The organism is Sedimentibacter acidaminivorans (assembly GCF_017873955.1).
In the GTDB taxonomy this organism is placed as follows: domain Bacteria; phylum Bacillota; class Clostridia; order Tissierellales; family Sedimentibacteraceae; genus Sedimentibacter; species Sedimentibacter acidaminivorans.
In genome coordinates this window covers 57,672-173,014 of sequence record NZ_JAGGKS010000002.1, presented here as the reverse complement: position 1 = coordinate 173,014, position 115,343 = coordinate 57,672, and the positions used below count along the sequence as shown (strand labels likewise).

Genomic DNA, 115,343 nt, shown 5'->3' with positions numbered 1-115,343 from the left:
AAATACATTATATGTTTCAGGTCAACTACCAATTGACCCACAAAATGGAGAGCTATATAAAGGTAGCGACATTAAAGAAGAAACTAAAATATCTTTAAATAATGTTAAAGCAATTTTAGAAGCAGGTGGAGCAACTCTTAATGACGTTGTAAAATGCACAGTATACATTAAAAATATGGATCAATTTGGTTTAATAAATGAAATGTATTCAGAATTTTTCACAGAAAATAAACCAGCTAGAGTATGTGTTGAGGTTGCAAGACTTCCAAAAGATGCTAATGTTGAAATAGATGCAATAGCAGTTATCTAGATATAATAATAGCAAATTTTAATTATATTAAAATTAAAATTTGCTATTTTATTAGTTGAAACTTTATTGTAAGTTTCTACCTTTTAAGTATATTGCATATAATTCAACAATAATTATAACTGCAATCAATATAACTACAGTAGTAATTATTGATGGATATTGTCCATCAAATCCATTTACAGATGTATGTTTGATATATATACCCATGTATGCCCATATTATAACAAGACCGTATGCTATATCCTTAAATTTAATAATTGTTAAGGCGCTAAGTATAACCCCAACTATTAATATAATTATAGTCCATGTAACATCTGATATTTCAAATCCATTCCAGCCTATGCTAACAAGGAAAGTTGTTATATTTGCAATTGTTGCAATGGTAATCCAACCAAAATAAACACTGAAAGGTAGTTTTATAAAAAGTTGTTCTCTAAAGGTAAGCTTATATTTGCTAATTTCTGTGACAATCATTATTAAACATATTAGAATAATTATCATTACAACTACAGATAATGCGATAAAATCGTAGTGCCATAAAAAAACCCACATAGAGTTTGCAATAGAAGAAATTGAAAAAATAACACCTATTTTTTCTAACAAATCTGTTTTTATATGTCTGTCGTTTCCTTGGAATAACCCCAGCTGATACAGAGTATAGCATGCTAACATGAAATAAATAAGTCCCCAAATAGCAAAAGTTATGCCTGCTGGTGAAAATAAATTTTCATAAGCTGCAGAAACTTCTCCTGTTGTTACTCCATTAATCGGCAAAATATTAGCCAACGCATTTACCGCTATCATAATTAAAAATGTAATAGTTGTAAGAATTTTGATCCATGTACTCATATTATTAATTGACATTTCAAATCCCCCTCTTCAAATTTTATAATATAAAATAATACGAATTTAAAAGATATTTTTGATCATATTTAATAGCTAATTTAAATAGATATTTTTTAATATTTGCTATAGAAATTCTTTCGTTTTCGTAATTGTCTATTTTTTTAAAAAAATCATTTTTCTCTTTTTCGGTTGTGCAATTTTTAAAATATCCCCATATATGTTGTGCAGCATTTATAGTATTTCCAACAGAAACCTCAATGATAAAAGAATCTTCTATTAAATTGTAAAATTCTAAAACAGGATAATCGGTTTTTTGTTTAAGTATCTTTCTTATTTCTAAGTAATTTTGTGAAGAATGTTCCAATACATTATATTTATATTTAGCCCATTCTAACTCAAGCTTCTTAATATTTTTATCACTTTCAGTGCAATTGATACATTTTACAGCAGATAGATTTTTATCCTTAACTTCAAGCATAATATCAATAGACTTATTATTTAGATTGTTGTAAAAATCAATAAATTCATTTATTTTAATAGTATTAGAATGAGAACCAGCTTTTTTAAAAGGTTTTTGTTGCGAGTAATGTATTTTTTGATGTCCATCTTTTGATTTCCAAGTTTTGTTACATTGCTCAATCCAATAAAAATCACTTTTTTTTTCGAAACTAGGATTTATATTATTATGTAGATTATCATAGATAACGGGTATATCTAAAACTTTAGATATAGCTAGTACATCACAAATATTATATGATTTATCATCATTTTCTATGACAAGTCTTTTCTTTATATTATCATATAACTTGTCATAATTTTGAATAAATCTTTTTATAGCTTCTTTTTTGTTGTTATATACACCGCCTATATGTAATACTATTTTATGGTCTTCCTCTAAGTCTAGGCTATCCAAAACTTTATTATGATAATTTAAATCTTCAATAGCTTTGGCTACGATATCTTCATTAGGTGAGTTTAATACAGTGTACTGGCCAGGATGCATTGAAACTCTCATATTACTTTCTTTAATTTTTTTACCTATAGACTTGAATTTTGAAGAAAATACATCCCACCAATTAATATCATTGACTGGGCTAGAACCGAATGGTATTAAATCAGAACTAATTCTGAAAAGCATGATCTTGTTTTTTATATTATAATCAATTATATTTTCTAAAGAATTTAAATTATGAGATATAATTTCTAATAATCTTTCCTTACTTGCATTTTTCATAATACAACTCTTATAATTAGTATTATTTACACCAATTGTTAAGCACGCGTATCCTATACTCATTTTTACCTCTCTATATTTGATTTATAATACAATTAAATTATATTGTATTTATTTCCTATATTAACCTTTTCTATTCATAAATGCAATCTTATTGTAATATATTGCAAATATTCATACAACGAGTATTCTTATAAAAAGAAAAGATCCAATTTAAAGTGTCATAAAACCTAGTAAATTGGATCTTTATTTTTATATTATGTTTTAAAATAAATTATATGTCTGCACGGAACCTTTTTCTTCTTTTTCTTTTGTTGATTTTAATTCTTATATTATTGTAAGTTCTTATAACTATTAAAATCAAAATAATGAAGGCCAATATCATAACAAAATTGAAAATTCCAAATTTCTTTTTAGGTGAATCTAATAGCGTACTTTGAACAGATATAGGAGTTATTAGATTAACACTTCCTATAGTTTTACCATCAATAGAAAATTCTAATTTACCAACAATATCATTTTTTTTAATTGGCAAAGTAATATTGTTGATTATAACATTTGATTTTATATCTTTTGTAGAATTTTTCTTAACTAGAGTGCTAAAATCGCTTTCAGTAATAGCAGATATTGTTTTACTATCGCCATTTTCTATTTGAAGATTTTGGATAAATGTATTTTTGGATACAAGTTTAGTACTTTTGTAGTCGCTAAATCCATAATTAAATAAATTGTGGGCATCTTCGTACATTTCAAGTGAAACACCATTCATTGCAACTACAATTAGATTAGTACCGTTTTTTTCGACATATGAAACTAAACAGTTTCCCGCCTCAGGAGTATATCCAGTTTTAACTCCTATAGTACCATCATATAATGGGCTAACCCATCTACCATCAATATGTATTTGACTTGATGTAGAACAATATAACATTTTGTTTAAATTTGTAAAATATCTTGTTTCAGTTTTTTTATTGGTTGGTTGTATTTCATATTTTTTCGTACCTACTATAGTTCGAAATGTTTCATTTTGCATAGCGTATTTTGTAATTATTGCTAGGTCAGTGGCTGTTGTGTAATGATTTTCATCATGTAAACCATGTGGGTTAGCAAAATGTGTATTCAATGCACCGAGTTCTTTGGCTTTGTTGTTCATTAGCTTTGCAAATTCTTCCGTACTTCCACCATAGTGTTTTGCAATTACAGCGGCAGCATCATTTGCTGAGGGAAGCATCAAGGCATATAATAAATCTTTTAATGTTAATATTTCTCCTGGTTCAAGAGCAATATGGCTACCTATAATTTCGAAAGGTGTTTTTTCATCAACAGTTATTACATCTGATAAATTTCCCATTTCTATGGCAAGAATTGCTGTCATAATTTTTGTAGTACTTGCTGGATACATTTTCTTATTAGCATCTTTTCCTGCTAAAATAGTTCCCGTATCAGCATCTATAAGTACTGCAGAACGACATAATATGGAGGGTTGTGCATTTGCTTCATTTAGGTTCAATAAAATCATAGAAAACACTATGAAACAAAATAGAAATTTTTTAATCATATGTTACTCCTTAAAATTAGTACAGCTTAAAGTATATCAGAAAATATAAAAAAAGTAATTAAAAATTTTGTTTTTTTTGCAAAATACTGTATAATATAGTTAAATACAAAAAAATATGTAAAAATAAAATGGAGGATTTTATGAACAACGGCATTTATAAAAAGGGACTTGCGGTTGTTTTAACCATTACCATTATAATATTGACTGCAATAGGGGTTAAACTATCAAGCAAAGAGAAGGAAATCAATGATATTATTTATTATGATCCAGAAGGAGTAGAGGAAGCAGAAAAAGTGATATTCAATGATGATGTAGATACAAAAAAAAAGAAGGATATAATTGTTGTTGATATTGATGGTGCAGTGGAAAATCCAGGAGTATATGAATTTTCCGAAGGTGATAGGGTAAATGTTGCTATAAAAAGGGCAGGTGGATTATTAGATACAGCATATACAAAAAAATTAAACAAAGCTAGGTTGCTAGTTGATGGAGAAAAAATATATATTTTAGAAGAAAGTGAAATTAATTCTGATGTTGTAATAACAGATGATTCAATATATAATACAGAAGAGATGGGAAATAAAATCAACATAAATACTGCTTCAAAAGAAATGCTTATGAGTTTAGATGGAATTGGAGAAGTTTATTCTCAAAGAATAATTGAATATAGAGATAAAATAAAATTTACATCAATTGAAGATATTGAAAAAATTAAAGGTATTGGCGAAAAGACTTTTAACAGTATAAAAGATAAAATAACAGTTGATTAACAGGAGGAGACAATGAGTTTAAAAGAAATAAAACTAACACAAATGACAAAGTCGGCAGGCTGAGCTGCTAAAATTGGTCCTGAGACCCTTGCTCAAGTTTTGAGTAAGCTTCCAAAATTTAAAAATGATAAATTAATAGTTGGATTAGAAACATCTGACGATGCTTGTGTATATAAAATTAATGAAGAAATTGCAATGATACAAACTGTTGACTTTTTTACACCTGTAGTAGATGATCCATATATTTTTGGTCAAATAGCCGCTGCAAATTCATTAAGTGATATTTATGCTATGGGTGGAGAACCAGCTTTAGCATTAAACATAATAGGCTTTCCAAATTGCTTGAGTCCTGATGTAATGGCTGAGATTCTTAAAGGTGGAGCTTCTAAAGTAATGGAGGCAGGAGCTACACTAGCAGGAGGACATTCTATAGAGGATGATGAACCTAAATATGGATTATGTGTAACTGGTTTTATTCATCCCGATAAAATATTTAAAAATTATGGAGCTAAGCCTGGAGATGTTTTAATTTTAACAAAACCAATAGGAACTGGAATCATAAATACTGCAATAAAAGCAGATATGGCTACTAAAGAAATAGCAGATGAAGCTGTCAAGGTAATGATAACTTTAAACAAAAAATCAAAGCAAGTTTTTGAAAAATATCCAATAAGCAGTTGTACAGATATAACTGGATTTGGTCTTATAGGTCATTCAATAGAAATGGCTGAAAGCAGCGATGTAACTTTTGAATTGAAAATAAATAATATTCCATTGATTAAAGATGTTATAGAATATGCTGAAATGGGTCTTGTACCTGCAGGGTCATATAATAATAGAAAATATTTTGAAGGAAAATCATCTTTTGAAAATACTAAAGAAGTTTATTTAGATTTATTATTTGATCCTCAAACATCAGGTGGTCTTTTGGTTTCTGTGGCTGAATGCTATGCAGAAGAAATATTGAGTGAGCTGAAAAAAAATAATGAGACACAATTTTCTATGATAGGAAAAGTTATAGAAAAGCAAGATAAATTCATTAAGGTGGTATGAAATAAGAATTTAAAATACTTGGTGTGATTTTATTCAAGGAGACTGGAATGGAAAAAAGTAATTATTATAGAAATATACCTAAAGTAGATATAATTATAGAAGATGAAACAATAAAAAATCTATCAGAAAAATACAATAGGGATTATGTTTTGCAATCAGTTAGAAAAGTAACGGATGAGTTGAGATTATTTATAAAAAACTCAAATAGTGAGGATGATATTAAAAGCAAGATAAAAAATATTGCTTCAGACATAGTTAATGATGTAAATAAGTATGCTGTACCTAATATGAAAAGGGTTATAAATGCAACAGGTACTATTCTTCATACAAATTTAGGAAGAGCTGTAATATCAGATGAAGCAGCCAAAAAAGTAAAAAAACTAGTTACAGGTTACACTAATTTAGAATATGATTTAGAAGAGGGAAAGAGGGGTTCAAGATACTCTCATTTTGAAGAAATTATAACAAAGATAACAGGTGCAGAATCAGCAATTGCAGTTAACAATAATGCAGCAGCAGTTTTGTTAATACTAAGTACATTTGCAAAAAACAAAGAAGTAATAGTGTCGAGAGGGGAATTAGTTGAAATAGGTGGTTCGTTTCGAGTTCCAGATGTGATGTCGCAGAGCGGTGGTAAACTAATAGAAGTTGGAACTACTAATAAAACACACCTGTTTGATTATGAAAATAATATAAGCGAAGAAACGGCGGTTTTGTTAAAAGTACATACTAGCAATTACAGGATAGTAGGTTTTACAGAAACAGTACAGCTTAATGAATTAGTTGAACTTGGTAAAAAATATAATGTTCCTGTGATAGAGGATATAGGAAGTGGAGTACTGGTTGATTTAAGTAAATATGGGTTGTCTTATGAGCCTACAGTTCAAGATTCCATTAAAGCAGGAGTTGATATTGTTTGTTTTAGTGGTGATAAGCTCTTAGGTGGACCGCAAGCAGGTATTATAGTTGGAAAAAAATCAATGATTGATAAAATAAAAAAGAACCCACTTACTAGAGCATTAAGGATAGATAAGTTTACTGCTATTGCATTAGAATGTGTATTTCATGAATATATTAATGAAAATAATGCAATTAACAACGTACCTGTATTAAAAATGATAAATAAAAGTATTGAAGAAATTTCATTGGAATCAGAAAAATTATATAGTAAATTAAATTCAATTATTGGTCATTTATGCGAATTGAATATTGAGGATTGTGAATCTCAAATAGGTGGAGGTTCTCTACCAACTGAGATTTTAAAAAGTAAGTGTATTACAATTAAGTCAAATACTATAACAACTGTTGCTTTGGAAAAATCTTTAAGGCTTGCTACAAAACCTATTGTAGGAAGAATTGTTAATGAAAAATTACTTCTTGATTTAAGGACTGTTTTTATTGACGAAATAGAAGATGTTGTTGAAACATTTAAAGAAGTATTTGAATGTTTGTAAGAAAGGATAACGTATGAAGAATATAATAATAGGTACAGCAGGACATATAGACCATGGTAAAACAACTTTAATAAAAGCTCTCACAGGCAGAGAAACTGATAGATGGGAAGAGGAAAAAAGAAGAGGAATAACTATAGATTTAGGTTTTACGTATTTTGATCTTCCTGATGGTAATAAGGCAGGTATAATTGATGTTCCTGGACATGAAAAATTTATAAAAAATATGCTAGCTGGTGTAATTGGAATGGATTTAGTACTTTTAGTCATAGCAGCTGATGAAGGAATTATGCCACAAACAGATGAACATATTAATATTTTAAATTTATTGGGAATTAAAAAGGGTATTGTTGTATTGACTAAATATGATTTAGTTGATGAAGAATGGTTAGAATTAGTAAAAGAAGATATAAAGGAAGATTTGAAGGATACATTTTTAGAAAGTGCTCCAATGATAGAGTTTTCATCTGTAACTAAATATGGCATAGATAATCTTGTGGAAGCAATTGTTAAATCAACTGAAACAGATGTAGAAGAGAGAGATATTAGCACAATACCTAGATTGCCTATAGATAGATCTTTTTCAATATCTGGGTTTGGAACAGTTATAACAGGAACTCTTATATCTGGCGTTTTAAAAAAAGGTGAAGAGGTTGAAATTTTTCCAGTTAATAAAATAAGTAAAATAAGAAATATACAAGTTCACTCAAAAGATGAGGATTATGCTTATGCAGGACAAAGAACTGCAATAAATTTATCAAATGTTAAAAAGAATGAAATTTACAGGGGATGTGTAATTGCACCCGTAAATTCTATGAGAAACACAATGATGCTTGATGTTAGAATTAATTTATTAAAAAAGTCAAGGCGGATTGTAGAAAATAGGTCGCGACTTCATTTGTATACGGGTACAAGTGAAATACTATGTAGGGTAGTTCTTCTTGATAGGGATGAACTTTCTCCTGGGGAAAGTTGTTATGCACAGCTGAGACTTGAAGAAGAAATTGCTGTTAGAAGAGGAGATAAGTTTATAATTAGATTTTACTCTCCAATGGAAACCATAGGTGGAGGAGAAATAATTGAACCAGTTCCTACTAAGAAGAAGAGATTTGATGAAAATTTAATAGAAGAATTGAAAGTCAAGGAAAAAGGATCTAATACAGATGTTATTGAAAAAATAATCAAAGAAAATTCTAAAATAATTCCATCTATTTTAGAACTTGCTAAAATAACAGCGCTTTCCGAAGAAGAAATTAGAAAAAATATGGAAATACTTGAAGAACAAGATAAAATAACAGTTTTCAGATTGAAAAATGATATATATACCTACCATAAAGATTATGAAAGAGATTTCGAAAATAAATTAGATAAATATTTGTTTGTGTTTCATGAAGAGAATAAATATAGAAAAGGTGTAAAAAAAGCAGAAATAAAAAGTAGGTTTTTTTCTAAAATAAAACAGCCAGTTTTTGATTCTCTCATACAATCTTTAGTAGATAAAGCTATAATAAAATCAGAGGGAGAGTTTGTTTCATTGTCATATTTTAAAATAAATTATGATGATAACTATATAAATGCTGAACAAAAAGTACTTGACGTTTTAAATAGCGTAAATTTTGATTTTAAAAAACCAGATGAATTGATTAGCATGTCATTTAAAAACATTAAAGTAGAAGATTTGTTATCTTTAATGATGAGTGATAAAAAAATAATAAAAATTAATGATGAATGCATAACTTCACATGAAGTATATCAAAATGCAAAGAGTATTTTAGTCAGTTTTATAAAAGAAAATGGTAAAATAACAGCAGCAGAATATAGAGATTTGCTTAGTACCAATAGAAAAAATGCAATTATTTTACTAGAACATTTCGACTTATTGAGAGTTACAAAAAGAAGTGGTAATGATAGAGTATTATTTTAATTTTTAAAACTAAACGCTATTAATATTTCTCTTGACAATGCTTTCATTTAAGGTTAATATTAGTAAAAAGTTTAATTTTTGTAACAAACAATTCTAAGGAGCTTAATAAATGAAGGTATTGATAGTTGATGATGAGCTTTTATTAATAAAAGGACTTAAATATAGCTTAGAACAAGATAGTTATGAAGTTGATTCAGCCCTTGATGGTAATGAAGCTTTGAGAAAAATCACTGCGGTAGAGTTTGATTTAATTATACTTGACCTAATACTTCCGGATATAGATGGACTAGAAGTATGCCAGAAAATAAGAGAAAAATCGAATGTACCAATATTAATTTTGACAGCTAAAGATGAAGACATGAATAAAATTTTAGGGCTAGAGTATGGTGCAGATGATTATATGACTAAGCCTTTTAACATTTTAGAACTAAAGGCAAGAATGAAAGCAATATTACGAAGGACTAAAATGAGCAACCAAAAACCTAGCGATCAAACAATCGAAGTAGATGACTTTATTATTAATGCTTTAGGTAGGAAAGTGAGCGTACATGGGCAAGAAATCAATTTAACAGCCAAAGAGTTTGATTTACTTTTATTACTTGCTACTAATCCGGGAAAAGTGTTCTCAAGAGAAGAACTCCTTGAAGTTATATGGGGATATGAGTATTTTGGAGATTTAAGAACTGTAGATGTACACGTAAGACGCCTGAGAGAAAAAATAGAAAGTAAAACTGATAATTATGAATACATCCTTACAAAATGGGGTGTAGGATATTATTTTAGAAATGGGCATTAAATATTTATAAGTAGTACATGCATATGATTGAAATTTATAAATTCAAAATTAAAAAATATTCTAAAATTATTGTAAAAATACAAAAATATATTGACAAATCTCTTTAAGTGTGTTATTTTCTTACGTAAGAGTAATATAAAGGCGGGAGAATAATAATGATTGACATAAATTACAAAGAAATTAAATTAAAAAGTAAAGTTAATAAATATTATAAATGCATATATATGAATTATAGAATAGCTGTTTACACTAATTAAAGTGTATACGGCTATTTTTTTGCATATGCATATAATTTATAAATATGATTAATAAATGGAGGACAATATGAAAGGTAAAATAATACTTGAAAATGGAATGACTTTTGAAGGTGAATGCTTTGGAAAAATATCGGATACAGTTGGTGAAGTGGTTTTTAATACGGGAATGACTGGATATCAAGAAATATTGACAGACCCATCTTATTTTGGTCAAATTGTTACAATGACATATCCTTTGATAGGAAATTATGGTATAAATCTAGATGATTCTCAATCAAATACCCCTAAAGTAAAGGGTTTTATTGTTAGGGAAAAATGTAGAGAACCAAATAATTTTAGATGTGAAATTGATCTAGATTCATACTTAGAACAAAATAATATAATGGGTATAGAAGGAGTTGATACTAGACAGTTAACTAAAATCATAAGGGATTCAGGTACTATGAAATGTATATTGACAACAAATGAAATCAGTAAGGAAAATTTATCAATGTATTTTGATAGTTTTAATAATGTTAATGCAGTTGAAAAGGTAACTGCAAGAGAAATCAGTGAAATCGGAAGTGGAGATATACATATAGGAGTTCTTGATTTTGGAATAAAAGATAATATAATAAAATCTTTTTTAAATAAAGGCTGTAAATTGACCATTTTTCCAGCAAAAACTAAAGCTTTGGAGATATTAAAATATAATGTAGATGGAATATTTCTTTCAAATGGACCTGGAGATCCATTAGATTTACCAGATGTTATAGAAAATGTAGAAATTTTAATAAATAAAATGCCTGTTTCGGGTATATGCTTAGGTTTGCAAATTATAGCATTAGCATTAGGTGCAAAAACAACCAAAATGAAATTTGGACACAGGGGTTGCAACCATCCTGTTAAAAATTTAATAACAGGAAAAGTTACTATTACATCTCAAAACCATGGATATATGATTAAAAGTGATAGCTTAACTGCGGATACGGTAATAACTCATATAAACATTAACGATGGAACTATTGAGGGTATCAAACACAAATGTTTACCTGTAATGGGTGTTCAGTATCATCCAGAGGCATGTCCTGGTCCACACGATTCGAATTACATATTTGATGATTTTATAAATTTGTATAAAGGAGTAAAATAGAATGGCTTTAGATAAAAACATAAAAAAAGTATTAGTTATTGGTTCAGGCCCAATTGTTATAGGGCAGGCTGCGGAATTTGATTATTCTGGAACACAAGCATGCCGAGCTCTTATGGAAGAAGGAATTGAAACTATTTTAATAAATTCGAATCCGGCTACAATTATGACAGATGCTCAAATAGCAGATAAGGTGTATATAGAACCTTTAACAGTAGAATTTATTGAAAAAATAATAAATAAAGAACGTCCTGATAGTATTTTAGCTGGAATGGGTGGTCAAACTGGACTTAATTTGACCGTAGAATTACATGATAAAGGAATTTTAGATAAATACAATGTTAATGTAATAGGAACTTCAGTAGAATCTATAAAAATTGGCGAAGATAGAGAATTGTTTAAAGAAATGATGAATAAGATTAAAGAACCAATCGTTGATTCTGAAATTGTAATAGATTTAGAAACTGGCAAAGAGGTTGCTTCTAGAATTGGGTATCCCATTATAATTAGACCTGCATATACATTAGGTGGAACTGGTGGAGGTATAGCAAACAATGAAGAAGAACTTATTGAAATATTGTCAGCTGGCCTGCAGCTTAGTATGAATGGACAAGTTCTTATTGAAAAAAGTATAAAAGGTTGGAAAGAAATCGAATATGAAGTTATGCGAGATAAAATTGGTACATGTATAACCATATGTAACATGGAAAATTTTGACCCGGTTGGAGTACATACAGGTGATAGTATAGTTGTCGCTCCTTCTCAAACATTATCAGATGTAGAATATCAGATGCTTAGAACTTCTTCAATAAAAATAATAGATGCAATTGGCATAGAAGGTGGGTGTAATGTTCAGCTTGCATTAAATCCAAATAATTTTGAGTATGCAATTATAGAAATAAACCCAAGGGTAAGTCGTTCTTCGGCACTTGCTTCAAAGGCAACAGGCTATCCAATAGCAAAAGTTGCAACTAAAATTGCTTTAGGATATAATCTTGATGAAATTGAAAATTCAGTTACACAAAAAACATCAGCTGCATTTGAACCTACTTTAGATTATGTTGTTCTGAAAATTCCAAAATGGCCATTCGATAAATTTTACAATGCAAAAAGAAGCCTTGGAACAAAAATGATGGCAACTGGAGAAGTTATGGCAATTGGAAATAATTTTGAATCAGCTCTTTTAAAAGCTATACGCTCACTTGAAATAAATCAATTTACTTTATGGAGCAAGAAAGCTTCAACGAAAAGCATGGTTGAATTAAAGGCAAGAATACAAACTCCCGATGATGAAAGGTTGTTTTATCTAGCTGAACTTATTAGAAGAGGTTACAAAATAGATAAAATATCTGAACTTACAGGAATAGATAAATTCTTCCTTTGTAAATTATTTAATATAGTTGAAGAAGAAGAACTTTTGAGAAAAGCATGTATTAATGATTTAGATGCTAAGTGGTTAAAAACACTAAAGAAAATGGGATTTTCTGATAAGGGAATTGCAAATCTTATGAACTTAAACCCAAATGATGTATATAATTTGAGGTTGTTATATAATATTAAAGCAGTTTATAAGATGGTTGATACTTGTGGTGGTGAGTTTGAAGCAAAATCACCATATTATTATTCTACATATGACGATTATGATGAAGTACATATTAATGATAAAAAGAAAATACTTGTAATTGGTTCTGGACCAATAAGGATTGGTCAAGGTGTTGAATTTGATTATTGTTCCGTTCACAGTATACTTGCATTGCAAAAATGTGATGTAGAAACTATTATAGTGAATAATAATCCTGAAACAGTAAGTACGGATTTTGATATTGCAGATAAACTTTATTTTGAACCATTAACAGAAGAAGATGTATTGAATATAGTTGAAAAAGAAAAACCAAATGGTGTAATATTGCAATTTGGCGGTCAAACAGCAATTAAGCTTGCTAATTTTTTTAAGGAAAAAAACATACCTATATTAGGTACCGACCCAGAACAAATAGATATTGCAGAAGATAGAGAAAAATTTGATGCAATATTAGAATCTCTTAATATAAAAAGGCCAAATGGTAAAACTGTTATGAACATAGAAGAAGGTATTAAAGTTGCTGATAAAATTGGTTATCCTGTTCTTGTTAGACCATCATATGTATTAGGCGGTCAAGGTATGGAAATAACATACGCAAAAGAGGATTTAGTTAATTATCTATCAAATGCATTTGAAAGGGATACTAAAAACCCTGTTCTTATTGATAAATATCTTGTTGGTCGCGAAATAGAAGTTGATGCAATTTGTGATGGAGAGGATATATTAATTCCTGGTATTATGGAGCACTTAGAAAGTGCAGGTATACATTCAGGTGATAGTATATCCATATATCCACCTATAAATTTAAGCGATAAAGTAAAAAAGAAATTAACTGAAATTACAAAGAAAATTGCTAAAGAGCTAAAGACTATTGGTATGGTAAATATTCAATTTATTGAATTTCAGGGTGAACTATATATAATTGAAGTTAATCCTAGATCAAGTAGAACAGTTCCTTACATAAGTAAGGTAACCAAAATTCCTATGATTGAACTTGCAACAAAAGTAATGCTGGGAGATAAATTAAAAAATATTGGCTACGGAACAGGTCTTTATAAAGAAACAGATTATACGGCAGTGAAGGTTCCCGTATTTTCCACTCAAAAACTCGATGGAGTAGAAGTGAGTTTAGGACCTGAAATGAAATCAACTGGCGAAGTTTTGGGAATTGGTAAAAACTATGTTGAAGCTATGTATAAAGGTTTTATTGCAGCTGGAGTAGAAATACCGAAAAAAAGCAAGAAAATATTGGCTACTATAAGGGATAGGGATAAAGAAAACTTTAAGGATATTGCGTTAAACTTAGATAAGTTAGGTTATAAATTTGTAGCGACAGAAAAAACAAAAAATTATTTAGAAAGTATAGGAATAAATTCCCTAGCTGTTAATAAGGTCAATGAATCAAAACCTAATATAATTGATTTAATAAAGAGTGGAGAAATAGGACTGGTTATTGATATACCAACAAAGGCAAATGATTCAAACACAGATGGTTTTAAAATAAGAAGAACATCCGTAGAGTCATCAGTCAACATTCTAACGTCTTTAGATACGGTTTCTGCTCTTACAGAAGTTATCGTGGCAGGAATGTCTGCAAATGACGTGGATGTATACAATATTTCCAAGTAAATGGGTAAATTTGATACTTGAAATAATAATTGCTATATGGTATGATTGTTGGCGATGGGGATAGATGGGTGCTGGTGTGCCTCCTGGTCTTCAAAATCAGTCGCGGGGCGTTAGTAGCGTCCTGGGTGGGTTCAATTCCCACATATCCCCGCCATATAAGGAGAGTAGCGATGCATAAAAATGTATTGGTATGTGTCACACAACAAAAGACATGTGAAAATTTGATTAGATTAGGAGCTAAACTTTCATCAGAAGATGAGAATAATAGCTTGTTCGTTATTCATGTAGTTAATGAGAAAGACAAACTATTATATAATTTAAGCGATGGAGATGCTCTAGAGTATTTGTTCGAAATTACAAAAGAAGTTGGTGCAGATTTAATTATACGCAGATCTAAGGATGTTATAAAAACTTTAGTAGATTTTGCAGAGGAAAAGGAAATTACACATATAGTTTTGGGAAACTCACAAGAGAAAGATCCTTCTAAAAACTTTGCAGGTAAACTTAAGAGAAAATTGCCAGGTAGAGAATTTATTATTTAGATGTAGGTAGATTATATGAGTGTTTTATTTAGGATTTCTTTAATATTTAAATTTCTTTTTGATAAGAAAATTCCACTTAAAGAAAAATGGTGGATAATAATTCCAGTAATTTATATATTGAGTCCTGTTGATCTAATACCTGAGCCAATTTTAGGGTTTGGTTTTATAGATGATCTTGTAATGCTAGGTTATCTTTTAGCCGTAGTAATGGAAAAGACAAAGAAATATAATAAGAAAAACGACGTTAGTGAAGATAAAATAATAGAAAATGTTGATTATGAAATAAAAGATGATGAGGAAGAAAAATAGTTCCTCATCATTTTTAATATGCAAAAAAATAAAAATGTTTTCAAATTTGTCGAATATATGGTAATATATATTTATAATATTTTTGGAGGGTGATGATATGAATAACAATTATAAGATTATTCGTACAATTTTTGAGAATGTATTCCAAAGAGTTTTAGAATGTAAAGATAATGTAACAGGTGAAATTTTTTACAATAATGTCATAACAAGTCAAAAAATAATCAAACTTATTGATATAGATGGGTTAAAAAATTTGAATTCTAATATATTAAGTTGTTATAGAACAGAAGATAGAATATTTATAGTAACAAAATCGTTTGATACAATGGAATCGGAAGTAAGAAATGTAAAAGATTATGTTAGTTCTAAGAAGCTATCATTAAAGCAGCAGTTTTATATTTCAAAAAAAATAATAGAGTTGTCATCAAATATTTTTAGTTTAACTGATGTAGTTCAACAAAAAATTCTAGATTTAAATAAAATTTATATTGATAATAATGATGATGTTATCGTAGACTGTAATCTTATTTTTGAACAGGAGTATGATATTCAAGATAATGAAACTTTCAAAAGAATGGGAAATGTTTTGCATTATATTTTTTCGGGAACCGAAATAGTAGATTACAATATTTCAGAACTTGTACCTCCTGATATGCTGAAAATAATTGTAAGATGTTTGACAAAGGAGTATATGTACCCTAAAGATGCTTTGAAAGAGCTAAATAATTCTCCAATATATAATATGATTAATCCAAATTCCAATATGGAAGATAAGATTAATGATAATGTTGTTCAATCTGTTAAAGTGGACAAACATCAGGATATCCTAGAAGAAACTATAACTGAATCTGATGAAACTGATTATAATTTGTATGATGGTGAGAAAAATGATGATAGTGTTTTAGAAATATATTTAGATGATAGCAATAATGGTAGTAAACTAGAAAATAAGAAAACAAAAAATATTGATACTAAAAAGGGTTTATTTTATTATTTGAATAATAAGGATATAAAACGTTTAGCCATATCATTAGTGATAATTGTTTTTGTGTTGATGCTTGGTAATTATTTAATTAAAAACTATGGTAAGGATTCGGAAAATGTTTCTGGTAAAAATACTGATGTAGTTCAGAATGAAGGTAATTCTAATAGTAGTAACAATAATGATAATGATCCTAATAAAAACGGCGAGGGAAATGTAGAAGATAGTTCTGATTCAAATACTGTTACTGATTCAACAAGTATATATTTTAACAAAGAATTGTTAGAAAGTGTTGGATATACAGGAATACTTGCAGAAATAGATGAAGATATATATGTGGAAGGCAATAAATCTCTTGTTGTTAAAAATGATGGTGATGAAAAAGTTAAAGCTTTGTTTGCGACGATAGATTTCACTGACCCTGAATACAATTATATGCTTAAAAAACAAATTGCCATAGCAGCTAAAACAAAATCGGAGAAAGATGTATCATCACTTATTGTGTTAGAGGCATTTAAAGATGGAAAACTTGCTTCCACTTTTCATACTACAGTGCAGATTTATAATGACATGTGGTCTCAAAATACGGTTCCAATTAATGTTACAAATGCTGACTCTCTCAATATATACATTGAGTTTTCTGGCAAAAATAAAGTATGGATAGATTCAATATACATAGATGTAGTAAAATAAATATTAAATTAATGAACTTTTATATATAATTTTACGTCAAATATAATGAATAGTATTAGTATCAATTAATTGTAAATAAAGATTTGATTAAAGAGAGGTGGAAAATGGACATAATTAAAATGGAGAATATCTTTAAACTGTATAAATCTGGTCAAATACAGGTAGAGGCTCTCAAAGACATATCAATCACTATTAAAGAAAAAGAATTCGTTTCAATTATGGGACCATCAGGTTCGGGGAAATCAACCTTGCTTAACGTTATAGGTTGCCTAGATCATGCAAATAAAGGTACATATGAACTTGCTGGACATAGTGTTGATAAATTAAGTGATTCTAAAATGTCTGAAGTTAGGAATGAATTTATAGGTTTTGTTTTTCAAAACTTTCATTTACTTTCTAATTTGTCTGCACTTAAAAATGTAGAGATACCATTAATATATAGGGGTGTTAATGGAAAAATTAGAAAAGAACTTGCGGAAAATGCATTAAAATTAGTTGGACTTGAAGATAGGATGCATCATTTACCTACTCAACTTTCAGGAGGTCAACAGCAGAGAGTTGCTATAGCAAGGTCAATAGTAGGGAACCCTTCGTTGATACTTGCTGATGAACCAACAGGTGCATTAGATACAAAAACTGGAAATAAAATAATGGAATTATTTATTGAATTAAATTTTAAAAAAAATATGACAATAGTTCAAGTAACCCATGAAGAAGACATTGCAGATTTCGGTAATAGAATTATAAGATTAGTTGATGGAGAAATAGTATCTGACTTAAGGAGATAAGGGGAGGACAATATGGTAAAAAAAGTAATTTCTATAATAATAGTGTTAGCAATAGTATTTGGGGGAGGGTATTTAACAGCAAAGCAGTTAGTTCCCGATTCTACTCAAGTGGCAACAGGACCAAAATATTCAACAAAACCTGTTGTGATAGGAGATATTAAGCAAGGAGTAAATATTACAGGACAGTTAAATGGAAATTGGGGTGGCTCAATAACAGCCCCTAAACCAGAAGGTGTAACTGATTTAAATGGAGGCAGCGTTACAGTAGTATATAACATTGAGGAATTATTTGTAGAACCAAATGATATGGTTAGAAAGGGAGACGATTTAGTAAGACTTTCAACAGAAAATTTAGAAGAAATTATAGATAAGCTAAACGAAGGAATAACTAAAAAGCATGAAGAAATACAGGAAATAAATGATGAAATAGATTCTAAATTAGAAGCTTTAAGTAAAAAAATTAATAAAGATATAACTAATATAAGCCAAGTAAACCCATATGAAGGAATTGTTATCTCAGCACCTATAAAGGGAAGACTTTTAGATTTTAGAGTTGAAGAGGGCGAAAGAATAGAAGACCCTAACATAGTTACAATTGTAGACGATAGTAAAGTTAAGATATCATTTAAAGTAAATTCATATGAATATGAAAATATGAAGGTTGGGCAAAAAGTTTTATTACAGTTTAGGAGAGTACTGGAAAATGGAAATACTACGACGGCATTTGATGGTTTTTATTCAGGAACAATAAAAAAATTAAACCCAAATGCAGTTCCTAATTCAGATTCTATGACATATGTTCATAATGGTGTTATAGAAGCAGATAACCCAGGATTAGTTCAAAAAGGGATGGTCGCAGTAGTATATACTGAAAATGAAGGTATTCCAGTTGCTTCGTTATCATATCAGGGAAAAGTAGAATCTTTTGTAAATGAAAAAAAGGTATATTCTACAATTTATTCTGATGGAGATAATGCAAATATTATAGCAACGGAAGTACCAGTGAGTGAAAATGAATTTGTTGATGAAGGACAAATTTTAGTAAGAATTGCTGGTAATGATGTAACTGAATTAATAGAAGAAGATATTGATAAAATAAAAGCTGAATATGATAAAATTAAAACGAAAAATGAAGAGATAGAATCTATACAAGAAAAAATTGATAAAGCTTTGAGCTTAAGTTCTAAATTAATGGTAACTGCTCCAATGGATGGCATGGTTTCATATGTAAATTATAGAGTTGGCGATACTATATCTGCTTCTGAGTCAAGTGATGAATGGTCATTACAACTTATGGATATGTATAATACAAGCGAAATGAATATATATACTACCGTTAGTGATTTAGATGTACTGTATATAAAGCAAGATGCACCAGTAAGTATTACGGTTGATGCGCTTCCAGGAGAAGAATTTGATGGTAAAGTTATGCGTCTTGATCAATATACTGATAGAGATGGTAAAACAGTTTATCGTGTGGAAATAAGCGTGGAAGGTAAGGAAGGGTTGAGACCTGGTATGAATACAAATTGCTTTGTTGATTCTGGAGAATCTTTAGATACGCTACTTGTTCCAATAGAGGCAGTATTTGAGGAAGATAATAAACAAAAAGTTGAAATTTTAAGTGAATCAGGTGAAGTTGAAGTTGTTGAAATTGAAGTTGGTTTGATGAATGATAAGCAAGTTGAAGTACTGAGTGGTCTTGAAGAAGGACAGCAAGTAGTAACAGGTAGTACAAAAGATTTGATGCCAAGCCAATCTGTGCCTGAGAATGACTCGTTGCTGCCTACAACAAATGAATGATGGGAGTAGTGCTATGCAAAAAAAAGGAAAAATATTATCCCTTCTTGTTAGACTTAGATTTTCTGCAGAAATGGCATTTAGTGGGATAACTGCAAACTTGTTGAGGACGTTTCTTACAGTGCTTGGAATAGCAATTGGAGTTGCTGCAGTAGTTAGTTTAATGGGAATAGGAGAAGGAGCTAGAAAATCAATTGTTTCGCAGTTCGAAAGCTTAGGGCAAAATGTTATTGTAATAAAAGCTAATGCTGAAAATGTTAAATTTGAGGCAGAAGAAGCAGAAGAGCTGCCAGAAAGAGTAACCGGAGTTGAATATGCTACACCTGTTGTAAATAAATCTAAAGTTCCAATTAGGTGGAGAAGAGAAGAAAATGAACTTGATATAATTGGTGTAAATCAAAATTACCCAGAAATAAAAGACCACAAAGTGGTGTCAGGTAATTTTTTTACCTCTCTTCATGTAAAGCAAAGGGCTCCAGTTGCTGTTCTTGGATTTAATGTTGCAAAATCTCTTTTGAACGGAAGAAGTCCAGTTGGTCAAATATTAAAATTAGATGGTATAAACTATAGAATAGTAGGGGTACTTAGTGAAAAGGGTGAAGGTAATGGAGATGGAATAGACAATAAAATTATTATTCCATATCCATCAGCACTTAAAATAGTTGGTCAAAACGATATAAGTGAAATTTGGGCTAAATCGAATAGTGCAGAAGAAGCTGAACTAGCAATGGTACAGCTTGGAAGAATATACAAAAGAAAAGTTGGCTTAGGAAAAAATATTGCCCCATCACAAGGTGGAGAAGGTGAAATGCCTTCGGGTGATATGGGTGTAATTGCAGAACCAGTAATGCCGGAGGAGAATGAGAATCCAGAAGATGAAACTAATGTATTCAAAAAGGGTGAAGAACCATTAACTATTACAAGTTTGAATAATCTTGTTAAAGAAGCAGATCAAGCTAATCGTATTATGACGGTATTACTTGGTGGTATTGCAGCGGTATCTCTTCTAGTGGGAGGTATAGGCATTATGAATATAATGCTTGTTGCAGTTACAGAAAGAACAAGTGAAATCGGAGTAAGAAGAGCATTGGGAGCAAAACAAGAAGATTTGCTTATACAATTTATGCTTGAATCTATATATGTAAGTATCATCGGTTGTGTAGTAGGAATATTATTAGGTGCATGGGCTATAAGCGTGGTATCAAAATATGGATTGAATGCTGTAGTAAGTTTACAATCTTTAAAAATAGCCGTAGGCGTGGCTTTGTGTTCTGGAGTTCTATTTGGAGTATATCCAGCAATAAATGCTTCTTTACTTCCACCGGTGGAGGCTCTTAAGAGGTCATAATATATAAAAGGGGTTTTGTTAGTTAATTAATCAAAATCCCTTTTAATAAACATATTTATTATAAAAAATAAAAAATAGGAGGAGTTATGTCGATTTTTATTGGTGAAATTTATCTTGAAATCATTATTTATGCTTTGCTAATTGTTTTTGCATTTTTAATATTAAAGAATTTTGTTGTTAGATATATAATTAAATTTTTGAAAAAAATATCTGAGAGGTATAAATTTAAAGGATTAGCACTAATGGTTGATTCATTAGAAAGACCATTAAGAAATATGTTTTTGTATACAGGAATTTATTTTGCACTTTCAATTTTTCCTTTAAATTCTCAAATATCGCTATTTATATATAGAGTGTTTAGAACATTCATCATAATTACAATAACACAATGCTTATTAAATTTGGTAACAGCATATTCGGTTGTATTGGGTGATAATTTAACATTTAAAGAAGAAAAACCATTGATTTCTAAAACATTATTTCCCCTTTTATCAAAAATATTAAAGGTTTTGATAATTGTATTAGCTATAGTTGCCATAGCTTCGGAATTTGATTTTAAACAGTTAGCTAGTATTCTTGCAGGGGTAGGAATAGGAGGTGCTGCTATAGCCTTAGCTTCTCAAGATTTAATTAAAAATTTCTTTGGAGGATTTATTGTTCTTACGGACAGATCTTTTGATGTTGGAGATTATATAAACATAGATTCAACCGAAGGTACAGTTGAGGAATTGGGATTAAGAAGCACTAAAATTAGAACACTTGGACAAGAATTAGTAGTTGTACCAAATTCTAAGTTTACTAGTGGAGCGGTAATGAATTATACTAAAAGGAGTCAACGAAGAGTAAGCTTTAGAGTTGGAGCTACATATGATACATCCGCACAAAAATTAAAAACACTAATTGAAAAAATAAAAACAATGTTAGATTCTCATCCCATGGTAAAGGAAGATTCAGTAATTGTTAAATTTGATAATTTTGGCTCAAGTTCTTTAGATATTTGGGTTCAATGCATGGTTAACACAGGAAATTATGGAGAATTTCTTAGTATTAAGGATGAAATAAACTTTAATATTATGAATTTGTTTGAAGAGGAAGGTGTATCATTTGCTTTCCCAAGTATGAGCGTATATATGGAAAAAAATATATAATACAAAATTTATGAGGGACTAAGGTCTCTCATAAATTTTGTATTAGTAAAATCTTTATAAAAGTATTCATCATTTTTTAATATATTTACTAACAATTTATATTTTTATAATTAAAATACTATGATTAAGTTGTTATATGTGATATTATACCATAAAATATGAATTTTTTAATAAATTTATTTACTTTAATATAAATATTTAGTAAAATCAATTAAAGGAGGTATAATATAATATGAAATGTCCGAAATGCAGTTTTTATGAGAGTAAAGTAATTGATACAAGACCTACAGAAGATGGATTTAAAATTAGACGCCGAAGAGAATGTATTGAATGTGGACATAGATTTACAACCTATGAAAAAATAGAGGAAACTCAAATTGTAGTTATAAAAAGAGATGGAACTCGACAGGGATATAATAGAGATAAAATTATTAATGGACTTATTAGAGCTTGTGATAAAAGATCTGTTACATTAGAGCAAATAGAAAATATAGCTGATAAGGTTGAAAAGCAGCTTTATAATGAATTCCAGAATGAAGTTTCTACAGCGTTTATTGGAGAAGCCGTTATGGATGAATTGCAGAATGTAGATGATGTTGCTTATGTAAGATTTGCTTCAGTCTATAGGCAATTCAAAGATATTGATACTTTTATGAACGAGCTGAAAAGAATTCTTGATGAAAGGAAAAAGTAAGTTTAGCGCACATTATTATAGACGTGAAAGGAGTAGAATTATGTATATAAACAAAGATGTATTAAATATAACAAAAGGTAATACTAAGATGATTGATACTGAATTTGGAAGGATGCAAATTGAAAAGGTTGAGGCTGGAAAGTTAAAATTAGCAACAGGAAAAGTTATTGCAACAGATCCTATTTTATTGTATGATGACCAGTGTTATTCTAAAAGTGTTGCACCAGGAACATATACAGTTTATATCTACAATGGTAAAATTGAAAAAAGAAAAACACAAGCAGTATTAGCAGAACTTAGATTTAATGAAAATATACCTGTTAAATGGGAAATGGCATTATTTGAGGGTGAAAATTCTAGTAGTTTTGCATCTGATGAATTTATGGGATATGAGGTAGAAAATGGACTTGGTTGCTTCATGGATGAACATGTAATGAGTGTTTTAGATGTTTTAGGTGAAGATGAATTAGAAAAATATGAAAATAATATTAAGGATACGATTAGAAAAGGTGATAAATCGTGGGCAGATGTTATTATTGATGAAAAAACCGGAAGTAATATAATAGTTTTTGCAAGTGGTTGGAATTCAGGAGTTTTTCCAACATATTATGGGTTTGATAAAAATAATAAGTTAGTAAAACTAGTTACAGATTTCATGGTAATAGAAGCATGAGAAAAATCTGCTTAAATATTAGATAAGGGCAATATATAATTGTTTATATAAGTTATATATTGCCTATGAAGGTAATAAACACTACATTAGTTTTTTCTTTTTAAAAAATATGATACAGATAATTACTACGGATATGCATAAAATAGTTACAAACATATATCCGTATGCCCATTTAAGTTCAGGCATATGTACAAAATTCATACCGTACCATCCAACAATTAGAGTCAAAGGCGAAAAGATTAATGTGATTACGGTAAAAAGTCTCATAATATTATTTAAATTTATATCTAGTTGTGATTGATAAGACTCTCTAACTTGAGTAATATAATCCCTTAAATTTCCTACCTTTCTATTTAGACGTTCAATTCGGTTTAACAATATAGTAAAATATGCAATAGAATTTTCGTCAAGTAAATGATTTTGATTTTCAGTTAAATCTTCTACTATATCAAGTAATGGTTCGTAATGCTTTTTTAAAAACAAAAGCCTGTTTTTTAGAGATAAAATATCAGAAACATAATCTTTTGTTTTACCTTGGATTACATCCTCTTCAACATTAGATATTTCGATTTCAAGATTAGAAAGAACTTTAAAGTCATTAATTGTTAATTTATCAATTAAATTGTATAAAATCTTTTCAAAACTTATACTTAAAGTTCCCTTTGTTATAACATCGTCTTCTATTTCTTTAAACATTTTTAAATCATTCTTACAAACAAAAATTAAGTATTTTTTTGTTATATAAAAATCTAATTCACTTACTTTAAAGTAGTTTTGCTTATAACCAATAATGTTTACTATTCCAAAATCATAGTCTTTATATATTTCTATTTTAGGAGTATCTTCGTTATGCATACAGTCAAAAATGGTTTGATGATTAAATTTGAACAATTTATTGTTTTTTTGAAGCTCTTCAGGATTAATTATAATCCAATACTTTTCTTTATTATCTTCTATAGAAGATTCAAATGATGTTTCAATTAAATTTTTATCGCTTATTTTATAAACTTTCAATGTTTCACCTCAAAGTATATTATTTATATAAGACAAGTATAATATTTATTTTATCAGTTTTATATGTACATGTAAATCAATAATATATTAGTTTGTAAAATGGATGATTTAATCTATTGTATTATAAAAAAAAACATGTAGAAAAAAGTATATACAAACTTGAAAATAGTTTAAAAAAATGATAGAATAGCAATTATCTGTTATTATAAAATAAAAGGAAAATTATGAAAACAAAAATAAATATTTATGATATGTTGCTAATAATTTTTATAATAGTAATAAGTAGCTTTTTTATACTTTATAATAGTAGGAATATTACATATTCCAATACTAATATAGCTGTCATATACTCTGAAGATAAAATTGTTGGCGAATATATTTTAAAGGAAAGTTATAAAAATGAAATTGCTGTTAAATCTTCTAATGGATACAATAATATAAAAATTGAAAATGGAAAAATATGGATAGAAGGTGCTAGTTGTCCAGACCAATATTGTATTCATCAAGGTAAAATTAGTGGTAATGGAGAAAATATTGTGTGTTTACCAAATAAGTTGATAATAAAAGTAATGTCTGATAAAAAAAATAAGGAAATTGATTTTATAGCTCCATAGGGCTAGATAAAAAGAAATGAGTTAAATTATGAGTAAATTACAAAGATATATTTTTCTGTCTCTATTAACTGCTGGAGCTATGATACTTAGCATAATAGAAGGAATGATTCCCTTACCATTTATAGCACCAGGTGCTAGGCTTGGATTAGCAAATATTGTAACACTTACAGCTATAGTAATATTTGGTTTTAAAGATTCAATGCTGGTTGTTATTTTGAGGTGTGTACTGATGATGTTTGTTGCAGGAAATCCAATAAGTTTTATATATAGTGTTACAAGTGGAGTATTAAGTGTAATAGTTATGCATATGGGATTAAAATATACAAAAAAATATTTTAGCCTTATTGGTATAAGTGTTTTAGGTGCTATTACTCACAATGCATCTCAAATAACAGTTTCAGCTATTATGTTTGAAAGTTTAAGCATGTACACATATTTGCCAATTATGTCTTTGGTAAGTATTTTTACGGGATGTTTTGTAGGGTATACTTCTATTTATATAACTGATAATTTAAATAAAAATTTATTGAATAAGACGAAAGAGGTATAAAATGAAAAGGGGTAATTCAATTTATTTTTTAATATTGATACTTGTAGGGTCAATAATAGGGAGTATTTTAGGTAAGGTTTTCGCAAATTATCTCCCTATTTTAAATTATGGAGAAGCAATTGGTTTTGGTCCAACGACTTTAGATTTAAACATTATTACTTTAACATTTGGTTTTAGTGCAAATTTAACATTAGCAGGAATAATTGGCATAATAATAGCAATAATAGCTTATAGAAAGTTATAGGGATATATAGTATGAAAAAAATAATTTTAGCATCAAAATCACCAAGAAGAATAGAGATGTTAAGTAAATATTTTAAGGATATAAAAGTATATTCATCTGAAGTACAAGAAATAGTGAACCCAAATGATAAACCGCAAACAACTGTTATGAAAATTGCATTTGAGAAGGCCAGTGCTGGATTAAAATTATGTGATGAACATGGTATCATTATAGCTGCAGATACTATAGTTTACATGGATGAGGTTATGGGAAAGCCAAATAATATAGAAGAAGGATTTCAAATGCTTAAGGACTTGTCTGGAAAAAAACATAGTGTATTTACGGGAATTTGTATTATTGACACTATATCAAATAAAAAGGTAGTTGATTTTGAAAAAACAGAGGTAGTATTTAACGAATTGAGTGACAATGAAATCCTCAAGTATTTAGACTTAGGAGAATATATAGATAAGGCAGGTAGTTATGGCATACAGGGTTATGGAGAATTATTAGTAAAAAAGATTGATGGATGTTATAATAATGTGAAAGGATTACCATTAAGTAAATTAAATTATTTGTTGAAAAAACATTTTTCTTTAGAATTGCTTTAGGAAACAATATTATATTGCATATTGGAGGATAAAATGGACAATAATAATTATACTATAAAATCTATACCTGTTGATGAAAGGCCTCAAGAAAAGTTACTAAAGTATGGGGCTAACTCTCTATCAAATTCAGAGTTAATTGCAGTAATTTTAAGGACTGGAAGCAAACAAGAAAATGCAATTGTTTTGGCTCAGAAATTATTAAGAGAAGATGGTAAGGGATTAAAAAATATTGCTGAAGGTACTCCTAACAAATTTAGAAAGCATTATGGGATAAGTAATGTTAAAGCATCACAATTAATGGCAGTTGCTGAACTTAGTAAAAGAATAAGTGCTTTTAGATATGAAAAAATTAAAATTTCATCACCTAATGATGCTGCTGTTGTTATGATGGAAGAAATGCGATATTACAAAAAAGAATACTTTAAAATTATATTGCTTGATACAAAAAATAACATTATAAAGGTTTCAGAGATATCTATTGGTAGTTTAAATAGTTCAATAGTGCATCCACGTGAGGTTTTTCAAGAAGCTATTATTAATTCATCATCTTCTATTATTCTTGTACATAATCATCCTAGCGGTGAATCAGAGCCTAGTAAAGAAGATATTGCACTTACAAATAGATTAGTGGAATGCGGAAAAATTATAGGTATTAAGGTTATAGATCATATTATTATTGGTGATGGCAAATTTTTTAGTTTTAAAGAAGAAGGATATATTTGAAATTAAATCGCTTAATTGGCGCATAGATAGGTAGGAAGAAAGGATTAACATAAACATGGGATTTATTAATTTTTTTACACAAAATATTGGAATTGACTTAGGTACATCAAATACTTTGGTGTATGTCAACGATAAAGGAATTATAGTAAACGAGCCATCAGTAGTAGCTATAAATGTTAATACAAATACAGTTCGAGCTGTTGGTAATGATGCTAAGTATATGCTTGACAGAACACCAAAAACAATAAATGCAATAAGACCTTTGCAAAATGGTGTAATTGCAGATTTCGAAATTACTAGCGCAATGATAAAATATTTTATCAATAAATCACTTAATAATAGAAGATTTATGAAATCTAATATAGTTATTTGCGTGCCAGTAGGAGTTACGTCTATTGAGAGAAGAGCTGTTGAGGAAGTTGCTTATGATTCTGGAGCTAAAAAAGTAAAATTAGTAGAGGAGCCAATGGCAGCCGCTATTGGTGCAGGACTTTTGGTTCATGAAGCAGTAGGAAATATGATAATAGATATAGGTGGAGGAACTACTGAGATTGCAATTGTTTCACTTGGAGGAATTGTTGTTAGTGATTCATTAAGAATTGCTGGTGATGACATAGATGCTAATATTAAAGAGTATATTAAATTAAAATATAAAATGGAAATAGGTTTAGTTTCTGCTGAAAACATAAAAAAGGTAATAGGGAATGCTAGTAATGAATTTTATAATAAAGAAAAAGCTAAAGTTAAAAAAGATAAAGCAGAGAGTGATGAGTCTGGTGAAGTAGATATAAACGAATCAAAAAAAGAAACTAATCAAATGGAAATTAGGGGAAGGGACATTGTTTCTGGATTACCTATTAGTATTAGTATTACTAGTGATGAAATTAGAACAGCTATAATTGAAACAGTAAATAGTATCGTTGGTGCTATAAAGAGAGTATTAGAAAGAACACCACCTGAACTGGCTGCTGATTTATATGAAAATGGGATATATCTAACTGGTGGAGGAGCTCTTTTAAAGGGTTTGGATATATATATAGAGAAGGAAACCGGATTGAAGGTTCATGTTGCAGATAATCCTTTAGAATGCGTAGCTCTAGGGGCTGGAAAAATATGCGAAAATATGTAGATAAGTGGTGAAAAATGAATATTATAAAGAAACATATAAAAAAAATTTTGTTTTGGCTTATAATTTTTATTTTGATTGTACTCATCGGATTGACATCAGTTGGTAAAATTGAGAATAATGATGGGGGTATTTTTGGTGACCTTTTTTCAGGTTTTCAGAAAATTACTTTTAACATAGGACAAACACTTGCTAATTCTTTTTATTCTGTTCAAGATATAGTAAAAATGAAAGAAGAAAACATCCTATTAACTGAAACAGTACAAGAATTGCAAGAGCGAGTAAGGATTTTAGAAAATATTGTAAATAAGTCTGATGCACTTGAAGCAGAGTATAAAATGAAAGCTAATCTTAATTATGATTATGTATCTGGACAGGTGATAGCCTTAGATAATTCTAACTGGTTTAGTAGAATTACTATAGATAAGGGTAAATTAGACGGAATAAATAAAAATGATATAGTTATTCATGCGGTTGAAACAGGAAAGGGTATGGTACAAATTGGTTTAGTTGGAATTGTAACCGAAACTGGTGACAATTGGGCTAAGGTAGTGACACTTTTAGATGGAACCTGTAAAATTAGCTTTAGAGATATAAATAATGAAGAAAGCGGTATATTACAAGGAAGCATAGATGGTAATGTCACAGGATATTTTTTTAATAGCAAGGTAGTGGCTAATAAAGGTGATTCGCTTGTAACATCAGGTATAGGAGAAATTTATTTACCTGATTTGTATATAGGAAAAGTAAATGAGATAATACATACTACTGATGCTTCAACTCAAAAAATAGTTATTAGTCCTGCCGTAGATTTTACTAAATTATATAAGGTGTTTGTATTAAAAATTAAAAGATAGATATTGATTAAATAAGTCATCATGAAAGGAAAGTTTTGATGAAAAAAATAAATATAATAGTTATTATTGTAGTAATTAATTTTATATTTCAAACTTCCCTCTACAATTACTTAGATATATTTGGATTGATACCAAATATATCTTTAATATTTGTAGTGATTTTTGCTATGATGACAAATGGAATTAAAGGAGGCGCCATTGGGATAATTACAGGAATGCTCTACGATATAATGCTTTATGATGTATTTGGAGTATATACATTAATTTATTTCATTATAGGTTCGGTTATAGGCTCTTTTAGTGAAGATGTAAACAGAGAAAATTACATTTTATATAGTATTGCAACTATGCTAGCGACATTATTTTTTCATGTATTACTATATATTTTGTTGTTTTTCCTTAAATATAATGTTGAAAATATTGGATATATAGTTAAAAATATTTTATTGCAAATGGTATTTAATACTGTTGTCTCTATCTTTGTATTGAAATTTGTAGTTTATCTGTTTGATAAATTTAGTGTAAAATAAATTGTTTAATAAGTATATTTAAGATACATGAGGTGATAAATTGGGATTGAAAAAAATTTTCAAGAATAGATTTAATATAATTTATATGGTTATAGTTTTAATGCTATTGGTATTAGGATTTAGAATGGCAGTGCTAACAATAGTTCATGGCGAAGATTATAGGCAAATTGCTGATGTTAAAAAAATAAAGGATATACCTGTTAAAGCGCCAAGAGGTAAAATTTATGATAGAAATGGTGTTTTACTTGCAGATAATATAACAAGTTTTACAGTACAGATGTATACTGACCAAATAAAAAAAGATGATTTTAATAATGTATCATTTATTTTATCAAAAATACTTGATGAAAATGGAGAAAGACCATTGGATGATTTTCCAATAGAGCTTGATACATTTGACTTTATAGATGAAGAATTAGAAAAAGTAAAAATTAATATGGATAAGATAAATAAATCTGTTTATGGTGAAGTAATTGGAACTCAATCAATAGAAAAAGAGGCAATAATTAATTCATATAAAACTGCGCAAGAAAAAGTGATTGAATTAATAAAAGGAAATTTATATGAGTGGCTAATTTATGAATCAAGTATTTATGGGGAAAAATATAATGTAAAGAAAAGTGTAATAAATATATTAAAAAGAAGTTTAAAAGATATGCCAATTGATTTGGTAAACGGACAATTCATTTATATCAATGGACCTGATGAAATTATAGAGGATAGTGATACAAATGGAATTGAAGAAATAAATAATCAAAAACAAAATGGTAACATTAGCCAAATTAATAAAGAAGATAAGGCTGATGAGACTAATCCAATTAAAATATGGCTTTTGAAATATGATATTAATGTAAATAACGACCCTAATCAAACAGTAATAGATTTATTATTAAAGGAAAATAAATACATATTCAATTTGTTTTCAAATTCAAAAATTAGAAGATTGTCTTACGAATTCTTGAAATCAAAGAATCTTATAAGCAATATTAAGTTAGTTAAATATTCATTTGTTCAAGATAATAAGTTTAAGGAGTTAAAACTCAGTTTAAATAGTAAATATGAAGAAATCACTAAGTTGTCTCTTGCTAAAGATGACTTTGTGTTACTTACTATGAAAAATTCTATCGATAATTTATTGCAAACTGTTTATGAAACTAATTCAGGTATAGTTATGCCAGGTGGTATATTGTGTGAAAAACTAAAGGAAGTTTATAGTGATTTACCTGTTGATTTTAAGGCAGATGGTCAAATAGTAACTTTTTTTTATAATAATGAGGAAATGAAAAATAAATATTTTAATCAATTTCATTTAAGTGAAAATACTTTGGCATATGATTTAATTAAAGAATTAGCTGTTAAAAATTATGATATTTTATATGATGTTATAACAGATGATAAAGTGAAGTATTATTCACAAACCGAATTGTTAAAATATGAAAATCCAAATATATCAATATCAGATTGGGAATACACTCCTATTAGAAATAAAAGAATATGGATAAGTAATAATTTAAATTCTTTAGATGAAAAAACAAGTAGTTATTCCGCAGAACAGGTGTTTAATATACTTAGAGAAAAGCTGAAAATAGATTCAAGTATTAGTGATTATAACTTAAGAAATATGCTTGTTATAAGAGAAAGATATAATAAGACGAGTTATGTTTCATATCATCCTATAGATATTTGTTATGGAATATCAGAAAAATCAGTAGCTATGATATCTGAGCGATCTCATGAGTTAAATGGTATAAATGTTGAGATAGAGCCTATTCGATATTATCCAGAATATAATTCAGCGGCACATGTTCTAGGTTATTTAGGAAAAATATCGCAGGATTACGAGATAAATGAGTATGTGGTAGAAAAAGGGTATAGTCCGGATGATATAATTGGGAAAACAGGAGTTGAAGAAAAATTTGAAGATTATCTTAGGGGTGAAAAAGGTAAGAAGACTGTAGAGGTTAATAATGTTGGAAAGACAATAAAATCAGTATCAAGCCAAGCTCCTGTTCCAGGAGATGATTTATATTTAACACTTGATATAAATCTTCAAAAAAAAGCTGAAGAATCTTTGGAAAAAGGGCTTGAACTTATTCAAACAGGCGGAGTTTATGAGAGTGAATGGGGTGATTTCACTTTTAAAGATGCTTATAAAAATGCGACATCAGGTGCTTTGGTTGCACTTGATGTTAAAACAGGTGAAGTTTTAGCTTTGGCAAACTATCCTTCTTACGATTTGAATATGTTTTCAACAGGTATATCAAGCGAGGATTGGAGTAGTCTCCTGAATGATTCTAAAGATCCATTGGCACCTAAACCTTTGTACAATATATCATTGCTAACTGCCATACAACCTGGCTCTACATTTAAAATGGTTACTGCTTTAGCCGCTCTTGAGAAAGGAGTAGACCCAAATACTAAAGTTTACTGTGCAGGAACCGAAAAAGTAGGGGATAGATACTTTAGCTGTTGGATATACAATATGTTTGGTGGTGCACATGGATATGAAAATATGTATGAAGCAATAAGAGATTCTTGTAATTTTTATTTTTATACAACGGTATTAGGAGAAAATCTTGCTACAAATCAAAAACATACTGTAAAGGTTGATGTGGAAGACATAATAGAAGCAGCTGATAAAGTAGGGTTAAATGGTAAAACAGGAATTGAGATAGCTATACCACAAGAATCTTCAGGCGGTGTTCCTAGTATTGAAGGTAAAAAAGTAAACATAAGAGTTTATTTGAGGTTGTTTTTAGAAGCGAATATACAAAGATATTTAGAAGATGGATATAAAATCGATGAAAGCATGAAGAATGAAATTGTCGAAGAAATAGTTAGCTGGATAGATAGAGAAGAGGTTATGACTAGAGGTAGCGTTTATGATGGATTGAAAGCCTTGAGATTAAATCCTGATAAGACAAATGATAACGGAGTACCATTAGTTGATATAATTAAGTATTCATATATCAATCAGGCTGTGTGGAATTCAGGTGATAACTTAAATATTAGTATCGGTCAAGGTAATAACTCATATACAACTATTCAGATGGCAAATTATATTTCGATTATTTCTAATGGTGGGTATAAAAGAAATGTAAGCGTAGTTAAAGGACTAAAAAAGTACAATGGAGAGGATACTGATTATGTACCTTTGCGTAAATCAGAACGCATTGTTCTTAAAGACTATAGTAACTTAGATGTTTTGAAAAAAGGAATGCGTATGGTTTCTGAAGCAGATAGTGCTAGTCCGTATTCTAATTTTCCTGTAGTAGTAGGCAGCAAAACAGGAACAGCACAAAAAGAGGGCATAAATCCAGAAACAGGAGAGTCATATGATGAATTTGCATGGTACGTAGCATTTGCACCATACGATGACCCACAAATTGCAGTAGCTTGTGTATTGTTTCAGGGTGGTTCAGGAAGATACCCTACACCTATTGTGAGAGATGTAATAGGAGAATATTTAAAGTTTTACGATGAAAATGAATAATAGGTGAACATTACTGTTGAAGAATTATTTTTGGAGGTGTTTTAGATGGGTAGTGTAGTTTTATTTAGTTCAGATAAGAGTTGTATTGGAAAAACTATAATTGGAATTAAAACAGGAATTGAGTTATCGAATAGAGGTAAACGAGTATTGGTAATAGACTTGGCAAACGGTAATAAAAAAATTGCAGAGTATTTTAAAGTTGATGAAGATATAATTTATGATATTAAAGATGTATTTGATGGAACTTGTTCTATGGAACAAGCTGTAATTAATATATCTGATAACTTATGTATTATCCCTTATCCAAGAGTTTTGAATAAAATAGATAATATTAAAAAAGATAGCTTTTCAAGATTGATTACCGAAGCAAAAGATAAATATGATATTTTAATAATTGATGTAAATGGATTATCATCAAGCTACTATTTAGATTTTACAAAAATAGAAAAGATAATTGTTATAAATAATAATGATTTTTCTGCAGTGAAAGAAATAAACAACGCTTCTGATATAGCGAAAAAGTTTGAATTACAAGAGAGCTTTATCATAAATAGATATAATAAAAAGAATGCTAGTAAAGGAACTATGCTCAAAATAAAGGATATGAACAAAATGTTGGATAAAGAAATTATGTCTGTTATTGAAGAGGAAAATAAATATGGTGATGCAGACTATAACTTTATATTTAATAAAGATACCAACTCGTTTAATAGTGCAATTGATTCTATTGCTAATAAATTGAGTTTCATTGACTAATGTGTATTTTGATTAGTTTGTCGTAATTAGTTGGTATATGAATAATATTACTAAAATAAAAAACTTTTGCAATTGCAAAAGTTTTTTATTTAGTAATAAAGCTTGTAATATTTAAATAAACTATAGGGAAGGGGTGGGTGAAATGAATAAATTAACAAAAAGAAAGATTGGTATAAAAAGAAAGGAAATGTTTAATAAAAAGTTAGCAATACAGGTAGGTTTTAGTATAATTCTTGTAGCGTTAGTTATACTTACAAAACAAATGGACTCAAGTTTTTCTAAACAATTTATCAGTGTTACAGAAGAAAAACTTTCTGAGAACATTGATCCGTCAACAATTACGGGTGCATTTAAAAATGTAGTAATAGGAGTACGGGATAAAATACCTTTTTTGTCCAAAAAAGATAACGAATATACTGCACCAGTAGATGGGAAAATATATAAGGAATATGGATTATCCGAAGAAGATAATACTTCATATTACAACCATGGAGTAGATATAATATCTAACACTCAAGCAGTTAAATCTATTTCTGAAGGAACAGTAGTACTTGTTGGAAACAATGAAAAGTTATCTAATTATGTTGTTGTTCAAGAAAGAGATAAAAAAATAATATATGGAAAAATCAATGAAACGTTAGTGAGTAAGGGAGACCAAATTTCCAAAGGTGACATTATAGGGGCTTTAAGTGAAGATAATAAAATACTCCATTTGGAAGTATGGGAAAATGGTGAATCTTTAAATCCTTCAAAATTATTCGAGATAAGCGATTAATTATGTGAGGAAATCTTGGTATTAATAGTCATTGCTCTTACTATTCATGAAGTTGGACATTTGGTTGCGGCAGTAATTTTAAAAATTAAATTTCAACGAATCAAAATAACATTATTTGGATTTAATTTGAATGCGAACTTAGAATCTATAAAACTTGGTAATAAAATCTTGTTATTTTTTTCAGGTCCTTTCTTAAATTTGGTTATGTTTTTTATTTTAGCAGATACAGATTATAATGATTTTGCCGATATTAATATTTTTTTGGCTGTGGTTAACATGATTCCAGTTATTCCTCTAGATGGTGGTAATATATGCAAGGCAATATTAGAAAAAATACTTGACGGAATTTCGGTAAGCAGATATATGATAATGACAAATTGCTTCTTTATAGTGTGTTTTTCAGTAATTATTTATATCCGTCAAGATTGGTTTTATTTCGTATTGATAATAATGGCAGTAAGAGGTATAATGGAAGAAAATAGATATCTGTTTGAAAAAAGTATAAAATATAATTACTATAAAAAGTTTAGAAAAAGATAATCATATTTTTAATTTACTTGGAGGATAAAATGGAATCAAACAATTTATATCTTAGAAAGACAGTAGAGGAAGATTGTAGATATTTTGAGGAATGGGAAAAACAAGATTTTATTAAAGAGTTTTTAAATATTAATGATTCTCAATGTTATAATGATATTGTAAATGAAATGAAAGAAAGAGAAAAAGACAAATCTAAAGAACTGTATACTATAATGTTAAAAACTAAAAATGAACCAATAGGAAGGGTTTATCTTTCAAAAATAGATAATAGTTTTAATTCTATTGATATTACTCGAATATATATTGGAGATAAAAATAGCTTAGGAAAAGGTTATGGCAGGGAATTAATGGAAGTATTGCTTAGTTACTGTTTTGAAGTTCTTGAAATGCAAAGAGTTACACTAGACCATTATCCAAATAACAAAAGGGCATCACATTTATATCTAGAGTTAGGGTTTAAATATGAGGGAATAATGCGGAATGCAGCGAAAAAAAACAATCAGTATTTTGACCTTCATTTAATGTCAATGTTGAGAGAAGAATATTTAAAAAATCATATAAAGTTAAAAAATGAAAAAAATAATTGAAAAATTTGAAAAAGGTAGTATAATAAAAGTACATTTGTAAATGAAAATTTATAAATGCCTCTTAAATTTTTTGCCTCAAGCCGTGGTTGTTAACCACGGCTTGCCCTTTTCGTACAGCAGTGTATACATTACTCTTAAGTAAATGTTTTATATTTTCCCATGGTATTTTAACTTCAAAAACATTACTAAGGTTAGATGAAATTTTATTTGAGTTAAAATAAATTGTTAAATGTGAGCTGGAAAAGCTATATCCATCAAAACTATATTGAAAACTTGTGTTTATGTCATCAATAAACCAATTTACAATTTTTTTATCTATATCGTTTATGCTTTTGAGATAATCTTTTGATATTTCACTTAACTCATAAATATAGTTGCTTTTTTCATTAAAAAAATTATTGAGATATAATTTTTTGCCAGAATGCAAATTATATGTCATTGTAAAAATATCAGAACGAATAAATGATTTGCCTTGTGAATAGTTAGTTTTAAATATAAAAGATGCAATATCATTATTTGCTTTTTCCACTTTATATTCAATTAGTAAATTTAATTTATCATCTAAATTTTTAGGTATATAGTATTTAGCATCATATTCTAGTTTATTAATGTGCATATCTACAAGGGCTTTTAATTCTTTATTAACCTTTTTATTTTTTGTGACGGGATAATAAGCAGCAACATCAAATTTCTCACATGTATTCATAACAGATTCTACATTAATATCTTTAAATATCTCTACATTTGAAAAAGTAATTTTATTTGATGCATTTTTCATCAATGAAAAACATGCAACAAATATGCAGAATATAAATATGATAACCAATATTTTTTGGTTAAAAAAAGAGTGTGCTTTTTTTATCATAAATAATACCCCTTTCCAATACATTCTATATAATTAGTATATGTTTTATAATGCGAAATAGGATAAATTGTGGTAAATAGTTATAAATAAGTTGACAAAAAAAATATATGATATTATATTATTAAATATACAATGCATTAAAATTGAAAAGAGGATTGGTAAAACATGAATTACGAAATTGTAACAGATTCATCAGCAAATCTTACAGAAGAGTTAATTGAGGAATATAGAATACATATAATTTCATTGTTTTTTATATTAGATGGTAAAGAATATTCAAGCTACATAAAAGGTGAAAAAACGGATATAGGCAAATTTTATCATATGATGAGAGATGGAAAAGCTATGACTACTTCCACAGTTAATATGTCAGCTTGCGAGGAAGTTTTTGAAAGTATATTGAGTAATGGAAAAGATGTTCTTTATCTTGGATTTTCTTCTGCTTTGAGTGGTACTTATAATACAGCTTCTATAATGGGTGAAAAACTTAAAGAGAAATATCCAGATAGAAAGATATATTCCGTTGATACGCTAGCTGCTTCCATGGGGGAGGGTTTACTTGTTTATTATGCTGCTAAGCAAAGGAAAGAAGGAAAAACGATTGATGAGGTTAAGGATTGGGTTTTACAAAACAGATTGAATTTATGTCATTGGTTTACTGTTGATGACTTATTTTTCCTTAAAAGAGGAGGTCGTATTTCAGCTACTACTGCTATAGTTGGTACAGCTCTTTCAATTAAACCAATTCTACATGTGGATGATGAAGGAAAATTGGTTCCTGTAGGAAAAGTAAGAGGCAGGAAAAATTCTCTTAATGAATTGGTTAAGGAAATGCAAAAAACCTGCATTAGATCCCAGGAACAAACAGTTTTTATATCTCATGGAGATTGTATAGAAGATGCGGAATATGTTAAAGAATTAGTACAGAGCAAGCTAAATATCAAGGATGTTGTGATAAATTATGTAGACCCTGTAATAGGAGCTCACTCAGGCCCTGGAACTGTAGCTCTATTTTATATTGGGACGAATAGATAAAATAGAAAAAATAAATTAAAATTTAATTAATGAAAACTACAAATTGAACGCAAGGAAATTTGTAGTTTTTTTAATTATAATTAATATATGAGAACTGATTGTTAAATTTAGCATAAAATAAATTAATCAGCAATTTAATGCTAAATTTATGATAATGGAGGTTGACATGCCTACGATATATTTAAGTCCATCTACACAGCAATTTAATGAGTATGTAAATGGGGGAAATGAAGAGCAATATATGAATTTAATAGCGGATGCTATGGTTCCGTATTTACAATCTGTAGGAATTGAATTTACAAGAAATACACCTGATATGACAGCTGGTTCATCAATTAGACAGTCAAATGCAGGAAATTATGATTTTCACTTAGCCATACATTCAAATGCTTCTGGAGAAGGTCAAGCAGGACAGAATAGGGGCGTAGTTGTGTTTTATTACCCAGGAAGTTCAAATGGTAAAAGGGCTGCAGAAATTATGGCACAAAACTTTAGAAATATTTATCCAAATCCAGAGTTAGTTCAAACATTACCTACAACAACTTTAGGAGAAGTGTCAAGAACTAAAGCCCCATCTTCTTTAATAGAAGTTGCATATCACGATAATGTAGAAGATGCAACTTGGATTAAAAATAATGTTGATTTAATAGCACAGGCTTTAGTACAATCACTTGTAGAATACTTTAACATGCAAAGCAACATACCTCAAAATGGAATTCAACAACCAAGAAGGATGGGAACTGTTACACTTCAAAGTGGTTATTTAAATATAAGAAGCGGACCATCTCTAAATTCTCCGGTAATTGCAATGGCACCTAATGGTTCAACACTAACTATTTTAGGCCAATCAGGAGATTGGTACAATGTAGATTACAATGGAACAATTGGGTATGTATCTGCTAATTATATTGTCGAATAAAGTTATTTATAAAAGACCTACGAGGAACGTAGGTCTTTTATAAAATTCATAAAAAAAGATATTGACAAAGCTAGTTAGCAGTGGTAAACTATCATTAAGTTAGCAATTGCTAACTTAATGATAGTTTTTTATTGAAAGGAGTTTATTATGCCGCTGACAATGGCTAAGGTAGGAGAAAGCATGACTATTAAGAAAATATTGGGTAAAGATGATACGAAAAAACATTTAGAAAGTTTAGGTTTTGTATTGGGTGAAAATGTAACTATTGTATCTGATAATGGTGGAAATATTATAATTGTAGTTAAAGATACAAGAGTTGCATTAGATAAGAAAATAGCTAACAGAATATTGGTTTAAATATTATAGGCGGAGGTAATAATGAAAACACTAAAAACAACAGTATGTGGCAATACAGTTAAAATTGTTAAGCTTTTAGGTGAAGGTGCAGTAAAGAGAAGGATAATGGATATGGGAATAACTAAAGGAACAGAGGTATATGTAAGAAAAGTAGCACCTTTAGGTGATCCATTAGAAATTACGGTTAGAGGTTATGAACTTTCTCTTAGGATGGAAGATGCGAATTTAATTGAAGTTGAATAAAGTAGATATTTTTAAAAATGAGTTAGCATAAGCTAACATAGGAGGTATTAATGATTACGAAAATTGCACTTGCAGGAAATCCAAATTCAGGCAAAACAACACTTTTTAATGAATTAACGGGCAGTTCACAATATGTGGGTAACTGGCCTGGAGTAACAGTAGAAAAAAAAGAAGGTAAATTAAAAGGGTATAAGGATATTACTATAGTAGATTTGCCGGGAATTTATTCCTTGTCTCCATACACATTAGAAGAAGTAATTACAAGAGATTATTTAATTAAGGAAAGACCAGATGTAATAATAAATATAGTTGATGGAACAAACTTAGAAAGAAATCTCTACTTGTCATCACAATTAACAGAACTAAAAATACCAATGATAATAGCTCTTAATATGATGGATATAGTTAAAAAAATAGGAACCGAGATAAATGTTGAAAAATTATCTAATGAGCTAAATTGTCCAATAGCAGAAATTTCAGCTATTAATGGTCTAGGAGTTAAGGCGTTAATGAACAAAGCCATAGAAGTAGCTAAAAAAAATAGTTACAATTTGATTCAAAACAAATTTAGCAAACCTGTTCAGGATGCCATCTCTGAAATAGAGAATATTTATGATAATTATGATTGTACCCAAAATTCTGAGTGGTTAGCAATTAAGATTTTTGAAAGAGATGCAAAAGTTGTAAAAGATATTAATTTACCAGAAGGTATTAAAACAGAAATTGATACTATAATTGACAAACTTGAAAAAAAATATGATGATGATTCTGAAAGTATCATAACTAATGAACGATATGAATACATAGGAAAAATAATAAAGGAATGTGTTGTAAAAAAAATTAATAGTAACACGACTGTATCAAATAAAGTAGATAGTATTTTAACGAACAAATGGACTGCTCTCCCAATTTTTTTTGCAATAATGTGGGTTGTTTACTATATATCAATTACAACAATTGGAGATATGACAATAGGATATGTTGAATTAATTGTTTCATTTATTCAAAATTCTGCAGAATCAATACTAAATTATTTAGATGCATCAGTATGGACGATAGATTTAGTGGTAAATGGTATTATTGGTAGTATTGGTGCAATATTTACATTTGTGCCACAACTTATGATTTTATTCTTTTTCTTATCACTTTTAGAGGACAGTGGATACATGTCAAGAGTAGCGTTCATTATGGATAGAATATTCCGTAAATTTGGTCTTTCAGGCAAGTCTTTCATTCCTATGTTAATAGGAACGGGGTGTTCAATACCAGGATTAATGGCAAGTAGAACAATAGAAAATGAAAAAGATAGAAAGATGACAATTATGCTAACTCCGTTTATACCATGTGGTGCGAAACTACCTGTTTTTGCAATGTTTATAGCATTAATGTTCCCGGATGCTTCATGGGTTGGGCCTTCAATGTATTTAATAGGGATTAGTGCTGTAATCTTTTCAGGTATTATACTTAAGAGAACAAGGTTATTTGCTGGAGAACCAGCTCCATTTATAATGGAGTTGCCAAATTATAAGCTTCCAAGATTAAAAGGTGTATCGATTCATATGTGGGAAAAAGGAAAGTCGTTTATAAAAAAAGCAGGAACGATAATATTCGTAGCATGTACAGCTCTTTGGTTTTTGCAAAGCTTTAGCTTTTCATTGGAATATTTAGGAGCTGAAAGAATCGAAGAAAGCATGTTGGCAAGCTTAGGGGAAGCTATAAGATGGATATTTATACCACTTGGATTTGGAGAAACTTGGGCTGCATCTGTTGCTTCAGTTACTGGTCTTATCGCTAAAGAAGTTGTAGTAGCAACTTTTGCGTCAGTAGGAAGTGTTATTCCAATAGAATTTACACAGGTAACAGCTTTTGCATTTATGATTTTCACATTATTTGCGGCTCCTTGCTTTGCAGCTATAGGTGCAATTAAAACAGAGATGAGAAGTTGGAAATGGACGCTTATTGCAATTGGATATCAAACGGGGGTTGCATATATTGTAGCATTTTTAATAAACGTTATAGGAAGCTATATGTTAAAAGGAACTAATGCAACTCAAAAAAAGGTATTGGATATATCTATAATGGAAGAAGTATCAGAAAATGCTGTAGTAAATGGAGATATAGTATTGATAGTATTTGGTGTATTTATTGCTATTTCAATTATTACTGTAGTTGCTAATAAATTTAAAACTATAAAAAAATATGCTAAAGCATAAAAGTAACATGAATTTATAAAAATATGCTTACAAAAAAAATAAAAACTACTGTAGCTAATTTACAGTAGTTTTTAAATATTCCTTTATTTGTTGAAAACTTTCTTCACTAATTACATGTTCGATTCGACAAGAATCATTATATGCATTTTCCTTAGAAACACCTAAGACATTTATTAAAAATTCAGCTATAAATTTATGTCTTTCGGCTATTTTTTCAGCAGTAAGCTTTCCTTTATCTGTAAGCAATATATGTCCGCTTTTATCTATTTCTATGTAATTTGATTTTTTTAAAATGCTCATGGCACGACTAACGCTAGGCTTTGTATAGTTTAGTTCATTAGCTATATCGATTGAACGAACATATCCATTTCTACTATAAAGAAGTAATATAGTTTCTAAATAATCTTCACCAGACTCATGAATCATATAAACACCTCGTATTTTATATTGTTATATCAATTATAACATAAGAGAAATACCATATCAATAAATTAGCAATAAAAAAACAAATCTAATTTTAGCTAAGTAAAAGTAGATTTGTTTTTACTCTTTATGGTGCGGTCGGGGGGATTTGAACCCCCACGAATATACATTCGCTAGCCCCTCAAGCTAGTGCGTCTGCCGTTCCGCCACAACCGCAATTTTACAGCGCTTTATTATTATAAATGATGTTTTAGATTTTGTAAAGAAAAATTTTATATTTTTTTTATATTTTTATTTTATATGTTTTAAATTTACCATTTAATTAAGAAGTGACAGTAAATAAAGTGAGTGAGTGAAAATAGAGCGATAAGCAGTTTTATCTATTCACTCTATTTATTGTCACTATTATTTAAGTTTATATTTTTCTAATCTTCTATATAAAGTTCTTCTAGAAATACCTAAAATTTTGGCTATTTCATCCTTGGTAAACTTTTCATTAAGATATCTTTCAATCATTTTCTTTTCTATTTCAGGTATTTTATGCAAATAGGTGTCATTTGTTGTTGAAAGATGTTGATTGTTAATATTGATGTATCCCTTAATATCGGTATAAGTTATTTCATTACATGGAGATAATTGAATGGAACTTTCTAAAACATTTTGTAATTCCCGTACATTTCCTGGCCACTGATAATTTAAAAATACTTCTTTTGCTTCTTTTGAAAGGTTTTTTAAAGGTTTGTTAAATCTTGAGCAAATATTCTTTAAAAAATAATCTGTTAGTATTAATATATCTTCAGGTCTTTCTCTTAATGGAGGAATTTTAAGCTTAATTACACCAAGTCTATAATACAAATCTAACCTGAATTTATTTTTTGAGATTTCTACTTCTAAATCTTTATTTGTTGCTGCAATAATTCTAATATTGACTGGTATGAGTTTGTTTCCTCCTAATCTTACAATGCTTTTTTCTTCAATGACTCTCAATAAAGTAACTTGTAAATCTAAAGGGATATCACCGATTTCATCCAAAAATAAAGTTCCTTGATCAGCTAATTCGATTTTACCTATATTACCACCTTTTTTTGCACCCGTAAAAGCTCCATCTTCATAACCGAAAAGTTCGCTTGAAAGAAGTTCTCTTGGTAATGCAGCGCAATTTATAGCAACAAAAGGGTTGTTTTTACGGTGGCTTTCATTGTGTATTGCTTGGGCTAGTACATCTTTTCCTGTACCGCTTTCGCCAAGAAGCAATATGTTAGAACTTGAATATGATGCTATTTTTGCTTTTTCTATTATTTTTTTAAAACTATCATTACTAGTGATAATGTTATGGAAAGTCATTTTATTACTACGCCCAATCCATTTTTTGACTAAATGGTTACTTCTCTCATATTCTCTTATGATCAAAACATTTCCCTTTTCTAAATTATTTGAACTTTTAATAGGAGTCGATGTTATATTACATTTTATTTTCGTTTTACCACTACTTATAACAAAAAATTCATCTGTTATTGTAATTTCTTTTGTTACTGTTTCAATAAAATATAAATTATCATTACTGTTACCTAGAACAGAAAGGAGGTTTGAACCAACTAAATTATCATGGTTTAAACTGAGTAAGTGTTTGCATTTCTTATTGATAAAAGTAATGTTTCCTACATCATTAATTGCAATTACACCATCAGACATAGAATTTAGGATAACCTGTTGATATTGATAAATTCTTTTTAGTAAAATTGCTGACTGTATTTGCTTAGCTGCGACAGAAACCATTCCAAGGGTATGTTGATTTTTTATTTTATCGTAAGGTGCAACCATCCCAATAACACCTATTATTTTGTCATTTTCGAAAATAGGACAACCTGAAGCTGTGGATACAACATTTGATAAACAGTAATGTTCATAACCGTAAAGTGATATAGGTTTTGACAATTCTATGGCCAATGTTCCAGTGTTTGTTCCAACTAAATCTTCATTCCAAACTGACCTTTCGATTAGATTTGATTTTTGAGCCCACTCCATGGATTTCTTGTCTCCTAATACTTTGAGTATAACTAAATTAGGATCAGTTAGACATACAACAAATCCTGTATCTTGCATAAACTGGACAAGGTTTTCCATAACAGGAAAAGCACAATCAATTAGGTCTTTAGATTTTTGGAGAGCATAAGAATATTCTTCTTTAGAATACAGATGAAACGTTTTCTTTGAATAGGCTGATACTTGATTTTTAAAGCTTCTGTCCCATGAATGAAGTATTTCAGGTCTTAGCATATTTCGTAATTCTGGGTTTTCATGAAGCTTGTGCCACATTTTTTTAATTTCTTCCAATGACATATTACTATAATTATCGTTCATGTTTTTCACCCTTTATTATTTTTATATTTTAAGTATATCATGTCAAATAAAAGTTGTAAAATAAAGTTTTAATAAACAAAATAACTTAGAAGTTTACTAAAAATTAGATTCTAACTCTAGTTATATAATTATACTTATTAATATCAAGAAAATGAATAAAGGAAATGAAAATTTCTAATTAATTTTAGTATTAAAATGTGACATAATGTCACATTTATGCCAATATGTCAATTATTAGTGCCATTATGTCACAAATTAATTTAATAGTAGTATTAAACCTATGGCATAGTTTTTGCTAATATAATTCATATGTAAAATAAATTAGGAGGAAGTTATGAGGACATTTGAAGAGTATAAAGAGAAATTAAAAAATATGAGGCCGAATATTTATATAGACGGTAAACTTAGAAGTAGGGATGATGCTTTGTTAGAACCAGGTATCAACACTGTAGGAGTCACTTTTGATGCGGCTCGAGATCCTGAGTATGAAAATCTTGTTACTACCACATCTCATCTTACAGGAGAAAAGATAAATAGATTTAGTCACATATACCATAGTCAAGAGGATCTTATGTCTAAGCAAAAAATGATTCGTACTCTTTGTGGGAAAGTAGGAGGATGCATCCAAAGATGCATGGGATGCGATGCTATAAACGCTTTGTATGGTACAACTAAAGAAATAGATGTTGCCTATGGTACTGATTATCATGAGAGACTTGTGAAATATTTAAAGTATTATCAAGAAAATGATTTAATCGGAAATGCTGCTCAAACAGATGTTAAAGGTGACAGATCAAAACGACCTTCGGAACAGCAAGATCCAGATTTATATCTCAGAATAGTGGAGAAAAAGGAAAATGGAATTATTGTATCTGGATGCAAGGCTCATAATACTATTGCACCTTATGCAGATGAAATTATTGCTATTCCAACAAGAATGATGGGTAAGGAAGAAAGTGACTGGGCAGTGGCGTTTGCTATACCAGCAGATACCGAAGGAGTTACATTGGTATGTAGGTCAACATCACCTAGACCGAGAGTTAAATATGATGCACCTTTTACTAAATATGGAGCATGTGATTCAATGACTGTATTTGATAATGTTTTTGTTCCATGGGAAAGGGTATTTATGTGCGGAGAGACTAAGTTTGCGGGTAGACTTGCTTTGGCTTTTGCAAACAATCATCGTTTCAGTTATTGTGGATGTAAACCAGCAGTAACAGACATAATGATGGGGGCTACAGCATTAGTTGCTGACTATAATGGGATAGGTAAAGAGCCACACGTAGTGGATGAGGTTGCAGAATTGATGGTAACAGCAGAAATAGTATATGGATCAGGTGTCGCAGCTGCAGCTACATCTAAGAAAAATGCTGCTGGCGCTTTAGAGCCAAACTTTCTTTACAGCAATTGTGGAAGATATTTTGCAGGGGTAAATATATATCATGAATACGAAATACTCGCTTCAATTTCAGGAGGATTGCCAGCAACTTTACCACCTGAGAATGATTTCATCAATGAAGCTACAAAAGAATATATGGAAAAATATATCATGAGAAATCCAGAAATTAGTGCGGAAAATCAACATAAATTATTCAGATTTATATCTGACTATTCATGTTCATCTATGGGAGCGGTATATCAATATGCAGGAGTACATGGAGGAGGATCTCCTATAATGGAAAAAATAGGAATAAGAAGTTTTTATGATATTGAGTCCAAAAAGAATATTGTCAAATATTTAGCTGGAATAGAAGATGATGAAAAGTAAAAAAGGTAAGAAAGAAGGTGCAAAATGAATAAACAATCCTATGATTTTACGGGTAAGGTAGCTATTATTACAGGTAGTACAAAAGGGCTTGGATATGGAATGGCGATGCTTCTTGCAAAAAACGGAGCGGATGTGGTAGTCAATAGTAGGCATAATGATGATTGTGAAAAAGTAGCTGAAGAATTGCGTAAAATTGGAAGAAAAGTATTGGCTTTTTCTGCAGATGTAAGTAAAAGAGAACAAGTGGAAAAAATGATAGATAAAACAGTAGAATGTTTTGGCAGAATTGACATATTGGTTAATAATGCTGGAGTTGGTATTACCAAATCTTCTTTTGATGTAACTGAAAAAGAGTGGGATGAAGTGATAAATATTGATTTGAAAGGTGTTTTTTTTACTTCTCAATTGGCAGGAAGAGTCATGGCTAAACAAAAGAGTGGAAATATAATAAATATTGCATCTCTTGGAGGGGTTATATCTTCAGCTAAACTGGTACCTTATATGGCTGCTAAATCAGGAGTTATACATATGACAAAAGGATTGGCGGTAGAATGGTCTAAATACAATATTCGAGTAAATGCTGTCGCACCTGGATATGTTCCGACTCCAATGACAGAGCCGATTTTGAAAGATGAGAAAAGTTACAAAATATTAACTGGATTAACTCCAATGAGGAGATTGGGAGAGGTTGAAGAGATAGCAAATGTTGTGATGTTTTTAGCATCAGATTATTCGAAGTATATTACAGGTGAGACCATAATTGCTGACGGTGGAAGGCACACATTGTAATAACAATTATTATATGAGGAGATTTCTTGATGAAGTATTTGGAAACGTATAAAAATAAAATGGTTACAGCTAAAGATGCTGCAAAAATTGTTAAGTCAGGTGATTGGGTACATTATGGAAATTTTGTTATGGCACCATTGGGTTTTGATAAAAGTCTTTCGGAAAGAAGAGATGAGCTTAAAGATGTAAAGATATCAGCAGTATGTTTTCCGGGGATTGCAGAAGTAGCCAAATGTGATCCTTTAAGAGAACATTTTATATTTAACGACTGGCATTTTAGTGGAGGTAGTAGAGTTCTTCATGACAAGGAGCTATGTTATTATATTCCGATGGTTTATCATGAAGGTCCATTTATATATGAGAAATATTTAAATCCTGATGTTTTTGTTACAACAACTTCAAAGATGGATGACAAAGGATATTTTAATTTCAGTGTTTCTAATTCAATTCACTCAAGCGTGGCAAAAAAAGCTAAAATAGTAATAATTGAGGTTAATGAGGAGGCTCCTATATGTTTAGGGGGAAATAATGAATCAATACATATTTCGGATGTTGATTTTATTATTCAGGAGAATAGCAAACCATTGATTGAAGTTATGAGTCCTGAACCTGATGATGTTGATCAAAAAGTTGCAGAGTATATTGTGGAATTGATTGAAAATGGATCTATTATTCAACTTGGGATAGGGGCTATGCCAAATGCTGTAGGTAAAATGATTGCCAAATCTGATCTTAAAGATCTGGGCGGTCATACAGAGATGCTGGTAGATGCTTATGTAGATATGTATGAATCTGGAGTAATGACAGGTAAATGTAAAAAGTTTGATAAAGAAAAAATGGTTTATACATTTGCTATGGGAAGCCAAAAACTTTATGATTTTATCAACCGAAATCCTGCCTGTGCAAGCTATCAGGTGGATTATACTAACGATCCTTTTATTGCATCAAAGCATGATAAACTTATAGCTGTAAACAATGCTATAGAGGTGGATTTATATGGTCAGGTTTGTTCGGAATCTTATGGAACTAGACATATAACAGGGACGGGAGGGCAACTTGATTTTATTTATTCAGCTTTTCATTCAATAGGAGGAAAAGGTATTATATGTATGTCATCAAAGGCATCGAATAAAGATGGTAAAAGCAACTATAGGATAGTTCCTACTATTAAAAATGGAGGTATTGTAACTGTTCCGAGAAGCATTGTGAATTATATTGTAACAGAATATGGGGTTGTTAACCTTAAAGGAAAAACAACTTGGCAACGTGCAGAGCTTTTGATTGATATTGCTCATCCGGATTCAAGAGACGAATTAATAAAAGAAGCGGAGAAAATGAAAATATGGGTTAAAAGCAATAAAAAATAACAATAATGTAATGCAATAATACAGGAGGCAATCATATGAAAAGAAAAATAACAAAGGTAGCTATTATCGGTTCCGGAACCATGGGGTCAGGTATAGCTTCACATTTGGCGAATATTGGTATTAAAAGTTATCTATTGGATATTGTTCCAAAGGAACTGACAAAAGAGGAAATTGATAAGGGTCTGTCATTGCAGTCGCCTGTTGTAAGAAACAGGATTGCATCAAATAATAAAGAACTGTTTATAATAAAAGCCAAACCAGCAGCACTCATGGATAAAAATAGCGAGAACCTTATAATGATAGGCAATATGGAAGATAATCTAAGTGTTTTATCCGAATGCGATTGGATTGTTGAAGTTGTTTCTGAAAAACTTAGCGTAAAACAAACAGTACTAAAAAAAATATTTCCTTATATTAGACCTAAAACTATAGTGAGTAGCAACACTTCGGGTATTTCTATAAATGATATAGCAAAGGATATGCCAATTGAATTTAGACAATATTGGTTGGGTACACATTTTTTCAATCCTGTAAGATATATGAAATTAATGGAGATTATACCTTGTGATGATACTTTGCTTGAAATTGTAGAGTTTATGAAGGAATTTGGAGAAAAAATCTTAGGTAAGGGCATAGTAATATGCAAAGATACACCAAATTTTATTGCAAATCGCGTAGGGGTAAGTCTTGGAACTAATATAATTAATTTGATGTTAGATATGAATTTAAGCATTTCAGAAGTAGATGAAATAACTGGTACATTAATGGGAAGACCAAAAACAGCAACCTTTGCGCTATATGATTTAGTAGGATTGGATATTGGAGTAACTTCTGCTAATGTTGTTCATGACAATGTATTGGACGAAGAAGAAAAAGCAAATATAACATTTCCTCCGTTTGTTTATAGAATGTATGAAAAAAATATCCTTGGAAATAAAACTAAAGGTGGTTTTTATAAAAGAAATGGGAAAGAGAAATTAATGATAGATCCTACAACATTAGAATATATACCACTTAAAAAAGCAGAATTTGAAAGTTTAGAAAAAGCAAAAACATGCAAATCTTTACCTGAAAAGCTGGAGACACTTTTTGAAGGGCAAGATAAAGTTGCAAAATTTGTTTGGGAGCATATGAAGTCATATTTTATTAATACATGCAAAAAAATTCCGGAAATAAGCGATAATATCTATAGTATTGACAGGGCGTTACGATGGGGTTTCAATCATGACAAAGGACCTTTTGAAGTATGGAATGGTTTAGATATTGAAAAGTATGTCAAACGTATGGAGTTAGAAAACTGTGATGTTCCTGCCTGGGTAAAAGAAATGATTTCATTAGGATATAAATCTTTTTATTTAACAGAGAATGGCAAAGAATATTGTTATTCAATTATTGAGAAAAAATATGTACTTGTACCAGTGACTGAAAAAGAAATTAACCTAAAAAGACTTAAAGCTGAAAATAAAGCTATAAAATCAATGAGTGCAGGAACTATCTTTGATATAGGTGATGGTATCGCATGTCTTGAAATGCATACAAAAACTTCTGCTATAAATGAAGAGCTTCTTGAAGTCATAGGTATAGCTCAAGATGAGCTTAATAAGAATTGGGATGGAATGGTAATTACAAGTAGAAACAAAAACTTCTGTGTAGGAGCAGATTTAAATTTAATACTTTCTTTTATAAAGAATAAAAAATGGTCGGAAATAGATGCAGTTTTAAAGACATCTCAAGATATATATATGAGAAATAAATATTCGTATAAGCCAGTAGTTATAGCACCTTTTGGGATGGTTTTAGGAGGTGGATGTGAAATAGCAATACAAGGTTCAGCAATACAGGCTTACAGTGAAACCTACATGGGTCTAGTAGAGCTTGGCGTAGGACTGATACCTGCTGGAGGTGGTGTAAAAGAAATGACACTAAGGGCTACTGAACGTGTTAAAGGTACTGATGCTTTTACAAACGAGTTTATTTTACCTTATTTAATGAATATAGCAATGGCAAAGGTGTCTACAAGTGGTAAAGATGCAGAAAATTTGGGGTATATAAAAAAAACTGACTCATTTACTATGAATGAAGAATTACTTATTTATGATGCAAAGAAAAAGGCGCTTGAACTGATAGATAGAAATTATGTTCCACAATTCTGTAGATCTTTTCCTGCACCTGGTATCAATAACAATGCAGCAGCTTTGATGCATGCAAAAGTTATGAAAGATGCATGTATGATAAGCGAATATGACATGCATTTAATTGAAAGAGTGTTATATATAATGACAGGAGGTAATGTAACAGGAGGAACATTAATTAATGAGCAGTACTTGTTGGATCTTGAAAGAGAAGTATTTGTAGACCTTTGCAAAGAAAAGAAAACCCAGGAAAGAATTATTAGTATGTTGACTAAAGGTAAGCCATTACGTAATTAATTAGGAGGAATCAAAATGAGAGAAGCAGTAATTGTATCCGCAGTTCGTACCGCAGGTGGTAAAGCACCTAAAGGTACTTTAAGAGACACAAGACCTGAATTTTTAGGCAAGTTATGTATGGAGGAAGCTATAAAAAGAGCTAATATCAATCCGAGTAAAATAGATGATGTTATTTGGGGGTGTTCAACTCCAGAACAATCATTAGGTATGAATCTTGCCAGAATCACATCAATTTACGCAGGTATTCCTAAAGAAGTTCCTGCTGTTACAGTTAATAGATTTTGTTCATCTGGTCTTCAAGCTATAGCTTTTGCAGCAGAAGGTATTATTAGTGGAAGATGTGAAATTGTCATGGCTGGTGGTACAGAGCATATGAGTTTGGTTAGTATGGGAGGCTTGTTGAGACCTAATGCTGATATTTTGAAGGACGATGAACTGAGCAAAGTATATACTACAATGGGTCAAACGGCAGAAAATGTAGCTATAAGATATGGTGTGAGCAGAGAAGAACAAGATGAATTTGCTTATCATAGTCACAAAAAAGCGTCTTCTGCAATAAAAGAAGGAAGATTTAAAGAGGAAATAGTTCCTATACCTGTAGAAATGAGTTTATTAGGAGATGATAACAAAAAATTAGAAAGAAAAACAAATTTCGAAACGGACGAAGGCGTAAGACATGATATAACTATGGAAGGATTATCTAAACTTAGACCCCTGTTTGTGGCCAAAGATGGAAGTGTAACAGCAGGCAATTCATCTCAAACTACAGATGGCTCATCAGCAGTAATAATGATGTCAGCAGACAAGGCAAAAGAGCTTGGATTAAAGCCAAGACTTAAGTTTTTGGGTTTCTCTGTAGCTGGATGTAGTCCTGATGAAATGGGTATAGGTCCAGTATATGCAATACCAAAGGTTCTCAAACAAACAGGATTAGAGCTTAAAGATATAGGATTGATTGAACTTAATGAAGCATTTGCGTCCCAATCTATTTACTGCATTAGAGAATTGGGAATTAATAAAGATATTGTAAATGTTAATGGAGGGGCAATTGCTTTAGGTCACCCGCTTGGTGCTACAGGAGCTAAGTTAACTACTACTTTGATGTATGAAATGGAAAGAAGGCAGGTTAGATATGGTATGGTAACCATGTGCATAGGAGGAGGGCAAGGAGCAGCTGGTATATTTGAACTTCAATGATTTGAAAGGATTATAGGTTGCCTTAATAAACCTAAATATATCATATAAGGATCAAAAAATGGAGTATAAGTACATATTATTCGATGTGGAGCAAGGGGTAGCAACTATATCACTAAATAGACCTGAATCTATGAATAGTTTAAATCTTGAAATAATTGAAGAAATTTCAGTTGCTGTTGATGTATGCTCTCAAGATCAAAATACTCGTGTTGTAGTATTAACTGGAGTAGGCAACGTATTCTCGGCTGGAGATGATATTAAAATTATGGGGCTGAGTAAAAATAAAACAAAAGAAGAAATAGCAGAAATTATTGAAAAGCACGGCTATCCAATGATAATCAAAAAAATAATGTCATTGAAAAAGCCTGTCATAGCAAAAGTAAACGGTATTTGTTATGGTGCAGGTGGAGAACTTGCATTGGCTTGTGATTATATAATAGCTTCAAAAGAAGCAAGCTTTGGACAAATGTATATTAATGTGGGATTAATAGGAAATACGTATTTGCTTCCTAAGCATGTAGGGGTAAAAAAAGCACTTGAATTAATATGGACAGGAAAAATAATAAGTGCCGATGAAGCATTGGGGATAGGCATGATAAATAAAGTTTCAACAGTTGATATGATAGATATGGAAACAAAAAAAATAGCCATAAGATTATCAAAAGGACCAACTTTGGCGTATGGTTTAACAAAGGAATCTGTATATGAAGGGATGAATTTAGACTTGGAAAAAGGGCTAAAATTAATGACGAAAGCACAAGGCATTCTAATGAAAACAAATGACCATAAAGAGGGTGTTGCTGCATTTATAGAAAAAAGAAAGGCGGAATACAAAGGAAATTAATACATACCTACTAAATTCTTAATTACCTTTTTAATCTTTTGAAATCGCAAAATTATAGTAATTATAAAAAAAGCTTTTCTGTATGCCTGAAAAAATATATAATAGAACGATGTACACTGGTTTCAAAAATTATTAGATGCGATTTCAAAAGCCCATATAAATTAACTGAACTATATTATTGTATTACTGAAAATTAAGGAAATGCAAAACAGATCAAAATCTATTAGTAGAAGAAGGAGAATTTTATGGAAAGAATATGGTTAAAAAATTGGCCTGAGGATATGCCTAAAGAAATCGTTTACCCTGACGGAGAAATACCGGTGCACGAATATTTAAAAATTAATGCAAGGGAAGTTCCGGATCATATTGCAATTATTTTCTACGGAACAAAAATTACTTACAAAGAACTAGATGAATCTTCAAATTGTTTTGCAAACTATCTAATATCTAAAGGAATAAAAAAGGGAGACAGAGTAGGAATATATTTAGGAAACTGTCCTCAATATATAATAGCTCATTTTGGAATACTGAAAATGGGAGGCATTGTTTGCCCAATTAACCCAATGTTTAAAGAAATGGAGCTTCAGTATCAAATTAATGATGCTGGAATGTCCCTGGTTGTTGCATCAGATTTTCAATGTTTTCATATAAATGGGATAATGGATAAATTGCCGACAGTTAAGAGAGTTGTATGTACGAATTTTAACGACTATCTACCGGAAAACCCATCTTTGCCTATTTTGGAATATATGAAGATTAAACCTTTTTCTGTAGAGAATGTTGATAAATTTTGCGAAATTATGAAAAATGAATCGTCTGCTGAAATATATGTAAAAGTAAATATGGATGACCTTGCTCTGTTTGAATATACAGGTGGAAGTACTGGACTTCCAAAAGGAGCTATGCATAGTCACAGATCCCATCTTTTTAAACCTTTGGCATTTCTTTATGTGAGGTCTCTCAATCAAAATTCAGTAGAAATAACACCAATGCCATACTTTCACATTGCAGGCATGGGCATAATGATAGGAAATATTTTAGCAAAAAGCACAAATGTATGCCTTGCTCAGTTTGAGCCATCAACTACTCTTATGGCTATAGAGAAATATAAAGCAACTCATATATACACAGCTGTTCCGATGAATCTTCAAATGATGAATCATCCTGAACTGAAAAAATTTGATTTATCCAGTTTAAAAATTAATCTTACAACTTCTTTTGTAGTAAGTCTTAACGAAACAATTGCAAAAAAATGGGAGGAATTGACTAATGGATGTATGTTGATAGAAGCTGCTTATGGATTAAGTGAAACTCATACAGCGGACACGTTTATGCCGAAAAATAATAATAAGTATAGTAGTGTTGGAATACCAACATATGGTACTGATATAAAAATACTTGACATTAATGACAAAGATAAAGAAGTTTCTTTAGGTGAACAGGGTGAAATAGCAGTTAAAACACCAGGACTAATGGTAGGATATTGGAATAAACCTGAAGAAACAGATAAAGCTTTTAAAGGTGGATACCTGTTGACAGGAGATATAGGAAAATTCGACGAAGATGGATACTTATATTGGCTTGGACGATTAAAGGAAATGATTAAGGTTTCTGGACATTCTGTTTTCCCAGAAGAAGTTGAGGCATTGATGAATCAACATCCTGATATTGTAGAAAGTGCTGTAATACCAGAAAAAGATGATAAAAAAGGAGAAGTTGTTAAAGCTTTTGTTGTTATAAAACCTGATAAGAAAGGTATGGTAAAAGAACAGGAATTAATTGACTGGGCTAAAGAAAACATGACTCCTCACAAAGCACCGGTATATATAAGGTTTAGAGATGAACTACCTAAATCAGGTGTTAAGCTTTTGAGAAGGATTTTAAGAGAAGAAGAGGAAGCAAAGTAAAATAAGATTCTTGAGGCTTTAGTATTGACTGAAGCCTTTTTTTATGCATTTTTCTAAAAAACAAATAAATTGAAAAATAATTGAACTTGTTATTACGATTTTACTAGTTTCACTTTTATAGCTTTTTTACTTGTATAAATGAGCATATTGAATTATAATTAGAGTAATAAAATATAATCTTGGGGGACAAGGAAATGAATGTTCTAGAAATTAAAGAGGCTGTAAATGCAGAGATTCTTACGAAAAAAGGCAATTTGGATGTTCAGTATCAATATGCTTTTGCAAGCGATTTGATGAGTGATGTCCTTGCTTATGCTAGCGATGAAACATTATTAATAACTGGTCTGAATAATCCTCAGGTAATAAGAACTGCAGAAATGATGGATATATCAGCAATACTCTTTGTAAGAGGTAAAAAACCAAGTAAAGAAACAATTGAATTAGCTGATGAAAATAACATGACTGTTATTGCAACCGATTACATTATGTTTAAGGCGTGCGGACTGTTGTATGAAAATGGTATGAGAGGACTAGAATGAAATGGTTATGGATAGTCTGATTAAAAGATACAGCTATACAATTACACGAAATGATTTTGTTACTGCGGGTAAAAGTTCGAGTGATATAAAAGGAAATTTAAAGGCGATTGGCATTGATGCTAAAACTATTAGAAAAATTGCTATAATTTCATATGAGGCAGAGATGAATATTGTGATACATTCTATGGGAGGTAAACTTCACTGTGACATATATGAAGAAAAAATAGTAATAGTTTGTGAAGATGAAGGACCTGGAATACCAGATATAGATAAGGCTATGACCGAGGGTTTTTCAACTGCACCAGAAAATGTAAGAGAGCTAGGTTTTGGCGCAGGGATGGGACTACCCAATATTAAAAGATATTCAGACGAGTTTAAGATTAGTTCAAGTGATAATGGCACAATAATTGTAGTTACTGTTTTAATATAAGGGGGTGTTTCTATGAACTTTTCCATTATGTTTGATAAAGAAAAATGTAAGGGTTGTACTAATTGTATGAAAAGATGCCCTACTCAAGCTATACGTATAAAGGAAGGAAAGGCTTATATTGATAGCAAGAGGTGTATTCATTGTGGAGAATGTGTAAAAATATGCCCGCATGAAGCATATTCTGCTCAATCAGTTGAAAGTCATAAAGAGAAGAATTATAAATGTAAAATTGCTATACCATCAACAACAATTTATGGTCAATTTCCAAAAGGAACAGAAATTTGTAAGGTTCAAAATGCTATTTTAAAACTTGGCTTTGATTATGTTTATGATGAAAGTTGGGCATCAGAATTAGTATCAAAGGCAATTAAGAGAAGGATTGAAGAAAAACAAGGCTTTAAACCGCTTATATCTACTAACTGCCCATCAACTGTAAGATTAATTAAAATTAGATATCCATCTTTGATGGAACATTTGATATCTCTTGAGGCACCTATGGAAATAGCTTCTAAGCTTGCAAGAGTTAGAGCTAAAGAGATTTTCAATTTAGAAGATAAGGATATAGGAGTTTTTTACATTTCGCCTTGTCCTGCTAAACTTCTATCTGTTACAGATCCAATAGGTCCAAAAAAATCTTGTATTGATTGGGTTGTACCTCTTAATACTATTTATGGTGATTTATACAGAGAGGTTAAAAGAGAAAATGATACGTGCTATTCGAATCCATCACTAAAGGGAATAAGGTGGGCAGTTTCTGGAGGACAATCAAAATCTGCTGATTTAATAAATTATATTGCTGTAAATGGTATGGAAAATATTATAAATATATTTGATGAAATAGAGAATGGAAAGTTATCTGATGTTGATTTTGTTGAAACATTAGCCTGTGTGGGTGGTTGTGTAGGTGGGACGTTCAATATTGAGAATCCATTCATAGCAAGCAATTCAATAAATGATATTATATATAATACAAATGAGGATGCATTGTCAAATGAGGACTTAGATAAATTTGAAGAGCTTTATGAAAATGGTGTTTTTGATTTGACTGTAACCGAAGATAAAGAGAATAAAGATAAAATTAGTATTAAAGAAGCTGTGAGAAGATTTGAAAAAATAAAAGAGATAGTAGCATTATTACCTGGTTTGGATTGCGGTTCATGTGGTGCACCTACATGTTTTGCCCATGCTGAAGATATATATGAAAATCAATCAAAACTTTATGATTGCGTAGTTTTGAGAGCAAAAAGCAAGGATAATCTATAGGTTTTTAATTGGAGGAGAAATGAAAAATTTTGAATTAGCAAAGAAGTTAGATTTGGAATCATTATTAGAAATAGACAAAGATATAAAAGTCGAAGGAGTTTATGTAGGGGATTTGTTAAGTGTAGTAATGTCAAAAGCTAAAGCAGACTATATATGGATTACAATTCAAACACATATAAATGTAATGGCTGTAGCAGAGCTTTTAGACATTTCATGTATTATCGTTGTAGAAAATATGGAAGTTGAGGCAGATACGTTGCAAAAGGCTAGGGAACTTGGTATTCCAATTTTTAAATCGCGTGAAAGTGCATATCAGGTTGCATGTAAGTTGAATAATATGGGTATAAAATGAAATTTTACTATGATTTGCACATTCATTCTGATTTATCCCCTTGTGGAAATACAGAAATGACACCTAATAATATCGTCAATATGGCGTGTATAAAAGGACTTAATATTATTTCTGTGACAGATCATAATAGTATAAATAATTATCCTGCAATGAGAGCTGTTGGTGAGAAACTTGGAATTGAAGTTATACCAGGGTTGGAGGTTACAACAAAAGAAGAGGTTCATGTCTTGTGCTATTTTAGAAAATATACCGATGCACAAAAATTTGGGGAACTAATATATGATTCACTTCCTGATATAAAAAATAATCCTCTTATTTTCGGGGAGCAAAATATTTATAATAGTGAAGATAAAATAGTTGGGAATCTTGATAAACTATTGATTAATGCAACAAGTTATACTATCAATGAGATATTTGATATAACTAAAATTAATCATGGGATTTCAGTACCTGCGCATATTAATAAAAAATCAAACAGTATTATGGGAGTATTGGGTTTTATTCCACTTAACTTAAATATTAATTTCGTTGAAGTTTTCCAGAAATTAAGTATTAATGAAAAAATAATTAGGAATTATAACATTTTAAAAAATTCGGATGCCCATCAACTTGTTGATATTTCAGAACCTGAAAATAGCGTAGAACTTGATGATATTAAAGGCATGTACGACTACCTAAAATTATAATATATCAAAATTATAGAAATTCGCTGAAAAGCGATTTTTTTCTAGTGGTCTGGAGGTTATATGAAAGAATTATCTATGCATATTTTAGATATAGCTATGAATTCTGTAAAAGCAGAAGCCAAATTAATTGAAATAACAGTAGAAGATAGTATAAAAAATAATAGTATAAAAATCACTATAAAAGATGATGGTAAAGGTATGAGCAAAGAAATTCTGGAAAATGTCGCCAACCCGTTTTATACTACACGTACTACTAGAAAAGTAGGGTTGGGTTTATCCATGTTAAAAGAAGCAAGTGAAAGGTGTAACGGCTACTTGAAAATAAATTCACAATTGGGTGTAGGAACTATTGTTGAAAGCTTCTTTGAAAGAAATAACATAGATAGAGCACCGCTTGGAAATATAGCAGATACAATTTTAGTTATTGTTAATTCTTTAAAGAATTGTAATTTGATTTATAACCATGTAGTTGATGATAATAGTTTCACAATTAGTACTCAACAATTAAAGGAAATCTTGGGTGAGGTTGTTATAAGTGATAGCAATGTAGTGATGTGGATAAAAGAGTATGTAAATGAAAATATTAATGATTTGTATAAGAATTAATTGAACGAAGCATTTGATTATTATATATTTAATCAATAAATTGAGAAAAAAATAACAAAAATTATAAAAAAACTAAAAAAGGTGTTTAAAAATAAGTTGAAATCTGTTATAATCAGTATGTTTGATTTTAAGATTCATTATATAATTAATACATTATTAAATAATTTAAACAAGAGGTGATATTTATGAGCACAAAAGGGTTTACATTTAAAGGTGGTATCCATCCTCCTCATAATAAAAAGCAAACACAAAGTATGCCAATTGAAAATGCAGTAGAGCCCAAATATGTTGTAATTCCATTATCACAACATATAGGTGCACCATGTGAACCATTAGTGGTTGCTGGAGATAAAGTAAAAGTTGGACAGAAAATTGGAGAATCTAAAGCTTTTGTATCTGCGCCCGTTCATTCGAGTGTATCAGGAACAGTTAAGCGTATAGAGCAACATCAGACAACTGGCGGGGCTAAAGTAAATAGTATTGTCATAGAATCTGATGGGTTGTTAGAAGTTCATGAATCTGTTAAACCAAAAGGAAATGTTGAAGATTTATCAAAGGAAGAAGTTTTAGCAATAATTAAAGATGCAGGTTTGACAGGAATGGGTGGAGCTGGTTTTCCTACTCATGTTAAGCTAAGTCCACCAAAGGATAAAGTAATAGATACTATTATTGTAAATGGTGCGGAATGTGAGCCGTTTTTAACTGCTGACCACAGAATAATGCTTGAAAAACCAGAAGATGTTTTAATGGGAGCAAAAGCAGTCATGAAAGCAGTTGGAGTTGACAAGTGCTATATTGCAATTGAAAAAAACAAACCAGATGCTATTGAAGTAATGCAAAAAATAGTTAAAGATGCAGATGGAATAGAGGTGGCACCTCTTGAAACTAAATATCCTCAAGGGGATGAAAAAAGAATTATAAATGCAATAACAGGTAGAGAGGTTCCTTCAGGAGGACTACCTATGGATGTAGGATGTGTAGTTGATAATGTTGGAACAATAGCAACAATAGGAAATGTATTTAGAACAGGTATGCCTGTAATACAAAGAGTTACAACAATTACAGGTAGTGCTATAAAGAATCCTAAAAACTTGTATATAAGAATAGGTACATTGTTTAGTGATATAATAGAACAATGCGGAGGATTCTCAGAAGAACCTGGAAAGATTATTAATGGTGGCCCAATGATGGGTATAGCTCAGTATACTACTGATGTACCTGCTATCAAAGGAACGTCAGGAATATTGATTTTAAATAAAAAAGATGCAACTTTACAAGAGCCTTCAAATTGTATTAGATGTGGCAAATGTGTTAGTGCATGTCCCGTTAATCTACAGCCGTTTTTATTGAGCAGATTATCAATTATAAAACAATTTGATGAGGCAGAAAAAAATTATGCTGCAGATTGTATTGAATGTGGATCATGTTCATTTATATGTCCAGCAAAACGACCATTAGTTGATACAATAAGAATTGCAAAAAAAGAAGTGTTAGCAAAAAGAAGAAAGGCTGTAAAATAGGAGGAAAAATAGATGGAAAATAAATTGATAGCTTCATCATCACCTCATATTAGATCCGAAGAAACTACTCAGAAAATAATGCTTGATGTAATCATTGCATTATTACCTGCATTTGTAGCTAGTATATTTTACTTTGGATTTAATTCAGGGGTTTTGGTTGTGGCATCTGTTGCTTCAGCAATGATAACAGAAGTAATATGTCAAAAAATTATGAAAAGACCTATAGCAATAAGTGATTTAAGTGCTGTAGTTACAGGTATGTTAGTAGCTTTTAACGTTCCGCCTTCAGCACCATGGTGGATACCAGTTTTGGGTTCTGCTTTTGCAATTGCAATTGCAAAACAGGTTTTTGGAGGAATTGGATTTAATTTTATAAATCCTGCATTGGCGGGAAGAGCATTTTTAATGGCATCATGGCCTACACGTATGATGTCAGGATGGGTTGATCCAGCAGTCGCTAATGGTGTAGATGCAATAACTTCTGCAACTCCACTTGCAATTATAAAGGGAACAGCTGAAGGTCAGTTACCTTCATTAATGGACATGCTTCTTGGTAGAATTCCAGGTTGTATAGGAGAAACATCCGCAATATTACTAATAATAGGTGGAATTTATCTAATATATAGAGGTGTAATAAAATGGATTATACCTGTTGCATATATTGGAACAGTTGCTGTTTTAGCACTTTTAATTGATGGTGGAAGTTTAGTTTTATACCATATATTTGGGGGTGGACTTATGTTAGGAGCCTTTTACATGGCAACTGATTATTCAACAAGCCCAATTACAGACAAAGGAAAAGTAATATATGCTGTATCTGCAGGTGTGTTAACAATGATAATTAGAAAGTTTGGTGGATATCCAGAAGGTGTATCTTACTCAATACTTATTATGAATATAGTAACACCAATAATAGATAAGTATGTGAGCCCTAATCTTTTTGGAGGTGCTAAAAAATGAAAAACAATGTAGTGAGACTAGGTGTAATATTGTGTTTAATATCTGCAATGGCAGGAGGAGTATTAGCATTCTCAAATAATATTACAAAAGATAAAATAGAACTAGCTGAACAAATAGCAAGTTCAGGACCTGAGGTTGCACAAGCTGTAATTCCTGGCTCAGTTTCATTTGAGCTTTCAGAGGATACAGCATTAGTAGATAAAATTAAAGCTGAAAATCAAAAATTTGTTGAACTTCGTATATGTAAAGATACTTCTGGAAATGAATTAGGTTATGGTATTAGAACTCTTAGTACTGTTCCTGGTTATGGCGGAGATGTTGAGATCTTTTTAGGAGTAACAAATGATGGGGAAATAGCAGGTATGAAGGTTGTAGCTCATGCAGAGACTGTTGGACTTGGCGCTAAGATAACAGAGCTAAAATTCCAAAGTCAATTTATAGGCAAAGGTACTGATTCGGAAATAAAAGTTACTAAGTCAAACCCTAAAGATGATGAAATAGTAGCATTGTCAGGTGCAACATTCTCAACTAAATCTATAACAAGTGCTGTAAATAATGCAATGGATATTTACAATCAATTTTTGAAGAAATAGGAGGAAATTATGGATAAATTAAAAATATTTAAAAGTGGTCTATTAAAAGACAATCCTATATTCGTTCAATTGCTTGGAATGTGTTCTGCACTTGCAATAACAACATCAGCTATAAACGGAATAGGTATGGGAGTTGCAGTTACTGTAGTTTTAGTGGGTTCAAATATAGTTATTTCTCTTATGAGAAAAGTTATACCTGATGAAGTGCGTATACCTGCATTCATAATAGTTATTGCAACATTTGTTACAATAATAGATATGTTTATGCATGCATATACCTTTGAATTGTATCAGTCACTTGGTGTTTTTATACCACTTATAGTTGTTAACTGTATTATTCTTGGTAGAGCAGAGTCATTTGCATCTAAAAATGGTGTAATAGATTCAATTATTGATGGTCTTGGTATGGGAGTTGGTTTTACATTTGCTATAGTAATACTTGGTGCAATTAGAGAATTCTTAGGTTCGGGTGCAATTTTAGGATTTCAAATTTTACCAGCAGCGTATGAGCCAATGTTAATAATTATATTACCACCTGGAGCATTTATAGCACTTGGATTATTGATAGGTTTAGTAAATAATTTAACTAATAAGAAGAAAGCTTAGGAGGTATGGATTATGAGTTTAGTAAGTTTATTTATTACTGCTTTTTTAGTAAATAATATTATATTTTCACAATTCTTAGGAATATGTCCATTCCTAGGGGTTTCAAAAAAAATAGAAACTGCAGCTGGAATGGGTATTGCAGTAATTTTCGTTATAACATTATCATCAGTTATAACATATGTGGTACAAATATTTATATTAAATAAATTAGGTCTTGAATATTTACAAACTATTGCATTTATATTAATTATAGCTGCATTGGTTCAGTTTGTTGAAATGTTTCTTAAAAAATCAAGTCCAGGATTGTATCAAGCACTTGGAGTTTATTTACCATTAATTACAACAAACTGTGCTGTACTTGGAGTAGTTATTTTAAATATTCAAAAAGACTATACGTTTGTAGAAGCAATAGTAAATTCAGTTGCAACATCAGCCGGATTTCTGCTTGCCATAGTTTTATTTGCAGGTGTTAGAGAAAAGCTTGAAACTTCTGATATACCAGAGAGCTTAAAGGGTTCTTCTATTGCTTTAATATCAGCAGGGTTAATGTCTATTGCATTCCTTGGCTTTTCAGGTTTGAAAATATAAGGGAGGTATAGAATATGGTTATTTTATATGCAATATTAGTGTTGGGCGGTTTAGGATTGCTTTCAGCGGTTATGTTAGCAGTAGCTTCTAAAGTTTTCTATGTGCCAGTTGACCAAAAGGTTATTGATTTAAGAAAGGCACTTCCTGGAGCAAACTGTGGTGCATGTGGTTTTCCTGGTTGTGATGGTATGGCAAATGCTATTGCGAATGGAACTGCTCCAGTAACTGGATGTCCAGTATGTAGCAGTGAAGCAGTTGAAGAATTAAGTGAAATTATGGGAGTAACTGCAGAGCTTGGTGAAAAGAAAGTTGCTCATGTTATGTGTAAAGGTTGCGATAGTTTAGCAACTAAAAAATATGATTACAGTGGATATAAGGATTGCAAGGCTGCAGCTGCAGTTGCAGGTGGTAATAAATCTTGTGATAGAGGCTGCTTAGGTTTTGGCACTTGTTTTGAAGTTTGTGAATTTGATGCTATAACAATGGTAGATGGAGTAGCAGTTATAGATAAAGAAAAGTGTACATCTTGTGGTAAGTGTATTGGTGTATGTCCTAGAGCTATAATTTCTATGGTACCGTATAATCAAGATGTAATTGTTGAATGTGAAAACAGAGATTTTGGAAAAGCTGTAAAAGACGTTTGTAAAGTTGGATGTATTGGTTGCAAAATTTGTGAAAAGAATTGTCCATTTGATGCAATTCATGTAGAAAATAACATAGCAAAAATAGATTATGAAAAATGCACACAATGTATGATTTGTACAGAAAAATGTCCTACTAAAGCTATATCTGGCGATTTAGTTAATAGAAAAAAGGCAGTTATTATAGATGATAAATGTATTGGATGTACAATATGTGCTAAAAAATGTCCTGTAGATGCAATTGAAGGTGAATTAAAAGGTGTACACAAGGTAATCGAAGATAAATGTATAGGTTGTGGTGTTTGTGCTTCAAAATGCCCAAAAAAAGCAATTGAAATGAAATAATATATTAATAGAATTGAAGCTAATAACTAGCTTCAATTTTTTATATAATAATATTGGACATTTTAAAGCATATAATATCTTTTGACAAAAAAACAATTTAACAATATAATATATCTTATATGAATTTGATTTTGTAAAAATGGTTAATAAAATAAATTATTAGGAGAATATTAATGAAATATCCAAGTCATTTAGATAAAAGAAATTTGACCATGCTCATGGATTTTTATGAATTAACTATGGCAAATGGTTATTTTTCAAGTGGTATGGGAGATACAGTTGTATATTTTGATATGTTTTATAGAAAAAACCCTGATGGTGCGGGATTCGTAATTGTTGCGGGGTTAGACCAGGTTATACAATATATAAAAGAACTTAAATTTACAGATGAAGATATATCTTATCTTAAAAGTAAAAAAATATTTAATGAAGAGTTTTTGATATATCTTAAAAATTTCAAATTTTCAGGAGATATATATGCTATACCAGAAGGGACTCCAGTGTTCCCAAACGAGCCTTTAGTTACTGTAAAAGCTAAAGCCTTGGAGGCACAGCTTTTAGAAACTATGATTCTTTTAACAATTAATCATCAAAGTTTGATTGCAACAAAGGCAAATAGAATAGTTAGGGCGGCAAAAGGAAGACCAGTTATGGAATTTGGTGCAAGAAGAAGTCAAGGTTATGATGGAGCAATATATGGAGCTAGGGCAGCGTATATTGGTGGGGTTGCTGGGACTGCTACTACTCTTGCAGACGAGGCTTTTGGAGTGCCAGCGCTTGGAACTATGGCTCATTCATGGATTCAAATGTTTGAAAGTGAATTTTGTGCATTTAAAACATATGCAGAAAAATATCCTGACGGTTGTACCTTGTTAATTGATACATATAATGTAATAAAAAGTGGAATTCCTAATGCAATAAGAACTGCCAAGGAAGTCCTTGAACCTATGGGTAAAAAGCTTGGTGGGGTAAGAATAGATAGTGGAGATATTGCATATCTTAGTAAAAAGTGCAGGAGAATGCTTGATGAAGCTGGTTTAACTGATTGTAAAATTGTTGCGTCAAATAGTTTAGATGAATATATAATAACTGATTTAATTGACCAGGGAGCTAAGGTAGATTCTTTTGGTGTTGGGGAGAGACTTATTACCGCAAAATCTGAACCTGTTTTTGGAGGAGTTTATAAACTTGCTGCAGTAGAAAAAGATGGTGTAATTATTCCTAAAATCAAAATATCTGAAAATGCGGAAAAAGTTACAAATCCGGGATATAAAAAAGTTTGGAGATTATCAGATAAAAATACTAATAATGCCATCGCAGATGTGATTACAATGGCACATGAAGTTATTAATGATAAAAAACCATACACAATATTTGATGAAATTCATGTATGGAAAAAGAAAAAATTAACTAAATTTGTTGCAAAAAATCTTCAGGTTCCTGTATTTTTAAATGGTGAATGCGTATATGAAAGTCCAAGTTTAAATGAGATTAGAGAATTTTGTAAGATAGAAGTCGATAGACTTTGGAACGAAGTTAAAAGGTTTTCTAACCCACATCAATATTATGTCGATTTATCAAGGGAATTATGGAGATGTAAACAAGAAATGATAAATGAATACAGCTATAAATAAAGCCAAGAGTGAACAGTTTTCATAATTGTTCACTCTTGGTTTTTATATATTAATGCTTATGGATATGCAAAATTTGGTTGTTATCTTTTAAGACACCTTCATAAAGCTTTTGTACAATATGATTGTCTTCTGAATTTTTGATTTGTCTAGTTTTATCAATAGAGTAGAGTCCTTTAGCTCTCATTATTCTAGTTTCTCTTGTTATTACTTTTGGAACGGGTTGTCCGCCCCCTGCAATACATCCACCTCTACATGCCATAACTTCTATCAAATCGTAATTTTTTTCACCGCTTTTAATTTGTCTTATTATATCATCTGCATTTTTTAAACCATGGACAACAGCGATTTTAATATCCCTTCCATCATAGTTAACAGTTGCTTCTTTAACATTTTCTAAACCTCTTACGCTGTTAAATATAATTTCGCAATCATCTTTACCAAATTTGTTTTTTAAGAGTCTTCTTAAAACTGCTTCTGTTACCCCTCCAGTTGTGCCGAATATTATGCCTGCACCAGATGTCATACCAAATGGCATATCTAGTGATTCTTCTTCTATATCATTAAAATCAATACCCATTTCTTTTATCATCATGGACAATCCTTGAGTAGTTAATACTATATCAACTTCTTTTATACCATCATGTTCAAATTCAGGACGATTCATTTCAGCCTTTTTAGCAGTACAAGGCATAATTGAAAGCATGATAGTTTCCTTGCCATCTTTTTTGTCTAATTCGCCATATATTTTTTTTACAACAGTGCCAAACATTTGTTGAGGTGATTTGCAAGTTGAAATATTATCCATTAACTCAGGATATTTATTTTCTGCAAATTTTACCCATGCAGGGCAACATGATGTAAATAAAGGTAGATTTTTATTTTGGTTAATTCTTTCTAAAAATTCATTTGTTTCTTCTATAACAGTCAAATCAGCACCTACAGCAGTATCATACACTTCATCAACGCCTAGTCTTTTTAATACAGCTACTATTTTGCCAATTGTTACATCACCTGGTTTTAATCCAAATTCCTCACCTAATGCAACACGCACGGCAGGAGCTATTTGTGCAACAATTCTTTTACTTTTATCATAGATTGCATTCCAAACTTTATCTGTTGTATTATTAATTGTAATTGCGCCTGTAGGGCATACAATTCTACATTGGCCGCAATTTACACAATTTGTTTCACTTAGTTTTTTATTGAATGCTGGCATGATTTTTACATCAGTACCTCTATGTGCAAATCCAAGAGCACCTACTCCTTGAATCTCTTCACAAACCATAACACAATCACCGCATTTAATACATTTATTACTATTTCTAATTATACTTGGACTGGAATCATCAATGTCATTTACTTCATTAATTTGATTAAATCTTATTTTTCTTAATCCATATCTGTTTGCAAGAGTCTGTAATTGGCATTTTCCAGTTCTTTCACAAGCGGTACAATCTCTATCGTGATTTGCCAATAATAATTCAAGAATCATTTTTCTGTATTTTCTAATTCGTTCAGTATTTGTAAAGATTTCCATGCCATCTTTTGGTTTTTCGGCACAAGTTGCTATAATATCACCTTTAGATGTTTCTACTGAGCACATTCTACAAGCTCCATATATACTTAATTCAGAGTGATAACAAAACGTAGGTAAATCAATACCTGAATCTCTAATTAGACTTAATATATTTTTTTGATTTGTGAATGGGACTTTTTTACCATCTATAATCATTATTCCACTCATAGTTATACCTCCAATATAGCTCTAAAAGAGCAAACTTCTATACAAGCACCACATTTAATACATTTTTTGCTATCTATAACAAATGGTTCTCTGACTTTTCCTGAAATCGCATCAACAGGGCAATTCCTGGCACATTTGCTACATCCTTTGCACAGGTTAGCATCTATATAAATAGTTGATAATCCCTTACACACTTTAGCTGGACACACTTTATCTACAACATGTGCTAAGTACTCATCATGGAATAAATTCAGTGTACTTAAAACTGGATTGGCAGCAGTTTTACCAAGGCCGCATAAAGCAGTATTTTTGACAGTATCAGCTATATCTTTTAAAAGTTCTAAATCATCAACTGTACCATTTCCAGCAACTATTTTTTCGAGAATTTCAAGCATTCTTTTTGTACCTTCTCTACAAGGTATGCATTTACCACAACTTTCTCTTTGAGTGAAGCTCATGAAGAATCTTGCAACTTCAACCATGCAGGTATCTTCATCCATTACAACCATACCACCTGACCCAATCATAGCTCCTACTTTTTTTAGGGAGTCAAAACTAAGTGGTAAATCAAGATATGATTCATCAAATGTGAGACATCCACCAGAGGGTCCACCAATTTGAACAGCTTTAAAGCTTTTTCCGTTTGGTATTCCTCCTCCAATATCAAATATTATATCTCTTAATGTTGTGCCCATAGGTACTTCTATTAATCCAGTGTTAACTACATTACCAGTTAAAGCAAAAGCCTTAGTACCAGAGCTATTCTTAGTTCCATACTTTTTAAATTCTTCTACACCATTTAAAATTATGATAGGAACATTAGCAAATGTTTCAACGTTATTTAATACGGTAGGGCATCCAAACAAACCTTGTTCTACAGTTCTTGGTGGTTTAACACGAGGCATACCTCTTTCACCTTCAATTGAAGCAGTTAAGGCACTTCCTTCACCACATACAAAAGCTCCAGCCCCTTGATTAATATGAATATCAAAATCAAAACCGGATCCTAAGATGTTTTCTCCTAATAGCCCATATTCTCTTGCCTGATTTATTGCAATTCTCAATCTTTCTACAGCCATTGGATATTCAGCTCTTACATAAATATATCCTGTGTTAGCTTTTGTAGAAAAACCACCAATTAGCATTCCTTCGATTATTTTATGAGGGTCACCCTCCATGATGCTTCTATCCATAAATGCACCAGGATCACCCTCATCACCATTACATACAACATATTTAGTAGGGTTGTTTTGTGATAAAACTTGACTCCATTTTTTTCCTGCTAAATAACCGCCACCACCTCGGCCTCTTAAACCTGAATCTGATATTTGTTTGCATATTTCTTTTGAATCCATAGAAGTAAGAGCTATAGCAGCAGCCTTATAACCATCTTTACTTATATACTCTTGAATATTTTCTGCATCCATATTACCACAATTACCTAAAACGATACGAGTTTGCTTTTGGTAAAATGGTATTTCTTCTTGAGTTTTATATAATTTATTATTATCTTTATACATTAGTCTTTCTACGGGAGTACCGTTAATCAATGTATGATTTACTATATCTTCACAATCTTCTAGTTTAACATGTAAATATAAATAATTAAATGGCTCTATTCTTATAAGTGGACCAGCTTCACAAAAACCGTGACATCCACTTTTTTTTACTCCAATTCCTTTTTCTTCTTTCAATAAATCAACATCTACTAAAAGTCCATTTTCTTTAACTAATTTTTTAATTTTTTCATAAATAGCTAGAGATCCTCCAGCTAAACATCCTGTACCAGCACAAACAAGTACTTTTATTGATTGTTTTTCTAAAGAATTTTTGAAGGTATCAGCAAATGAAATTAAATCTTTATAATTTTTTATAAGCATTTAAATAGCCTCCTTTTTTATGTCATTTATAAGTTCAACAACGAATTGTGGTGTAACTTTAGGATAAACTTGGTCATTTATTGTTATAACAGGAGCTAGTCCACAAGCACCTAAACAAGAAACAGTTTCTACGGTAAATAAAAAATCATCCGTTGTATTTTTTTTATCATTAAGATGTAATTCTTTTCTGATAGCATTTAATATTGGAATTGATTTCCTAACATGACAAGCAGTACCATCACAAATTTTTATGATGTACTTTCCCTTAGGTTCTAGTGAAAAATTTTCATAAAATGTAGCGACTCCATAGATTTTAGCATCACTAATATCTAATTTAAAAGCAATATACTTCAAAACATCCTCAGGTAAATAGCGATATAACTTTTGGATTTCTTGAATAATATTAATAAGTTCCTTCTTGTTGCAATTATGTCGAATAACAATTTCATCAACCTTTTCCTTTACTTCTGCATTGAACATAATAATATTCCTTTCGTAATATAAATTTTGTTGTCTTAATTTGTTAATAATATAACAAATTAAATGAATATAATCAAGCAAATCTTTAATAAAACAAGTGGAAAAATATTATATTATAAATGCTCACGTTTGCAGTTTATTTGATAATGCTATAATATACATAAAGTTAATTTAAATAATAAAATACCTTGACATACATAGGACATCTATGTACAATAGTAACATAGATTATCTATGTATAATAAACTAGGGGTGAATTTATGAAAGTTGATAAAAGTTTAATTTCAGGAAGTACTAAGATGTTGGTATTATCTATTATAGAAGGCGGAGATAAATATGGATATGAAATAATACAAGAATTAAATTTAAAATCGTATGGGACATTTGTTGTAAAAGAAGGTACACTTTATCCAATTTTACATAGTTTGGAAAAAGAAGGATTAATCAAGTCATATCCTTATAAAATGGAAAATGGTAGAACTAGAAAATATCATAAGATAACAAAAAAGGGAAAAACATATTTGTACACTAAAAAAAAGGAATGGAATGAATTTTCTACAAAAGTTAATATGATTATTGGAAGTAATGTATAAAACTAAGTATAATTAATATAAGTTTAGACAATGATAATATTTATTATTGACATTATTATAGTATGTATTATAATGAATGATATTATTTAAACATTAGAAATTAAAACATAATAAATGGTAAGTGTGACATAAAATTAAGGACAACTTCATAATATAAAGTAAGATATTATTAATATGAGGAGGTTGTCTTGTGTTTGGAGCAGATATAGGTATTGTGTTAGCTTATTCAGCTGGAATAATGTTAATTTTTATGTTATCTTGGATTTTGGTGATTCCATTTAAAATTGTTGGAAAATTTGTGCTCAATGCATTAATAGGTGGTTTTTTGATTATATTATTTAATTTTTTTGGTCAATTAACAGGGGTTAATATTGGAGTAAATGAGATAACTGCTTTAATTGTAGGACTTTTGGGAGTGCCAGGTTTCATAGCTATTTTAGCAATTAAATTGATACTATAATTGATATGAGAGTCACTGTTGTAATTGGTTAGGGAACAATGTTTTAATGATAATGAATTTTTATTGGACAATATAGGTATGCTGTTATATAATATATACACTTATAAAAATAAGCATAAATAAAATTATAACCGAAGGTGATAAAATTGTGGATAGAAATTATTGTTTTATTTTCAATTGTTTTTATGGTTATTACTATAATGGTTGTTTTAATAGTAGAAACATTGCATACAATAAAAAACATATCTAAAAAAAGAAACAAAAGGGAGTTAGACAATAAAAGCTTTAATTACACTAATATTTACCGCTAATGATAAAGATTAGGTGGAGATGAATATAAATTAATAAGGAGATGAATACTAATCCCAATATACAGACTAAGTTATTGTTATATAATAAAAGTCATGTATAAATTTATTTTTAAACAAGTTACAAATCGTTTTAAAAGAATATTTAACGGGAGATAAAAAACAATGGATAAAATGAATATTATTTCGGGTATTAAGCAGTATCGAAGTGAAGTAGATACTAATTTCCACATGCCTGGACACAAAGGTAAAAGTGGGATTTTAGATGAAATAGGCAATAATCTTGGTTTTTATGACATTACAGAAACTATAGGAACAGATAATTTGCATTACCCAACTGGTTTTATAAAAAATGCAATGGAATTCATTGCAAAATCATACGGTGCCAAAAAATCATATATGGTTGTAAATGGAACATCGTGTGGAATTATTTCAGCAATAACAGGATGTACTAATCCTGGTGATAAAATTCTAGTTCAAAGAGATTGTCATAAATCAGTTTATAATGCTTGTATATTAGGAGATTTAAAACTTGATTATTTGTATCCTGAATTTAACAAAAAACATGGTTTGAATTTTAGTATAAGTTTAGAAAAGTTAGAACAAATGTTAGTAGATGAACCTGAAATAAAAATGGTAGTTTTAACATATCCAACGTTTTATGGTATTTGTTTTGATGTAGAAAAAGCTGCAGAAATAGTTCACAAATATGGTAAAATTTTAATGATAGATGAAGCCCATGGTTGTCATCTGAACTTTAGTAAAAAATTGCCTCCGGCAGCAGAAGTTTCTGGTGCTGATATAGTAGCTCAAAGTTCTCATAAAACACTTCCTTGTATGACACAGGGTTCAATTTTGCATATATGCTCGGATAGAGTTGATGTAAATAATATTGAAACAATGCTTAGAATGCTACAGACAACATCACCATCATATGTACTGATGGCTTCAATTGAAAATTCTGTACATTGGATGAATAAATATGGTGAGGAAAGATTAGATAGAAATATAGATGTATTTAAGAGAAAAACTTTAGAGCTTAGGAATATGGGTATAAATGTTTTAGAAGATGATTTTCTTATAAGCGAAGGTTGTTATGATTTCGATCCAACTAGAGCAGTTATAAGTATGTCAGATCTTGGTATACAAGGAACAGAACTTCAAGATATTCTTAGGTATAAATATAATATACAAATGGAATTTGCGGATTTGATGTATACTGTAGGTTATATTACAGCAACAGATGAACCTGAAGATATAGAGAGATTATTTGATGCTGTAAAAGAAATTTATTTAGAGGAAAGTAAAAATAAAGACAAAAGAGAATTGGTTCAAATAGAACCATTTCCTAATCAAGTTCATGCAATGAAAATGCGTAAAGCGTTTTATGCTCAGAATAAGCTCGTTGATTTAGATGAAAGTATTGGTAGAACAGCGGCAGAATTTATAATACCATATCCACCAGGTATTCCTTTAGTTTGTCCTGGTGAAATAATAGTTGAAAAAACAATAGAATATGTAAAAACAATGCTTGAAAATGGTATAAATGTAAATGGCGTTGATAAAAATAATCAATTGAGAGTTGTGATATAAAATGAAAGGTTTGTTCATAGTAATTGAAGGTCCCGATGGTGCTGGAAAAAGTACAATAGCTAAAAAGATTGGTGAATACTTTAGTGCAAAAGGAAGACAAATTGAATTTACTAGAGAACCTGGGGGTACCAATATAAGTGAAAAAATTAGAGATCTTATATTGGACAAGAGTAATAAAGAAATGGATTATAAGACTGAAGCTTTGCTCTATGCTGCGGCTAGAGCACAGCTTGTCTCTCAAAAAATAATCCCATGGCTTAAATCAGGTAAAATAGTAATTAGTGAAAGATATGTTTATTCAAGTCTTGTTTATCAAGGGATAGGTAGAAATCTAGGAATAGAAGAAATAAAGAAGATTAATGATTTTGGCACTTCAGGACTTAATCCTGATATGGTTTTGTTTTTTGACATAGACCCTAAAAAAGCATTAGAAAGAAAACTAAATATAGACGGAGGAGATCGGATTGAAAACGAAAACATTTCATTCCATAAATCTGTTTATGAAGGTTATAAAAAAATTGCTAATAATTACTCTAATATTATAACCATTGATGCACAGAGATCTGTAGATGAAATTTTTGAAGATGTCAAGAGTATTATAAATAATTTATAAGGAGGAAATTAAAATGAAAATGATTACTGCAATTGTACAAAATGATGATGCAAATAAATTAATATCATCACTTAGAGAAAAAGGTTTTTCTTGCACAAAACTTTCTTCAACTGGTGGTTTTTTAAGTTCTGGTAATACAACTATATTATCAGGAGTTGATGATGATAGAGTTGAAGAAGAAATAGAAATTATAAGAAAAATTTGTAAAACTAAAAAAAAGGTTACAGCAGCAATCCCTCCAAGTTCATTTAGCACTGTAGGCGGATATTTACCACAAACCATCGAAGTAACTGTAGGTGGTGCTGTAGTTTTTGTAAATTCTGTTGATAGATTTGAAAAAATTTAAATTTGTTGGAGGTTTTCATGTATTATAGCGATATAGCTGGTCAAAATGATACTAAGAAATCATTGATAAATACAATTAATAATGACAATGTTTCTCATTGCTATATATTTGAAGGACCTAAGGGTATGGGTAAATACGAACTGTCTTTAGTATTTGCTCAATCCCTATTTTGTAATAACTTTAAAATTAATGAAGAACCATGTAATATATGTGGTGATTGTATAAAGTTTAATTCAATGAACCACCCAGATTTACATGTAATTAATCTTGATGAAAAAACAATTAAGAGAGAAGATATAGATAAATTAATAGAGTCAATAAATAAAAAACCTTATGAAGCAAGTAAGAAAGTATATATTATAAAGGATAGTCATGAAATGACGCCTCAAGCGGCTAATACATTTCTAAAAACTTTGGAGGAACCTCCCAAGGATTCCATTATAATCCTTTTAACAAATAATATTAATTTGCTGATTCCTACAATAATATCTAGATGTCAAGTTATAAAATTTAAAGATATAAATAAAAATGAGATAAAAAATTTTTTAATAGAAAAATACAATGTTGATATTGTAATGGCAGCAGTTATAGCTTATTATTCTAAAGGTATATTAAATAAAGCAATAAATATAATAACAAAAAAAGATGATATAATAGAAAAACGTAAAGTTGTAATCGAACTTTTTGATAATATAATTAAAACTGATTCAGGAATAATATTTGATTTTGAAAAATACTTTGAAGAACAAAAAGATAATATAGATGAAATTATTGAAATTTTGATGTTGTGGATTAGAGACGTTACATTTGTTAAAAACAAAATGGAAGGGCTCTTAATAAATAAAGACTATTTAGAACTAGCAAAAGAACATGCTAAATATATGAGAAACGATAGTTCGGATGATTTAATTGAGAATTTACAACGTATAAGTGATAATATAAAAAACAATGTAAATTATAAGCTTACTATAGACAGAATGTTGCTTAAGATTCAGGAGGTCTTTAAATATGATAAAGGTAGTTGGCGTAAGATTTAAAAAAGCGGGCAAAATATACTATTTTGATCCTGATAAAAAGTGGATAAAAGATGGTGATTTTGTAATAGTAGAAACTGTAAGGGGTATTGAATATGGGCAAGTAGTAGTAGGTCCTAAGCTAGTTAAAGAAGAAGATATAATACAGCCTCTTAAAAAAGTTTTAAGATTGGCAACCGCTGAAGATATAAAGTGCAATCAAGAGAACAAAGAAAAAGAACAACAAGCTTTTGATATATGTTCTAAAAAAATAGAAGAGCATAATCTAGAAATGAAGCTTGTTGACATTGAGTATACATTTGATAATAATAAGGTAATATTCTATTTTACAGCTGATGGGAGAATTGATTTTAGAGAGCTTGTAAAAGATTTGGCATCAATATTTAGAACTAGAATAGAGCTTAGGCAAATAGGAGTACGAGATGAGGCGAAAATGATAGGTGGCCTAGGACCATGTGGAAGGCCAATGTGCTGTTCATCATTTTTAGGGGAATTTTATCCAGTTTCTATTAAAATGGCTAAAGAGCAAAAATTGTCTTTGAATCCTGCAAAAATATCAGGTATTTGTTCAAGACTCATGTGTTGTCTAAATTATGAGCATCATGTATACGAGGAGAATATTAAATGTCTACCTGATGTAGGTGATAAAGTTGTTGTTGTAGGAACTAACAAACGAGGTATTGTAATAGACATTAACCCTTTGTTTAAAACTGCTAAGGTTAAACTTCATAAAGAAGATGGAACAGGTGAAATAGAAGAGCTTAACGGATCTGAATTAAGGGTTCTAGAAGAAGGCGTTATTAAGGTAAAAAGAGTAGAAGAAGTTGATATGAAAGAGTTAATGGAGCTAGAGGATTAGTGAAATATAGAAATAATTAAATTATTTCAACTTATTTTAAAAAAAGGCTTTTAAATATCATAGATTAATGTTAAAATAATAACTGATAAAAATAATGGGGAGGTGAAATTTAAATGTCTTATAAAATTACTGATGCATGTATTAGTTGTGGAGCATGTGAACCAGAATGCCCAGTTGGAGCTATTACTGCTGGAGATGATAAATACGTAATAGATGCTGCTGCTTGTATAGATTGTGGTGCATGCGCTAGCGTATGTCCTGTTGAAGCTCCAGTACAGGAATAATAAATAATTTGGAAAAAGCCTTATATGAGGCTTTTTTTGTTGGAAGATTTTTGATTAAAATTGTTACCATGTGGTATTATAATGTATAAATAGATTAAAAATAATATATTAAATTTAAAGGAGATAATTGATGAAAGAAATAAATGGTTTGGATAAACAAAAAACATTAGTACAAATAGTTCTTGATGAAAAGGAAGTGCCTATGTTGATTAATGATATTGAAGAACTAAATTATGATGATACTAAGTATAAGAGTATTGAAAAGTTTGAATATGATAGAAAAACTATTCTTGAAACTCCATGGGATGTAAGTGCTGTACTTCAAAATAAAAGGAGCAAAATAAGCGAGATAGTTGATTATAATTTGCAGAAGAATGGAATTAAGGATGTTAGCGGTAAAAAAATATTTACTGCACTTAGAGCAAAATATAAATCATCTAATAAAGTTGATGACAATGAGAGAGCGGAAAGAATATAAATTTGCTAATAATAACATTGCAGTATAATTGTACTATATGTTATAATGTGGAATAGTAATTTGCTTAAATATAAAAAGGTTGTGAACAACAAATATGAAAAATAATATTGTAAAGGTATTAAAAAATAGTATAGCTGAAGAATTAGAACTTGAGCCAGGAGATGAATTAATAAGTGTAAATGACTGCGAAATTGTTGATTATATAGATTACAAGTTTCAAATTTCTGACGATACAGTTTTTTTGAAAATTATGAAAAAGGATGGTGAACTTTGGGAATTTGAAGTAGAAAAAGAATATGATGAGGACTTAGGGATTGTTTTTGAAAATCCTCTAATGGACAATATTAAGGTTTGCTCTAATAATTGTATATTTTGTTTTATAGATCAAATGCCTAGAGGAATGAGAAAAACTTTGTATTTAAAAGATGATGACACAAGATTATCTTTTCTATATGGTAATTTTATCACACTTACAAATTTGTCTGAAGATGAAATCAGTAGAATAATTAGATACAGAATTAGTCCAATCAAAGTATCAGTACATACTACTGACAGTGAATTAAGAAAATTCATGATGGGTAATAACAAAGACATAGATATAATAAAATATTTGTCTAGACTTACAGATGCTGGAATAACTGTAGATTGTCAAGTAGTTTTAGTTAGAGACGTAAATGATGGGAAAGTATTAGATAAAACTATTAGAGACTTATCAAAACTCCACCCTAATTTAAGAAGTGTAGCTGTAGTTCCTGTAGGATTAACAGATTTTAGGGATAAACTTTTTGAAATTAAGCCATTTGATAAAGAAAGTTCCTCTAACTTAGTACAACAAGTTACTATACTTCAAGATGAAATGTATAGCAAATTAAAAACGAGGTTTGTTTTTATAGCTGATGAATTTTATATTGCAAGTGGGAAAAAATTTCCGCATTATAGAGAATATGAAAATTTTGACCAACTCGAAAATGGAATAGGGTTATGCAGGTTATTTGAATGGGAAATAGATAATTGTTTAAAGAAAATTGAATATGTAGAAAAGAAAGTGAATAATGAAAAAGAAATAACTATTGTGACTGGTGTTGCAGCATATTATTTGTTAAGCGTTGTATCTAAAAAAATTATGAAAAAAGTTAATGTTAAAATAAATGTTGAGAAAATTGTTAATAATTTTTTTGGAGAAAAAATAACTGTAGCTGGATTAGTTACTGGAAAAGATATTATAAAACAGTTAAAGCATAAAGACTGTGGGCAAATATTAATTCCTAGTTGTATGTTAAATGATGAAAATGGAGTTTTTCTTGATGATTTAACTGTTGAAGATTTAGAAAAGGAATTGAAAACGAAAGTAAATGTATTGAAGGTTGATGGTGAGGAATTAATCAACTTTATTATGCAATAAAATAACGGAGGAAGAAATAATGGCAAGACCAGTTGTAACGATAGTAGGTAGACCAAATGTTGGAAAATCTACACTTTTTAATAGACTTTCTGGTAAAAGAATTTCCATTACGGAAGATACACCAGGCGTAACAAGAGATAGAATTTATTCTGAAGGAGAATGGTTAGATAAACATTTTACTTTGATAGATACTGGAGGAATTGAAACTAATACTACTGATAATATATTGTCGCAAATGAGGATACAAGCGGAAATAGCTATTGAATTAGCTGATATTGTTCTTTTTATGGTTGATGGGAAAGAAGGTGTAACTTCTGCAGATGCTGAAGTAGCACAAATGCTTCGTAAATCAAAAAAAGAAATAATATTAGTGTGTAATAAAATAGACAAGTATGTAAACAACAATAATATTTATGAATTTTATAACCTTGGACTTGGAGAACCAATTGCAATTTCTTCGACAGAAGCTTTGGGATTAGGAGATCTTCTTGATATTGTTATATCAAAATTTGATGATGATTCTGATACCAAGGATGAAGAAGATAGAATCAAAATAGCAGTAATAGGAAAACCTAATGCTGGTAAATCATCAATAATTAATAAAATCATTGGTCAAGATAGAGTTATTGTTAGTGATGTTCCAGGAACAACTAGAGATGCAATAGATACAGAATTTGAAAAAAATAATCAAAAATATACAATTATAGATACAGCAGGGATTAGAAGGAAGAGTAGAGTTAGCGAAGCTGTTGAAAAATATAGTGTTCTTAGAGCGTTTACTGCTGTTGAAAGAGCCGATGTTTGCGTGTTAGTAATTGATGCTGATAAAGGAATTACAGATCAGGATATTAGAATAGCAGGATATGCTCATGATAATTTTAAAGGCATGGTTATAGTTGTGAATAAGTGGGATTTAATAGAAAAGGATGAAAAAACTTTTAAGAAATTCAATGATGATATTAGAAATCAATTTGCTTATATGACTTATGCTCCAATTTTAACAACTTCAGCGCTTACTGGACAAAGAGTTAATAAAATTCTCGAAACAGTCAACGAAGTTTATTCTTTTAGAACTCTAAGAGTATCAACAGGTGTTTTAAATGATATCTTGATAGAGGCTGTTTTAATGAATCAGCCACGAACAGTTAAGGGTAAAAAGTTGAAAATTTTCTATGGAACACAAGTGTCAGTTAACCCGCCTAAGTTTGTGATATTTGTAAATGATAGTACCATCGTACATTTTTCATATCAAAGATATTTAGAAAATAAAATTCGTGAATCATTTGAGTATAAAGGCACACCTATAGTTATGGAATTTAGAAGTAGAAATGAAAAATAATTATATGCAGACGACCATCGCATGTAAACGTAGTGGCAGATGACCCTGTATGCTCATAATTATTGAGAGGAGATTTGTATGAATTACATTATTATTGTTATAATATCATATTTAATAGGTAATCTTTCATTTGCATATATACTTGGTAAATTTATTTTGAAGAAAGATGTAAGAGAATATGGTAGTGGAAATTCAGGAACTACAAATGCTATTAGAGCTTTTGGCGCTAAAATCGGAGTATGGGTATTTGTTGGAGATGTACTAAAAGGTGTTATAGCTGTTTTAATTGGGAAAACAATTAGCGGTGAAATAGGTGGATATATTGCTGGGGCATTTGTTATTATTGGACACAATTGGCCTGTGCTTTTAAACTTTAAGGGAGGCAAAGGCGTTGCAACTACAGTTGGAGTGATGTTAACAATAAATATATTTGTAACTCTAATATGTTTTGCAATAGGCTTGACCATTGCTTTTGCGACTAGAATGGTTTCTCTCGGCTCAATAATTGGGATGTCTTTAGCACCTATAGTAATCATAATATTTGTTAGACCATTTAACACACAGCTTTTTGTTTTTTGCCTGTCTATAGTTCTATTGTCTATTTATAGACATAAAGAAAATATAAAAAGATTAATATCTGGTAAAGAAAATAAATTATAAAAAGTATATAAGTGAGAGAAGGGTTATTTATGAATACACAAATTGCAGTGCTTGGCGGAGGTAGTTGGGGAACAGCTTTGTCTAAGCTTCTTTCTGAAAATAATAATAAGGTTAAAGTATGGATTAGAGATGAAAGGCATTGTAGAGAATTAAGTGACGACAGAATCAATAAAAAGTATTTACCCAATGTAAAAATACCTCAAGATATAGTTTTTACTACAGACATAAATGAAGCAGTAAAAAATGCAGGTGTTATTTTAATTGTTACCCCTACTCAAGTTGTTAGGAATACATTGAAACAAATAAAAGGTGAATATAAAAATGACAAAATAGTTATTAATGCTTCTAAAGGTATTGAAGTTGGAACTTTAAATAGAGTATCTGAAATAGTTTCTCAAGAAACAAGAAATTGTAAGTTTGCAGTATTAACAGGTCCTTCCCACGCTGAAGAGGTTGGTTTATCAATGCCGACAGCTATTACGGTAGCGTGTGAAGACAAGGTTACTGGTGAATTGATTCAAGATTTATTTATGTCAACATATTTTAGGGTATATACGAATGGTGATGTGATTGGGGCTGAACTGGGGGGAGCCTTAAAAAATATTATTGCACTAGGTGCAGGTATTTCTGATGGTGTTGGATATGGTGATAATGCAAAAGCAGCGCTTATGAATAGAGGAATAGTAGAAATAGCAAGGCTGGGTGTTGCGTTAGGAGCTGATATTCATACGTTTTCTGGACTTTCAGGTATAGGAGATTTAATAGTTACTTGTACTAGTTTACATTCAAGAAATAGAAGTGCAGGGTACCTAATAGGTCAAGGATATACTAAAGATGAAGCAGTTAAAAAAGTTGGTATGGTTGTAGAAGGTATTTCAACTACGTATGCAGCATATGACCTTGCAAAAAATCTTAACATTGACATGCCTATAGTTGACGCAATGTATGATATACTTGAAAATAACGCAGATGTAAAAGACACGGTCAACAAATTGATGATAAGAGAAAAAAAGGATGAAAAATTGTAGGGAGTATTTTGTGTTCTTTTGATAGATAGTCTTAAATATATATATTATATATATTTGAGGCTTTTTTATTTTTTTAATTGTTTTTGGAATAAAGACTGCAAAACAGGCATATAAATTATTGTATGTGAAAGTGTATATTAATTAGAGGGGGGATTATTATTACTAATTTAGATATATATGAAGATATAGCAAAAAGAACTAAGGGTGAAATATATTTGGGCATAGTAGGTCCTGTTAGAACAGGAAAATCAACATTCATAAGAAGGTTTTCTGAAAATGTTATGCTTCCAAATATAGATGACGAATACATTAAAGAAAGGGCAAAAGACGAAATGCCTCAAAGCGGTACAGGCAAAACAGTTACAACTACAGAACCTAAATTTGTTCCAGGAAATGCTGTAAAAGTGACATTTAAGGATAATATAAGTGCTAAATTAAGACTTATTGACTGTGTTGGCTATATGATTCCAGGAGCAATAGGAAATATGGAAGGAGAAATTCCAAGACTTGTAAGTACTCCTTGGAATGAAGATCCAATACCATTTGCAGAAGCAGCTGAAATAGGAACAAAAAAAGTTATAAAAGATCATTCTACAATAGGTGTATTAGTTACAACAGATGGGAGTATTACAGACATTAACAGAGATAATTATATAATGGCTGAAGAGAGAGTTGTAAGAGAACTAAAAGAAATTAATAAGCCATTTGTAATTATTTTAAATACCACTCACCCTGAGAATGATAATACGATTGAACTTTCAAAACAATTAAAGGAAAAATATGATGCACCTATAAGAATTGTAGATTGCTTGAATTTAAAAACAGATGATATTGAAGAAGTGCTTGAAGATGTACTATACGAATTTCCAATTAAAGAAATAAATGTTGATTTACCTAAATGGTTTGACGGACTTACATATGAGCATAAATTAAAATATGACTTAATACAAACTTTAAAACAGGATTTTAGTAAGTGTTATAAATTAAGTGATTTTGATGCTACGAAAATTTTCTCTGAAGAAAATGATTATGTAGAAGATTATTATGTAAAGGATATTGAACTTGGTACTGGAAAAATAAATATGAAAATTGACATTGACAATGCTTTCTATTATAAAGTAATCAGTGAACTTTGTGGGGAAGAAATTACAGGAGAGCATCAAATACTGAAACTTATAAGTGATCTTTCTAATTCAAGAGATGAATATAATCGTGTTGAAGTAGCAATTAATGATGCAAGAACAAAAGGTTATGGTTATGTAACTCCTGGAATTTCAGATATGACAATAGATAAACCAGAAGTATTTAAAGATGGTAGCAGATATGGAATTAAAATCAAAGCTCAAGCACCATCACTTCATATATTTAATGCCAGCCTAAATACCGAGGTATCACCAGTAATTGGTAGTAAGGCTCAAAGCGAAGATTTAATAAATCATTTAATTGAGCAAAGTAGGGATAATCCGCAATGTATTTGGGATGCAGAGATATTTGGAAAGACATTGTATAATCTTGTTGAAGAACAACTTCAAGTAAAATTAACTGGAATGCCTGAAAATGCAAGAAAGAAACTTAAGAAAACAATAGAAAAAATAGTAAATGATGGAACAGGAAGCATTATTTTTTTAATAATATAATCATAAATCTAAAAGAGGGGTCTAGGGTCTAGGTTCCCTTTTTAGTTTTTGCAAATAAAAGGTATACAACAACAATATTAAATTGGAGTAATCTGTATAAAAACTAAATTCTGCATTATATTTGTACATCTTGTAGAAAAGTAGGATAATTTAATATAAAATAATTGAAATAATAATAAAAAAGCAGCATATATAACTTGCAAAATAAATGGAATTTGTGCTATAATGTTTATTAATTAATATATATTGGAGGCAAAGGAATAGATGTGGAAGAAAAACTTTGGATTAAAGAATTTTTTCTTTTCTTTTGTCATAGTGTGCATAGTAATATATATATTTCAAAATTACAAAGGTTCTGTAGAAACAATTGTTTCAGAAAAAGGTAGTTTGGAAGATATAATAAATGCTAAGGGAATTATTATAAAAGATGAGGAAGTTTATAGTTCTAGTACAAGTGGTGATATAACATATTATTACAAAGATGGTGAGAAGGTTAAAAAAGGGACCTTAATAGCAGATGTACATACTAATTCTAATTCGTCTCAAATAAAAAATCAGATAGAAGAAATTCAATTAGCAATAGATTATAAAATTAATAATGAAAAGTTAGATCAAAATAAAAATGTAAAAACTTCATTAACAAATGAAGAAACCCTTGAATTTCAAGATATTTTACAAGCTAGTATATTGAATGGAAATTTAGATGAAATATATGATGAAATAAGGCAAGTTAACATTAACTCTATTAGTTTATCGAATAGCAAGTATGATAGTTATGATATTGAAGAGCTCAAATCTATTTTAGATAACTTGACAAAGAGTTTATCAACAAACAATATTCATTGCTATTCTCAAAGTTCTGGAATTGTTACATATAAAACTGACGGACTGGAAGACCTTTATAAATATGAAAGTGTTATGGATCTAACTCCAAGTAATGTTATACAAAAGGATCTTATTGAGCTGGACAGTAGTTTATCAAATGAAGTAACTTCTGGTGAAAAGCTTTACAAAATAATACGTAATTTTAACTACTATATTGCAGCCACTGTAAATAATGAATATGCTAAAAATTTTGAAGCAAATAAATATATAAAAACTAGAATTAAATATGATGGATCAGCAAATGAAGCATGGGGTTATATTAAAAAAATAAATTATGGAAGTGAACAATCAGTATTAATTATATATTTTGATGATTATTTTTATAAAGTATATGATAAAAGATATGTAGATTTGGAACTTATAATAGATGTTCATGAGGGTATAAAAATAAATTCAAAGGCATTGATCGAAAAAGATGGGCTAAAAGGTGTTTATATCAAAGATGCTAGCAACATTGTTAAATTTTTTCCTGTGGAAATATTAGGACAGGATAAAGATGTATCTATTATATATATAGGTAATTATGTTAGTGAAGATAGGCGTAGAGTTATTAATATTTCAGAAAACTCCTATGATACCATTAAAATTTTTGATAAAATTATCATAGAACCAGAAAAAGTATATGAGGGTCAAATTATTGAATAAGAGGTATATTTATGAATTTAAAAGATAACATAGATAATATATTAAATAGAGTAGAACAAGCAGCAAAAATTTCAGGTAGAAGTATTGAAGATATAACAGTTATTGCAGTTTCTAAAACTGTAGATGCTGAAAAAGCAAAGCAAGCAATTGAAGGTGGACTTTCAAATCTTGGTGAAAATAAAGTTCAAGAATTTGTTAATAAGTATGAACAATTGAGTGATATGAATATTAAATGGCATATGATTGGACATTTGCAAAAGAACAAAGTAAAATACATAATAGACAAAGCAGAGTTAATTCATTCTGTTGAAAATATAGATCTTGCTAATGAAATAAATAAGAGGGCTAAACAAAATGAAATTGTATCAAAAGTTCTAATAGAGCTTAACATAGGGGAAGAAGATAGTAAATTTGGTATTAATGCAGAAAATGTATATGATTTTATAAAGGAAGTTAGCAAATATGATAATATAATGGTTATGGGTTTGATGACAGTTGCACCTTATGCTGAAGATCCAGAGGAAGTTAGATGGGTTTTTAAAAAAATGAAAGATATATACAATAATATTTGTAAAATGCAATTAAAAAATACAGACATGAAGTATTTGTCTATGGGAATGACAAACGATTTTGAAATAGCTATAGAAGAAGGTTCAAATATGGTTAGGATAGGTACTGCTATATTTGGTTCAAGAAATTATTAGGAGGAGAATTAAAATGGGTATGATGGAGAAAGTAAAGGATTTTATAGGTATAACAGACTATGATGATGAAGATGATTACGATGATGATTCAACTTCAGATAATAGAAATGATGTAAGGACATCAGATAGAGTGGAAACTTACTCTAGGAAAAATAATGTTATTAAGGTTCATTCTAATGCAGATATGAAGGTTTCAATATGTGAACCTGAAAAGTATGAAGATTGTACAAAAGCTGTAGACGAACTTAAAAGTAGAAAAGTTGTTGTATTAAATATTGAAGGAATTGAACTTGAAGTTCAAAAACAAATTTTTGAGTTCATTAAAGGTTCAGTTTATTCTTTAGAAGCTAGTATTCAGAAAGTATCAAATGGTATTTTTGTTATAGCACCAAACAATGTTCAAATAGATGGACGACTTGGTGAAAGATTTGAAAGGAATTATTTTTACAATAAGTAAATTAGAAATAATTAATAGGTGAATTTATGTATGTAATAAAATATGCACTATCTGTTTTTATCAGGGTTGTAAATTCCTTGATATTAATTAGAGTGTTGTTATCCTTTTTTCCAAATTTAAGGTATTCTAAAATAACAGATATTATCTATCAGTTAACTGAACCTATATTGGCTCCATGTAGAACTATATTAAGCAAGTTTGGTCTTAATACGGGAATGGTTGATTTTTCTCCAATATTGGCATATATGATTTTAAGATTTGTTCAAGTTCTTATATTTTATCTATAGTAGGTTGTGTATTAATGAAAAACTTAGAAAAATATTATGACTTTATTAGAGATGAAGAAACAAAAAATACAGTAAAAAAAATTGCTGACAAAGCGTTATATGTTAACAAGAACTATATTCCTGCCACTACAGAATTTATAAATCCATTTGTGGCAGAGTTAAGTTTACCCATAATAAAAAATTTAGATGTTAAATTTGAAATTTTCCCTTCATATTCTTATTGTGAGAGGAAAGTTTTAATTTTATTTCCTGAATTTCTTGAACAAGTTGATGCGAATGAATTTATTGTTTCCCTTAGAATAAGAAATAAATCGAAATTCAAGACACTTTATCATAAGGACTACTTAGGTTCTATAATGTCAATGGGCATAGATAGAAATAAGACAGGTGATATCTATGTGTATGATGACTATGCAGATATAATTATTCATAGTGATATTGCAGATTATATTGCTTATAATTTAGAATCAATAGGGAAAAATAAAATAGAGATAGAAAAAATTAATATTCAAGAGGTTCATTATAAAGAACAAGAACATAATTTACTAAATATTAATTGCTCTTCTATGCGACTTGATAATATTATAAAAAATATAACAAATAAATCTAGAGAAATTGCATCAGATATTGTAAAGTCAAAAAGTGTCAAAATTAATTGGCAGGTTATAGATAAGGTATCCTATTTGGTAGAAGAAGGGGATATGGTCTCTATTAGTAAATATGGAAGGTATAAAATATCAAAGTTTATGGGGCAAACTAAGAGTGGAAAATATAAAGTTGAAATAAAGCATTACATATAGTAATAATGTAAAAGCAATTCTTTGTGTATTACTACAATAGAGAGGAATTAGGTAAATTAGTTATGAATATTTTTTTTGGAGCAGTTTTTTTATTTTCTATAATATTGGATCAAATAACTAAAAAGTGGGCATTAACAGTTTTGAAAAATGGTAGTTCTATAAAAATAATAAAAGATTTTCTTAGATTTTCATATGTCGAAAACAGAGGTGCAGCCTTTGGTATACTACAGAATCAAATTTGGTTCTTCGTAATAATTACTTTTATTATGATTATATTTTTAGCATATATGTTTTTCAAATATAAAAACATTACAAATGTTTCGAAATTGTCAATTGTTTTAATTGCAGGTGGTGCTATTGGTAATTTTATTGATAGAATTACAATGGGTTTTGTGGTTGATTTTATAGATGTAAGATTTGGCAATTTTTATGATTTTCCTGTTTTTAATGTCGCTGACAGTTTTGTTGTTTGTGGAACTATACTCCTAATAATTCTCATGTTATTTAATAAGTTTGAAAAGAGTGAAAATATTAATGAATAAAATAGTTTTAATTTCCGATATTGAAAATGATAGAATTGATTCATATATTTCAAATCATATAGATGATATATCAAGAAATTCAGTACAGAAACTTATTGCAGATGGAAATATTAAAGTTAACAATAAGTTGATAAAGTCAAATTATAGGCTTAAGAAGAATGATGAAATAGTAGTGATTAAGCCAGAACCAAAAATTTTAGATGTAGTTGCTGAGGATATTGATATAAAAATTGTATATGAGGATAATGATGTTGCAATTATTAATAAATCTCAAGGAATAGTTGTTCATCCAGCTCCTGGGCATTCTTCGGGAACTCTTGTAAATGGACTTATGCATCATTTGGAAAATTTATCGTCTATAAATGGGATTCTAAGACCAGGAATAGTACATAGGCTTGATAAAAATACTTCCGGATTAATGCTTGTAGCAAAAAATGATAAATCACATAATTATTTAGCTGAATGTTTAAAAGAACATTCTATTTATAGAATTTATTATGCACTGGTAGAGGGCAGAGTTAAAGAGGATAATGGAATAATAAATGCACCTCTTGGAAGAAGTGAAAAAGATAGGAAAAAGAGGGCTGTGACAAGTAAAAATAGCAAAGAAGCTGTAACAAATTTTTGGGTAGTAAAAAAATATGATAAATATACTCTGCTAAAATTAAAGCTTGAAACTGGTAGAACTCATCAAATTAGAGTACATATGAAATATATAGGACACCCAGTAGTTGGGGATGATGTATATGGAAGTAAAACTAATAAATTCGGATTATCAGGACAACTATTGCATTCAAAAACACTTGGGTTCATTCACCCATCAACTAAAGAATATATGGAGTTTGATAGTGAATTACCAAGTTATTTTACAAAGGTACTGATAACCATAAAAGAATAATAGAGGAACGGAAAGAATAATTGCGTGAACAATTGTAAAATAGTAAATGGAAGGGTGTATTATAAATGATTACTAAAGCTTTGATTATGGATGATAAAGCAATAGCAAGGGCAGTAGTTAGAATAGCACATGAAATAATTGAGAAAAACAAAGGTATTGATAATATAGTACTTGTGGGAATAAAGACTAGGGGTTGGCCATTATCACTAAAGCTTGCAAAAATGATTGAAGAAATAGAGGGTTCTGTAGTTCCGGTATTTCCATTAGACGTAACATATTATAGAGATGATTATGATGATAAGGATGTAGAAGCCCCGTTATCTGTTAAGAGTTTTGATTATAATGTAAAAGATAAATCAGTAATCTTGGTAGATGATGTATTATATACTGGAAGAACAGTAAGAGCAGCTCTTGATGCTATAGTGGACCAAGGAAGACCTAAAAATGTTGAACTTGCAGTTTTGATAGATAGGGGTCATAGAGAGCTTCCAATACGAGCTGATTTTATTGGTAAGAATGTGCCAACATCAAGAAGTGAAAGAATAAGTGTATTATTTGAAGAAATAGATGGAATTAGTCAAGTTGTTATTAAGGAAAAATAAGAATGCGTTGTTACCAACGCATTCTTTATTTTTTTAGTTTGATATCTGAAATATTAGGTTCAACTAGCATGGAATAATTTGTTTCATAAATAACAAATCCAGGTTTTGCATTTGCAGGTTTTTTTACATTTGATTTTTTTGTATAATCAATTTCTACACTGCTTGAGTTTTTAGCTTTGCTATAATATGCAGCTATGCGTGCTGCTTCAACATATTCTTCGTCAGAAAGTTCATCACCATTTGTTCTTATTAATACGTGTGAACCTGGGATATTTTTTGAATGGAACCAGTAGTCATCTTTTTTTCCGACTTTAAAAGTTAACATATCATTTTGAAGATTGTTTTTACCCACCATAATTTCATGACCATGAGAAGAAATGTAAGTTAATATTTCAGGTTTATATTCTTTCGATTTTTTTACTTTTCCTTTTTTTTTCATGAAACCTTCATTAATTAATTCAATATAAATATCATCTAAATCACTAATAGTTTTGCATTCCTCTATTGAAAAAAGAATATTTTCTAAATATGTTATTTCTTCTTTAGTTACAGATATAAGTTTATGTAGCTCATCTTCTGCTGTTTTAAGTTTGTTATATCTTTTAAAAAATTTTTGACTGTTTTGTTTTAAATTTAATTTTGGGTCTAAAGGAATTATTATTTCTTTTTGTTCTGGATCATAGTAATTTAATACCTTAAGTTTGTTTTTTTCATGTTCTGAATTTAAGTTTGCAATTATTAGCTCACCGTATATTTTATATTTTTCTCTATCTTCAGCACTTAGGAGTTCATGCCTCTGTTTTTCTATCTTTTTTTTATCTCGTTCTAATTTTGTATTTATGCTTTTAATTAAATTTGATACTTTTTGATTAATTTTATTTTTGTTATCCATTTCATAATAATACGTATCCAACATATCACTTGGATTATCAAATGTTTTACTTTTGTAGGAATTGAGATATTTTAAATTTATGCAGTAAAAGTCATAAATTCGCAATTCTTCATTAGCATAAATATTAAAGGAATATTCTTTGTTTTTTATTTTATCAATTATGGCTTTAAATGAGTTCCATATATTTTCTATATCACTGTGACTTAATTCACCTATATATGTGCTTTCATTTAAATTAGAGATAAAACAAATTTCTCTGCTTATGAAAGGGCTCATACCTGTGAATGTTTTAAAAATAAAATCATATATATACATACCATCGTTAACAGCTTTAATAGTATTTAAAAACTCTTCTTTTGATATGCTAATTGGATTTATTTTTGAAGGGAGTGGAGGTAAGTTATAAGTTAAACCAGGATAAATTTGTCTTAAACTACTTACATTTTCAGCTATCCTTTTTATTGAATCTATAATAATTTTTGTATTTGTATGAGCAAAAATAATATTGCTATGTTTACCCATTATTTCTATAATTATAGATTTATATATCGTTGTTTGTAATTCATCTTTACATTCAAAAGTTATTTCAATAATTCTATCAAAATCAATTTGTTTTATTTCTCTTATATATGATCCTGTTAAATGTTTTCTCATAAGCATGCAGAACATTGGCGGTTGTTCAGGGTTCTTTCTTACTATATTAGTTAATTGTATTCTTGGACAACTACTAACTGAAGATATTAAAAGTTTGTAGTTTTCTCCACCATTTCTTACAGAAATTATTATTTCATTTTTATCAGGTTGATAAATTTTATCTATACGTCCACCAATTAATTTATCGTTTAAATCATCTTTTATACTATTTAAAAAAATTCCGTCAAGTGCCATTATAGAACCTCCTATTGTTCCTTATTGTTCTCATAGTATTGTACAACAAAAAACAATTTATGTCATGTAAAAGATAATTTTTTGTTTACTATTTGCGATTTAATGTTATAATGGTTTAGAAGAATAAGATATTGGAGATGAAATAGTGGCAAAAATAATAAGCATGACCGGATATGGCAAGGGTGAACACAATGATGGTAAGAGGAGTATTACGGCGGAAATTAAGTCAATAAATAATAGGTATTGCGACATAAATGTTAAAACTCCAAGACATTTGCGTTTTTTTGAAGATAATATAAGAAAAATATTGAAAAAAAGCATACAAAGAGGTAGAATAGATGTATACTTAAATATTGATTACATAAGTGAATCAGATACTGTTATTGTTCCTGATATATGCTTAGCGAAGCAATATAAAGATGCAATAGATGAAATAAAAAGAGAACTTAATATGTGTGACGAACCTTCAATTGATACAATAATAAAATTTCAAGATGTACTAGTTGCTAGGGAAGATAAAGCAGATGAAGAAGAATTGAGAATATGCGTTGAGTCTGCAGTGAGTAATGCAGTTGAAAGTCTTTTGCTAATGAGGTGTAAAGAGGGCGAACAGCTTGAAAAAGATATTAGGTCAAGCATGGAAAATATTTTATTACTAATACAAGATATTAGTAAATATTCAGAGACAATAGTTTCTGAATATAAAGAAAAGCTTGAAAATAGGATAAAAGAACTTTTAGGAAATTCTTACGAATTAGATGAAAATAGACTTTACAATGAGATTGTTTTTTATTCTGATAAGAGTGATATCAACGAAGAAATTGTTAGATTCAATTCACATATGGAACAATTAGATACTGCACTTCAATCAGGGGGGTCAATTGGTAGAAAATTGGATTTCATAATTCAAGAAGCAAATAGGGAAATTAATACAATTGGGTCTAAAATAGGAAATATTAATATAACTCAAATAGTAATTGAAGTTAAAAATTTACTAGAAAAAATAAGAGAACAAATTCAGAATATAGAGTAGGAGAACATTCATGTCAAGTAATACTATAAATATAGGATTTGGAAATATAGCTCTTTCAAATCGCATAATAGCAATTGTTAGCCCAGAGTCAGCACCTATAAAAAGGGTCATTCAAGAAACAAGAGAAAAAGGCAAACTTATAGATGCCACTTATGGGAGAAAAACTAGAGCGGTTATAATTACGGATTGTGAATATGTAATATTATCTGCAATTCAACCAGATACTATGGCTCAAAGGTTTGACCATTTGGTCAAATAAAGAGGGGGCAAGGATGAGCAATGGATTATTAGTTGTTATTTCAGGCCCGTCAGGTTCTGGAAAAGGCACTATTTGTAAAAGACTTATAGATGAAATAGAAAATATAAATGTTTCAGTTTCAGCAACTACTAGAAAACCTAGAGTAGGAGAAATTGAAGGTAAAAATTATTTTTTTATTGATGAAGATGATTTTGTAAAAAAAATTAATAATGATGAATTTCTAGAACATGCCTTAGTATATGGAAATTATTATGGAACTCCTAAAAAAATAGTACTAAAACAGTTAGAAGAGGGGAAAGATATAATATTGGAGATAGATATACAAGGGGCGTTGAAGGTAAAAGAGAACTATCCAAAAGGGGTTTTTATTTTTATACTTCCTCCATCGCTAGAAGAGTTAAAAAATAGAATTGAAGGCAGAGGAACGGATTCAAAAGAGGTAATTCATAGAAGATTGAAATGTGCATATGATGAATTGAACTATGCTTTTGAGTATGATTATGTCGTTTTAAATGATGAAGTAGATTCGGCAGTTGAAAAAATAAAAGAAATAATATCAGCAGAAAAAAACAAATCAGCAAGAAATCAAGCTTTAATAAAGAAAATCAAGGAGGTATAATAATGAAAAAAATTTCTATTGATGAGTTAATAGATATGGTAGACAGCAGATATTCACTTGTAACACTGATATCTAAAAGGGCTAGACAAATTATAGACGGACAAGATATATTGATAAAAACACCTACATTAAAACCCGTGTGTGTGGCTATTGAGGAATTTTATGACAAGTCTTATGGTGTTGTATATGAAACTGAACAACAAAGGCAAGCAGACATTGATAATCAAACAAGAATATTAGAACAAGCAGAAAGAGAAGTATATTCTGATAATTAGAATATACAAAAAAGTATTACAAATCAAATGAAAAATAATCAGTCAAATTGACTGATTATTTAATTTAATCAGTTAATAAAAAAGTCATCAATATGAAATTAGGTGTGAAATTATGATCAAAAGTTATGCCAAGGTAATATTAAATAATAATTCTAAAAGTACAGATCAAATTTATACTTATGGCATTGATGAAGAACTTGAAAATAGAATACAAGTTGGTAAAAGAGTAAAAGTTAATTTTGGAAAGAATAAACATATAATTGATGCTGTTGTTATTTCTATTAGCGCAAATTGTGATATATCTAAAAATAGGATAAAACCAATTATAGAAATAATTGATGATGAACCGATTATAAAAGAGGAAATGATAAGGCTTTGTTTGTGGATTAGGGAAAGATACGTATGTAAGTTTTCGGACGTAATAAGGCTTATGGTTCCATCTATGATTAAGTATGAACATAATATATTTGTTAAAGTAGTTGATACTGGTTTTTGTGAGATAGGACTAAATAGAAAAGAAAATGAATTGTTGGAAATAATTAAAAAAGGTAAAATTGAGCTTGGAAAATTAAAAAAAAATTATTTAAATAATGATTTATATTCGTTGTTAGATAGCTTAAAAGAAAAAAATATTATTGAAATAGAAAATAAAGAGAAATTAAATTATAAAAGATCATATGAAAAAATTATCAGTCTTAAGGATTCGAATAAAAACTTAGAACAGTATAATATAAATAAAACACAAAATCAGATAAATATACTTAATTATTTAAAAGAATTTGGCAAGGTGAATATTAAAAAATTGGTAAGCGATTTATCTATTTCCGCTTCAGTAGTAAATAATCTTATAAAAAAAGACATTTTGTTGTGTGAATCTGTGCTTTATGATATAGATGAAAGTAATTTTGAATTAGAACATAAAATTACATTAAATAAAGAGCAACAAAATGCTGTTGATAAAGTAATTAATCAAGATGATAAAGTTTTTTTGTTACATGGAGTAACTGGTAGTGGTAAAACAGAAGTTTATATGGAGATAATTGAACATTACCAAAAAGAAAATAAGCAATCAATAATGCTTGTACCTGAAATTTCCTTAACAACTCAAACTATAGAAAGATTTAAAAAAAGATTTGGAAATAAAATTGCAGTATTTCATTCTAGGTTAAGTAAAAAAGAAAAGTATATTGAATGGAATAAGGTTTATAATAAAGAGGTTTATATTGTTGTAGGCGCAAGGTCAGCACTTTTTGCTCCAATAAGGGATATAGGGGCAATAATTATAGATGAAGAACATGAGGACAGCTATAAATCTTCAACTTCTCCTAAATATGATGCTATTGAAGTTGCAATTAAAATGTCTTCTATTTTAAATGCTAAAGTTGTTCTTGGGACAGCGACTCCTTCACTCAGTACCTATCATATGGTTATGAAAGGTCAAATCGAACTTATTGAAATGAAAAATAGAGTTAAAAACGCAATTATGCCTCAAATTGATATTGTAGATATGAGTGAGGAACTAAACAAAGGAAACAATACTATTATTAGTGAATTGTTGTATCGAAATATAAAAAAATCTTTAGAAAAAAAAGAGCAGGTAATACTTTTCCTGAATAAGAGAGGTTATTCTGGATTTGTATCATGTAAAAAATGTGGTCATGCAATAAGATGTGATAAATGTGATGTATCAATGACATATCATGTTAAAGGAAATATGCTTCGATGCCATTATTGCGGTAGAACAAAAAAAATGATAATAAAATGTCCTAAATGTGGCAGTGAAAAAATCGAACAGTTTGGAGCAGGAACTCAGCATGTAGAGATTCTTGTAAAACACTTATTTCCAAATGCTGTAACTGAACGCATGGATGTTGATTCAATGTCAAATAAGGATAGTTATGAAAAAATATATAACAATTTTAAAGGTGGGAAAATAGATATACTTATAGGTACACAAATGCTAGCAAAAGGATTTGATTTTCCAGAGGTTACAACAGTGGGAGTGCTATCTGCTGATGCAATATTAAATCTTCCATTTTATAACGCAAGTGAAAAAACATTTCAACTTTTAACTCAAGTTAGTGGAAGAGCAGGAAGAGGAGATAAAAGAGGAAGGGTATTTATTCAGACATTTGAGCCGCAGAATTATATTATTAACGCTGCTAAAAATAATGATTATAATCTATTTATAAATGAAGAGATGAAATTAAGAAAAGAGTTTGCATTTCCACCATTTGTTAATATAATAAATATATGTATGATTTCTGTAAATGAAGAAAAGGTAATTGAAACAGCTTTACAAAAATATAATGAATTAAGTGATTCGGTTCAAGAAATGGTTCAAGAAAGAAAGTTACTGTTGTATAAACCTATACCTCATGCTATATATAAGGTTAATAATGAATACAGGATAAACTTATTCATTAAAGTTTCTAATTATGCATTAGGTTCTCTGAAGAAAATTATTCGAGCAATATATATGGAAAAAGATATTGAAAATATAAAAATAAGTATTAATATAAATACGGATACAATTTAAGAATATAAATTTTATGTAATTATAAGTAGGAGGCAAATAAATGGCTTTAAGAACTGTTAGAATTAATGGAGATGAAATTCTTAGAAAGAAAAGCAGAGAAGTTACAAAGATCGATAATAAAATCTTAACTTTACTTGATGATATGGTAGATACCATGTATGAAAAAGATGGAATTGGTCTAGCTGCACCACAAGTTGGGATATTAAAGAGGCTTGTAGTTATTGATATTGGTGATGAGTATGTTTATAAAATGATTAATCCAAGGGTAGTTAAATCTTCAGGAAAACAAATTGATCAAGAAGGTTGCTTGAGCGTTCCAGAAATAAAAGGTAATGTTGTAAGACCTAAAAATGTAACGGTTGAATATACTAATGAAAATGGAGATGAAGTTACTTTAGTCGCAGAAGACCTTTTGGCTAGATGCATATGCCATGAGGTAGACCATTTAAATGGAGTATTGTTTATAGATAGAATTGAAAAAGAGTAGGTGGTATAATGAAAGTAATTTTTATGGGAACACCAGAATTTGCAGTCCCAACATTAGAACATCTCAATGAAAATGGATATGATATAAAGCTTGTTGTAACTCAACCAGATAAGCCATCTGGAAGGGGTAAGAAGTTAAAAAAATCAGATGTCAAAATCAAAGCTGAAGAACTTGAACTTGAAATTTTTCAACCTAACAAAATAAAGTTTGAGGAAAATATAAAAAAATTAGAAAGTTGTAAACCTGATTTTATTGTTGTTGTTGCTTATGGGCAGATTCTTAATAAAGAGATACTCAGTATACCTAAGTATGGTTGTATAAATGTTCATGCATCTCTTTTACCAAAATACAGAGGTGCAGCACCACTAAATTGGGCTATAATTAATGGTGAAAAGACCACAGGTGTTACTACCATGTTTATGGATGTTGGATTAGATACAGGGGATATGCTTTTGAAGTCTAAAATAGATATTGATGATAATATGAATGTTGGTGAATTGCATGATGAGCTTAAAATTCAAGGAGCTAGATTGTTGATTGAAACTTTAAAGGGTATAGAATGCGATGAAATACTAAGAGAAAAACAAGATAACTCACTATCAAATTATGCTCCTATGCTTGATAAAGAAAATACAAAAATTAATTGGAACGATACGGCACAAAATATTCATAACTTAATCAGAGGGCTTTCACCTTGGCCAAGTGCATACTTTATGCATGAGGGAAACAAAATTAAAGTATATAAATCATTGTACATTAATGAAAAAACAGAAGTAAATCCAGGTTTTATATTGAAAGCTAATAATGAGGGAATATTTGTTACTGCATTAGATGGTATTGTAATTCTTAAGGAAATACAAATGCCAGGTAAAAATAAGATGAAAGTAAGTGATTATTTAAGAGGTAATAAATTTCCAAATAAAATATATTTACAACAATAGGAGAACTATTATAGGGTACTCATTGAATGCGTACCAGGTAATTTATAATTTATAATTTATAGTATAATAAATAATTATTGTATAATAAAACTAAGTGTATTATAATAACAAGGATAAAAGTTGATTTAATAATCAACTTTTATCCTTTGTTTATGAAAAATAATGAAATAGAGGTATTAGTTTGGATAATAATTATAGAGTAGCTGTTATTGAATCATTGAAAAAAATATTTAGAGATAAATCTTATTCAAATTTAGTTATCAATAATGATATAAAAAATATAGATGTCAAGTATAACTCTATTTATAGAAAATCTGTTTTAGGTGTAGTTGAAAATTTAATGTTGATTGATTGGGTAATCAATCAAATGTCTAAAACAAAAACTAAAAAAATGGAGTCAGAAGTTCTTTTTACTCTTAGACTTGCTGTATATCAATTATATTTTCTTGACAATTCATTTGAAAATATTGTAGTTAATGAAAGTGTAGAACATATTAAACGAAATGTAAATGTTAGAGCATCTAAGTTTGTAAATGCAGTTTTGAGAAATATTATTAGAAATAAAGATAATATAATACGTGATATGAATAAACTTTCTCATATTGATTTTTTAAGTGTAAAATATTCTTATCCAAAATGGCTTGTTTCTAGGTGGATAGGTGAGTTTGGAAAAGATAAAATAGAAGATGTTTTGGTTGCTAATAATTCGCAAGCTCCATTTACAATTAGAGTAAATACTCTAAAAGTATCACGAGGTGAGTTAATACGTATTTTAGAACGTAAGGGTATGATTGTCGAAGAATGCAAGTATTTAGATAAGGGTATAATAATTGAAAATCCTGTTGAAATAGATAAAATGAATGAATATAAAAGTGGCCTATTTTCAATTCAAAGCGAAAGCTCTATGTTAGCAGGACAGGTTTTGAATCCAAAGGAAAACAGTTTAGTTATCGATTTGTGTGCAGCTCCTGGTGGTAAGTCTTTAAATGCGGCTGAGATGATGAAAAATAAAGGAAAAATAATAAGTAGAGATGTATATGAGAATAAAATTTCTCTTATAGAATATGATAAAAAGAGATTGGGTGTAGAAAACATTTTTGTTGAAACATACGATGCTACTGTTTTAGATAGAAAATTAATAAATAGGGCCGATTATTGTATTGTTGATGTTCCATGCACAGGACTTGGGATAATTAGACGAAAGCCTGAAATAAAATATAATAAATTGGAATCAGATCTTGAGAGTATTCAAAAAATTCAATTTAAAATCTTAGAAAATGCGTCTAAATATTTAAAATTAGGAGGAGAACTAGTTTATTCAACGTGTACTGTTAATAAAGAAGAAAATATAAATATGATTAATAATTTTTTGAAAAGTAATTCAAATTTTATAATGGTTGATATATCAGAACAAACGAAAAATAGTTTTGAAACATCCCAAAAAGGATATGTAGAAATATTTCCACATTTACATAGGATGGATGGCTTTTTTATTGCGAAGTTAAAAAGGTTATGATATAATAAATACAACTAATGTAACAAAGACGTACGTCTTTGTTATGAGGTATTTATTGAATCGTTTTGATGCAAGCCGTTATCTGGCTTGCTTTATGATTTAATACCTTAAAATTATCTTTGTTTTATGAGATGCCTACATGAAGATTTTTGGTCAAACAATATTGAATAAATTAGTAGAAGGAAAAAATAATGATAAAAATTGATAATTTATATTTTAGTGAACTTGAAAGGCAAATTATAGAGCTTGGGGAGCCGAAATACAAGGCAAAACAACTGTTTGAGTGGATACATAATAAAACAATTGATAGTTTTGATGAAATGAGTAATGTATCAAAAAGTACAAAAGAACTACTTATGAAACACTTTGAATTTACAAATGCTTCGGTAGAATTAAAACTTGAATCTAAGTTAGATGAAACAAAAAAATATGTAATTGTTTTTGAAGATGGAAATGTTTGTGAATCTGTATACTTAAAATATAAATATGGAAATACTGCATGCATTTCATCACAGGTCGGGTGTAAGATGGGATGTACATTTTGTGCTTCTACAAAAAATGGATTTATTCGTCATTTATCAGCAGCTGAAATGCTAAAACAAATATATACAATACAAAAAGATATTAAAGATAAAATTAATAATGTTGTCATAATGGGTTCTGGTGAACCTCTTGATAATTATGAAAATGTTGTGAGATTTTTAAATATTATTAATGATGAGAGAGGCCAAAATATATCTATGAGAAAAATCACATTATCAACATGTGGCATAGTTCCTCAAATATATAAGTTGGCAGATGAAAACTTACCTATAACCCTTGCAATATCATTGCATGCATCAACACAGGAAAAAAGGGAAGAATTGTTACCCATGGCTAAAAAATATAAACTGGCTGAATTAATGGCATCTTGTGATTATTATCTAAATAAAACTGGTAGAAGACTTACATTTGAGTATATAATGATAAAAGGTTTTAATGATAGTATATTGGATGCTAAATTGTTGTCTGAACTTTTAAAAAACAAACTATGTAATGTTAATTTAATACCTTGTAATTATGTTAAGGAAAGTAATATTAGTCCTTCAACAAATTTAAATATTGAGAATTTTAAAAAAATATTGTTAGAACAGGGAATAAATGCAACTGTAAGAAGAGAACTGGGAAGTGACATACAGGCAGCATGTGGGCAACTTAGAAATAATTTTTTGAAAATGTGAGGTGCTTTATGAATGTTTACTTTGAAACTAATAAAGGTATAATTAGGGATAAAAATGAAGATAATTTAATAATTGAAGAGACGGAGAGGTACAACCTCTATGCTGTCGCTGATGGTATGGGAGGACATAAAGCAGGTGAAATTGCAAGTTCTATGCTTATTGATGTAATAAGGAGTTATTTCATTAAAGGTATTGAGAACGATGATTTTAAAATACCAACATTTATAGACCAAAGTATAAAAGCTGCAAATATTAAAATATTACAAGAGGCATCAAACAAAGACGAATACTTAGGTATGGGAACGACAGTTACTATGGCTGTTATAGATTTAAAAGATAATATTGCATATATTGGTAATGTAGGAGATAGTAGAACTTACATATTAAGAGATAATAATATAAAACAAATTACTGAAGATCATACATATGTTAGAGAACTAGTTAAAGAAGGTAAAATATCAAGAGAAGAAGCTAAAATTCATCCACAAAAAAATATCATTACAAGGGCAATTGGAAGTGAAGAAAATATATCTATAGATATATTTGAAATTGAACTTATTGAAAATGATATCTTGCTCTTGTGTTCAGATGGATTGACAACTCATTTATTAGATGATGAAATAATGAATATTATTAAAACCTACGGTAGTTCAGATAGTGTAAAAAAATTAATTAAATTTTGCAATGATAATGGAGGTACTGATAACATAACCGTTATTATTATTGATAATAGTTATAGAGGTGATAACTTATGATAGGTAAAGTACTAGGAAATAGATATGAAATTATGGAGAGAATTGGTGGAGGAGGAATGTCTGTTGTTTATAAGGCTAAATGTAATGTATTAAATCGTTATGTTGCAATTAAGGTTCTTAGAGATGAATTAACATCAGACCCTGAATTTGTAGAAAAATTTAAGCAGGAGTCACTATCAGCTGCAAGCTTAATGCATTCAAATATAGTCAATATATATGATACAGGTATAGAGGATGGCATATATTATATAGTCATGGAATATATAAAAGGTGAAACTCTTAAAGATTATATAAAATCAAAGGGAAGTTTAGATGAACAGGAAACAATAAGAATATCAAGACAAATTGCAGAAGCACTTAAACATGCTCATTCAAATAAAATAGTTCACAGAGATATAAAACCACATAATATACTCTTAACTAGTGATGGTACTGTTAAAGTTGCTGATTTTGGAATTGCACGAGCATCTACTAGCTCAACAATAAACAACACATCAAATGTTATCGGTTCAGTACATTATTTTTCACCTGAACAAGCAAGAGGAGGATATGTTGATGAAAAATCTGATATTTATTCTCTAGGTATAGTAATGTATGAAATGATTACAGGGTCTCTCCCTTTTGATGCAGATAATCATATATCGGTTGCTATGATGCAAATTCAAGAAAAACCAATTCCCCCATCTAATAAATTAAATAATAAAAGGATTTCACAATCGTTAGAAGATATAATATTGAAATGTTTAGAAAAAAATCAGAGTTATAGATTTCAGAGTATCGAAGAATTTCTAACTTCACTGAATTCAATATATGGATATGAAAGAAATGATTATTCAATAGCTCAGGAAGAAATAGTTGATTCACCAACTATTGTGATGCCAAAAATAAATCAAGATATCAACTATGATGATAAAAAGAAAGTAGTTGGAGTGAATTTAATTGATGATAGTTCAGATGAAGCTTTTAAGGCCTTTTTTGGTGATGACGAAAATTCGGAAAATAATAAATCAAATAAAAAGAAAAAACAAAAAAATAAAAACAATAATGAAAATATAAATGAAGGAGATAAAGAAAATAATCTAAAGTTAACAGTCGCAGCTATTTTATGTGCCTTGGCTATAGCAGTCATTGGTGGCTTTGTAGGGTTTAGAGCAATTTTTTATGTACCAGAGGTAACTGTTCCAGATTTAATAGGAAAGAATGAAAATGAAGCTGAAAAAATTATAATTGATTTAGGATTGGTATATAGTGTATCAGATAGACAATATAACAATGAATTCGAAGAAGGAGAAGTAATTGAACAAAGCGTAGATGAAGGTACTAAGCTTAAAAAAGATTTTCCAGTAGAGGTTGTTGTTAGTAATGGTAAAAAAGAAATTAAGGTTCCAGAACTTATAGGTAAATATGCTATAGAGGCAGCATTGATTCTTGCTGACATGGGACTTAAAGAAGGTGAAGTTACTAAAGATTATTCATCTACAGCACCATCAGGACAAATAATTGACCAATATCCTAAAGCAGAAACATCAGCAGAGGTTGATGATCACGTAGATTACGTAGTTAGTAAAGGACCTAAAATAACATATGTTACCATGCCTAATTTACTAGGTCTTGATGTTGAAAAAGCTAAATTGAAAATTTTACAAAATGGGTTATCTGTTGGTCAAATAACAGAGGAAAACAGTGAAGATGTTGATGCTGGATTTGTAATTAGGCAAAGTGTACCGAGTGGTCAAGACGTAGAAGCTAAAACTTCTATTTGGATGACTGTTAGTATAGGTCCTTTAGTTTCAGAAAACACCGATGAAGAACCAGGGGATGAAGAACCAGGGGAAACTGATAATGGGAGTGAAAATACTAAAGATAAAACATATCCATTAACAATAACACTTCCTTCAGATAAAGATAAAGTACTTGTTGTAGTTCAAAAAGTTACAGATGATGGTAGAGAAATAATATATTCAAAAGAAGTAAAAACATCAGAACAAAGTATAATAATTAATATAGAAGGTTCTGGTACAGAAACTTTTGAAATTTATATAGATAATATGTTGTATGATAAAACAGATATTACCTTTGAATAGGAGAGCTTATGATAGAGGGTATAATTATAAGAGGAGTTGGAGGCAACTATTACGTTGATATAGGAAATGAAGTAATAGAGTGTAGAGCTAGAGGTCTTTTTAGATTAAAAAACATTAAACCATTAGTAGGGGATAAAGTTCTAATAAGACTTACTACAGAAAATGAAAAATCAGGATATATTGAAGAAATAGGAGAAAGAATTAATGAAATTAAAAGGCCATCAGTGGCAAATGTAGAGCAGCTTTTGATTTTCTTTGCAGTTTCTAATCCAGAACCAAGTTTTTTGCTTTTAGATAAACTATTAATTGCAGCAGAAATAAATAATTTGAAACCTATTATATGTTTCAATAAGTCAGACCTTTGTAGTGAAGAAAAAAAAAGGAAATTGGTTGATATGTATGTAAATACAGGATATAGAGTTATATTTACATCAATAAAAGACATAGAGTCAATAGAAAATCTCAAAGATGTTTTAAAGAATAAACTTAGTGTATTTTCTGGACCATCAGGTGTAGGTAAATCATCAATGATGAATGCCGTTCAACCTAACTTTGAGTTAAAAACTGGCGATATAAGCGAAAAATTAAAAAGAGGAAAGCATACTACAAGACATGCTGAAATATATAAACTTAACTTTGGTGGTTTTGTAGTTGACACACCTGGTTTTAGTTCTTTTGAATTAGGTTCAATAGATGAATTTGAATTGAGTGATTATTATCCTGAAATTAAGAAATTTAGTGTAGGTTGTAGATTTGATGATTGTTTGCATTATAAAGAGCCCGACTGTGTTATTAAGGATGCGGTTGCAAATGGTTTAATTAGTGAGATTAGATATAGCAATTACACAAAACTGTTAGAGGATATTAAAAATTCTGATAAAGTATATTAATTCATAATGACCAAGGAGGTAAACATGAATAAATTATCACCATCAATACTATCAGCAGATTTCTCTAAGTTAGGAGAAGAAATCAAGCTAGTTGAGAATGGAGGAGCAGATTACATTCATATAGATGTTATGGATGGACATTTTGTTCCAAATATAACAATAGGTCCAGCAATAATAAAATCACTGAGAAAAACAACAGATTTAATATTTGATGTTCACCTCATGATTGATAATCCAGATGATTTTATAGAAGAGTTTTATAATTCAGGTGCTGATATTATAACTGTTCATCAAGAATCTTGTATACACTTACATAGAACTATTCAAAAAATCAAATCGTATGGCTTGAAAGCAGGTGTTTCCTTAAATCCTGCCACACCAGTATGTATGATAAAAGATATAATTAGTGATGTAGATATGGTTTTATTAATGAGTGTTAACCCAGGCTTTGGAGGACAAAGCTTAATAAAAAATATAAAATCTAAGTTTGAAGAAGTAAAAAATCTTATAGATGAAAAAAATCTTAATGTTGATATAGAAATTGACGGTGGGGTTACTTTAGAAAATTTAAAAGAAGTTTTAAGTTGGGGTGCAAATATAATTGTAACAGGCTCAGCTATATATAAGGCTAAAGATGTTACTGATGAAACTCAGAAATTTAAAAAGATTTTGGAGTTGGATTAATGTCAGCATTAATTATTGGTAGCGGAAGCAATTTAGATAAAGATATTTTTGTTTTAGAAAATCTCAATATAGAATATGTAATATGTGCTGATGGAGGACTTGAAAAGGCTGAAAAGCTAGAATTAATTCCAAATATAATTATTGGTGATTTGGATTCAGTTAATAAACTGGTATTAAAAAAATATCTAGATATGAATATTGAACTTATCAAATATCCATCTGAAAAAAATTATACAGACATGGAATTAGCAATTGAACATGCAATTGAAAAAGGATTTAAAAATATAATTTTAATTGGAGCAACTGGCTCTAGATTAGATCATACTATTGCAAATGTCATGTTAATAGAGAAGTATTATAAAAAAGGCATACATATTCAAGTAATTGACAATAATAACCTTGTTCAAATTGTGGTTAATAGCATTGAGATTATAAACAAAAAAGATTATTTTGTTTCAATTGTGCCAATTACTGATTCAATAGAAGTTGTTTCACTTATAGGATTTAAATATCCCTTAAACAAAGTAAATGTTAAAAGGGGTTCAACGTTATGTGTAAGTAATCAAATTATAAATGAAAAAGGAACCATCATATTGGGTAAAGGTGCTGGTTTAGTATTTATTTCAAAAGATTAAAATTTATAAATTGTGGGAGGAACTATGAAAGCAATTGAATTTAGAGAAATATTTAAATTTCCAGAAAATTATTATGGTAAAGAGGTAATTGTAGAGGGTTGGATAAGAACAATAAGAGATTCCAAAAACTTTGGTTTTATAGAATTAAATGATGGAACCTACATGAAAAATGTTCAGATAGTATTTGAAAATATATTATCTAATTTTGAAGAGGTTAGAAAATTTTCTACTGGTAGTGCAATAACTGTTAAAGGAATGCTAGAGCATACTCCAGGTGCAAAACAGCTGTTTGAAATAAAGGCTACAGAAATTACATTAGAGGCTGGTTCTGATTCAAGTTATCCGCTTCAAAAGAAAAGACATTCATTTGAATATTTAAGAACTATAGCACATCTTAGGCCAAGAACAAATACTTTTTCGGCAGTGTTTAGGGTTAGGTCTTTAGCAGCATTTGCAATACATAAGTTTTTTAATGAAAGAGGATTTGTATATGCGCATCCTCCAATAATAACCGCTAGTGATGCAGAGGGTGCTGGTGAAATGTTCAAAGTAACATCTTTAGACCTTGATAATTTAGAATATGTAGATGGAAAGGTAGATTATACAAAGGACTTTTTCGGCAAACCTTCAAATTTAACTGTTAGCGGACAATTAGAAGCTGAAATATTTGCCCTTGCATTTAAAAACACTTATACATTTGGACCTACATTTAGAGCTGAAAATTCAAATACTACTCGTCATGCATCAGAATTTTGGATGATTGAACCTGAAATTGCATTTGCGGATTTGAATGATAACATGCAGTTAGCTGAAGATATGATTAAGTATATCATAGAGTATGTAATGGAAAATGGAAAAGAAGAAATGGAGTTTTTCAATAGCTTTGTTGATAAGGAGCTTTTTGCTAAACTTGACAATGTGTTAAATTCTGATTTTGGAAGAATAACATATAATGAAGCTATAGAAATACTTAAGAAAAACAATGATAAATTTGACTATCCAGTTGAGTGGGGAACTGATATACAAACTGAGCATGAAAGATATTTATCAGAAAAAATATTTGGTAAACCAGTTTTCGTAACAAATTATCCAAAAGAAATTAAAGCTTTTTATATGCGTATGAACGATGATAATAAAACAGTTGCAGCTATGGACTTATTAGTTCCAAGTATAGGAGAGTTAATTGGAGGAAGTCAAAGAGAAGAAAGACTTGAATTACTTGAAAAAAGAATGGATGAAATGGGAGTTGCCAAAGAAGATTTGTGGTGGTATTTAGATTTAAGAAAATATGGTGGAGTAAAACACTCGGGATATGGACTTGGATTTGAAAGATTAATTATGTATTTAACTGGTATGGGCAATATCAGAGATGTACTTCCATTCCCAAGGACACCAAATAATGCAGAGTTTTAGGACATTATATTTAAAATAAATTAACAATTATAAAAAATGTAGAGGTACGGATTGCACGCGTACCTCTATTATATTATTGAAAAATATATAATATTAGAAACATAACTTGTGTATTAGCGTATAATGAATTGATATTAAATTAATTTAGAATGGAGAGGATAGATATATGCGTTTTAATTACGGTGAAATGAATGCCTTAAGGGCATTAGAAGAGTCAGAGTTTTGGAAGAACCAAGAATCTGAGCATACACAAGTTATACAAGAAGTAGTTCCTGATTTAGAAGAAGATTATGTAGAAAAATTGATAGAATATAAAGGTGTTTTCGACTCAACTTTAGCTAGAATTGTTCAATATATTGAAACTATAATTAATTTAGAAGATTCTATTTCACTCGAAATGAATGAAGAAATTATGCAGATAATTAAAATAACTATAATGCAGAGTCAGGTTTTTATAGATTTTTTAAATAAATTACTAAAGGACAGCTCTGCAGTTGGTAATAATCCAATAGCAAATGTAGTTATAAACCATATTCGTAGAGAATCAGACTACTATATAGGAGTAGTAAAGGCATTTCTAGATTTATATAATGACAAGAATAACAGGTATTCAAATTTCTATAAACCACTTGATTATTAGAGTAGTTTAATTTTTAAAAAATATTAAAGAAAAGATACAAAAAATAACGATAAACTCGTTATTTTTTTGTATCTTTTTATATATCATTGAATAGAATGTATAAAATAGAGGTTTTGTAAACCCAGATTACTGTTAGATTAAACTATTATAAAGCGAGGATAATATTATGAATTTCTTTAATCAAAAAAGAGGATGTAATTGTAATAAAAAATTTAAATTTACTGAGATATTAGGACTTATGATAGCTGTCATAGGAGCAATAATTATTGTACAAATACTGCCAATTAAAATTTGGTTATTAGTTTTAGGTATTTTACTTGTTGTACTTGGATGTACATTATTTAAGTTGTTCTAATAAGTCAAAAAATAAAAAATAATGGCTATAGAGCCACTATTTAATATTTTGGTTAGACAGCACGTTGAACTTTTCCAGATCTCATACATCTTGTACAAACGAATTTCTTTTTAGGAACGCCACTTTCAATAATTGCTATTTTTCTTACGTTTGGTTTCCAAGTTCTTTTTATTTTTCTATCAGAGTGTGTTATACTATTACCTGATACGGTTCCTTTTCCACAAACTTCACAAAATTTTGCCACGCTAAATACACCTCCTATTTATTTAAACCTATAATTTTTGTATTTTGAACGCCAAAGCTAACCCTCAAAGCGTAAAACAAATTTATATAATACCAATTCAAGCTTTATAATTTTAACATTAAAATATATATATTGCAATAATAAATTTTAATTAGTATAATAATTTATATAACTTTTTTGTTAAAATAAGAAAATTTGAGCAAAATTATATGTGATTGTATTTTTTGTTTGTAAATTTTTGATAAAAAGGTTATAATGAGTTACAAATAAGAATGTATAATGATATTATTATAAATATAGGAGGGTAAAGTATGTCAATAAAAGTGTTGAATGAAAGCGGAATTATAACAATAGATGATCAGTTAATAGCGACTATTGCAGGTATAGCTGCTATGGAATGTTATGGAATAGTTGGAATGGCTTCTAAAAATGCTACAGAAGGCTTCTTTGAACTTTTGAAAAAAGATCAACTAACAAAAGGCATAAAAGTAACTACAATAGATGATAAAATTAATATTGATTTATATGCTGTACTACAATATGGTGTTAAAATATCCGTTGTAGCAGAAAATATTATATCTAACGTTAAATACAGCGTTGAAACTTTTTTAGGAGTTGACGTAGAGAAGGTAAATATTTTTGTACAGGGTGTAAGAGTACAAAAATAGTGAGGAGGCTAAAATGATAATTAAATATATTGATAATATTACATTTAAAAAGATGCTTTTAGGAGCTGCTGTGAACTTAGAAAATAATAAGAATATAGTAGACTCTTTAAATGTTTTTCCTGTTCCAGACGGTGATACAGGAACAAATATGAATTTAACTGTTCAAGCAGCAATAAAAGAAATAAATATTCTAAAAGAAAGCAGCATAGGTAAAATTGCAGAAGCTGTTGCCAATGGTTCTTTAATGGGAGCTAGAGGAAACTCAGGAGTAATATTATCACAGTTGTTTAGAGGGTTATATAAAGGCTTAGGCAATGCAAGTAGAATTGATACTCAAATAATAGCAGAAGCATTTAAGTCAGCTACAGATACAGCATACAAGGCTGTTATGAAACCTGTAGAAGGAACAATTCTCACTGTAGCAAGAGAAACTTCAGAAAGAGCTATGACTACTTATACAGAATATGAAGATGTTGTTTTATTTTTAGAAGATTTAATAAAACAAGCAAAAGATACATTGAGTCGTACTCCAGAAATGTTGAAGGTATTAAAACAAGCAGATGTTGTTGATGCAGGCGGAAAAGGGCTTGTTTATCTTCTCGAGGGAGCATTAGCTTCACTTAAAGGTGTTGAAATTAAGCAGGAAAAGACAGATAGAGTAGAAATTGTTGAAACAGAACAGGAACTTAAGTCCTTTACTAGTGAAGATGAAATTTTATTTGCTTATTGTACTGAATTTATAATAAAAAATCCTAAAAAAAGTCACGAGGAGTTCTTGAGCATAATACATGACAAAGGAGATTCTATTGTTTGTGTAGGTGACGAAAATATTATTAAAGTACATATTCATACTAATAATCCAGGACAAATATTGAATATGGCTGTAAAGTATGGTGAACTTATAAAAATTAAGATAGATAACATGAAGGAACAGTTCAGAGAGAAATATAAAAATGCTCCTGCAAAAATTGAGGAGAAAAAAGAATATGGTTTTGTCTCTATAGGTATGGGAGAAGGGATTGAAAAAGTATTTTCTGACTTAAATGTTGATGTTTTTATATCAGGTGGTCAGACTATGAATCCAAGTACTGAGGATATTTTAGCTGCATCAAATAAAGTTAATGCAGAAAACATAATTATTTTACCAAACAATAGCAACATCATATTAGCGGCAACACAAGCTAAAGAGATGTCTGATAAAAATATTCATGTAATACCAAGTAAAAGTATACCTCAAGGTATAGCAGCAATGCTTGCATTTAAAGAAGATAATAATGTTTTAGAAAATGTTAATAGTATGTCTGCTGCAGTAACTGAAGTTAAAACAGGTCAAATTACTTATGCAGTAAGAGATACAATATTTAATGATATGGAAATTAAAAAAGATGAAATAATAGCATTATATGATGGTGAGATAGTAACCCATGGGAAAAACGCAGAAGACCAAGCTGTTGAATTAGTTAAAAGTATGGTTGATACAGATAGTTTTCTCATAACTCTTTTTTATGGAGAAAATATAGATAAAAATACCGTAAAGAATTTAAAATCTAGAATAGAAGAAGAAGCTGAAGAATGTGATGTGGAAATAATATATGGAGGACAGCCTCTTTATTATTACATAATTTCAGTAGAATAGAAAAATAATAAAGCAATGGCTGAACATTGGAGCACTGTTGGAAAATAATTTTTTTGTTCTGATCTGTTCTGCTTTGCTTTGTTTAAATAATGGTATCTTATGGGTGGTCATATGTTGGATTTTGATGTTAAATTTTTAAAAGGTGTTGGTCCCAATAGGGCATTGAAGTTAAATAGGCTGGGTGTGTATACTGTAGAAGATTTATTAAATTACTTCCCTGTTAAATATGAGGACAGGCGTGTCGTCAAAAAAATAAATGAATTAAAAGATGAAAAAAAAGTACTTTTAAAAATAAAAATTTGCGATTACCCAAAAAAAGCAAGAATTAAAAAAAATATGACTATTATTAAGGCTTTGGCTACAGATGGAACAGGTTTTATTCATTTAACATTCTTTAATCAAGATCATTTAATTAATAATCTTAGTCTAAGTGAGTTTTATTATATTTTTGGTGTTGTTAAATCAAATTATGGTAAATTTGAAATGATTAATCCTGAAATTGAGCTTGTAGCCAATGCTACTAAAGCTGGTAGAATTATGCCTATTTATAGTTTAACGTATAATCTTACTAACAACGAAATTACTAAAATTGTAAAGGTAGCATTAGAGTACTATTTTGAAAAAATAGATAGTATTATACCTGAGTATATAAGAAAAGATTATAATCTAATTTTAAGAAAAGACGCTATAAGGTATTTGCATTTTCCTACAAATGGCAAAAAGTATACTATAGCAAAAAAAACTATTGCGTTTGAAAAATTGTTGATAATGCAAATTGGTCTTTTGTCTATAAAAAGTAAATTAGTTGCTAGTTTAGATGGGATACAAATTAAAAATGCAAAATTAGCTGATATGTTGCTTAATTCTCTACCTTTTAAACTTACTGATGCACAATATAGAGTTATTAATGAAATTAAATGTGATATGGCAAAATCAAAACCTATGAATAGACTAGTACAGGGTGATGTAGGTTCGGGTAAAACCATTATTGCTATATATGCTATGTTAATAGCTGTGAAATCAGGATTTCAATCATCGATGATGGCTCCAACAGAAATATTAGCTATGCAGCATTATGATACAATAAAAGAATATGTGAAACTTTCAAATATAGAAATAAATATTGAGTTTCTGTCAGGTTCAACTAAGACTAAGCAAAAAAATGATATATTGAATAAACTAAGAAATGGTGAGATAGATATTTTAATTGGAACACATGCACTTATAGAAGATAATGTTGAATTTAATAATATTGGTTTAGTTGTTACTGATGAACAGCACAGGTTTGGTGTAAGGCAAAGGGCGCTACTTTCTAACAAGGGAATGAATCCAGATATACTAGTTATGACTGCAACACCAATACCAAGAACGCTTGCACTTATGTTATATGGAGATTTAGATATTTCTATTATTGATGAGTTGCCTCCAGGCAGGCAGAAAATTAAAACATATGTAGTAAAAGAAAATCAAAAAATTGAAATGTATAATTTTATAGATGAAAAGGTAAGAGAAGGTAATCAAGCATATATTGTAGCACCTCTAGTTGATGAGTCAGATAACTTAGAACTGGATTCAGCAAGAGAAATATACGAAGAATTAGCAACAACATATTTTTCTAAATATAAATTAGGAATATTATATGGAAGTATGAAAAATTCTGAAAAAGAAAGAGTAATAAATGATTTTTATAAAGGTGAAATAAATATTTTAGTTTCTACTACAGTAATAGAAGTTGGTGTAAATGTTCCAAATGCTGTCATAATGATGATTCTTAATGCTGAGAGATTTGGTCTTGCTCAGTTGCACCAATTAAGAGGAAGAGTTGGAAGAGGTAAAACTCAATCTTATTGTATATTGGTCAATGAAAGCAAATCCAAAAAATCTAAGGATAGAATGAATATACTGGTAAAAACTAATGATGGATTTTTAGTATCAGAAGAGGATTTGAAAATAAGAGGACCAGGAGATTTTTTTGGCACAGCTCAGCATGGTTTGTCAAAATATGATGTTCAAAATATAATAAATGATATTGATGTTGTACAAGATGTATCTATTTTATCAAAAAAAATATTAAGTGAGAATCCTAATCTTGATGGTGCCGAATATATAAATTTAAAAAAGCATATAATAAATTTATTTAAAGATGAAAATATAATTTTTAACTAGATTTATGTATATGTATAGTTGTAAAGGGGTTTGAAAAATGAGGATTATATCAGGAATAAGTAAAGGGAAAAGGCTATATGCGCCTGAGGGCATGTCAGTTAGACCAACTAGTGATAAAATAAAAGAATCAGTATTTAATATAATTGGATACATAGAAGAAGATTCTATTGTTTTAGATTTGTTTGCAGGAACGGGTAGTGTAGGAATAGAATTTCTAGCTAGAGGCGCAAAAGAATGTTACTTTGTAGATGCATCTTATAAAAGTTTAAATTATGTTAAAAAAAATGTCGAAATATGTAATTTTAAGGATAAGGCTAAAATCATGCAAAATGATTATGAAAAAGCTATTGAAAGTTTTTGTATTCTAAATCAAAAATTCGACTATATTTTTGCTGATCCACCATATGATTTACTTTGCTGTAATAATATAGCACAAAAAATTTTACAAAATAAATTATTGAAAAAAAATGGATTATTAATTATAGAGAGTGATAAATCTGAAGAAATATTTACGAATTTAGATTATGAAGATGTAAAATATAAAGAAAAAATATATGGAAGAACAAGAATAAGCATGATAAAATTGCTGGAGGATTAAGTATGAAGGTTTTATATACAGGAAGTTTTGACCCAATAACGTGTGGTCATTTGGATTTAATAAAAAGATGTGCTAATAAATTTGACGAGGTTGTAGTTACTATTTTTAACAATAAGTCAAAAAAACACTGGTTTACAGGCGAAGAAAGATATGAGCTTGTAAAAGAAGCAGTTAAAGATTTGGACAATGTTTCTGTTGATATAACAGAAGGGATGGTTGTTAGCTATTGTAAGAAAAATAATATTAATATGATAGTAAGAGGATTAAGGGCGGTTTCTGATTATGAATATGAATTAAGTGTTTCATCTATTAATAGACACTTAGATAGAGATTTAGAGACATTCTTTCTAGTTGCATCACCAGAATATTCTTTTATAAGTTCAAGTATTGTAAAAGAGGTATCTGAATTTGGTGGCGAATTTAGGGATTTGGTACCAGCAAATGTAGTAGAAGCTATACTTAAGAAAATTGGGAGGTAAAAATGGACGTTTTAAATCTATTAGAGAAAATAGAGGATATTGTTGAAGATGCTTCAAAGTTTCCTTTATCAAATAAGGTTATGATAGACAAAGAAGAAGTTTTAGAAGTAATAAATGAAATAAGATTGAAACTACCAGATGAAATAAACAGGGCATCTTGGGTAGCAAAAGAGCGTCAAAGAATATTAACTGAAGCACAATCAGAAGCAGAGGAATTAATTGAAAAGGTAAAAGAGCAACAAAAAATGTATATTGAAGAAAGTGAAATAGCAAAGCAAGCAAAATTATATGCAAAGCAAATTGTAGAAGAAGCAGAGCAAAAGGCAAATGATATGAAGTTAGGAGCTTATAGCTATAGTGATGATATTCTATCAAAATTGCAAGATAAGATTAAAGATATAAATAATATTATTGAAGATAATAGGGACATGCTTAAAAAAATGTAATATATAAATAGTACAACCTCTTTGAGAGGTTGTACTATTTATATATTGGATCTATACTTGTCCATAATTAATGAGAAAAGTTCTCCTGTTGTAGGTGGTGTAATAGTTATAGCATTAGCTCCCGCCAATATTGTTTTTGTAATATCAATTGGAGTTGGTCCACCAGTAGCTATAATGGGGAAATATGGATGTCTTTCTCTTATTGCTTTAACAATTTTTACAGTGTTTGTCCCTCCTGAAACATTAAAGATAGAAACTCCTGCTTTTATTCTAGACTCAAAATCTTCTTTTTCAGAAACTATTGTTATAATTATTGGAATATCTAATCTTTTTTTCATTTGCATGATAAGTTCATTTGGTGTAGGAGCATTCATAACTACTCCAAAAGCACCATTTAGCTCTGCACTTAAAGCAATATCAATAGACCTTTGTCCAGTTGTGATTCCACCTCCAACTCCACAAAACACAGGTGTAGATGATACTTCAATTATAGCCTGATTAATTGAAATTTGAGGAGTGAAAGGATATACAGCAATTACACCATCAGCGTTATTATTTTTTATAATAGCAAGGTCTGTTGAAAATATTAGTGATTTTATCCTCTTTCCAAATATATTTATTCCGCTTGTATTATAAATTTCAGCAGGCATTTGAATAGGTTTTTTCTTTAGCTCCGATTCGATTGTAGGTATGAATTTTCTATCTTTCTTTTCAGTTTGATTAATTACATCTTTGGTATAATTATCATCAATCATATGAACTACCTCCATCATATTATTATAATTCATTTTTCTTAAACATTTATATATAGATTATTATATGATAGAAATATTAAAATAGCATTAAGTTATAATTAACTTATTGCACTAAAAATTGTACCAAATTGAAAATAATGCTATGCAAATATAATATAAAAATGTATAATAATCATATGATTACATGGGGAGAATAAAATAGATATGTTTTTGCTAAAAAGGGACGTTTCTTTAAATCATACTGGAACGCAAAATATTGAAACAAAAAGGTTTCTATTAAGAAAGTTTAATAAAAGTGATGTTAAAGATATATATAATAATTGGACTAGTGATATAGAGGCGGCAAAATACAATGCTTGGAAAGTGCATGATAGTGAAAATGTAACAAGGGAATATCTTGCTGAATGGATTAAACTATATGAAAAATCAAATTATTACCATTGGGCTATTACTAATAAATTAACAGGAGAAGTAATTGGTTCAATTTCTGCATCTAATATAAGTCATAGAAAAAAATACTGCGAAGTTGGATATACTGTAGCAAGAAAATATTGGAATCAAGGTATTGCAACAGAAGTGTTAAAGGAATTAATTAATTATCTAACTAATGTTGTAGGATTTTTAAATATAAGAGCATTTCATGACATTAGAAATAAAGCTTCTGGTAGGGTAATGGAGAAGTCAGGTATGGTATATATTAAAAGAAAGAAACAATTTTTTTTAAATAGTAATAACCTTATTATGGATTGTTGTGTATATGATTATATTAAAAATATAAATAATTAGATAGAAACAAGTGAAAAATTAATCTAATTATTTTTTGTTTGTATGCGTAATTTAATATATTAAATTACGGGGCTGTAAAATAAATACAAAAACTAGGAATAAATGATTGATTTTATAAAAGATTATGATATAATAGAATGGTTAATTACGTACCTAATGAAAAAAGAAACAATTTTGTATATAATACATAAAATAATTATGAACTATAGGAGGAAAAAATGAGTTCAAAAATTCTTAAAAAAGAAAAAAATATAGTTACGATTGAATTTACAATATCACAAGATGATTTTGAGGCATCTGTGAATAAAGCATACTTAAAAGTAAAAGATAGTATTAATGTGCAGGGGTTTAGAAAAGGTAAAGCTCCAAGGCATATAATTGAAAAGAAGTATGGAAAGAGTATTTTTTATGATGATGCTCTAGATATTGCGATTCAAGAAGTATATCCAGTTGTTGTTAAAGAAAATGAATTGGATGTTATAAATAGCCCTAATGTTAATGTTGAAAAATTCGAAGTGGGCGAAGATATAGTTATAACAGCTGATGTTGAAGTTATGCCTGAAGTACAATTATGTGAATATAAAGGTGTTGAAGTAGAAAAGTTTGAAATAAAGGTAACTGACGAAGATGTGGATTCTGAAATAAAAACAATTCAAGATAAAAATGCAAGAGTTATAGAAGTAAGTGATAGAACCGTTCAAAATGGTGATATTTTAACTATTGATTATGCTGGATTTGTTGGAGAAGAACAATTTGAAGGTGGAACTGCAGAAAATCAATCACTTGAAATAGGTTCTAATTCATTTATACCTGGGTTTGAAGAGCAACTTGTAGGAAAATCAAAAGATGAAGAAGTGGAAGTTAATGTAACATTTCCAGAAGAATATCATTCAGAAGATTTAAAAGGAAAAGATGCTGTATTCAAAGTTAAAATTCATGAAATTAAAGCAAAAGAGCTTCCTGAAATAGATGATGAATTTGCTAAAGATGTTAGTGAATTTGATACATTAGAAGAACTAAAAATGGATACAAGAAAAACTCTTGAAGAGAAAGCAAAAGATAATGAGAAGGTAACAAATAATAACAATATAGTAACTAAAATTGTTAATGATTCTTTAGTTGAAGTTCCTGAAGTATTAATTGAAAGAGAAATTGACTATTTAGGAAAAAATTATGAACAACAGTTCCGTTCTCAAGGTTTCTCTGGTAAAGAAATGGATGACTTGATTAAATCTTTAGTAGACCAGTATAAGGCAGGAGCTAAGTCACAGGCTGAATTTAATGTTAAAGCTGATTTAGTACTTACAGCTATAATAGATAAAGAGAATATTAAAGCTACAGAAGAAGAGCTTGATGAAGAAGTAAGTAAATTAGCAGAATCATATAAAGTTGAAGAAGAAAGACTTGAAGCATTTAAACAAAGTATATTAGAATCAAGTAGAGGATATATTGAAGAATCAATTCAAAAAAGAAAAGTTATTGAT

At 29.5% G+C, this 115,343-nt stretch carries 115 protein-coding genes and 2 tRNA genes (2 of these 117 cut by a window edge); 103 read left to right on the top strand and 14 right to left on the bottom strand.

What is annotated here, in order from left to right:
- Window positions 1–310, top strand: the 3' portion of a protein-coding gene (locus tag J2Z76_RS04065) for a RidA family protein (protein WP_209510726.1). It extends 74 nt beyond the left edge of the window; 310 of the gene's 384 nt are visible here — the last part of the coding sequence; its start codon lies off the left edge, out of view; it ends in the stop codon at window positions 308–310.
- Between the two features lie 63 nt (window positions 311–373).
- Here the strand turns inward: J2Z76_RS04065 and J2Z76_RS04060 are convergent, their stop codons facing one another.
- From J2Z76_RS04060 to J2Z76_RS04050, 3 genes are all read right to left on the bottom strand, one after another.
- Entirely contained in the window at window positions 374–1,174 is an 801-nt protein-coding gene (locus J2Z76_RS04060; protein ID WP_209510725.1) for a tryptophan-rich sensory protein, read from the bottom strand.
- Window positions 1,175–1,196: 22 nt separating this feature from the next.
- Window positions 1,197–2,453 carry a UV DNA damage repair endonuclease UvsE gene (gene uvsE / locus J2Z76_RS04055; protein ID WP_209510724.1) on the bottom strand — a complete coding sequence of 419 codons (1,257 nt, stop codon included), beginning with the start codon at window positions 2,451–2,453 and terminating at the stop codon, window positions 1,197–1,199.
- Between the two features lie 211 nt (window positions 2,454–2,664).
- Window positions 2,665–3,948, bottom strand: a complete 1,284-nt coding sequence (locus J2Z76_RS04050; protein WP_209510723.1) for a D-alanyl-D-alanine carboxypeptidase family protein — start codon at window positions 3,946–3,948, stop codon at window positions 2,665–2,667.
- Between the two features lie 140 nt (window positions 3,949–4,088).
- On the opposite strand from J2Z76_RS04050, the gene J2Z76_RS04045 reads away from it, so the two are divergent.
- From J2Z76_RS04045 to J2Z76_RS03965, 17 genes are all read left to right on the top strand, one after another.
- A complete protein-coding gene (locus J2Z76_RS04045) occupies window positions 4,089–4,718 on the top strand; it encodes a ComEA family DNA-binding protein (protein ID WP_209510722.1) in 630 nt (209 codons plus the stop codon).
- A gap of 12 nt (window positions 4,719–4,730) precedes the next feature.
- The gene (selD, locus tag J2Z76_RS04040) at window positions 4,731–5,771 is read left to right on the top strand and encodes a selenide, water dikinase SelD (protein WP_209510721.1); all 1,041 of its coding nucleotides are present in this window, start codon (window positions 4,731–4,733) and stop codon (window positions 5,769–5,771) included.
- Between the two features lie 47 nt (window positions 5,772–5,818).
- On the top strand, window positions 5,819–7,225 hold the full coding sequence (gene selA, locus J2Z76_RS04035) for an L-seryl-tRNA(Sec) selenium transferase (RefSeq protein WP_209510720.1): 1,407 nt from the start codon (window positions 5,819–5,821) through the stop codon (window positions 7,223–7,225).
- A gap of 13 nt (window positions 7,226–7,238) precedes the next feature.
- The gene (gene selB / locus J2Z76_RS04030; RefSeq protein ID WP_209510719.1) at window positions 7,239–9,146 is read left to right on the top strand and encodes a selenocysteine-specific translation elongation factor; all 1,908 of its coding nucleotides are present in this window, start codon (window positions 7,239–7,241) and stop codon (window positions 9,144–9,146) included.
- Window positions 9,147–9,255: 109 nt separating this feature from the next.
- Complete coding sequence (locus J2Z76_RS04025; protein ID WP_209510718.1) at window positions 9,256–9,942, top strand: response regulator transcription factor; 687 nt, start codon at window positions 9,256–9,258, stop codon at window positions 9,940–9,942.
- Window positions 9,943–10,266: 324 nt separating this feature from the next.
- Entirely contained in the window at window positions 10,267–11,331 is a 1,065-nt protein-coding gene (carA, locus tag J2Z76_RS04020) for a glutamine-hydrolyzing carbamoyl-phosphate synthase small subunit (RefSeq protein ID WP_209510717.1), read from the top strand.
- A gap of 1 nt (window position 11,332) precedes the next feature.
- Window positions 11,333–14,539, top strand: a complete 3,207-nt coding sequence (gene carB, locus J2Z76_RS04015) for a carbamoyl-phosphate synthase large subunit (RefSeq protein ID WP_209510716.1) — start codon at window positions 11,333–11,335, stop codon at window positions 14,537–14,539.
- 56 nt (window positions 14,540–14,595) lie between these two features.
- A tRNA-Sec gene (locus J2Z76_RS04010) sits at window positions 14,596–14,693 on the top strand.
- Between the two features lie 16 nt (window positions 14,694–14,709).
- Window positions 14,710–15,081: a universal stress protein gene (locus tag J2Z76_RS04005; protein WP_209510715.1), complete on the top strand. Its 372-nt coding sequence runs from the start codon at window positions 14,710–14,712 to the stop codon at window positions 15,079–15,081.
- A gap of 15 nt (window positions 15,082–15,096) precedes the next feature.
- Window positions 15,097–15,390 (top strand): YkvA family protein, encoded by a 294-nt coding sequence (locus J2Z76_RS04000; protein ID WP_209510714.1) that lies wholly within the window; start codon window positions 15,097–15,099, stop codon window positions 15,388–15,390.
- A 97-nt stretch (window positions 15,391–15,487) separates the two neighbouring features.
- Entirely contained in the window at window positions 15,488–17,065 is a 1,578-nt protein-coding gene (locus tag J2Z76_RS03995) for a hypothetical protein (protein ID WP_209510713.1), read from the top strand.
- 104 nt (window positions 17,066–17,169) lie between these two features.
- Window positions 17,170–17,853, top strand: coding sequence for an ABC transporter ATP-binding protein (locus tag J2Z76_RS03990; RefSeq protein ID WP_245210314.1), 684 nt, complete (start codon window positions 17,170–17,172; stop codon window positions 17,851–17,853).
- Window positions 17,854–17,865: 12 nt separating this feature from the next.
- Window positions 17,866–19,656, top strand: a complete 1,791-nt coding sequence (locus J2Z76_RS03985) for an efflux RND transporter periplasmic adaptor subunit (RefSeq protein WP_209510712.1) — start codon at window positions 17,866–17,868, stop codon at window positions 19,654–19,656.
- A 13-nt stretch (window positions 19,657–19,669) separates the two neighbouring features.
- A complete protein-coding gene (locus J2Z76_RS03980) occupies window positions 19,670–21,001 on the top strand; it encodes an ABC transporter permease (protein ID WP_209510711.1) in 1,332 nt (443 codons plus the stop codon).
- A gap of 86 nt (window positions 21,002–21,087) precedes the next feature.
- Entirely contained in the window at window positions 21,088–22,149 is a 1,062-nt protein-coding gene (locus tag J2Z76_RS03975; RefSeq protein ID WP_209510710.1) for a mechanosensitive ion channel family protein, read from the top strand.
- A 232-nt stretch (window positions 22,150–22,381) separates the two neighbouring features.
- Window positions 22,382–22,843, top strand: a complete 462-nt coding sequence (gene nrdR / locus J2Z76_RS03970) for a transcriptional regulator NrdR (RefSeq protein WP_209510709.1) — start codon at window positions 22,382–22,384, stop codon at window positions 22,841–22,843.
- 40 nt (window positions 22,844–22,883) lie between these two features.
- Complete coding sequence (locus J2Z76_RS03965; RefSeq protein ID WP_209510708.1) at window positions 22,884–23,516, top strand: DUF4241 domain-containing protein; 633 nt, start codon at window positions 22,884–22,886, stop codon at window positions 23,514–23,516.
- An 81-nt stretch (window positions 23,517–23,597) separates the two neighbouring features.
- Here the strand turns inward: J2Z76_RS03965 and J2Z76_RS03960 are convergent, their stop codons facing one another.
- Window positions 23,598–24,530 (bottom strand): magnesium transporter CorA family protein, encoded by a 933-nt coding sequence (locus J2Z76_RS03960; RefSeq protein ID WP_209510707.1) that lies wholly within the window; start codon window positions 24,528–24,530, stop codon window positions 23,598–23,600.
- A gap of 224 nt (window positions 24,531–24,754) precedes the next feature.
- Between J2Z76_RS03960 and J2Z76_RS03955 the strand changes: the two genes are divergently transcribed.
- The 13 genes from J2Z76_RS03955 to J2Z76_RS03895 all read left to right on the top strand — a co-directional run bounded on the left by J2Z76_RS03955 (window position 24,755) and on the right by J2Z76_RS03895 (window position 35,915).
- Window positions 24,755–25,144: a NusG domain II-containing protein gene (locus J2Z76_RS03955; RefSeq protein ID WP_209510706.1), complete on the top strand. Its 390-nt coding sequence runs from the start codon at window positions 24,755–24,757 to the stop codon at window positions 25,142–25,144.
- A gap of 28 nt (window positions 25,145–25,172) precedes the next feature.
- Entirely contained in the window at window positions 25,173–25,694 is a 522-nt protein-coding gene (locus J2Z76_RS03950; protein ID WP_209510705.1) for a Gx transporter family protein, read from the top strand.
- Between the two features lies 1 nt (window position 25,695).
- Entirely contained in the window at window positions 25,696–25,938 is a 243-nt protein-coding gene (locus tag J2Z76_RS03945) for a DUF4321 domain-containing protein (protein WP_209510704.1), read from the top strand.
- An 11-nt stretch (window positions 25,939–25,949) separates the two neighbouring features.
- Window positions 25,950–26,528 carry a nucleoside triphosphate pyrophosphatase gene (locus J2Z76_RS03940; protein WP_209510703.1) on the top strand — a complete coding sequence of 193 codons (579 nt, stop codon included), beginning with the start codon at window positions 25,950–25,952 and terminating at the stop codon, window positions 26,526–26,528.
- A 33-nt stretch (window positions 26,529–26,561) separates the two neighbouring features.
- Window positions 26,562–27,251, top strand: a complete 690-nt coding sequence (gene radC, locus J2Z76_RS03935; RefSeq protein ID WP_209510702.1) for a RadC family protein — start codon at window positions 26,562–26,564, stop codon at window positions 27,249–27,251.
- A 55-nt stretch (window positions 27,252–27,306) separates the two neighbouring features.
- On the top strand, window positions 27,307–28,380 hold the full coding sequence (gene mreB, locus J2Z76_RS03930; protein WP_209510701.1) for a rod shape-determining protein: 1,074 nt from the start codon (window positions 27,307–27,309) through the stop codon (window positions 28,378–28,380).
- Window positions 28,381–28,394: 14 nt separating this feature from the next.
- On the top strand, window positions 28,395–29,234 hold the full coding sequence (gene mreC / locus J2Z76_RS03925; protein ID WP_209510700.1) for a rod shape-determining protein MreC: 840 nt from the start codon (window positions 28,395–28,397) through the stop codon (window positions 29,232–29,234).
- Window positions 29,235–29,272: 38 nt separating this feature from the next.
- Window positions 29,273–29,764, top strand: a complete 492-nt coding sequence (gene mreD / locus J2Z76_RS03920; protein ID WP_209510699.1) for a rod shape-determining protein MreD — start codon at window positions 29,273–29,275, stop codon at window positions 29,762–29,764.
- Between the two features lie 40 nt (window positions 29,765–29,804).
- Complete coding sequence (locus J2Z76_RS03915) at window positions 29,805–33,257, top strand: penicillin-binding transpeptidase domain-containing protein (protein WP_209510698.1); 3,453 nt, start codon at window positions 29,805–29,807, stop codon at window positions 33,255–33,257.
- Window positions 33,258–33,302: 45 nt separating this feature from the next.
- On the top strand, window positions 33,303–34,013 hold the full coding sequence (locus J2Z76_RS03910; protein ID WP_209510697.1) for a nucleotide-binding protein: 711 nt from the start codon (window positions 33,303–33,305) through the stop codon (window positions 34,011–34,013).
- Window positions 34,014–34,155: 142 nt separating this feature from the next.
- Window positions 34,156–34,788 (top strand): M23 family metallopeptidase, encoded by a 633-nt coding sequence (locus tag J2Z76_RS03905; protein ID WP_209510696.1) that lies wholly within the window; start codon window positions 34,156–34,158, stop codon window positions 34,786–34,788.
- Window positions 34,789–34,803: 15 nt separating this feature from the next.
- On the top strand, window positions 34,804–35,328 hold the full coding sequence (locus J2Z76_RS03900; protein WP_209510695.1) for a site-2 protease family protein: 525 nt from the start codon (window positions 34,804–34,806) through the stop codon (window positions 35,326–35,328).
- 29 nt (window positions 35,329–35,357) lie between these two features.
- The gene (locus J2Z76_RS03895; RefSeq protein WP_209510694.1) at window positions 35,358–35,915 is read left to right on the top strand and encodes a GNAT family N-acetyltransferase; all 558 of its coding nucleotides are present in this window, start codon (window positions 35,358–35,360) and stop codon (window positions 35,913–35,915) included.
- Between the two features lie 61 nt (window positions 35,916–35,976).
- On the opposite strand, the gene J2Z76_RS03890 is transcribed toward J2Z76_RS03895, so the two are convergent.
- Window positions 35,977–36,780, bottom strand: a complete 804-nt coding sequence (locus tag J2Z76_RS03890) for a hypothetical protein (RefSeq protein WP_209510693.1) — start codon at window positions 36,778–36,780, stop codon at window positions 35,977–35,979.
- 165 nt (window positions 36,781–36,945) lie between these two features.
- Between J2Z76_RS03890 and J2Z76_RS03885 the strand changes: the two genes are divergently transcribed.
- The 5 genes from J2Z76_RS03885 to feoB all read left to right on the top strand — a co-directional run bounded on the left by J2Z76_RS03885 (window position 36,946) and on the right by feoB (window position 41,547).
- The gene (locus J2Z76_RS03885) at window positions 36,946–37,815 is read left to right on the top strand and encodes a DegV family protein (RefSeq protein ID WP_209510692.1); all 870 of its coding nucleotides are present in this window, start codon (window positions 36,946–36,948) and stop codon (window positions 37,813–37,815) included.
- Between the two features lie 166 nt (window positions 37,816–37,981).
- Window positions 37,982–38,734: an N-acetylmuramoyl-L-alanine amidase gene (locus tag J2Z76_RS03880; RefSeq protein ID WP_209510691.1), complete on the top strand. Its 753-nt coding sequence runs from the start codon at window positions 37,982–37,984 to the stop codon at window positions 38,732–38,734.
- A 147-nt stretch (window positions 38,735–38,881) separates the two neighbouring features.
- The gene (locus J2Z76_RS03875; RefSeq protein WP_209510690.1) at window positions 38,882–39,091 is read left to right on the top strand and encodes a FeoA family protein; all 210 of its coding nucleotides are present in this window, start codon (window positions 38,882–38,884) and stop codon (window positions 39,089–39,091) included.
- Window positions 39,092–39,112: 21 nt separating this feature from the next.
- Window positions 39,113–39,334, top strand: a complete 222-nt coding sequence (locus tag J2Z76_RS03870) for a FeoA family protein (RefSeq protein ID WP_209510689.1) — start codon at window positions 39,113–39,115, stop codon at window positions 39,332–39,334.
- A gap of 50 nt (window positions 39,335–39,384) precedes the next feature.
- Window positions 39,385–41,547, top strand: coding sequence for a ferrous iron transport protein B (feoB, locus tag J2Z76_RS03865; protein ID WP_209510688.1), 2,163 nt, complete (start codon window positions 39,385–39,387; stop codon window positions 41,545–41,547).
- A gap of 54 nt (window positions 41,548–41,601) precedes the next feature.
- On the opposite strand, the gene J2Z76_RS03860 is transcribed toward feoB, so the two are convergent.
- The 3 genes from J2Z76_RS03860 to J2Z76_RS03850 form a co-directional block, all read right to left on the bottom strand.
- On the bottom strand, window positions 41,602–41,973 hold the full coding sequence (locus tag J2Z76_RS03860; RefSeq protein WP_245210313.1) for a metal-dependent transcriptional regulator: 372 nt from the start codon (window positions 41,971–41,973) through the stop codon (window positions 41,602–41,604).
- 127 nt (window positions 41,974–42,100) lie between these two features.
- Window positions 42,101–42,186: transfer RNA gene (locus J2Z76_RS03855), tRNA-Leu, on the bottom strand.
- 189 nt (window positions 42,187–42,375) lie between these two features.
- Window positions 42,376–44,331 carry a sigma-54 interaction domain-containing protein gene (locus tag J2Z76_RS03850; RefSeq protein WP_209510687.1) on the bottom strand — a complete coding sequence of 652 codons (1,956 nt, stop codon included), beginning with the start codon at window positions 44,329–44,331 and terminating at the stop codon, window positions 42,376–42,378.
- A 334-nt stretch (window positions 44,332–44,665) separates the two neighbouring features.
- On the opposite strand from J2Z76_RS03850, the gene J2Z76_RS03845 reads away from it, so the two are divergent.
- The 20 genes from J2Z76_RS03845 to J2Z76_RS03750 all read left to right on the top strand — a co-directional run bounded on the left by J2Z76_RS03845 (window position 44,666) and on the right by J2Z76_RS03750 (window position 65,398).
- Window positions 44,666–46,102 (top strand): 4-hydroxyphenylacetate 3-hydroxylase family protein, encoded by a 1,437-nt coding sequence (locus tag J2Z76_RS03845; protein ID WP_209510686.1) that lies wholly within the window; start codon window positions 44,666–44,668, stop codon window positions 46,100–46,102.
- 24 nt (window positions 46,103–46,126) lie between these two features.
- Complete coding sequence (locus tag J2Z76_RS03840) at window positions 46,127–46,891, top strand: SDR family NAD(P)-dependent oxidoreductase (RefSeq protein WP_209510685.1); 765 nt, start codon at window positions 46,127–46,129, stop codon at window positions 46,889–46,891.
- Between the two features lie 29 nt (window positions 46,892–46,920).
- Window positions 46,921–48,258 (top strand): acetyl-CoA hydrolase/transferase family protein, encoded by a 1,338-nt coding sequence (locus tag J2Z76_RS03835; protein WP_209510684.1) that lies wholly within the window; start codon window positions 46,921–46,923, stop codon window positions 48,256–48,258.
- 35 nt (window positions 48,259–48,293) lie between these two features.
- A complete protein-coding gene (locus J2Z76_RS03830; protein WP_209510683.1) occupies window positions 48,294–50,687 on the top strand; it encodes a 3-hydroxyacyl-CoA dehydrogenase/enoyl-CoA hydratase family protein in 2,394 nt (797 codons plus the stop codon).
- Between the two features lie 15 nt (window positions 50,688–50,702).
- Window positions 50,703–51,884, top strand: a complete 1,182-nt coding sequence (locus J2Z76_RS03825) for a thiolase family protein (protein WP_209510682.1) — start codon at window positions 50,703–50,705, stop codon at window positions 51,882–51,884.
- A 58-nt stretch (window positions 51,885–51,942) separates the two neighbouring features.
- Window positions 51,943–52,728, top strand: coding sequence for an enoyl-CoA hydratase/isomerase family protein (locus tag J2Z76_RS03820; RefSeq protein WP_209510681.1), 786 nt, complete (start codon window positions 51,943–51,945; stop codon window positions 52,726–52,728).
- 245 nt (window positions 52,729–52,973) lie between these two features.
- The gene (locus tag J2Z76_RS03815; protein WP_209510680.1) at window positions 52,974–54,635 is read left to right on the top strand and encodes an AMP-binding protein; all 1,662 of its coding nucleotides are present in this window, start codon (window positions 52,974–52,976) and stop codon (window positions 54,633–54,635) included.
- A gap of 194 nt (window positions 54,636–54,829) precedes the next feature.
- A complete protein-coding gene (locus J2Z76_RS03810) occupies window positions 54,830–55,174 on the top strand; it encodes a DRTGG domain-containing protein (RefSeq protein WP_209510679.1) in 345 nt (114 codons plus the stop codon).
- 1 nt (window position 55,175) lies between these two features.
- Complete coding sequence (locus J2Z76_RS03805; protein ID WP_342455008.1) at window positions 55,176–55,604, top strand: ATP-binding protein; 429 nt, start codon at window positions 55,176–55,178, stop codon at window positions 55,602–55,604.
- Window positions 55,605–55,616: 12 nt separating this feature from the next.
- Window positions 55,617–56,867: a [Fe-Fe] hydrogenase large subunit C-terminal domain-containing protein gene (locus J2Z76_RS03800; RefSeq protein ID WP_209510678.1), complete on the top strand. Its 1,251-nt coding sequence runs from the start codon at window positions 55,617–55,619 to the stop codon at window positions 56,865–56,867.
- Window positions 56,868–56,886: 19 nt separating this feature from the next.
- A complete protein-coding gene (locus J2Z76_RS03795; RefSeq protein WP_209510677.1) occupies window positions 56,887–57,219 on the top strand; it encodes a DRTGG domain-containing protein in 333 nt (110 codons plus the stop codon).
- Complete coding sequence (locus J2Z76_RS03790) at window positions 57,216–57,905, top strand: PHP domain-containing protein (RefSeq protein WP_209510676.1); 690 nt, start codon at window positions 57,216–57,218, stop codon at window positions 57,903–57,905. The genes J2Z76_RS03795 and J2Z76_RS03790 overlap by 4 nt, the downstream gene beginning before the upstream one ends.
- Before the next feature lie 60 nt (window positions 57,906–57,965).
- Window positions 57,966–58,511 carry an ATP-binding protein gene (locus J2Z76_RS03785; RefSeq protein ID WP_209510675.1) on the top strand — a complete coding sequence of 182 codons (546 nt, stop codon included), beginning with the start codon at window positions 57,966–57,968 and terminating at the stop codon, window positions 58,509–58,511.
- 185 nt (window positions 58,512–58,696) lie between these two features.
- Window positions 58,697–60,031 carry an electron transport complex subunit RsxC gene (gene rsxC / locus J2Z76_RS03780; protein WP_209510674.1) on the top strand — a complete coding sequence of 445 codons (1,335 nt, stop codon included), beginning with the start codon at window positions 58,697–58,699 and terminating at the stop codon, window positions 60,029–60,031.
- Between the two features lie 12 nt (window positions 60,032–60,043).
- Window positions 60,044–60,991: an RnfABCDGE type electron transport complex subunit D gene (locus J2Z76_RS03775; RefSeq protein ID WP_209510673.1), complete on the top strand. Its 948-nt coding sequence runs from the start codon at window positions 60,044–60,046 to the stop codon at window positions 60,989–60,991.
- Complete coding sequence (locus tag J2Z76_RS03770; protein ID WP_209510672.1) at window positions 60,988–61,584, top strand: RnfABCDGE type electron transport complex subunit G; 597 nt, start codon at window positions 60,988–60,990, stop codon at window positions 61,582–61,584. The genes J2Z76_RS03775 and J2Z76_RS03770 overlap by 4 nt, the downstream gene beginning before the upstream one ends.
- A 9-nt stretch (window positions 61,585–61,593) precedes the next feature.
- A complete protein-coding gene (locus tag J2Z76_RS03765) occupies window positions 61,594–62,190 on the top strand; it encodes an RnfABCDGE type electron transport complex subunit E (protein WP_209510671.1) in 597 nt (198 codons plus the stop codon).
- Between the two features lie 12 nt (window positions 62,191–62,202).
- Window positions 62,203–62,778, top strand: coding sequence for an electron transport complex subunit RsxA (gene rsxA, locus J2Z76_RS03760; RefSeq protein ID WP_209510670.1), 576 nt, complete (start codon window positions 62,203–62,205; stop codon window positions 62,776–62,778).
- Window positions 62,779–62,792: 14 nt separating this feature from the next.
- Entirely contained in the window at window positions 62,793–63,764 is a 972-nt protein-coding gene (locus J2Z76_RS03755; protein WP_209510669.1) for an RnfABCDGE type electron transport complex subunit B, read from the top strand.
- A gap of 173 nt (window positions 63,765–63,937) precedes the next feature.
- Window positions 63,938–65,398, top strand: a complete 1,461-nt coding sequence (locus J2Z76_RS03750; protein ID WP_209510668.1) for a nicotinate phosphoribosyltransferase — start codon at window positions 63,938–63,940, stop codon at window positions 65,396–65,398.
- Window positions 65,399–65,447: 49 nt separating this feature from the next.
- Here J2Z76_RS03750 and J2Z76_RS03745 read toward each other — a convergent pair whose 3' ends face one another.
- From J2Z76_RS03745 to J2Z76_RS03735, 3 genes are read right to left on the bottom strand one after another with little or no spacing between them, the layout of a single operon-like run.
- The gene (locus J2Z76_RS03745; protein ID WP_209510667.1) at window positions 65,448–67,142 is read right to left on the bottom strand and encodes a [FeFe] hydrogenase, group A; all 1,695 of its coding nucleotides are present in this window, start codon (window positions 67,140–67,142) and stop codon (window positions 65,448–65,450) included.
- 2 nt (window positions 67,143–67,144) lie between these two features.
- A complete protein-coding gene (locus tag J2Z76_RS03740; protein WP_209510666.1) occupies window positions 67,145–69,022 on the bottom strand; it encodes an NADH-quinone oxidoreductase subunit NuoF in 1,878 nt (625 codons plus the stop codon).
- Window positions 69,023–69,502 carry an NADH-quinone oxidoreductase subunit NuoE family protein gene (locus J2Z76_RS03735; protein ID WP_209510665.1) on the bottom strand — a complete coding sequence of 160 codons (480 nt, stop codon included), beginning with the start codon at window positions 69,500–69,502 and terminating at the stop codon, window positions 69,023–69,025.
- A 260-nt stretch (window positions 69,503–69,762) separates the two neighbouring features.
- Here J2Z76_RS03735 and J2Z76_RS03730 point away from each other — a divergent pair, with 260 nt between their 5' ends.
- The 22 genes from J2Z76_RS03730 (at window position 69,763) to pyrR (ending at window position 87,956) form a co-directional block, all read left to right on the top strand.
- Window positions 69,763–70,095 carry a PadR family transcriptional regulator gene (locus J2Z76_RS03730; protein WP_209510664.1) on the top strand — a complete coding sequence of 111 codons (333 nt, stop codon included), beginning with the start codon at window positions 69,763–69,765 and terminating at the stop codon, window positions 70,093–70,095.
- 190 nt (window positions 70,096–70,285) lie between these two features.
- Window positions 70,286–70,555: a pro-sigmaK processing inhibitor BofA family protein gene (locus tag J2Z76_RS03725; protein WP_209510663.1), complete on the top strand. Its 270-nt coding sequence runs from the start codon at window positions 70,286–70,288 to the stop codon at window positions 70,553–70,555.
- Between the two features lie 473 nt (window positions 70,556–71,028).
- Window positions 71,029–72,456: an aminotransferase class I/II-fold pyridoxal phosphate-dependent enzyme gene (locus tag J2Z76_RS03720; protein WP_209510662.1), complete on the top strand. Its 1,428-nt coding sequence runs from the start codon at window positions 71,029–71,031 to the stop codon at window positions 72,454–72,456.
- A gap of 1 nt (window position 72,457) precedes the next feature.
- Complete coding sequence (tmk, locus tag J2Z76_RS03715; RefSeq protein ID WP_209510661.1) at window positions 72,458–73,069, top strand: dTMP kinase; 612 nt, start codon at window positions 72,458–72,460, stop codon at window positions 73,067–73,069.
- Between the two features lie 13 nt (window positions 73,070–73,082).
- Window positions 73,083–73,415, top strand: a complete 333-nt coding sequence (locus tag J2Z76_RS03710) for a cyclic-di-AMP receptor (protein WP_209510660.1) — start codon at window positions 73,083–73,085, stop codon at window positions 73,413–73,415.
- A 17-nt stretch (window positions 73,416–73,432) separates the two neighbouring features.
- Window positions 73,433–74,452: a DNA polymerase III subunit gene (locus J2Z76_RS03705; protein WP_209510659.1), complete on the top strand. Its 1,020-nt coding sequence runs from the start codon at window positions 73,433–73,435 to the stop codon at window positions 74,450–74,452.
- Complete coding sequence (locus J2Z76_RS03700; protein ID WP_209510658.1) at window positions 74,424–75,308, top strand: PSP1 domain-containing protein; 885 nt, start codon at window positions 74,424–74,426, stop codon at window positions 75,306–75,308. The genes J2Z76_RS03705 and J2Z76_RS03700 overlap by 29 nt, the downstream gene beginning before the upstream one ends.
- A gap of 113 nt (window positions 75,309–75,421) precedes the next feature.
- On the top strand, window positions 75,422–75,592 hold the full coding sequence (locus tag J2Z76_RS03695) for a 4Fe-4S binding protein (RefSeq protein WP_209510657.1): 171 nt from the start codon (window positions 75,422–75,424) through the stop codon (window positions 75,590–75,592).
- Window positions 75,593–75,722: 130 nt separating this feature from the next.
- The gene (locus J2Z76_RS03690) at window positions 75,723–76,070 is read left to right on the top strand and encodes a hypothetical protein (RefSeq protein WP_209510656.1); all 348 of its coding nucleotides are present in this window, start codon (window positions 75,723–75,725) and stop codon (window positions 76,068–76,070) included.
- Between the two features lie 94 nt (window positions 76,071–76,164).
- The gene (locus tag J2Z76_RS03685; protein ID WP_209510655.1) at window positions 76,165–77,472 is read left to right on the top strand and encodes a DUF512 domain-containing protein; all 1,308 of its coding nucleotides are present in this window, start codon (window positions 76,165–76,167) and stop codon (window positions 77,470–77,472) included.
- 19 nt (window positions 77,473–77,491) lie between these two features.
- Window positions 77,492–78,811, top strand: coding sequence for a ribosome biogenesis GTPase Der (gene der / locus J2Z76_RS03680; RefSeq protein ID WP_209510654.1), 1,320 nt, complete (start codon window positions 77,492–77,494; stop codon window positions 78,809–78,811).
- Window positions 78,812–78,889: 78 nt separating this feature from the next.
- Window positions 78,890–79,471, top strand: a complete 582-nt coding sequence (gene plsY, locus J2Z76_RS03675) for a glycerol-3-phosphate 1-O-acyltransferase PlsY (RefSeq protein ID WP_209510653.1) — start codon at window positions 78,890–78,892, stop codon at window positions 79,469–79,471.
- 29 nt (window positions 79,472–79,500) lie between these two features.
- Window positions 79,501–80,499, top strand: a complete 999-nt coding sequence (locus tag J2Z76_RS03670) for an NAD(P)H-dependent glycerol-3-phosphate dehydrogenase (protein WP_209510652.1) — start codon at window positions 79,501–79,503, stop codon at window positions 80,497–80,499.
- A gap of 134 nt (window positions 80,500–80,633) precedes the next feature.
- Window positions 80,634–82,136, top strand: a complete 1,503-nt coding sequence (spoIVA, locus tag J2Z76_RS03665) for a stage IV sporulation protein A (protein ID WP_342455014.1) — start codon at window positions 80,634–80,636, stop codon at window positions 82,134–82,136.
- Window positions 82,137–82,400: 264 nt separating this feature from the next.
- Window positions 82,401–83,666: a biotin/lipoyl attachment domain-containing protein gene (locus tag J2Z76_RS03660; protein ID WP_209510651.1), complete on the top strand. Its 1,266-nt coding sequence runs from the start codon at window positions 82,401–82,403 to the stop codon at window positions 83,664–83,666.
- Window positions 83,667–83,677: 11 nt separating this feature from the next.
- Window positions 83,678–84,370: a YggS family pyridoxal phosphate-dependent enzyme gene (locus J2Z76_RS03655; RefSeq protein WP_209510650.1), complete on the top strand. Its 693-nt coding sequence runs from the start codon at window positions 83,678–83,680 to the stop codon at window positions 84,368–84,370.
- Between the two features lie 13 nt (window positions 84,371–84,383).
- On the top strand, window positions 84,384–84,827 hold the full coding sequence (locus tag J2Z76_RS03650; protein ID WP_209510649.1) for a cell division protein SepF: 444 nt from the start codon (window positions 84,384–84,386) through the stop codon (window positions 84,825–84,827).
- 26 nt (window positions 84,828–84,853) lie between these two features.
- A complete protein-coding gene (locus tag J2Z76_RS03645; protein ID WP_209510648.1) occupies window positions 84,854–85,114 on the top strand; it encodes a YggT family protein in 261 nt (86 codons plus the stop codon).
- Window positions 85,115–85,128: 14 nt separating this feature from the next.
- Window positions 85,129–85,914, top strand: coding sequence for a YlmH family RNA-binding protein (locus tag J2Z76_RS03640; RefSeq protein WP_209510647.1), 786 nt, complete (start codon window positions 85,129–85,131; stop codon window positions 85,912–85,914).
- A gap of 23 nt (window positions 85,915–85,937) precedes the next feature.
- Window positions 85,938–86,456: a signal peptidase II gene (gene lspA, locus J2Z76_RS03635; protein WP_425347554.1), complete on the top strand. Its 519-nt coding sequence runs from the start codon at window positions 85,938–85,940 to the stop codon at window positions 86,454–86,456.
- Window positions 86,449–87,354, top strand: a complete 906-nt coding sequence (locus tag J2Z76_RS03630) for an RluA family pseudouridine synthase (protein ID WP_209510646.1) — start codon at window positions 86,449–86,451, stop codon at window positions 87,352–87,354. Before lspA ends, J2Z76_RS03630 begins: the two co-directional genes overlap by 8 nt.
- 65 nt (window positions 87,355–87,419) lie before the next feature.
- Window positions 87,420–87,956, top strand: a complete 537-nt coding sequence (gene pyrR, locus J2Z76_RS03625; protein WP_209510645.1) for a bifunctional pyr operon transcriptional regulator/uracil phosphoribosyltransferase PyrR — start codon at window positions 87,420–87,422, stop codon at window positions 87,954–87,956.
- A 25-nt stretch (window positions 87,957–87,981) separates the two neighbouring features.
- Here the strand turns inward: pyrR and J2Z76_RS03620 are convergent, their stop codons facing one another.
- Entirely contained in the window at window positions 87,982–89,736 is a 1,755-nt protein-coding gene (locus J2Z76_RS03620) for an Rqc2 family fibronectin-binding protein (RefSeq protein WP_209510644.1), read from the bottom strand.
- Between the two features lie 145 nt (window positions 89,737–89,881).
- On the opposite strand from J2Z76_RS03620, the gene J2Z76_RS03615 reads away from it, so the two are divergent.
- The 17 genes from J2Z76_RS03615 (at window position 89,882) to J2Z76_RS03535 (ending at window position 106,081) form a co-directional block, all read left to right on the top strand.
- A complete protein-coding gene (locus J2Z76_RS03615; RefSeq protein WP_209510643.1) occupies window positions 89,882–90,769 on the top strand; it encodes a YicC/YloC family endoribonuclease in 888 nt (295 codons plus the stop codon).
- Between the two features lie 10 nt (window positions 90,770–90,779).
- Window positions 90,780–91,028, top strand: a complete 249-nt coding sequence (locus J2Z76_RS03610; protein ID WP_209510642.1) for a DUF370 domain-containing protein — start codon at window positions 90,780–90,782, stop codon at window positions 91,026–91,028.
- Between the two features lie 13 nt (window positions 91,029–91,041).
- A complete protein-coding gene (gene gmk, locus J2Z76_RS03605) occupies window positions 91,042–91,647 on the top strand; it encodes a guanylate kinase (RefSeq protein ID WP_209510641.1) in 606 nt (201 codons plus the stop codon).
- A 2-nt stretch (window positions 91,648–91,649) separates the two neighbouring features.
- Window positions 91,650–91,922 carry a DNA-directed RNA polymerase subunit omega gene (gene rpoZ / locus J2Z76_RS03600; protein ID WP_209510640.1) on the top strand — a complete coding sequence of 91 codons (273 nt, stop codon included), beginning with the start codon at window positions 91,650–91,652 and terminating at the stop codon, window positions 91,920–91,922.
- Window positions 91,923–92,034: 112 nt separating this feature from the next.
- Complete coding sequence (gene priA / locus J2Z76_RS03595) at window positions 92,035–94,461, top strand: primosomal protein N' (RefSeq protein WP_209510639.1); 2,427 nt, start codon at window positions 92,035–92,037, stop codon at window positions 94,459–94,461.
- A 40-nt stretch (window positions 94,462–94,501) separates the two neighbouring features.
- Window positions 94,502–94,948 (top strand): peptide deformylase, encoded by a 447-nt coding sequence (gene def / locus J2Z76_RS03590; protein WP_209510638.1) that lies wholly within the window; start codon window positions 94,502–94,504, stop codon window positions 94,946–94,948.
- 5 nt (window positions 94,949–94,953) lie between these two features.
- The gene (fmt, locus tag J2Z76_RS03585; protein ID WP_209511012.1) at window positions 94,954–95,889 is read left to right on the top strand and encodes a methionyl-tRNA formyltransferase; all 936 of its coding nucleotides are present in this window, start codon (window positions 94,954–94,956) and stop codon (window positions 95,887–95,889) included.
- A 181-nt stretch (window positions 95,890–96,070) separates the two neighbouring features.
- Window positions 96,071–97,405, top strand: coding sequence for a 16S rRNA (cytosine(967)-C(5))-methyltransferase RsmB (rsmB, locus tag J2Z76_RS03580; RefSeq protein ID WP_209510637.1), 1,335 nt, complete (start codon window positions 96,071–96,073; stop codon window positions 97,403–97,405).
- A gap of 191 nt (window positions 97,406–97,596) precedes the next feature.
- A complete protein-coding gene (gene rlmN / locus J2Z76_RS03575; RefSeq protein ID WP_209510636.1) occupies window positions 97,597–98,625 on the top strand; it encodes a dual-specificity RNA methyltransferase RlmN in 1,029 nt (342 codons plus the stop codon).
- 8 nt (window positions 98,626–98,633) lie between these two features.
- Window positions 98,634–99,380, top strand: coding sequence for a Stp1/IreP family PP2C-type Ser/Thr phosphatase (locus J2Z76_RS03570; protein WP_209510635.1), 747 nt, complete (start codon window positions 98,634–98,636; stop codon window positions 99,378–99,380).
- On the top strand, window positions 99,377–101,464 hold the full coding sequence (gene pknB, locus J2Z76_RS03565; protein WP_209510634.1) for a Stk1 family PASTA domain-containing Ser/Thr kinase: 2,088 nt from the start codon (window positions 99,377–99,379) through the stop codon (window positions 101,462–101,464). The genes J2Z76_RS03570 and pknB overlap by 4 nt, the downstream gene beginning before the upstream one ends.
- Before the next feature lie 8 nt (window positions 101,465–101,472).
- Window positions 101,473–102,354, top strand: a complete 882-nt coding sequence (gene rsgA, locus J2Z76_RS03560) for a ribosome small subunit-dependent GTPase A (RefSeq protein ID WP_209510633.1) — start codon at window positions 101,473–101,475, stop codon at window positions 102,352–102,354.
- Between the two features lie 24 nt (window positions 102,355–102,378).
- Window positions 102,379–103,038, top strand: coding sequence for a ribulose-phosphate 3-epimerase (gene rpe, locus J2Z76_RS03555; RefSeq protein WP_209510632.1), 660 nt, complete (start codon window positions 102,379–102,381; stop codon window positions 103,036–103,038).
- Complete coding sequence (locus J2Z76_RS03550; protein ID WP_209510631.1) at window positions 103,038–103,673, top strand: thiamine diphosphokinase; 636 nt, start codon at window positions 103,038–103,040, stop codon at window positions 103,671–103,673. The genes rpe and J2Z76_RS03550 overlap by 1 nt, the downstream gene beginning before the upstream one ends.
- A gap of 24 nt (window positions 103,674–103,697) precedes the next feature.
- Window positions 103,698–105,086 (top strand): asparagine--tRNA ligase, encoded by a 1,389-nt coding sequence (gene asnS / locus J2Z76_RS03545; RefSeq protein ID WP_209510630.1) that lies wholly within the window; start codon window positions 103,698–103,700, stop codon window positions 105,084–105,086.
- 166 nt (window positions 105,087–105,252) lie between these two features.
- Complete coding sequence (locus tag J2Z76_RS03540) at window positions 105,253–105,726, top strand: DUF2935 domain-containing protein (RefSeq protein ID WP_209510629.1); 474 nt, start codon at window positions 105,253–105,255, stop codon at window positions 105,724–105,726.
- A gap of 166 nt (window positions 105,727–105,892) precedes the next feature.
- A complete protein-coding gene (locus tag J2Z76_RS03535) occupies window positions 105,893–106,081 on the top strand; it encodes a hypothetical protein (RefSeq protein ID WP_209510628.1) in 189 nt (62 codons plus the stop codon).
- 52 nt (window positions 106,082–106,133) lie between these two features.
- On the opposite strand, the gene rpmB is transcribed toward J2Z76_RS03535, so the two are convergent.
- Window positions 106,134–106,325 (bottom strand): 50S ribosomal protein L28, encoded by a 192-nt coding sequence (rpmB, locus tag J2Z76_RS03530; RefSeq protein WP_209510627.1) that lies wholly within the window; start codon window positions 106,323–106,325, stop codon window positions 106,134–106,136.
- A 311-nt stretch (window positions 106,326–106,636) separates the two neighbouring features.
- On the opposite strand from rpmB, the gene J2Z76_RS03525 reads away from it, so the two are divergent.
- From J2Z76_RS03525 to J2Z76_RS03500, 6 genes are all read left to right on the top strand, one after another.
- Window positions 106,637–106,993: an Asp23/Gls24 family envelope stress response protein gene (locus J2Z76_RS03525; protein WP_209510626.1), complete on the top strand. Its 357-nt coding sequence runs from the start codon at window positions 106,637–106,639 to the stop codon at window positions 106,991–106,993.
- Between the two features lie 13 nt (window positions 106,994–107,006).
- Window positions 107,007–108,629, top strand: a complete 1,623-nt coding sequence (locus J2Z76_RS03520; RefSeq protein WP_209510625.1) for a DAK2 domain-containing protein — start codon at window positions 107,007–107,009, stop codon at window positions 108,627–108,629.
- 111 nt (window positions 108,630–108,740) lie between these two features.
- Window positions 108,741–110,795, top strand: coding sequence for an ATP-dependent DNA helicase RecG (gene recG / locus J2Z76_RS03515; RefSeq protein ID WP_209510624.1), 2,055 nt, complete (start codon window positions 108,741–108,743; stop codon window positions 110,793–110,795).
- Window positions 110,796–110,832: 37 nt separating this feature from the next.
- Window positions 110,833–111,393 carry a 16S rRNA (guanine(966)-N(2))-methyltransferase RsmD gene (gene rsmD / locus J2Z76_RS03510; protein ID WP_209510623.1) on the top strand — a complete coding sequence of 187 codons (561 nt, stop codon included), beginning with the start codon at window positions 110,833–110,835 and terminating at the stop codon, window positions 111,391–111,393.
- A 2-nt stretch (window positions 111,394–111,395) separates the two neighbouring features.
- Window positions 111,396–111,872 carry a pantetheine-phosphate adenylyltransferase gene (gene coaD / locus J2Z76_RS03505; RefSeq protein WP_209510622.1) on the top strand — a complete coding sequence of 159 codons (477 nt, stop codon included), beginning with the start codon at window positions 111,396–111,398 and terminating at the stop codon, window positions 111,870–111,872.
- Window positions 111,873–111,874: 2 nt separating this feature from the next.
- Window positions 111,875–112,318 carry an ATPase gene (locus J2Z76_RS03500; RefSeq protein WP_209510621.1) on the top strand — a complete coding sequence of 148 codons (444 nt, stop codon included), beginning with the start codon at window positions 111,875–111,877 and terminating at the stop codon, window positions 112,316–112,318.
- A gap of 38 nt (window positions 112,319–112,356) precedes the next feature.
- Here the strand turns inward: J2Z76_RS03500 and J2Z76_RS03495 are convergent, their stop codons facing one another.
- Window positions 112,357–113,073, bottom strand: coding sequence for a beta/alpha barrel domain-containing protein (locus J2Z76_RS03495; RefSeq protein WP_209510620.1), 717 nt, complete (start codon window positions 113,071–113,073; stop codon window positions 112,357–112,359).
- A gap of 204 nt (window positions 113,074–113,277) precedes the next feature.
- On the opposite strand from J2Z76_RS03495, the gene J2Z76_RS03490 reads away from it, so the two are divergent.
- Together J2Z76_RS03490 and tig are read left to right on the top strand one after the other, a co-directional pair.
- Window positions 113,278–113,859 (top strand): GNAT family N-acetyltransferase, encoded by a 582-nt coding sequence (locus tag J2Z76_RS03490; RefSeq protein ID WP_209510619.1) that lies wholly within the window; start codon window positions 113,278–113,280, stop codon window positions 113,857–113,859.
- Window positions 113,860–114,077: 218 nt separating this feature from the next.
- Window positions 114,078–115,343, top strand: partial view of a trigger factor gene (tig, locus tag J2Z76_RS03485; protein WP_209510618.1) — the 5' portion only. 66 nt of this gene lie beyond the right edge of the window; the window shows 1,266 of its 1,332 coding nt (coding positions 1–1,266); its start codon is at window positions 114,078–114,080; the stop codon falls past the right edge of the window.

Excerpts from the sequence above, each read along its gene's own strand:
- J2Z76_RS03825 (WP_209510682.1), top strand. The coding sequence starts at position 50,703 with ATGAGAGAAGCAGTAATTGTATCCGCAGTTCGTACCGCAGGTGGTAAA.
- J2Z76_RS03750 (WP_209510668.1), top strand. The coding sequence starts at position 63,938 with ATGAAATATCCAAGTCATTTAGATAAAAGAAATTTGACCATGCTCATG.
- J2Z76_RS03775 (WP_209510673.1), top strand. The coding sequence starts at position 60,044 with ATGGAAAATAAATTGATAGCTTCATCATCACCTCATATTAGATCCGAA.
- J2Z76_RS03570 (WP_209510635.1), top strand. The coding sequence starts at position 98,634 with ATGAATGTTTACTTTGAAACTAATAAAGGTATAATTAGGGATAAAAAT.
- J2Z76_RS03525 (WP_209510626.1), top strand. The coding sequence starts at position 106,637 with ATGTCAATAAAAGTGTTGAATGAAAGCGGAATTATAACAATAGATGAT.
- J2Z76_RS04050 (WP_209510723.1), bottom strand. The coding sequence starts at position 3,948 with ATGATTAAAAAATTTCTATTTTGTTTCATAGTGTTTTCTATGATTTTA.
- J2Z76_RS03620 (WP_209510644.1), bottom strand. The coding sequence starts at position 89,736 with ATGGCACTTGACGGAATTTTTTTAAATAGTATAAAAGATGATTTAAAC.
- rsmD (WP_209510623.1), top strand. The coding sequence starts at position 110,833 with ATGAGGATTATATCAGGAATAAGTAAAGGGAAAAGGCTATATGCGCCT.
- J2Z76_RS03995 (WP_209510713.1), top strand. The coding sequence starts at position 15,488 with ATGAATAACAATTATAAGATTATTCGTACAATTTTTGAGAATGTATTC.
- J2Z76_RS03640 (WP_209510647.1), top strand. The coding sequence starts at position 85,129 with ATGAAAAACTTAGAAAAATATTATGACTTTATTAGAGATGAAGAAACA.
- feoB (WP_209510688.1), top strand. The coding sequence starts at position 39,385 with ATGATTACGAAAATTGCACTTGCAGGAAATCCAAATTCAGGCAAAACA.
- uvsE (WP_209510724.1), bottom strand. The coding sequence starts at position 2,453 with ATGAGTATAGGATACGCGTGCTTAACAATTGGTGTAAATAATACTAAT.
- selA (WP_209510720.1), top strand. The coding sequence starts at position 5,819 with ATGGAAAAAAGTAATTATTATAGAAATATACCTAAAGTAGATATAATT.
- J2Z76_RS03890 (WP_209510693.1), bottom strand. The coding sequence starts at position 36,780 with ATGATAAAAAAAGCACACTCTTTTTTTAACCAAAAAATATTGGTTATC.
- J2Z76_RS03870 (WP_209510689.1), top strand. The coding sequence starts at position 39,113 with ATGAAAACACTAAAAACAACAGTATGTGGCAATACAGTTAAAATTGTT.
- carA (WP_209510717.1), top strand. The coding sequence starts at position 10,267 with ATGAAAGGTAAAATAATACTTGAAAATGGAATGACTTTTGAAGGTGAA.
- J2Z76_RS03860 (WP_245210313.1), bottom strand. The coding sequence starts at position 41,973 with ATGATTCATGAGTCTGGTGAAGATTATTTAGAAACTATATTACTTCTT.
- rpoZ (WP_209510640.1), top strand. The coding sequence starts at position 91,650 with ATGAAAAAAATTTCTATTGATGAGTTAATAGATATGGTAGACAGCAGA.
- J2Z76_RS03875 (WP_209510690.1), top strand. The coding sequence starts at position 38,882 with ATGCCGCTGACAATGGCTAAGGTAGGAGAAAGCATGACTATTAAGAAA.
- J2Z76_RS03805 (WP_342455008.1), top strand. The coding sequence starts at position 55,176 with ATGGTTATGGATAGTCTGATTAAAAGATACAGCTATACAATTACACGA.
- carB (WP_209510716.1), top strand. The coding sequence starts at position 11,333 with ATGGCTTTAGATAAAAACATAAAAAAAGTATTAGTTATTGGTTCAGGC.
- priA (WP_209510639.1), top strand. The coding sequence starts at position 92,035 with ATGATCAAAAGTTATGCCAAGGTAATATTAAATAATAATTCTAAAAGT.
- radC (WP_209510702.1), top strand. The coding sequence starts at position 26,562 with ATGGACAATAATAATTATACTATAAAATCTATACCTGTTGATGAAAGG.
- J2Z76_RS03540 (WP_209510629.1), top strand. The coding sequence starts at position 105,253 with ATGCGTTTTAATTACGGTGAAATGAATGCCTTAAGGGCATTAGAAGAG.
- J2Z76_RS03975 (WP_209510710.1), top strand. The coding sequence starts at position 21,088 with ATGTCGATTTTTATTGGTGAAATTTATCTTGAAATCATTATTTATGCT.
- J2Z76_RS03765 (WP_209510671.1), top strand. The coding sequence starts at position 61,594 with ATGGATAAATTAAAAATATTTAAAAGTGGTCTATTAAAAGACAATCCT.
- J2Z76_RS03645 (WP_209510648.1), top strand. The coding sequence starts at position 84,854 with ATGTATGTAATAAAATATGCACTATCTGTTTTTATCAGGGTTGTAAAT.
- J2Z76_RS03690 (WP_209510656.1), top strand. The coding sequence starts at position 75,723 with ATGAAAGAAATAAATGGTTTGGATAAACAAAAAACATTAGTACAAATA.
- J2Z76_RS03795 (WP_209510677.1), top strand. The coding sequence starts at position 56,887 with ATGAAAAATTTTGAATTAGCAAAGAAGTTAGATTTGGAATCATTATTA.
- J2Z76_RS03770 (WP_209510672.1), top strand. The coding sequence starts at position 60,988 with ATGAAAAACAATGTAGTGAGACTAGGTGTAATATTGTGTTTAATATCT.
- recG (WP_209510624.1), top strand. The coding sequence starts at position 108,741 with ATGTTGGATTTTGATGTTAAATTTTTAAAAGGTGTTGGTCCCAATAGG.
- J2Z76_RS03700 (WP_209510658.1), top strand. The coding sequence starts at position 74,424 with ATGATAAAGGTAGTTGGCGTAAGATTTAAAAAAGCGGGCAAAATATAC.
- J2Z76_RS03940 (WP_209510703.1), top strand. The coding sequence starts at position 25,950 with ATGAAAAAAATAATTTTAGCATCAAAATCACCAAGAAGAATAGAGATG.
- J2Z76_RS03895 (WP_209510694.1), top strand. The coding sequence starts at position 35,358 with ATGGAATCAAACAATTTATATCTTAGAAAGACAGTAGAGGAAGATTGT.
- J2Z76_RS03980 (WP_209510711.1), top strand. The coding sequence starts at position 19,670 with ATGCAAAAAAAAGGAAAAATATTATCCCTTCTTGTTAGACTTAGATTT.
- J2Z76_RS03520 (WP_209510625.1), top strand. The coding sequence starts at position 107,007 with ATGATAATTAAATATATTGATAATATTACATTTAAAAAGATGCTTTTA.
- J2Z76_RS03990 (WP_245210314.1), top strand. The coding sequence starts at position 17,170 with ATGGACATAATTAAAATGGAGAATATCTTTAAACTGTATAAATCTGGT.
- J2Z76_RS03845 (WP_209510686.1), top strand. The coding sequence starts at position 44,666 with ATGAGGACATTTGAAGAGTATAAAGAGAAATTAAAAAATATGAGGCCG.
- rsgA (WP_209510633.1), top strand. The coding sequence starts at position 101,473 with ATGATAGAGGGTATAATTATAAGAGGAGTTGGAGGCAACTATTACGTT.
- J2Z76_RS04060 (WP_209510725.1), bottom strand. The coding sequence starts at position 1,174 with ATGTCAATTAATAATATGAGTACATGGATCAAAATTCTTACAACTATT.
- J2Z76_RS03815 (WP_209510680.1), top strand. The coding sequence starts at position 52,974 with ATGGAAAGAATATGGTTAAAAAATTGGCCTGAGGATATGCCTAAAGAA.
- J2Z76_RS03785 (WP_209510675.1), top strand. The coding sequence starts at position 57,966 with ATGAAAGAATTATCTATGCATATTTTAGATATAGCTATGAATTCTGTA.
- J2Z76_RS03755 (WP_209510669.1), top strand. The coding sequence starts at position 62,793 with ATGGTTATTTTATATGCAATATTAGTGTTGGGCGGTTTAGGATTGCTT.
- mreB (WP_209510701.1), top strand. The coding sequence starts at position 27,307 with ATGGGATTTATTAATTTTTTTACACAAAATATTGGAATTGACTTAGGT.
- J2Z76_RS03610 (WP_209510642.1), top strand. The coding sequence starts at position 90,780 with ATGTCAAGTAATACTATAAATATAGGATTTGGAAATATAGCTCTTTCA.
- J2Z76_RS03495 (WP_209510620.1), bottom strand. The coding sequence starts at position 113,073 with ATGATTGATGATAATTATACCAAAGATGTAATTAATCAAACTGAAAAG.
- J2Z76_RS03710 (WP_209510660.1), top strand. The coding sequence starts at position 73,083 with ATGAAAATGATTACTGCAATTGTACAAAATGATGATGCAAATAAATTA.
- J2Z76_RS03695 (WP_209510657.1), top strand. The coding sequence starts at position 75,422 with ATGTCTTATAAAATTACTGATGCATGTATTAGTTGTGGAGCATGTGAA.
- J2Z76_RS03950 (WP_209510705.1), top strand. The coding sequence starts at position 25,173 with ATGAGTAAATTACAAAGATATATTTTTCTGTCTCTATTAACTGCTGGA.
- J2Z76_RS04025 (WP_209510718.1), top strand. The coding sequence starts at position 9,256 with ATGAAGGTATTGATAGTTGATGATGAGCTTTTATTAATAAAAGGACTT.
- J2Z76_RS03685 (WP_209510655.1), top strand. The coding sequence starts at position 76,165 with ATGAAAAATAATATTGTAAAGGTATTAAAAAATAGTATAGCTGAAGAA.
- mreD (WP_209510699.1), top strand. The coding sequence starts at position 29,273 with ATGAAAAAAATAAATATAATAGTTATTATTGTAGTAATTAATTTTATA.
- coaD (WP_209510622.1), top strand. The coding sequence starts at position 111,396 with ATGAAGGTTTTATATACAGGAAGTTTTGACCCAATAACGTGTGGTCAT.
- J2Z76_RS03810 (WP_209510679.1), top strand. The coding sequence starts at position 54,830 with ATGAATGTTCTAGAAATTAAAGAGGCTGTAAATGCAGAGATTCTTACG.
- J2Z76_RS03655 (WP_209510650.1), top strand. The coding sequence starts at position 83,678 with ATGAATTTAAAAGATAACATAGATAATATATTAAATAGAGTAGAACAA.
- J2Z76_RS03840 (WP_209510685.1), top strand. The coding sequence starts at position 46,127 with ATGAATAAACAATCCTATGATTTTACGGGTAAGGTAGCTATTATTACA.
- J2Z76_RS03500 (WP_209510621.1), top strand. The coding sequence starts at position 111,875 with ATGGACGTTTTAAATCTATTAGAGAAAATAGAGGATATTGTTGAAGAT.
- J2Z76_RS03720 (WP_209510662.1), top strand. The coding sequence starts at position 71,029 with ATGGATAAAATGAATATTATTTCGGGTATTAAGCAGTATCGAAGTGAA.
- J2Z76_RS04005 (WP_209510715.1), top strand. The coding sequence starts at position 14,710 with ATGCATAAAAATGTATTGGTATGTGTCACACAACAAAAGACATGTGAA.
- J2Z76_RS03650 (WP_209510649.1), top strand. The coding sequence starts at position 84,384 with ATGGGTATGATGGAGAAAGTAAAGGATTTTATAGGTATAACAGACTAT.
- J2Z76_RS03630 (WP_209510646.1), top strand. The coding sequence starts at position 86,449 with ATGAATAAAATAGTTTTAATTTCCGATATTGAAAATGATAGAATTGAT.
- J2Z76_RS03740 (WP_209510666.1), bottom strand. The coding sequence starts at position 69,022 with ATGCTTATAAAAAATTATAAAGATTTAATTTCATTTGCTGATACCTTC.
- J2Z76_RS03820 (WP_209510681.1), top strand. The coding sequence starts at position 51,943 with ATGGAGTATAAGTACATATTATTCGATGTGGAGCAAGGGGTAGCAACT.
- J2Z76_RS03800 (WP_209510678.1), top strand. The coding sequence starts at position 55,617 with ATGAACTTTTCCATTATGTTTGATAAAGAAAAATGTAAGGGTTGTACT.
- J2Z76_RS03945 (WP_209510704.1), top strand. The coding sequence starts at position 25,696 with ATGAAAAGGGGTAATTCAATTTATTTTTTAATATTGATACTTGTAGGG.
- rsxC (WP_209510674.1), top strand. The coding sequence starts at position 58,697 with ATGAGCACAAAAGGGTTTACATTTAAAGGTGGTATCCATCCTCCTCAT.
- J2Z76_RS03955 (WP_209510706.1), top strand. The coding sequence starts at position 24,755 with ATGAAAACAAAAATAAATATTTATGATATGTTGCTAATAATTTTTATA.
- J2Z76_RS03745 (WP_209510667.1), bottom strand. The coding sequence starts at position 67,142 with ATGAGTGGAATAATGATTATAGATGGTAAAAAAGTCCCATTCACAAAT.
- nrdR (WP_209510709.1), top strand. The coding sequence starts at position 22,382 with ATGAAATGTCCGAAATGCAGTTTTTATGAGAGTAAAGTAATTGATACA.
- rsxA (WP_209510670.1), top strand. The coding sequence starts at position 62,203 with ATGAGTTTAGTAAGTTTATTTATTACTGCTTTTTTAGTAAATAATATT.
- rpe (WP_209510632.1), top strand. The coding sequence starts at position 102,379 with ATGAATAAATTATCACCATCAATACTATCAGCAGATTTCTCTAAGTTA.
- J2Z76_RS03790 (WP_209510676.1), top strand. The coding sequence starts at position 57,216 with ATGAAATTTTACTATGATTTGCACATTCATTCTGATTTATCCCCTTGT.
- J2Z76_RS03830 (WP_209510683.1), top strand. The coding sequence starts at position 48,294 with ATGAAAAGAAAAATAACAAAGGTAGCTATTATCGGTTCCGGAACCATG.
- J2Z76_RS03670 (WP_209510652.1), top strand. The coding sequence starts at position 79,501 with ATGAATACACAAATTGCAGTGCTTGGCGGAGGTAGTTGGGGAACAGCT.
- J2Z76_RS03730 (WP_209510664.1), top strand. The coding sequence starts at position 69,763 with ATGAAAGTTGATAAAAGTTTAATTTCAGGAAGTACTAAGATGTTGGTA.
- der (WP_209510654.1), top strand. The coding sequence starts at position 77,492 with ATGGCAAGACCAGTTGTAACGATAGTAGGTAGACCAAATGTTGGAAAA.
- J2Z76_RS03850 (WP_209510687.1), bottom strand. The coding sequence starts at position 44,331 with ATGAACGATAATTATAGTAATATGTCATTGGAAGAAATTAAAAAAATG.
- J2Z76_RS03965 (WP_209510708.1), top strand. The coding sequence starts at position 22,884 with ATGTATATAAACAAAGATGTATTAAATATAACAAAAGGTAATACTAAG.
- J2Z76_RS03735 (WP_209510665.1), bottom strand. The coding sequence starts at position 69,502 with ATGTTCAATGCAGAAGTAAAGGAAAAGGTTGATGAAATTGTTATTCGA.
- pyrR (WP_209510645.1), top strand. The coding sequence starts at position 87,420 with ATGATTACTAAAGCTTTGATTATGGATGATAAAGCAATAGCAAGGGCA.
- J2Z76_RS03985 (WP_209510712.1), top strand. The coding sequence starts at position 17,866 with ATGGTAAAAAAAGTAATTTCTATAATAATAGTGTTAGCAATAGTATTT.
- pknB (WP_209510634.1), top strand. The coding sequence starts at position 99,377 with ATGATAGGTAAAGTACTAGGAAATAGATATGAAATTATGGAGAGAATT.
- J2Z76_RS03905 (WP_209510696.1), top strand. The coding sequence starts at position 34,156 with ATGAATAAATTAACAAAAAGAAAGATTGGTATAAAAAGAAAGGAAATG.
- J2Z76_RS04000 (WP_209510714.1), top strand. The coding sequence starts at position 15,097 with ATGAGTGTTTTATTTAGGATTTCTTTAATATTTAAATTTCTTTTTGAT.
- plsY (WP_209510653.1), top strand. The coding sequence starts at position 78,890 with ATGAATTACATTATTATTGTTATAATATCATATTTAATAGGTAATCTT.
- J2Z76_RS03910 (WP_209510697.1), top strand. The coding sequence starts at position 33,303 with ATGGGTAGTGTAGTTTTATTTAGTTCAGATAAGAGTTGTATTGGAAAA.
- J2Z76_RS03535 (WP_209510628.1), top strand. The coding sequence starts at position 105,893 with ATGAATTTCTTTAATCAAAAAAGAGGATGTAATTGTAATAAAAAATTT.
- J2Z76_RS03835 (WP_209510684.1), top strand. The coding sequence starts at position 46,921 with ATGAAGTATTTGGAAACGTATAAAAATAAAATGGTTACAGCTAAAGAT.
- J2Z76_RS03550 (WP_209510631.1), top strand. The coding sequence starts at position 103,038 with ATGTCAGCATTAATTATTGGTAGCGGAAGCAATTTAGATAAAGATATT.
- def (WP_209510638.1), top strand. The coding sequence starts at position 94,502 with ATGGCTTTAAGAACTGTTAGAATTAATGGAGATGAAATTCTTAGAAAG.
- J2Z76_RS03880 (WP_209510691.1), top strand. The coding sequence starts at position 37,982 with ATGCCTACGATATATTTAAGTCCATCTACACAGCAATTTAATGAGTAT.
- tmk (WP_209510661.1), top strand. The coding sequence starts at position 72,458 with ATGAAAGGTTTGTTCATAGTAATTGAAGGTCCCGATGGTGCTGGAAAA.
- rlmN (WP_209510636.1), top strand. The coding sequence starts at position 97,597 with ATGATAAAAATTGATAATTTATATTTTAGTGAACTTGAAAGGCAAATT.
- J2Z76_RS03490 (WP_209510619.1), top strand. The coding sequence starts at position 113,278 with ATGTTTTTGCTAAAAAGGGACGTTTCTTTAAATCATACTGGAACGCAA.
- selB (WP_209510719.1), top strand. The coding sequence starts at position 7,239 with ATGAAGAATATAATAATAGGTACAGCAGGACATATAGACCATGGTAAA.
- mreC (WP_209510700.1), top strand. The coding sequence starts at position 28,395 with ATGAATATTATAAAGAAACATATAAAAAAAATTTTGTTTTGGCTTATA.
- J2Z76_RS03885 (WP_209510692.1), top strand. The coding sequence starts at position 36,946 with ATGAATTACGAAATTGTAACAGATTCATCAGCAAATCTTACAGAAGAG.
- J2Z76_RS04045 (WP_209510722.1), top strand. The coding sequence starts at position 4,089 with ATGAACAACGGCATTTATAAAAAGGGACTTGCGGTTGTTTTAACCATT.
- asnS (WP_209510630.1), top strand. The coding sequence starts at position 103,698 with ATGAAAGCAATTGAATTTAGAGAAATATTTAAATTTCCAGAAAATTAT.
- J2Z76_RS03660 (WP_209510651.1), top strand. The coding sequence starts at position 82,401 with ATGTGGAAGAAAAACTTTGGATTAAAGAATTTTTTCTTTTCTTTTGTC.
- gmk (WP_209510641.1), top strand. The coding sequence starts at position 91,042 with ATGAGCAATGGATTATTAGTTGTTATTTCAGGCCCGTCAGGTTCTGGA.
- J2Z76_RS03705 (WP_209510659.1), top strand. The coding sequence starts at position 73,433 with ATGTATTATAGCGATATAGCTGGTCAAAATGATACTAAGAAATCATTG.